Source organism: Stenotrophomonas sp. GD03877 (genome assembly GCF_029840555.1).
GTDB lineage: Bacteria > Pseudomonadota > Gammaproteobacteria > Xanthomonadales > Xanthomonadaceae > Stenotrophomonas > Stenotrophomonas geniculata.
Map to the genome: position 1 here is coordinate 1 of NZ_JAOCCT010000022.1, position 88,030 is coordinate 88,030.

The following is an 88,030-nucleotide window of genomic DNA, read 5'->3' on the forward strand; positions in this document are numbered from 1 at the left end:
TACGGCGTGTCCTGCCTGTCGCCTTGCTCCGGCTCTACGCGCGGGAAAAGAGGCGCCGCGAACAACGCTGTAAACCTACTTCGCATACTGCCCCCCGCAGTCGGCATCCTTGCCCGGCCCCAGTTCGATCGTCGCCAGCAACGCCGCCGGCGGGGCGATGCTGCCCAGTGCCAATGCCACGGCGCCACGAATACCCAATGCCTTGAAGTCCGGGCGGAACGACGGATCCTTGAACGTGCCGCTGATATGCAGCGGAGAGCGCAGAACCAGGATGCTCTTGTCCTTCGGGCGAGGCTTCAGCAGCAGGTCCAGGGTCTCGTCGCGCAGGCTGACCGTGCCTTCGCCGATGAGGATCGTGTCGGTGGTATCCACCGCCAGTGCCTGGCTGGTCATCAGGCCGTCGCGCACGCCGAAGTCGGCGAAGGCGCAGCGCAGGGGGATCTGCTTGTCGCCGGTCACCAGGAATTTCAGTGATTCGGTGATGTCCAGGCCGGCCAGTTCCATCACCAGGTTGCCGACATGGCCACGGCCCATCGCCAGGCCGACCTTGCCACTGCTGCTGCCGAGCATGGCGGCGATCGAGTTGCCGCGGCCGCTCAGGTCCACTTCGCCGCCGATGCCGCCCTTGGCCTGCTCGGCCAGCTTCGCGTCCGGGAGCAGCTGGCCCAGCTGCACGCCGCGCACGCTGGCCTTCAGCGCGGTGCTGATTTGCGGGCGACGCGCGTCCATGCGGATCGTGCTGCGGATGTCGCCACCGGCGACGCCGAAGTTCAGCGGGTCCAGTCGCAGCACGCCGTCATCCAGCAACAGGTGTGCGTCCATGTCGTCCAGCGGCAATGACGGCGCGTTGATGCGATGGGCCTTCCATCGCACGTCGGCATCCATCGCGCGCAGCTTGCCCAGGTTGTAGGGCGTGTCGGGCAATACCCGGCTGCTGGCGGCGACACGGGCGGCCTGCGCCTTTTGTTCGGCATTCGCGGTTTCACCGCTGCCGGTCTTCGGTGGCGCGCCCACGAAGCCGGCCAGGTCATCGAAGTCCAGGCGCTTGGATTCCAGCGTCGCGGTCAGTCGTGGACGGTCGCGTCCCACCTCGAACTGCAGGTTGCCACCCAGGTCGCTGTCGCCGACCTTGCCGGTGAAGCCGTCGTAACGCCAGACGTTGTGGTCGCGCTTCAGGCGGCCGTTCAGCGCATAGGGCGGTGAGGGCGGGATGGCGATGCCGAGCAGCGGGTAGAGATCGGCCAGATCCTGGCCACTGAGCGCGAACTGCAGGTCGAACACGCGCAGCTGGAAGGGGTTGGTGAGCGTGCCGCGGGCCACTGCGTGGGTGGCACCGGCGCGGCCGTCGAGGTGGATGCGGAACGGGTGGTCGCTGTCGGTCAGTTCCAGCGGTGATTCGGTTCCACCCTGCAGGGTGAACGGGTTGCCCTGCCAGTGGCCCTTGCCCTGCACCAGCAGCGGCGGCGAGGCATCGGCTAGTTTCGGTTGGCCGCTGCGTACGCCCACGCGGATGTCGGTGCGGCCCAGTGCGTCGAGGAACTGCAGCCGGCCGTCGTCGATGCGCAGGCGCTTGAGCTGCGGGCTTGTTCCGCCGCTGCTGCCGAGGAAATCCCAGTTGCCCGGTTCGCCCTTGCGCGGGGCGGTTTCCAGCAGCACATCGGGCCGGGTCAGGCGCACTTCGGGCAGCTGCACGCTGCCGCGCAGCAGGGGCCACACCCGCACGTCGATCTCGACGCGGTCTGCGCTGGCCATATCGGGCTGCTTCGCCCAGCTGGCATTGGCGAAGGTGATGGCATCGGCGCGGATGGTACTGGTGCGGCCGAGGTCGACATCAAGGTTCCCGATGTGCAGCACACGGCCGGTGCGTGCCTGCACCGCGCGCTCGACCGGGCCCTTGAACCAGTTCCAGTCCCACAACGCGATCAGCAGCAGGAGCGCCGCCAGCAGGAAGATCAGGATCGTGAGCCAGCGCCGGCCTCGTGGGCCGGGGCGGCGGAGGCGCCAGCGGGTCGTGCGCGGTGCGGCAGGGGAGGCGGCAGCATTCACGCTGCCATGGTTGCCCCTTCATCGTGGACGGGGCGCGAAGCGTCCATGTGCGCGGTGTGCACAACCCGCGCCGTTACAGCACCTGCATGGTCACCGCGACGAAGTGGCAGACGCTGCCGCCGATCACGAACAGGTGCCAGATCGCGTGCGAATAGGGGATCGATTCGCGGTGATAGAAATAGGTGCCCAGCGTGTACGACAGGCCGCCGGCGAACAGCCAGGTGAGGGTGCCGCCGTCGATCGAGGCCCACATCGGCTTGATCGCCACGACCACCAGCCAGCCCATGGCGATGTAGATCACCGTTGAGAGCACCTTGAAGCGGCCGGTGTAGAACAGCTTGAACACCACACCACCCAGCGCCAGTGCCCAGATCGCGGTGAACAGGCCCCAGCCCCACGGGCCGCGCAGGCCGATCAGGGTGAACGGGGTATAGGTACCCGCGATCAGTACATAGATCGCGCAGTGGTCGAACACCTTCAACCGGCCCTTGGCGACCGGATGCTGGATGGCGTGATACAGCGTGGAGGCGGTGTACAGCAGCAACAGCGCGATACCGAACACGATCGCGCTGGCCAGCTGCCAGCCGTCGCCGTAGATCGCGGCCAGGGTAATCAACACCGCGCTGGCTGCCAGGGCGAATACCGCGCCCAGGCCATGGGTCAGGGCGCTGGCGATTTCTTCACGGATCGAAGCAATGGACGTCGTCGACATGGGCATGGGCATCGTTCACGGGGAGGGGGACCCGCGTCCCCCTATCATCGCCGCGATGGCCGCCGTGTGCACGCCCGTCACCGTATGGTGGGTGAATCCCTGCGTTGCGCTGACGAGCCCGTGCTCGGTAGATCCACGCCATGCGTGGATGAACGCCCGGCACTGCAGGAGTCAGAGCCCTTTCCTGCGGAAAGGGATCCGACCCCGTGGCATCAGCCCACCGAAACGGTATGCGCCGCTTCGCGGGTGGCCGAGAAGCGCACATCCGGCGAACGTTCCTGTGCCAGCTGCAGGTTGACCCGGGTCGGTGCCAGATAGACCAGATGGCCGGCCGCATCCAGTGCCAGGTTCAGTGCGTTCTTCTCGCGGAACTCTTCCAGCTTCTTTTCGTTGCTGCAGTGGACCCAACGCGCAGTGGTCACGCTGACCGGCTCGAAGGTGGCTTCCACGCCGTACTCGTCCTTCAGGCGGTACGCGGCCACGTCGAACTGCAGCACACCGACCGCACCCAGGATCAGGTCGTTGCTGGTCAGCGGGCGGAAGAACTGGGTCGCACCTTCCTCGGACAGCTGGGCCAGGCCCTTCTGCAGCTGCTTGAGCTTGAGCGGATCACGCAGGCGTGCGCGACGGAACAGCTCCGGGGCGAAGTTCGGAATACCGGTGAAGGTGACCGCTTCGCCTTCGGTGAAGGTATCGCCGATGGAAATGGTGCCGTGGTTGTGGATGCCGATCACATCGCCCGGCCACGCTTCGGCGGCGATTTCACGATCGCTGGCCATGAAGGTCAGGGCGTTGGCCAGCTTCATTTCCTTGCCGGTGCGCACGTGGAAGGTCTTCATGCCGGCGCTGAAACGGCCCGAGCAGACGCGCATGAACGCCACGCGGTCACGGTGCTGAGGATCCATGTTGGCCTGGATCTTGAACACGAAGCCGGTCAGCTTGTTCTCTTCCGGGGCAATCTCGCGGCCGGTGGTGGAACGTGCCTGCGGCGACGGCGCATGCTCGACGAAGAAGTCCAGCAGCGGCTGCACGCCGAAGTTGTTCACGCCCGAGCCGAAGAACACCGGGGTCTGCTTGCCGGCGCGATAAGCGTCCAGGTCGAACGGGTGGCTGGCGCCCTGCACCAGTTCCAGTTCGTCGCGCAGGTCGGCCAGCATCTGTGCACCGATCTTCTCGGCCAGGCCGGGGGCATCGATGGACGGGAAGATGGTCGAGTCCTGGCGGGTGAAGTTGCGGCCCGGTTCGTACAGGTGCACTTCGCCGGTGAGCAGATGCACCACGCCCTTCAGGCGCTGGCCCATGCCGATCGGCCAGGTGACCGGGGCGCACTGGATGCCCAGCACGGTTTCCACTTCATCCAGCAGCTCGATCGGGTCCTTGCCCTCGCGGTCGAGCTTGTTGATGAAGGTCATGATCGGCGTATCGCGCAGGCGGCACACTTCCATCAGCTTGATGGTGCGTTCTTCCACGCCCTTGGCCACGTCGATCACCATCAGTGCCGAGTCCACCGCGGTCAGCACGCGGTAGGTGTCCTCGCCGAAGTCGGCGTGGCCGGGGGTGTCGAGCAGGTTGACGATCTTGCCTTCATACGGGAACTGCATCACCGAGGAGGTGACGGAGATGCCGCGCTCCTTTTCCAGCGCCATCCAGTCGGAGGTGGCATGGCGGGCAGCCTTGCGGCCCTTCACCGAACCGGCCATCTGGATCGCGCCTCCGAACAGCAGCAGCTTTTCGGTCAGCGTGGTCTTGCCGGCGTCAGGGTGGGAAATGATGGCGAACGTGCGGCGACGCGACGCTTCGTTGGCGACTTCGGACATGGCAGTGGCGCCCGCCCGGGGCGCTTTTCAAAGAGATAAGCGCCCGATTATACCGGCCGGAGCCGGTCAGCGCCCGGTACCGCCGTCGGCCTCGCCCTGGCGGGCGAACTGCAGCTGGCCCTGTTCGGCGAAGATGCGCACCGGCACCGAGCGCAGGCCCATGCCACGGTTGACCTGCACCACGAAGTGCAGGTGCGGTGCACTGCTGTAGCCACTGTTGCCGGACAGGCCGATCGGCTGCCCGGCCCCCACTGCCTGGCCGCGGCGCACGCGCATGCCGCCGGCCTGCAGATGGCCGTACAGGGCCATGCTGCCGTCGCTGTGCAGCACGCGGATGAAGTTGGCACGGCCACCATCGCGTTCGCGGTCCTGGCCGTTGCCACGGAAGCCATCCTGGATCTGCATCACCGTGCCCTCGCGCGCGGCCAGCACCAGGGTGCCTTCCGGCAGAGCGAAGTCGACCGCATCGCGGTTCTCCTCGTCGTCATGGCTGAATCGTCCCTGTGGCGCCTGGTCCACACGCAGGCGGGCCGCATCGAATGGCAGGCGATAAGCAACATCTTCGGCCTGTGCGGCCGGGTTGCCCGGCACTGACTGCAGGCGCAGATCCAGCGTGCGGCCGTCGAGCGGGGCAGGCAGGTGGCCGACCACCAGGCTGCTGTCGCCCTGGATCAGCGATTGCACCGGCAGCCCTTCGACCGGGTGTCCGGGTGCAGCGCGCAGCTCGATCTGCAGCGGTCCGGCCAGGGTGTTGTCGATGCGGGCCTGCCATTGCGTGCCGACCGGTTGCAGGCGCAGCTGGGCCATGGGTGCGGCAGCCTCGGCATCGCCTGCGCGGGCGGCAGAAGCGGGAGGAGGCACCAGTCCCCAGCCCTGGCGCCAGTCGCCGGCGCTGGCCGTCGCACTCGCCAGCAGGGGCAGCAGCAGGCAGGTCAGGGGCAGGCGTGGCATCGGCGGTTCCAGCGAGAGGACCGCCGGGACTGTACCCGATCCTGAACGGGGCGACCGGGACAGCCCTCGCAGAGTGGACCTGAAAATATTCATCGCTTTATCCGCATGAAGGGATTGACAGTGCCGGAAAGGGCTGGCATCGTGGCCTCACCATCGAGACCGGCAGAGGGACAGGCCCTTTGAAGCCGGGGCAGCCCGCGGATGCGAAAGCGTCTGCGTAGGTGCCAAATCCTGCGGGGACCGTGGCGTCCACCGAAAGATGGTTCGAACCATGCACCACACGTGCATCTCGAACGCGGGCCCCGCGAAGGCTCGATGGCCGATTCCCCAACCGGATCCCGCCATGAGCTTCGCCGCCAGTACCGCCGTTCGCCCCGAACCCTTTGTCCCCGTCAGCGTGCCGGTCGAAGACCGTGTGCATGCCGAGCGCGGTGAGTTCGCCGCGGTGCTGTCGATGCGTCATGCCGGCCCCAGCCCGGTGCGCCTGCGCTACGAGTGGGTCGGCCCGGCCAACGCGCCGGTGGTGGTACTGGCCGGCGGCATCTCCGCGCATCGCCATGTGGCCTCCAACGCACAGTTCAGCGAGAAGGGCTGGGCCGAAGAGTTGGTCGGCAGTGGTCGCACGCTGGATCCGCAGCAGCTGCGCGTGCTGGCGTTCGACTTCATCGGCGCCGACGGTGCGTTGGACGTGCCAATCGATACCGCCGACCAGGCCGATGCGCTGGCCCTGCTGCTGGACCATCTCGGTATCCGCACGCTGAAGGCCTTCGTCGGCTATTCGTATGGCGCGCTGGTCGGCCAGCAGTTCGCGATCCGTCATCGTGCCCGCGTGCGCCAGCTGGTGCTGGCCAGCGGTGCGCATCGCCCGCACCCGTATGCCGCCGCCTGGCGCGCGTTGCAGCGCCGCGCGGTCGCGCTCGGCCAGCTGCAGTGCGGTGAAGACCACGGCCTGGCCCTGGCCCGGCAGTTCGCCATGCTCAGCTACCGTACCCCGGAAGAATTCGGCGAGCGCTTCGATGCTGCACCGGAAGTCATCAATGGCCGCGTGCGCGTGGCTGCCGAAGACTATCTCGACGCGGCCGGTGCGCAGTACGTCGCGCGCACGCCGGTGATCGCTTACCTGCGCCTGTCCGAATCAATCGACCTGCACCGCGTCGACCCGACCGCGATCCTGCCGCCGACCGTGGTGGTGGCCGTGGAGGGCGACCGCCTGGTGCCGCTGGCCGACCTCGTCGGCCTGGTCGAAGGTCTGGGCCCGCGCGGCAGCTTGCGCGTGCTGCGCTCGCCCTACGGCCACGACGCCTTCCTCAAAGAAACCGATCGCATCGACGCGATCCTCGCCACCGCCTTCCGCACCTCTGGAGAGTCCGCATGAGCCTGCACGCCAACGAGCCGTCCTGTAGTCGCACCACCGCCGCCGTCCGTGCCGGCATCGATCGCGATACCGCCCATGGCGCGGTCACCCCGCCGATCGTGCTGTCGTCGAACTTCAGCTTTGAAGGCTTCGGCAACAAGCGCCAGTACGACTACACGCGCAGTGGCAACCCCACCCGCGACCTGCTGGGTGAGGCGTTGGCCGAACTGGAAGGCGGCGTTGGTGGTGTGGTCACCGCCACCGGCATGGGCGCGATCAATCTGGTGCTGAACGCACTGCTGCAGCCCGGCGATACCCTGGTGGTGCCGCATGATGCGTACGGCGGCAGCTGGCGCCTGTTCAACGCGCTGGCAAAGAAGGGCCACTTCGAACTGGTCACCGCCGACCTCACCGATCCGCGCGCGCTGGCGCAGGCGCTGGCCACCCAGCCGAAGCTGGTGCTGGTGGAAACCCCGTCCAACCCGCTGCTGCGCATCACCGACCTGCGCTTCGTCATCGAAGCCGCGCACAAGGCCGGTGCGCTGGTGGTGGTCGACAACACCTTCCTGTCGCCGGCGCTGCAGCAACCGCTGGCCTTCGGCGCCGATCTGGTGCTGCATTCCACCACCAAGTACATCAATGGCCACAGCGACGTGGTCGGTGGTGCGGTAGTCGCGCGCGATCCGGCACTGCACGAGCAGCTGGTGTGGTGGGGCAACGCGCTGGGCCTGACCGGTTCGCCGTTCGATGCCTTCCTGACCCTGCGCGGCCTGCGCACGCTGGATGCGCGCCTGCGCGTGCATCAGGAGAACACCGCGTCGATCGTTGCCCTGCTGGACCAGCATCCGGCGGTCGGTACGGTCTACTACCCGGGCCTGGCCGATCACCCCGGGCATGCCGTCGCCGCACGCCAGCAAAGTGGCTTTGGCGCGATGTTGTCGTTCGAACTGGCCGACTGCGAAGGCGATGATCCGCATGCCGCAGTGCGTGCCTTCGTCGATGGCCTGCGCTGTTTCACCCTGGCCGAATCGCTGGGCGGCGTCGAAAGCCTGATCGCGCATCCGGCCACCATGACCCATGCGGCGATGACCGCCGAAGCACGTGCCGCCGCGGGCATCAGCGAAGGGCTGCTGCGCCTGTCGGTCGGCATCGAGGCCGAGCGTGACCTGCTGGCCGATCTCGGTGCCGCGCTGCAGCGCGCCGAAGCCGTGATCGATGCAGCCGCGCGCCGCAAACAGGTGGTGGATGCATGAGCGCGCTCGCCGCTGACATTCCTGCGCTGGGCGTGGGACGCCTGGCGCTGCTCGGCACTGGCACGGTCGGCTCGGCCTTCGTGCAGCGTTATCAGGTATTGCGGGCGCGTGGGCTGGAACTGCCCAGCGTGCAGTGGCTGGCCAATTCACGCACTGCGCTGGAGATCGATCGTGACCTGGTGTTGCCGCTGGAGCTGGCACGGCGTGCACCGCGCGGTGGCCAGAGTTCGCCGCCGTGGGCCAGCGCCGAAGGACTGGAACGTGGCGACGTGGTGGTCGATGCCACCGCCAGCGAAGACGTGGCCGCGCGCCACGTGCAGTGGCTGGCGCGCGGCGTGCACGTGGTGACCGCCAACAAGCTGGGCCGTGGTGCGCAGCTCGCACGCGCGCAGGCGATTGCCGAAAGCTGCGCAGACAGTGGTGCGCGCTATGGCGACAGCGCCACCGTCGGTGCCGGCCTGCCGCTGTTGAGCAGCCTGCGCGCGCTGGTGGCCGGTGGCGATCACATCCATGCCATCGAGGGTGTGCTGTCCGGTTCGCTGGCGTGGCTGTTCCATCGTTACGACGGCCAGTCGCCGTTCTCGGCGGCGGTGCGCGAAGCGTTGGCGGCCGGCTACACCGAGCCCGATCCGCGCCTGGACCTGTCCGGCGAAGACGTGCGGCGCAAGCTGCTGATCCTGGCCCGCAGCAGCGGGCTGGCGCTGGATGCTTCGCAGGTGCAGGTGGATTCACTGGTGCCTGAAACGCTGGCAGCGTTGCCGCTGGAGGATGCACTGGGGGCACTGGAGCAGCTGGATGCGCCGTTGCAGGCGCGTTGGCGGCAGGCGCGCGACAACGGCCACGTGCTGCGTTTCGTTGGCCGTGTCGATGGCGCGGGTGCGCAGGTGGGCCTGCGCGAGTTGCCGGCCGATCACCCGTTGGCGCAGGGCGCGGGCACCGACAACCGCGTAGCCATCCACAGTGACCGTTATCAGCGCCAGCCGTTGTTGATCCAGGGCCCGGGCGCTGGCGCGGAAGTCACCGCCGCCGCGCTGCTGGATGATGTGTTGCGGATCGTGGGTTGATCGCACCGCTTCTGTAGAGCCGAGCCCACGCTCGGCTGCTCCTGACAGAATCCCCATCCTGCCGGATGAGCCGAGCGTGGGCTCGGCTCTACAGGGGCACGCCTGCCGGTCAGCGAGACTTCAACGCCTTCAACAATGCGCTGTTGAACTGCTTCGGGTCCTGCACCTGCGGCGAATGCCCCAGTTCGGCGAACTCGACCAGGTTCGAGCCGGAAATCGCTGAGGCCGCGGCCTTGCCGAGCACCGGGTAATTGCCCAGCGTCGCCTTTACTGCAGGCGGTGCCAGGTCACGGCCGATCGCGGTGCGGTCCTTCTGGCCGATGAACAACGTGGTCGGCACCTGCAGGTTTTTCAGTTCGTAGACCACCGGCTGGTTGAACACCATGTCCGAGGCCAATGCCTGGCTCCATGCAACGGCCTGCTTGCCCGGGCCTTCGTACATGCCCGACTGCATCCGCGCCCACGGTTCGTAGGCCGGCTTCCATTTGCCGTCGTAGTACACCTCCAGCTGATAGCGGCGGATGCTGTCATAGCTGATGTTCATTTCGCCGGCGTACCACGCGTCCACGCTGCGCCACGGCACGCCCAACGCCTTCCAGTCTTCCAGTCCGATCGGGTTGACCAGCGACAGGCTGCGCAGGTCCTGCGGGAACATCAGTGCGTAGCGCACCGCCAGCATGCCCCCCATCGAATGACCGACCATGTGCACTGGCACATCGCCCAGTTGCAGCTGTTGCAGCAGGGCATGGGTGTTGGCGGCCAGCTGCGAGAACGAATACTGGTAACGTTCGGGCTTGCTGGATTTGCAGAAGCCGACCTGGTCCGGGGCGATCACCCGATAGCCGGCGGCAACCAGTGGCTTGATCGATTCCTTCCAGGTGGCCGCGCAGAAGTTCTTGCCGTGCAGCAGCACCACAACGCCGATGGGTGCTTTCTTCGGCGCGATGTCCAGGTAGGCCATCTCCAGCGGCTGCCGCTGCGATTCCAGCGCGAAGGTCTTTACCGGATAGCCGTAATCGAAGCCTTCCAGCCGCGGCCCGTAAGTGGGCGCGGCCAGGGCAGGCAGCGGAAGGCAGGCAAGCAGGGCGGCAGCGATCACGCGCATGGGGCAGTCCGGGGCAAGGGAGCCCCGAGCCTAACCGGAACGCGGTGACGGTGTCGTCCGGGGTAGAGCCGAGCCCCTGCTCGGCTAGCCCATCAGCCGAGCAGGGGCTCGGCGCTACAACTCAGCACTCGATGACGTTCACCGCCAGCCCACCGCGGCTGGTTTCCTTGTACTTGTCCTGCATGTCGCGGCCGGTATCGCGCATGGTCTTGATCACCTTGTCCAGCGACACCTTGTGCTTGCCGTCGCCGCGCATCGCCATGCGCGAGGCATTGATCGCCTTCACCGCGCCCATCGCGTTGCGTTCGATGCACGGAATCTGCACCAGGCCACCGATCGGGTCGCAGGTCAGGCCCAGGTTGTGTTCCATGCCGATTTCCGCGGCATTCTCGATCTGGCTGGGGTTGCCACCCAGCGCCGCGACCAGGCCACCGGCCGCCATCGAGCAGGCCACGCCAACTTCGCCCTGGCAACCCACTTCGGCGCCGGAAATCGAGGCGTTTTCCTTGTAGAGGATGCCGATCGCTGCCGAGGTCAACAGGAAATCGAATACGCGCTGCTCGTTGGCGCCGGGGCAGAAGCGGTCGAAGTAATGCAGCACCGCCGGCAGCACGCCGGCCGCACCGTTGGTCGGCGCGGTCACCACACGGCCACCGGCGGCGTTCTCTTCGTTCACCGCCAGCGCGTACAGGTTGACCCAGTCCAGCGTGGTCAGCGGGTCGCGCATTGCCGCTTCCGGCTTCGACGACAGCTCGCGATACAGCGCCGGTGCACGACGGCCCACCTTCAGGCCACCCGGCAGCACGCCTTCCTCGCGGATGCCGCGCGCCACGCACGACTGCATCGCACTCCAGATCTCGCGCAGCTGCGCGCGGATCTCGTCTTCGCTGCGCCAGCACTTCTCGTTCTCGAACATCAGCTGGGCAATGCTCAGGCCGCTGCGCGCGGTCTGCGCCAGCAGCTCGTCGCCGCTCTTGAACGGGTAGGGCAGCGGGGTTTCGTCGGGCACGATGCGGTCATCGGCCGCGTCGTCCTGGTTGACCACGAAGCCACCACCGACGGAGTAGTAATCGCGGGTGGCGATCACTTCGTCCTCGGCGTTGTACGCGGTGAAGCGCATGCCGTTGGTGTGGTACGGCAGCTTCTGGCGCTTGTTCATGCCCAGGTCGCGCTTTTCGTCGAAGGCGATCTCGTGCTGGCCCATCAGCTGGATGCGCTTGCTGCTGCGGATGCGCTCCAGCGTGGCCGGGATGATGTCCGGGTCGATCAGGTTGGGCCGCTGACCTTCCAGGCCGAGCAGGATCGCCTTGTCGGTGCCATGGCCGCGGCCGGTCAGCGCCAGCGAGCCGTAGACATCGGCACGGATGCGCGCGACCTCGTGCAGGCGGCCCGGATCGAGCAGCCAGCGATGGATGAATCGCTCGGCGGCCTTCATCGGCCCGACGGTGTGCGAGGAGCTCGGGCCAATGCCGATCTTGAAAACGTCGAACGTGCTGACAGCCATGGTTGCCGTACTGCGGGTACCGGAAGAGACCGCTATTCTAGCGGTTCATGCCGCACTTCCATGGCTGCGGCGCAGCATTTCGGCAGAGGGAGCAAAACCGGTGTTGACCCTGTTCCAGCGTGACGACTGCCACCTGTGCGACATGGCCCTGGCCGAGCTGGCCAAGGCCAGGGCGCCGGAGTTCGAATCGGTGTTCCTGGATGACCAGCCGGCGCTGGAATCGCGCTATGGCGCGCGGGTGCCGGTGCTGCGCGACGAGCGCGGTGACCGTGAGCTGGACTGGCCGTTCGACGCGGCCACGGTTCAGGCCTGGCTGGCTGAAAGCTCACTGTAGAGCCGAGCCATGCTCGGCTGACGCGCGCAGCGCGACCTGGACGGCAGCCGAGCATGGCTCGGCTCTACAGGATGCGGCCGGAGCCGTGCCCCGGCCCATTGCTCATTTCGCGTCGAACTTCACGATCGTGCTGATCGCGGTTTCGTCCGGGATGGTCTTGGTGTCGGCCCAGTCGCCGCCGCCGACGCCGAAGTCCAGGCGCTTGACGGTGGCCTTGCCGGTCAGCACCGGCTGGGTGCCCGGCTTCCAGGTGAAGGTCAGCGTGACCGGCTTGCTGACCCCGCGCAGTTCCAGGGTGCCATCGGCGGCGAACTGGTCATTGCCGACGGCACGGAAGCCCTTGGCGGTGTAACGCGCGGTGGCGAACTTGCCGACGTTGAAGAAGTCGGCGGTCTGCAGGGTGGAATCGCGGTCGCTGTTGCCGCTCTTGGCGCCGGCCAGCGGGATCACCACGTCCAGCGAACCGGCGGCCGGGTTGGCCGGGTCGAAGCTGAGCTTGGTGGCAAAGCCCGGGAAGCTGCCGGTGAACACTTCGCCGTCGTACTTGGTCGCGAACACCAGGATCGAGCCGGCGCCGGGGGCCTGCGCGTAGTCGGCAGCGAGTGCCGGAGCGGTGGCCAGCATGCCGGCCAGGGCGGCGGCCACGGCGGCCGGAGTGGTCAGTTTCAGGTTCATCGGTCAGTCCTTCTGAGGGGAGGTGAGCCAGCCACGCGGCAACATGCGGGACAAGGTTGCATCGCGCTGGAACAGGTGGTGGTAGAAGGCAGCGCCGGCATGGGCCAGCACCACCGCGATCAACAGCCAGAAGCCGTATTCGTGGATGGCATGGGACACCGCAACGACCTGCGGGTCTGGGCCGCTCAGTTTGGGCACGTCAACCAGGCCGAACCAGCGGAACGGGCGCAGGCCGCTGGCCGAGTCGTACAGCCAGCCCGACAGCGGGATGGCAAACATCAGCACATACAGCAGCACATGGGTGGCACTGGCGATGCGTTCCTGCCAGCTGGGCACGCCCGGCACCGGCTTGGGGGCACCGGCATACAGGCGCCAGCCGAGGCGGAACAGCACCAGCGCCAGCACGGTGATGCCGATCGACTTGTGCGCGGTATAGACCCAGAAATACTTGGGGGTCTTGGGCAGTTCGCCCATGGTCAGGCCGACCACGCCCAGGGCGAGGATCAGCAATGCGATCAACCAATGCAGGATCTGGCTGACACTCCCCCAGGCGGCGGGGGTGTTCTTGGCGGTCATGAAGGGTCCTCTAGGGGGCCGTCTTGGGGTCGGAGTGTGGAACGGGAGCGGGAGTTCCCGGGGCGTCGCTGCGGTCGAGGGTGGCTTCAGCCTCGATTCTCAGCTGTACTGCATCACCGATGACGCCCGGCCAAGCGGTGATGCCGAACGCGCGCCGGCTCAGCGTGGTGCTGGCGGAAAAACCGGCGGTGCGTCGGAACGGGGGCAGGGGATAGCGCTTGATGGCGTTGAGGGTCACGTCCAGCGTGATCTCCTGGCTGACCCCGCGCAGGGTCAGGGTGCCGATCACGTGGGCCCGCCTGGCATCGATCGGTTCGATCCGGCTGGAGACGAAATGTGCCTTCGGGAAACGCTCGCCATCCAGAAGGCTGCGGGCCAGCGTGGCTTGGTTCCACTTGGCATCACCCAGGTCCAGTCGCGACACGGGGACCTCGACATCCAGTGTGGCCTCGCGCCAGTTGTCGGGATCGAACTGCAGGCGGCCCTCACTGCCGGAGACCGTGCCCATCGCCTGCGAGTAACCCGCGTGGTCAATGGTGAACAGCACACGCGTATGCACCGGATCGAGGCGATAGGTATCTGCATCCGCCCAGGCGGGGGCGGTGGCGAGCAGCATCGGCAGCAGGGCCAGGCAGGGACGCATCGATGGCGGGCTCCGGAAAGGGGGACGTTGCGATCATACGCACAGCCCCCTGCCAACGTTGCGTGCATGGCTGCAACAGTTCGTGGTGGGTCCACCGGTGGAAACAGGCTGTTGCAGCCATGAAGCCGGCCCTGTGTGACAATCGGGACAGGACAGGGGGTTCAGGATGACGAGCGGTTGGCGCCGGTGGTGCCGAGGCATCGCGGGAATGGGGCTGCTGCTGATGGCGTTCGCCACGGCGGCCACGGCCCTGGACATGGCGGAAACACCGCGCCTGCGCCGTTTCGGTGCCGCCGAAGGCATGCCCTCGCGCATGGTGCTGGCGTTGGCCGAAGACCGCCAGGGCCATATCTGGGCTGCCACCGATGGTGGCCTGGTGCGCTATGACGGCGGCAGCCTGCGGGTCTGGGAACATGATCCGGAGCAGCCGGGATCGCTGCCGGGCAACGAGATCGAGACCCTGCTGGTCGATCCCCTGGACCGCGTCTGGGTCGGCATCAATGGCAAGGGCGTGGCCCGGCTGGATGCCGACCGCGAGCACTTCAAGACCTTCGATGCGGTCAACGGCCCCTGCATGAGCCAGTTCTGGACGTTGGCCTACGCCGAGGATGCACTGTGGATCGGCACCAGTGGGCATGGCGTCTGCCGTTTCGGTGAAGACGGCAGCCTGCGCTTCTTCGAGCATGATCCGGCCCGTCCTGGCGGGTTGCCCAGCAATACCATCTACAGCAGCCTGGTCGATGCGCAGGGGCGTCTGTGGATCGGCACCGAGGCGGGCATTGCGCGCTGGAACGGGACTGGATTCGAGGCTGTCGCGCCGCGCGAACTGGGGGCGCTGAGTGTGTTGCGCCTGAGCCGCGACCCCGATGGCTCGATCTGGGCCGGCAGCCAGAACGACGGCCTCTACCGTATCGACGCGCAGGACCGGGTCAGCCGTCCGCGCTGGACCGACAGTGCACGCCTGCGTTCGGCACTGGTGCTGGCCGATCGCCAGGGCGGTTACTGGGCGGGCACCTCCGATGGCCTGTTGCGCGGAGATGCCAGCATGCTGCGGCGACTGGACGGCGACCGTGGCAGTGGTTTCCTCACTGCCCAGAGTGGTGTGCTTGATCTGATGCAGGACCATGAGGGCGGATTGTGGGTGGCGCTGCTGACCCAGGGCCTGGCCTACCTGCCGCCGGACTGGCGCCGGTTTTCGATCTGGAACCAGCTTGACGGCAAGCCGCTGGACAGCCAGTACCTGTTGAGTGCAGCCAGTGATGGCCGGAATTACTACGTCGGCTCAGCGCATGGCGTGTACCAGCTGGACGCGCAGGGAGTGCTGAAGTTGTTGGCCAGTGATCGCGAGATCGGCAGCGGGGCGGTGTGGTCGGTGCTGCCGCGGCCGGACGGGCGCCTGTGGCTGGGGCGTGCCGGCCGCATCAGCGTGTACGACCCGGCTACCCGCGCGCTGCACGATTGGCATATCGATGGAGGGGCCGACCTGCGCCAGCGCATCGATCTGATGCGGCAGGCCCCCGATGGCACGGTCTGGCTGTCGGTGATGAACCTGGGCCTGCAGCAGCGCAGCGCCGATGGCCGCGTGCTGCGTAGTTTCCCGCTGGAGGATCTCCGCAAGACGGCCGATTCACCGGTTGAGCAGATCCGCTTTGATGCCCAGGGCAAGGCCTGGGTGATGGGCGACATGGGGATCTGGCGTGAACAGGCCGGGCGTTTCGAAGCGGTGCCTGGCGTTTCGCGTGGGCTGATCTACGATCTGGTGTGGGTGGATCCGCAGCAGCTGTGGCTGGCCCGCCAGGGCGCGCTCGAGCGCTACCAGTGGGATGGCATGAGCCTGCGCCTGATCCAGCGCATCGATGGCAGTGCTGGCGTGCCGTCGGTGAGCATGGGAGGACTGGCGTTGGCCGAAGATGGCCGCCTGTGGGCGACCACGCCACGTGGCCTGCTGCGGTGGGACCCGAAGGCGCGCCGCCTGCAGCAGTTCAACGAACGCGATGGCCTGCCCGACGCCGAGTTCACCAGCCGGCCGCCGGCGGTGAATGCCGATGGTCGTGTGCTCGCGGTGGCCCAGACCGGCCTGGTCGTATTCGATGTGAATGCTGCCGATGCCGTGTTGCCGCCGTCGTCGCTGGTGATCGCCGAGGTTCGCGTGCGGCGCGATGATGCCCGTGGCTGGCAACCACTGCCGACCACCGGCACGCTGTTGTTGGGGCCGGACGATCGTGATCTGCAGATCGATGCGCGACTGCTTTCCTATGCCAATCCGGAGGGCAATCGTTACCGCTTCCGGGTGCAGGGCTACGACCAGAACTGGGTGGAGCAGGGCGGTGACGGCCAGCGCACGCTGTCGCGGCTGCCGACCGGCAGCTACGTCATTGAAGTCCAGGCGGCCACGGCCAGTGGCGCGTGGACGCCTTCGCAGCAGTTGCAGGTGAAGGTGCTGCCACCCTGGTGGCGCAGCGGCATGGCGATCTTCGGCTACCTGCTGATCGGCTCGCTGCTGCTGCTTATCCTGGTGTGGTCGATCCGTGCGCGCCTGCGCCGCCGCCAGCAATGGCAGTTGACCGTGCACAAGCAGCAGCTGGCAGAGCAGGCCTCACAGGCCAAGAGCCGGTTCCTGGCCACGCTGGGCCATGAGGTGCGCACGCCGATGACCGGTGTGCTCGGCATGAGCGAACTGCTGCTGGCCACCCCGCTGGATGCGGTGCAGCGCAGCTATGCAGGCTCGATCCAGCAGGCTGGCAGCCACCTGCTGCGGCTGGTCAACGACGCGCTGGATCTGGCCCGCATCGAGGCCGGCCGACTGGAGCTGGACCTGCGCCCGTTCGATCTGGCCGGCCTGCTTGACCAGGTGCAGGCGTTGATGCAGCCGATGGCGAAGCAGCGCAACCTGAAGTTCCAGCGTGGAAGCGATCCGCCGGGGCCGGTCAGCGTCAGCGGCGACGAGATGCGCGTGCGGCAGATCCTGCTGAATCTTCTGGGCAATGCAATCAAGTTCACCGAGCGTGGGCACGTCGGCCTGGCCGTGCGACTGGAGGAGAACGGCGGCGGCCTCTGCTTCGAAGTGCATGACACCGGCCCGGGCATCAACGCCGAGCAGCAGGACCGCCTGTTCCATCGCTTTGAACAGGCGGACGGCCCGCGCACTGCGTCGCGCTATGGCGGCAGCGGGCTGGGCCTGGCGATCTGCCAGGAGCTGGCCGTGGCCATGAACGGACGCATCGAAGTGGACAGCCAGCCGGGCAAGGGCGCGCGTTTCCGGGTGTGGTTGCCACTGCCCTGGATCCGGCAGGCCACCAATGCGCCGGGCGAATCGCCGGTGCTGCCGATGCTGCCGCCACTGCGCATCCTGCTGGTGGAGGATGACGCGACCGTGGCGGAGGTCATCGCCGGCCTGCTGCGTGGCCGTGGGCACGATGTGGTGCACGTGCTGCATGGCCTGGGCGCGCTTTCGGAGATCGCCACCGATGGCTTTGACGTGGGCCTGCTGGATCTCGATCTGCCGGCGCTGGACGGCACCGCCATCGCCCGCCAGCTGCGCACCATGGGCTATGAACTACCCCTGGTGGCGGTCACCGCACGCTCCGATGCCTACGCTGAGACCCAGGTCCTGGCGGCCGGGTTCGATGGCTTCCTGCGCAAGCCGGTGACCGGTGACATGCTGGTGGCTGCCATTGCCCAAGCGCGCGCAAAACGGCAGACCACCCTTTGAATGCGGCAGTGCCGGGCGTGAACGGCGCGACTTTCGGTTTACCATGCCGACGCCCGTAGTGCGGGAATCATCAGAAGCAGCGTGAGGAGGCAATCGGTGGTGTATCTGCGGGCGGCGATGCTGCTGCTGGTCCTCCTGTGCTGCCTGTCGCCCGCTGCGGCGCAGCCGGTGCCACCGAGCCCGCGCCAGGTGACGGTGTTCGACGGCTTGCCGTCCAATACCGTGAACCGCATGGCCGAGGATCGTTACGGTTACCTGTGGATCGCCACCAACGACGGCCTGGCCCGCTACGACGGGCGCAACTACCGGATCTGGCGTTCGGAAGACGGCCTGCGCGACAACCGCATCTGGACGGTGCTGGTCGATGCCCGCAACCAGCTCTGGATCGGCACCGAGAACGCCGGTCTTGTACGGATGTCGGCCGATCGCCGCCAGCTGCATTTCTACGACCGCAGCAGCCAGCCGTTGATGGGCACCAACACGGTCTGGAGCCTGGCCACGACGCCGGATGGTTCGGTCTGGTTCGGCACCCACGAAGGTGGTCTGTACCGCCTGGACAACCAGGACCGGCTGCAGCGCTTCCTGCCCGAAGCGAACAACCCACGCAGCCTGCCGGCCGCATCGGTGCCGTACCTGGCAACCCTGGCCGATGGCAGCCTGTGGATCGGCACCAAGCATGGCGTCGCGCGCTGGACCGGCACAGACTTTGAACGGGTCGGTGCCGGCATCGTTCCCAGCCAGCTGATCAATGGCCTGACGGCCGAGCCCGATGGCAGCCTCTGGATCAGCACGATGGCCGGTGCCGTCGTGCGTCGCCCCGACGGTCGTTTCGAGGCGCCGTCCTGGAAGCTGCCCGAAGGCGAACAGGTGCTGGGCATGATGCTGCGCGACGAGCAGGGCGGGCACTGGCTGGACACCCGCACCGGCCTTGGCCGGGCGGTCGATGGCCAGTACCAGGCCGTGCCCCTGTACAGCGCCGTGGCGCGTGGTCCGGTGCGCCCGAACTGGACCGGCGCCTACGAGGATCGCGAGGGTGGTATCTGGCTGGCCAGCACCAACGCCGGCCTCTGGCACCTGCTGCCGCGTTGGTGGCAGTTCTCGGTGCTGTCGCGGCTGGAGGACGACCCCCGCTCGCTGCGCAACGCATTCGTGCTGGGTACCAGCCCGTCCAGCAACGGCGGCATCTGGACGGTCGGCAGCCACGGCGCGCTGGACCGCTTCGATCCGAAGACCGGCAGCATCGAACAGCATCGCACCTGGGTCAACGGCATGCACTGGCTGACCTCGGTGCGCGAGGATCGCCGCGGCCAGGTCTGGATCGGTTCCAACGACGCACTGCTGCGCTATGACCCGAAGCGGCGTGATCTGCGCCGCTGGGGCCGGGATGCCGGCGCCGACGCGACCATGGAAGGGGTCATCGAATCGATGATGACCTGTGATGGTGACAGTCTCTGGCTGATGCTGTCGGCGGGTCTTCAGCAGCGCGATCTGGATGGGCGCCTGCGGCGCCAGCTGGACAATGGCCAGCGCGGATTGCAGCAGGGCCAGCTCAATCTCGACGTGGAATGCGGGCCTCAGGACCATATCTGGTTGGCCAGCAGCCGTGGCCTGCTGCAGTGGCTGCCGGAAAGCGAGCGTTTCCAGCCGGTGCCGGGTGCACCGGCGACCGCGATCCATGCTCTGCACGTGGGAAGCGATGGCCAGGTCTGGCTGTCCGAGGATGGTCGCCTGTCGCGCTACCGCTGGAGCCAGGGCCGGCTGGAGCGGCAGGCCGTGATCGGTGCCGAGCAGGGCTACCCGGCGATCTCCGCCTCGGGACTGGTGGTCGATGCCCAGGGGGTAGCGTGGGCAACCAGTGCGCGTGGCCTGGTGCGCATCGGTGCCGATGGCCAGAGCGTGCGCCTGTATGGCGTGCACGACGGCCTGCCGAGTCAGGAATTCCGTGAGCACACGCTGGTGATGTCGGGAGACGGCCATCTGGTGGCGGGTACGCCGGCCGGTGTGGTGGTGTTCGACCCGGAGCAGGTGCGGCCCTCGATGCGGCGTGCGCCGCTGGTGATCGAGCGGGTGGAGGTGCGCCGCAACGAGCAGGTGCTGGACCTCACCCACGACACGCCGTTGCAGATCGCCGATGGCGACCGCGATCTGCGCATCGTCGCGCGCCTGCTGTCGTTCGCCGATTCGGCGTCCAATACCTATCGTTACCGGTTGGCCGGCTACGACCCGGACTGGGTGGAAGTGGGACCGGCCGGTGAGCGCCTGTTCTCGCGGCTGGCACCGGGCAGCTATCGGCTGGAAGTGCAGGCGCGGTCGGCCGACCATGTCTGGTCACGGGTGCAGAGCCTGGAATTCCGCGTGCAGCCACCGTGGTGGCGCAGCTTGTCCGGCCTGCTGGTGCTGGCCTCGTTCGCGCTGCTGCTGACCAGCTGGTTCGCCTGGCTGTACCGTCGTCGCCTGCAGCGTCGCCACGCCTATCAGCTGGCGCTGCACAAGCAGGAACTGGCCGAACAGGCATCGGCCGCCAAGACCCGCTTCCTGGCCAACCTTGGCCATGAGATCCGCACGCCGATGACCGGTGTGCTGGGCATGAGCGAGCTGCTGCTGTCCTCGCCTCTGGATCCGCAGCAGCGCGGCTATACGCAATCGATCCGCCATGCCGGCGAGCACCTGCTGCACCTGGTCAACGATGCGCTGGACCTTGCGCGGATCGAATCGGGTCGTCTGGAATTGCAGCACAAGCCGTTCGCACTGAGCAGCCTGCTGCAGGACCTGGCCGCGCTGATGGGGCCGTTGGCGGCGCAGAAGGGCCTGCGTTTCACCCTCGACAACCAGCTGCCCCCCGGCCTGCAGGCCACCGGCGATGCAATGCGGGTCCGTCAGATTCTGCTGAATCTGCTCTCGAATGCGGTCAAGTTCACCAGCCGCGGCACCATCACCCTGCACGCGCGCGGCGACGCCGAGCTGCGATCGCTGCATTTCGAGGTGCGCGACACCGGCCCCGGCATCAGCCAGGAGCAGCAGCAACGCCTGTTCCGCCGCTTTGAGCAGGCTGATGGTGCACGTACCGCCGCCCAGTACGGTGGCAGTGGCCTGGGCCTGGCGATCTGCCGCGAACTGGCGCATGCGATGCAGGGGCGCATCCAGGTGGAGAGCCAACTCGGTCGCGGCACCTGCTTCGGCGTGACGTTGCCGTTGCCGATGGTGGTCGATGCCAATGCCGAAGCAGATGGTGAAACGCACCGCGAGGATGCGGCGAACATGCCGCCATTGCGGGTACTGCTGGTGGAGGACGATGCGACCGTGGCCGACGTGGTGCGCGGGTTGCTGAGTGCGCGCGGGCACGAGGTCGTGCATGCGGGGCATGCGCTGGCGGCACTGCGCGAGATCAGCGCCGGTGATTTCGACGTCGGCCTGCTGGATCTTGACCTGCCGGGCCTGAGCGGCTTCGAGCTGGCCCAGCACCTGCGCAACCAGGGCTACATGCTGCCGCTGCTTGCCGTGACCGCGCGGACCGATCCGGACCTGCAGCAGCAGGTGGAAGCGGCCGGCATCGGCGGTTTCCTGCGCAAGCCGGTGACCGGTGAGCTGCTGGTGGAAGCGATCGCCAGGGTCATGGGGCGGTAGGGGGTTCGGCAGGGCCTGCGGCCCTGCACCTGCGGCAAGCCGGAGCAACAGCAACAGTAACAGCCGAAGCAAAAGCTGGCTTCCTGTGGGATGGCGGGGTGGGTCCGGTTACGGGGGACGCTGCAAGTACGTCCATGTAAGCTCGGTCGCCGCTTGCTCGTGTGCGCTTTCCTGCGCACACGGCAAGACCGGGGTTGGGCGTCCTGCCCAACCCGTCGGGCGCATGCGCCCGACCCATGCGGCTCACGCCCCCGCAACCGGACCCACCCCGCCTTCGACAGTTTCCTGCGATCTGATGGTGGGTGCCGACCATTGGTCGGCACTGATCGAATCCCGGCCAACGGTCGGGATTCACTTTCAACCAGCCGATGTGGTCAGATCCGTTTTCCTATGGAAAACGGATCTGACCCCAACCTTTCAAATGGCCGGCAACACGCTGGACGCCAGCGCCGACAACGGCGAGGATGGAGACTGGTTCTTCTGGCTGGCCCTGCATGGCGCAACGCATCCTTGAACCCGGTGAGATCGAGACGCTGGCCTCGCGCGATGTTCCGCGCATCATCCTGCCCGATGTCGCGTCCCTGTTCGCCGAGCGCGCGACGCGCCTGCGCAGCCTGGCCGCGCACAGTGCCATCGGCGGCTACCTGCAGCTGTTGGCGGCGTTGGCCGATGCACAGCAGGCGCTGCTGGACGAGCTGACACCACAGCAACGCGAGACGCTGCAGTCGCAGGCACGTGCGCAGCAGTCGAGTGCGGCGGTCGGTGCCGGCATGCCGTTGCGGCCGGCCAACACACTTCACCTGGATGGACGCTGGCGCGACTGGCTGCGCACGCTGTGCCAGCACTGTGCCGACGAAGCCGGGCTGCCGGCGGAAACCCGCCAGGAGTTGCAGCGCGTCGCTGCGGCCGACGATGCCTGGCTGGAGGCGCAGGCCCATGCCGTGCTGGAGCGTGATGATGCGCCATCGGTGGACGCGGTCGCGGCGCTGCTGGTGATGAACGCACTGCAGGTCTACTGGGCGGTGCTGGCGGACAGCTTCCGCCCCACCGACCTGAAACCGCTGGCCGATGCACCCGGCCTGTGCCCGTTGTGCGGCTCGCTACCGGTGGTCAGCGTGGTGCAGGCACGTCCACCTTATGCGTCCTACCGTTACCTGTCGTGCTCGCTGTGCGCCTGCCAGTGGCACTACGTGCGCGTGCAGTGCAGCCAGTGTGGCACCGCCGGCAAGGACATCGCCTACCGCGCCCTGGCCGATGTGGATGGCGACAGCGGCGAGGCGGTGCGCGAGAGCGCGGTCCGTGCCGAGACCTGCGACCACTGCCACAGCTACCGCAAGATCCTGTACCTGGAAAAGGATCCCTCACTGGAACCTGTCGCCGATGACCTCGGCACGCTGGCGCTGGACCTGCTGCTGGGCGAAGAAGGTTATGCGCGCGCCAGCCAGAATCCGCTGCTGTGGCAATCCGACGGCGAGTGAGGCGATGACAGCCACGCCCCCCACCCCGGCATCGGTTTCCGCGCTGCCCTCGCTGGACCGGTTGCTGCGTCTGCCTGCCCTGGCAGCACTGATCGAGGGCCACGGCCGCAGCCGCATCACCCAGCTGCTGCGTTCGCACCTTCAGGTGCTGCGGGACCGTATCAGCGCCGGCCAGCTTTCGGCCGCGCAGCTGCAGGAAGCGGTTGGCGATCCGGCGCTGGTCGCGGCGATCGAGTCCGCACTGGCGGCCGATGCACGGCTGGATCTGCAGCCGATGTTCAATCTGACCGGCACCGTACTGCACACCAATCTCGGGCGCGCATTGCTGCCCGATGCCGCCGTGCACGCGGTCAGCCGCGCGATGACCGCGCCGGTGGATCTGGAGTTCGACGTCATCCGTGGTCGTCGCGGCGACCGCGATGCACGGGTGCAGGCATTGATCTGCGAACTGACCGGCGCTGAAGCCGCCACCGTGGTCAACAACAATGCGGCGGCGGTCCTGCTGCTGCTCAACAGCCTGGCCAACCGCCGCGACGTGGTGGTGTCGCGCGGCGAGCTGGTGGAGATCGGTGGCGCCTTCCGCATTCCCGACGTGATGCGCAGCGCCGGTGCGCGGCTGCTGGAAGTGGGCACCACCAACCGTACCCACCCGGCCGACTTCACCAACGCCATCGGCGCGCGCACCGCACTGCTGATGGAGGTGCACGCCAGCAACTACGCGATCACCGGTTTCACCGCCAAGGTCGACACTGCGGCGATGGCGGCAATCGCGCACGAACATGGCCTGCCGCTGGTGGTGGACCTGGGCAGTGGCAGCCTGTGCGATCTGGCCACGTTCGGCCTGCCGCGCGAGCCCACCGTGCAGGAAACATTGACGGCCGGCGCCGATCTGGTTTCGTTCAGCGGCGACAAACTGCTGGGTGGCCCGCAGGCCGGCATCATCGCCGGCCGCGCCGACCTGATCGCGCGGATCAACCGCAACCCGCTCAAGCGCGCACTGCGCATGGACAAGATGGGCCTGGCCGCACTGGAAGCGGTGCTGGCCCTGTACCGCGAACCGGAGCTGCTGGCACAGCGGCTGCCGACACTGCGCACGCTGTCGCGCAGGCAGGAGGATATCGATGCGCAGGCCCAGCGCCTGCTGCAGCCGATGCGTGCCTCGCTGGCGGCGGACTACACCCTCAAGCCTGCTTCGATGCACAGCCAGATCGGCAGCGGCGCGCAGCCACAGGCGCAGCTGGCCAGCGCCGGACTGCGCATTGCCAGCGCGCGGCGCGGCGGACTGGACCGTCTGGCCAAGCGACTGCGCCAGCTACCGCGCCCGGTGCTGGGCCGCATCGCCGATGACGCGTTGTGGCTGGACCTGCGCTGCCTGGAACCCGCCGACGAAGCGCTCTTCCTGGCCCAATGGAGCATGCTGCAGGCATGATCGTCGGCACCGCCGGGCATATCGACCATGGCAAGACCAGCCTGGTGCGCGCGCTGACCGGCATCGAAACCGATCGCCTGCAGGAAGAGCGTACGCGCGGCATTTCCATCGAACTGGGCTATGCCTATGTCCCGGTAGAAAGCAGGGACGCTGAGGGCCCGGCGACGACGCTGGGTTTCGTCGACGTGCCCGGCCATGAGCGCTTCGTGCATACGATGGTGGCCGGTGCGACGGGTATCGATGTCGCCCTGCTGGTGATCGCCGCCGACGACGGCGTGATGCCACAGACCCGCGAGCATCTGGCCATCCTGCAACTGCTGGGCGTGGACCGGGGTGCGGTGGCCTTGACCAAGATCGACCGTGTGGATGCGGCGCGCGTCGCCCGGGTCGAGATCGAGATCGCTGCGCTGCTGGCCGCGACACCGTTGCAGGATTCTCCTCTGTTCGCCTGCAACAGCACCGCACCCGACGATGCCGGCATCAGCGCACTGCGTACCCAGCTGCACGCGTGGGCGGCGGACGACGCCAGCGCGCGCCAGGCCGAACTGCGCAGCGAGCTGTTCCGCATGCCGGTGGACCGCGTGTTCTCGCTGGCCGGCCACGGCACGCTGGTGACCGGCGCGGTACATGGCGGCATCGCCTTGGTGGGTGAGCATCTGCAGCTGATGCCGGCCGCCACTGAAATACGCATACGCAGCATCCACGCGCAGAACCAGGCCAGCGACCACGCGATGGCCGGGCAGCGCTGCGCGTTGAACCTGGCAGCCATCGCCCGTGACGACATCCGCCGTGGCGACTGGATCGCCGACCCGCGCGCACTGCTGCCCACCACCCGCGTTGATGTACGGCTGCGGCTGTCCGCGTTGGCCGCACCGTTGCGCGACTGGGCGCCGCTGCATATCCACTGGGGCACGATGCACCGGCAGGCCCATGTGGTGCTGCTGGAGGACCCGGACCAAGGCGATGGGCAGTTGGTGCAGCTGGTGTTCGATGCACCGGTCTGTGCGATGTGTGGCGATCGCTTCATCGCCCGCGATTCAGCGGCCTCCCACACGCTGGGCGGCGGCATCGTGCTCGATCCGGACCCGCCACAGCGGCGCCGGCGCAGCCCGGCACGGCTCGCGTGGCTGGGAGCCCTGGAGCAACTGGCCGCGGGTGCGGGAATCGGCCCACTGTTGCAGCAGGCGCCCTTCGGCATTGCCATGGCCGCGCTGCAACGCTACTGCCGGCGCGCGGCCGACCAGATCGAACTACCCGAGGACGCGCAACGCATCGCTACCCGCGAAGACACGGTGGTCATCCTTGCCTCGCACTGGCAGGCCTTGCGCGAGCAGGTGACCACGTCGTTGCGCGGCTGGCATGAGCGACGCCCCGACGAACCCGGTGTCGACAGCGGGCGCCTGCAGCGCAGCACCCTGCCCTCACTTGCAGTGAGCCTCTGGAATGCGCTGCTGCAGGACCTGCTGGACGACGGCAGCGTGCAACGCGTGGGCGCCTGGTGGCGCCTGCCCGGCCATGACCATGCGCCGCCGGAACGCGAACGCCTCCTGCTGGAACGTGTGCTGCCGCAGCTGCATGACGGCGGTTTCGATCCGCCATGGGTGCGCACCCTGGCCGCCGACTTCGGACTGGCCGAAGACGAGGTCCGCGCCGTCCTGCGCCGCGCCGCCGCACGTGGCGAACTGTTCCAGGTGGTGCCGGACCTGTTCTACGCACCGGCGCGCATCGCCGAGCTGGCCACGATCGTCGCGCAGCTGTCACAGGCCAGCGGCACGGTGGATGCGGCGGCCTTCCGCGATGCCATCGGCCTGGGCCGCAAACGCAGCATCCAGATCTTGGAGTTCTTCAATCGCGTTGGCTACACTCGACGCGTCGGTGACCAGCATCGGCCGCGTGGCGACCTGCAGTGGAACGCAGCCCGCGACTGAGCCCACCGCTACCGCCGTACTTTCGGAAGGCATGCGCATCCGGGCATGCGGCTGGGCTTCAAACCCAGTAGGGGGCGTCGATCGTTCCCTGGTAGGTTCGACTCCTGCTGCCTTCCGCCATTCGTGTTTCCGCAGGAGATGTCGGCATGGCCACGCACGCGCAGTCCCCCGCCCCTTCAACGGCCGATGCCCCGCAACGACTGACCTCTCTGGCACATGGTGGCGGTTGTGGCTGCAAGATCGCGCCGGGCGTGCTGAGCGAACTGCTGCGCGGCGTTCCAGCGCTTCCGGCACCGGTTGAACTGCTGGTCGGCCGCGAGACCAGCGACGACGCCGCGGTGTACCGCCTCGATGATCGCCAGGCAATTGTCGCCACCACCGATTTCTTCATGCCCATCGTCGACGACCCGTTCGACTTCGGCCGCATCGCCGCCACCAACGCGTTGTCGGACCTGTACGCGATGGGTGCCCGGCCATTGTTCGCACTGGCCATCGTCGGCATGCCGATCAATACGCTGTCGCAGGACACCATCCGCGGCATCCTGCAGGGCGGCGAACGCGCCTGCGCCGATGCCGGCATCGTGGTGGCCGGTGGCCACAGCATCGATTCGGTAGAACCCATTTACGGCCTGGCCGCGATCGGCGTGCTCGATCCGCAGCGGCTCAAGCGCAATGCCGATGCCCGCGCCGGCGATGTGCTGGTGCTGGGCAAGCCGCTGGGCGTGGGCGTGTATTCGTCAGCACTGAAAAAAGAAGTGCTGGATGCCGACGGCTACCGGCAGATGATCGAGTCGACCACCCGACTTAACACCGTGGGCGTGCCGCTGGCCGCGCTGGACGGCGTGCATGCCATGACCGACGTCACCGGCTTCGGCCTGCTCGGCCACCTGCTGGAAGTGTGCCGTGCCAGTGGCGTTGCCGCCGAGGTGGACAGTGCACAGGTGCCGCTGCTGCCACAGGCGCTGGAGCTGCTGCAGCGTGGCTGCGTGACCGGCGCCTCCCACCGTAACTGGGCCTCCTATGGCACCGAGGTGCACTTCGCCGAGGGGTTGCCAGCATATTGGCAGCCGCTGCTGACAGATCCGCAGACCAGTGGCGGCCTGCTGGTGTCCTGTGCCCCGGAAGCGGTGGACGCGGTGCTGGCCTGTTTCCACGACGCAGGGTTCGTCCAGGCGGCCGTGGTGGGGCACTTGGGCGAAGGAGCGCCGGGCGTCAGCGTGCGCTGAAGCGCTGAAACGACAGGGGCGCTCTAAGCGCGCCCCTGCTGTAGCGCTGGATGCAACATCACTCGATGTTCTGCACCTGTTCGCGGATCTGGTCGATCAGCACCTTCAGCTCCACCGCGGCATTGGACGTACGGCTGTCCACCGACTTCGAGCCCAGCGTGTTGGCTTCGCGGTTGAACTCCTGCAGCAGGAAGTCCAGGCGGCGGCCGACCGGCTCACGCTGCTTGAGCACGCGGCGGATCTCGACGATGTGGCTGCCAAGACGGTCCAGCTCTTCATCCACGTCCAGCTTCTGCAGCCACAGCACCAGTTCCTGCTCGGCGCGGCCGGGATCGACCGGGTGCGGCAGGTCGGCCAGGCGTGCGGCCAGCTTGGCACGCTGGCCGTCGCGAATGGCCGGAATCAGCGTGCGGACTTCGGTGGCGATGCGTTCGATGCCGTCCACGCGCTCGCTGATGGCGGCCGACAACTTGCCGCCTTCGCGCTCACGGGCCTCGACGAAGCCGTCCAGCACCTGGTCCAGCAGGGCCAGTGCCTCGACCTGCAGCGCGGCGGCATCGGTGGCCTCGCCGCGGGTCACGCCCGGCAGCTGCAGCAGGTCGGTGAAGCTGACCTGCAGGTTGGGGAAATCGGAGGTCAGGCGGTGGGCCAGGCGGCCCAGCTGGCCCAGCAGGGCCTCGTCCACCTGCAGGTTGGCCGCCGCCTCCGGCGCGCGCAGGCGCATCACCAGATCCAGCTTGCCACGGCTCAGGCGTGCGGCGATGCGCTCGCGCAGCTGCGGTTCGAGCGCCCGCAGTTCCTCGGGCAGGCGGGTGCCGACCTCCAGGAAGCGGTGGTTGACCGAGCGCAGCTCGCAGCCCAGCGTGCCCCACGGGGTGACCCGCTCGCCGCCGGCATAGGCGGTCATGCTTCGAATCATGGATTGTGTCCGGTGCGTGCAAAGGGGGAATGGTACCCTAGCGCCCTCACCAGAGCCCCCTTGCCCGCCCCGTGAAGGCCGCGGGCGTGGCGGCGTACTCCCTCGCCATTACGGAACCCGCACCATGTCCGATTCCCGCCCCAGCGGCCGCCAGCCCGACCAGCTCCGCCCGGTCGTCATCCAACGCGGCTTCACCCGCCACGCCGAAGGTTCGGTGCTGGTGTGCTTCGGTGAAACCCGCGTGCTGTGCACCGCCAGCGTCGAGAACCGCGTGCCGGGCTTCCTGCGCGGCAAGGGCGAAGGCTGGGTCACCGCCGAGTACGGCATGCTGCCGCGCGCCACCCACACGCGCAGTGACCGTGAAGCGGCCCGTGGCAAGCAGGGCGGCCGCACGCTGGAGATCCAGCGCCTGATCGGCCGCAGCCTGCGCGCGTGCGTGGACCGCAACGCGCTGGGCGAGCGCACCATCACCCTCGACTGCGACGTGCTGCAGGCCGACGGTGGCACCCGCACCGCCGCCATCACCGGCGCCTACGTGGCCCTGGTCGATGCGGTGAACGTGCTGATGAAGCGTGGCGACATCAAGCGCAACCCGATCCTCGGCGCAGTGGCCGCCGTGTCAGTGGGTGTCTACCGCGGCACCCCGGTGCTGGACCTGGACTACGCCGAAGACAGCGACTGCGACACCGACATGAACGTGGTGATGAACGACGGTGGCGGCTTCATCGAGCTGCAGGGCACCGCCGAAGGCCATGCCTTCCGTCGCGACGAGCTGGACGCGCTGCTGGGCCTGGCCGAAAAGGGCGTGCGCGAACTGCTGGACGCACAGCAGGCAGCGCTGTCGGCATGAACCGGCGCCTTGCCCTGACCACCCTGGTGGTGGCCGACTACGACGAAGCCATTGCCTGGTACACCGGCAAGCTCGGCTTCGCACTGTTGGAGGACATCGACCAGGGCCACAAGCGCTGGGTGGTGGTCGGCCCGACCGACGGCAGCGCCGCTGCCCTGTTGCTGGCACGCGCCAGCGACGAGGCGCAGCGCAGCCGCATCGGCAACCAGACCGGTGGCCGCGTCGCCTTCTTCCTCAACACCGACGACTTCCACCGCGACCACGCGGCGATGCAGGCCGCCGGCGTCGAGTTCCTGGAAGCGCCGCGCGAAGAACCCTATGCAACGGTCGCGGTGTTCCGCGACCTCTATGGCAACACCTGGGACCTGCTGGAGCCCCGTCAATGAAGAAACTGGTACTGGCCAGCCACAACGCCGGCAAGCTGGTGGAGATGCAGGAGATCCTCGCCGATCTGCCGCTGCAGATCACCTCGGCCGCCGAGCTGGGCCTGGGCGATGTGGAAGAGACCGGCCTGACCTTCGTCGAGAACGCGCTGCTGAAGGCGCGCGCCGCCTGCGAAGCGACCGGCCTGCCGGCGCTGGCCGATGATTCGGGCCTGATCGTCGATGCCCTCGGCGGTGCGCCGGGCCTGTACAGCGCGCGCTATGCCGGCCATCCGACCAACGCGGCGGCCAACAACGCCAAGCTGCTGGACGCGATGGCCGATGTTCCCGACGGCCAGCGCAGCGCCCGCTTCTATGCGGTGATCGTGCTGCTGCGCCACGCCACCGACCCGCAGCCGCTGATCTGCGAAGGCCGTTGGGAGGGCCAGATCATCCGCGAGCTGCGCGGCACGAATGGTTTCGGCTACAACCCGGTGTTCCTGGACACCACCCACGGCCTGACCGCCGCGGAAATGGAGCCGGCGCTGAAGAACGCCATCAGCCACCGCGCCATTGCCCTGCAGCAGCTCAAGCAACAGCTGGCGACGCTGTAATGACGCCACCCGATCGAACCAGGGAAGCCGGCCAGCGGCCGGCACTACCGAAGAAGCCCATGCCGCACGCCCACGACCACTGCAACCACCTGCCCGGCGAAGCCTGCTCCGCTGACCACGACACGCCGCCGCGGCTGGTGCCGCCACCGCTGTCGCTGTACGTGCACCTGCCGTGGTGCGTGCGCAAATGCCCGTACTGCGATTTCAATTCGCACCAGGCCAAGGGCGACCTGCCGTTCGATGCCTACATCGACGCGCTGCTGCGTGACCTGGACCAGGACCTGCCACTGGTCTGGGGCCGGGTGGTGCACAGCGTGTTCTTCGGTGGTGGTACGCCCAGCCTGTTCCCGCCGGAAGCCATCGACCGCTTCCTGCAGCAGGCCAGCGCGCGCCTGCGCTTTGCCCCCAACGCCGAAATCACCCTGGAGACCAACCCGGGCACCGCCGAGCACGGTCGCTTCGACCGCTATCGCGCGGCCGGCGTGAACCGCCTCAGCTTCGGCATCCAGAGTTTTGACGACGCGATGCTCAAGCGCCTGGGCCGTATCCACGACAGTGGCGAAGCCGAGCGCGCGGTGAAAATGGCGCAGGACGCGGGCTACGACAACTTCAACATCGACCTGATGTACGCGCTGCCGGAACAGACCCTGGCCGGCGCCGAGGCTGATCTGGAACGCGCGTTCGCACTGCAGCCGGCGCACATCTCGCACTACCAGCTGACCCTGGAACCGAACACGGTGTTCTTCGCGAGGCCGCCGCAGGGCATTCCCGATGAAGACAACGCCTGGGACATCCAGGAACACTGCCAGGCACTGCTCGCGCAGGCCGGTTTCGGCCAGTACGAAGTCAGCGCCTATGCGCGCCCCGGCCGGCAGAGCGCACACAACCTGAACTACTGGCGCTTCGGCGATTACCTGGGCATCGGTGCCGGTGCGCACGGCAAGATCAGTTCAGGCGCCGAAGAACACGTGCTGCGCCGCTGGAAGCTGAAGCATCCGCAGGCCTACCTGGACAGCGCGGGTACCCCGGCCTCGTTCGGTGGTGACGATGTGATCGCGCCCGAGCGCCTGCCGTTCGAGTACATGCTGAATCTGCTGCGCCTGCACGAAGGTTTCGGCCTGCGCGATTTCGAGTCGCGCACCGGCCTGCCGCGCAGCGTACTGGAAGCACCGCTGGCCGAGGCCGTGCAGCGCGGCTGGCTGGACGTGACGGATGGCCATGTGCAGCCGACCGAGCTGGGCCGCCGCTTCACCAACGATGTGGTGAGCCTGTTCCTGGAAGATTGATGCTCGCCTGACAGAGGGTCATGCCTGGCGATCGGGAAGCACATCCACCCTAAAGTAGCGCCGACAGCGGCCGACACGGTAGATTCACCAGATCGATCCGCGGGAATCCGGGTACCGCCTGCCGATGTCAGCCGTCTTTTCCATCACTCCTGCCGACAAGAACCGACTGGCCGCCAGCGACCTGCCACCGCGGGTACGTGAGCTGTTGGGCGCGCTGATCGGCCTGTGCCGGCAGACGCTGGCCGCGCCCCTGATCCTGACGGTGGAGGCGCTGGAGCAGAATCTGCTTCACGACGCCGACCGCGCACGCAATCCGCAGCAGCAGGCCGAGCTGATGGCCCAGCGTGGGCAGCTGCATGCGTTCTCCGGCCACTTCGCCGACCGTATGCTCGACGCCGTGGCCGATGCCCTCGCACGGCTGCGCGAACCGGCCAGCGGTGTCAGCACCAGTGCTACGCCGCCAGCGCTGCCGGGCATGCTCGGGCTGTCGCTGGTCGATGAGCATGAAGTGGATCGCGACCTGCTGCTGACCGAGATGGTGCGGCGCGAGACGCTGCGTTCAACCAACACACTGAACCTGCTGGGCCAACGCCTGGGCGTACTGGCGGCGGCGCCGGCCTTCGAGGCCGACACCCTGCCGCTGGCATCGCAGGCACTGTGCGCGATGGTGCGCCGGATTGCCGAACAGGACGCGCTGAGCGTCGAGGTACAGCTGGCGCTGTATCGCAGTTTCGAACGGCAGGTGCTGGAACGGCTGGGCGATATCCTTGACCGTGCCAATGCCCTGCTGGCCCAGTCCGGCGTACTGCCGGGGCTGGTCTACACCCCCTACCTGGCACGCTCGTCGAGCACGCGGCGGATCATCACCCAGTCGGTGGGTGGCGGCCGCACTACGCAGCCGGCCAAGCGCGCCGCAGCCCCGCTGACCGGCTGGAACGGTTCGGCACCGGCCGGCTCCTGGTCCAGCCTGGTACAGGACGCCTTCCACGGGGGCGGCGCAGCCGGCCCCGCCACGCCGGGCGTAACCACGTCCACCGGCGGTGCATTGCATGAACTGCTGCAGCAGGCACGGCATGCCAGCCCTGCCCCTGCGGACAGCGGCGCAGTGCCCAGCGCGGCAGTCGACGCAGTCCTCGCGCGCCTGCAGGCCCAGTCCAGTGCCGCAACCGGAGTGGCCGACCTGCAGGCTGCCGTGGTCGCGCAGCTGCGCAGCGAGCATGGTGCGCAGGCCCAGCTGGGCAGTCACGACCGTGACAACCTCGACCTGCTGCGCATGCTGATGCAGCAGGTGCAACAGCAGCAGCGTCCCGATCCGGTGCCGGCCGCCCTGCTGGCGCGCCTGCAGGTGCCCCTGGCACGCGCGGCCATGGCCGACCCGGGCTTCTTCGTGCGCGACGAACACCCCGCGCGTGAGCTGCTCAACCAGATCGCCGAAGTCGGCGCCAACTGGCTGGGCGATGACGATGTGGACCCACAGCTGCTGCAGCGCATGGCGCAAAGCGTGCAGGGCCTGCTGGGGCAGGATGCACGTGCGCCGGAGGCCTTTGCCGCCGCCAACGAAGACGTGCAGCAGCACCAGCGCGCGGCGGCCCATCGTGCCGAACTGGCCGAGCGCCGCCATGTGGAAGCCGCGCGCGGCAAGGAACGATTGGAACTGGCCCGTCGCCAGGCCACCGCACAGATCGACCAGTGCTGCGACACGCAGTCGCCGCCGCGCTTCGTGCAGACCCTGTTGCGCCAGGCCTGGGCCGATGCACTGACCCTCACCCGCCTGCGCCATGGTGACGATTCGCCACAGTGGCAGGAGCGCCTGCAGCAGACCGAGCGCATCGCCGCCATCACCGCACAGGCCATCGACGCCCCTGGCGGCACCGATACCGCGCTGGCAGCGGACGTGGAGGCCGCACTGCTGCAGGTCGGCTACCACGCCGAGGAAGCCGCCGCCGTCGCGCGCAGGCTGGCCACGCCCGGCGGCGAGGATGAAAGCACCTCGCGTACCGAGCTCAGCGCACGCCTGAAGGCACGTGCGCGCCTGGGCGAGCACGCCGGCACGAACAGTGGCACCGCACCTGCCACACCGCGCAGCAGTGCTGAAGAAGCGGCCTACCAGCAGCTGTCCACGCTGCCGTTCGGCAGTTGGTTCGACATCGACACGGGCGATGGCACGCTGCGCCGCCAGCGCCTGTCCTGGTACAGCCTGCTGACCGGCCACGCGTTGTTCGTCAATGCGCGCGGGCAGAAGATCACCGATACCGACCTGGATACGCTGGCACGGCAGATCAGTGCCGGGCGCGCGCAGCTGGTCACCGAAGACAAGGGCCGGCTGGTCGACCGTGCCTGGGAAGCCAGCCTCGGTGCACTGCGTGCACTGGCCACGGGCCGCGCACAGGAGACCCCCGCATGAAAGCCGTACCGCCGCAGGACACCCGCCGCGCGCCGCGCCGCCAGGTCTCGGACCTGGTGCCGGTCACCGACCAGATGCGCGAGTGCGTGGTCGGGCGCCTCGGCAATGTCTCCGAAACCGGCATGCTGATGCTGGCCAGCGTGCCGCTGCGCGAGGATGCGCTGTACCAGCTGCGCTTCCCGTTGCCACTGGGTGATGGCCGCCAGCAGGCCATCGACGTGGGCGTGCATCTGCTGTGGAGCGAGCCCGCGCACGTTCCCGGGCAGAGCTGGACCGGCTTCCGCTTCCTCACCCTGTCACGCGAGCATCGGCAGCTGCTGCGCCAGTGGGTGGGCGAGGACAGCGACGAGGGACCGGTTTCGACGGCCTGAGTGCCGGTTCCGGCACAGCGGTTTTTCGCGGTATGCGGCAGAATCTAGGGCCGTTTTCCGTGTCGAGCCACCGCAATGATCCAGCAAGACCCCGGCGCCCTGTATTCCGACCACCTGGCCGTGCTGTGCCGACGTGCCGAACAGGCGCTGGCCCGCGGTGGCTTCGATCACCTGGTGGTGCCCAGCGGCACCCTGCACTACCAGGTGTTCGACGACCGCGACTACCCGTATGCGGTCAATCCGCAGTTCAAGGCCTGGCTGCCGCTGACCCGCGTGCCCAACAGCTGGATCGTGTTCACCCCGGGCAAGCGCCCGGCCGTGATCTTCCACCAGCCCTTCGACTACTGGCACGTGGTGCCGGACGCGCCCAGCGGCTGGTGGGTGGAGCACTTCGACATCCACGTCATCCGCAAGCCCGAAGAGGCGCTGGCCCTGCTGCCGGCCGACCCGGCGCGCTGCGCGATCCTCGGCGAACCGCAGAGCGCGCTGGGCAATTACGTGCCGAACAACCCGGCGCCGGTGGTGAATTACCTGGAATGGCACCGCGGCAGCAAGACGCCGTATGAGATCGCGCTGATGCGCCAGGCGCAGGTGCTGGGCGTGCGCGGCCACCGTGCCGCCGAAGCCGCGTTCCGCAATGGCGCCGACGAATTCAGCATCCACATGGCCTATTGCCAGGCCGTCGGCCAGGATGCCAACGAACTGCCCTACGGCAACATCGTGGCCCTGAACGAACACGCCGCCGTGCTGCATTACACCGAGCTGGGCCGCAAGGCGCCGCAGCCGCTGCGCAGCTTCCTGATCGATGCCGGTGCCAGCGCCTACGGCTACGCCAGCGACATCACCCGCACCTACGCCGCGCAGGGCCACGACGAGTTCGCGGCGATGATCGCCGCCGTCGACGCTGCCCAGCAGCAGATGTGCGCGGCGGTGCGGCCGGGCTTTGACTACAAGCAGCTGCACGTGGACGCGCATCTTTCGCTGATGGGCGTGCTGAAGGACTTCGGCGTGATCAAGGTGTCGCCGCAGACCGCGCTGGAGACCGGCGTCAGCGCCGCGTTCTTCCCGCACGGCATCGGCCACCTGATCGGCCTGCAGGTGCACGACGTGGCGGGGTTCGCGGCCAGTGACGAAGGTGGCCGCATCGAGCGCCCGGCCGGCCATCCGTACCTGCGCCTGACCCGCGTGCTGGAACCGGGCATGGTGGTGACCATCGAACCGGGCCTGTACTTCATCGACATGCTGTTGAACGAAGTGAAAGATGCCGGTCATGGCGATGCGATCAACTGGGACCGCGTGGACTTCTTCCGTCCGTATGGCGGCATCCGCATCGAAGACGAAGTGCTGTGCACCGAGGGCGAAGCGGACAACCTGACGCGGCCGGCGTTTGCGGCGGCGAACGGCTGAGCCCCTCGTGGTTGGGCGCTGAATTCAAAATGCCGTGCTTGGCGGGGCGGGTGAGCCATGCAGGGGACGCTGCAAGTACGTCCCTGTAAGCTCGATGGCGCCATCCATGGCGCCAACGCCCCTGCATGGCCCACCCGCCCCACCTTTGACAGTTTCCTGCCGCGTCCAACCACGGAAAAGAAAAAAGAAAAGCAGAAGCGGGTCGCTTGCTGCGCTCGCTCCGTGTCGACCAAGGTCGACACCTACCAACAGCCGCGCGAACCAACAACCGCAATTGCCAGTAGATCCACGCCATGCGTGGATGATTCATTCGATGTCTGACAGATGTGCCGACCAACGGTCGGCACCCACCAACAGCCCCGTGAACCTGTCGAAGGCGGGGTACTGTGGGTTTGCGGGGTGTGAGCCGCATGGATGCGGCGACCAAGCCTCCACGGACGGATTCACGGCGTCCCCGCAAACCCACAGTGCCCCGCCTTCCCACGGATAGCCCGCTGTTGCTGTTGCTCCAGCTGTTGCGTCTGCGGGTGCAGGGCTGCAAGCCCTGCCGATAACCCTTACCCCGCCATCACCGCTTCGATCTCGTCGGCGCTGCGCGCCAGGCCTTCGGTCAGCACACGATGGCCGTCATCGGTGATCAGCACATCATCCTCGGTACGGATGCCGATGCCGCGCCAGCGCGGCTCCACCGTCGTGTCGTCCACGCCGATGTACAGCCCCGGCTCGATGGTGAACGCCATGCCCGGCTCCAGCAGGCGTGAATCACCGGCGAGGCGGTAATCGCCTACATCGTGCACGTCCAATCCGATCCAGTGCCCGGTCTTGTGCCGGTAGAAACGCTGGTACAGGCCCTCGGACAGGTTCTTTTCCAGCGTGCCCTTCAACAGGCCCAGCCGCAGCAGGCCTTCGGTCAGGGTCTGTACCGCCGCCAGGTGGCCAGCCTCATACGGCACGCCCGGCTTGGCCTGGGCCAACGCAGCGGCCTGCGCATCGCCGACCAGGTCGTGCAGCGCACGCTGCTCGGCACTGAAGCGGCCATTCACCGGGAAGGTGCGGGTGATGTCGCTGGCATAGCCGCGGTATTCGGCACCGGCGTCGATCAACACCAGCTCGCCATCGCGCGAACGCGCGTTGTTGTCGCGGTAATGCAGGATGCAGCCGTTGCGGCCGGCACCGACGATGCTGCAGTAGGCCGGCACAGCGTCGCTGGCACGGAACACGCGTTCCAGTTCGGCCTGCAGTTCGTACTCGTGGATACCCGCCCTGGCAGCCTTCATCGCCGCCAGATGCGCACGCACGCTGATCTGCGCGGCGTGGTGCATCAACGCCACTTCGGCTCCGGACTTGAACAGGCGCTGCTCGTGCAGCAGGTGGCCCAACTCCAGGAACTCGTGCGGGGGCTGCGCGCCGTGGCGCACCTGCGAACGCACGCGGTTGACCCAGCCGATCAGCTTCAGGTCGAAATCCGCGTCGCGGCCGAAGTGGTAGTAGACGCGCGAACGGCCTTCCAGCAGGCCCGGCAGGATGTCGTCCAGATCGTCGATCGGGTAGGCATCGTCCATACCGTACTGCGATACCGCGCCTTCCTGGCCGGCGCGGCTGCCGTCCCAGGCTTCGCGCTCGGCATCGCGCTCGCGGCAGAACAGGATGGCCTCGCCGTGGCGGCGGCCCGGGATCAGTACCAGCACCGCTTCCGGCTCCGGGAAACCGCTCAGGTACTGGAAGTCCGAATCCTGGCGGAACGGATAATGGGTATCGAGGCTGCGCACCTTCTCGGCTGCGGCCGGCAGTACCAGGATCGCGTCCTCGCCGGCCATGTCCATCAGCTGGCGGCGGCGACGCTTGTATTCGCCGGCCGCGATGCCGGTGCGCTGCTTGATGTCCATCAGTTCAGGCGCTGCCGATGGCGCGAGGCCAGCACCACGTCACCGTGCAGCAGCAGCACCGCCACGCGGATGAATTCCTCGATCTCCGACAGGGCTTCGTCGTCATCATCGCCGCCGGCCTCGAAATCCTCGCTGGAGGCGCGGGCCAGGCTGGCCATGTCGGTCAGCGCTTCCTCGCCCTCTTCGGACAGGGCTGGCCGGTTGCCACCACTGCCCAGACCGAAGCCGCCCAGGAACGAGCGGGTCCAGCTGAACATGGCATCGGCCTGCGCGGACACGTCATCGTTATCGGTCAGCAGCAGTTCGAAGGCGAAGTCACGGTCTTCCAGCTGCTTGATGGTGACCTGCAGCAGCTGCGCCAGCACGCTGTCGGCAGCCACCGGCGCCAGGTTGTCGTCGGCCAGCACGCGCGCCGGCCAGTCGTTGCCGGGGGCGCCGCCGGCGGCCAGCCAGCCACACAGCGCGCCGTGCAGCTCGGCAGCGGTGGCGCCCAGGCCCAGTTCCTGGCTGGCGCGGGTAACGTCGTCGACGGAGGGAAGTTCGGTCATCGTGCGGCTCGTTCGGAAAGGAAACCCGGGGCGCGCACGCGCGCGCCCGTGAGACCCCGTAGTGTAGCAACCCGACGGCATCCTCTCCGCAGCCGTCCAGCCTTGCTGCGACAACGCTTGACCGCCCTTACCCGGCTTGCCTATCGTGCCCGCATGGAACCCGCTGATCCCCTTGCCCAGCTGCAGGACTTCGCCGCCCGCGTGGAAGCGTTGCTTGAACGCAACCAGCGCCTGGCCGAGGAGAACCGCAGCCTGCGCCACCAGCAGGAACAGCTGGTGGCCGAGCGCTCGACGCTGCTGGCCAAGAATGAGCAGGCACGTTCGCGGGTGGAAGCAATGATCAGCCGGCTCAAATCCCTGGAGCAGCACACATGAGCGCCGAACCGGTCAGTGTCCGCATCCTCGATCGTGAATACACCGTGGGCGTCGGCGGCGATGAACGCGACAGCCTGATGGCCGCCGCGCGCCTGCTGGATGCGCGCATGCGCGAGATCCGCGGCAGCAACCGCATGGCCGCGGTCGATCGCGTCGCCGTGCTGGCCGCGTTGAACCTGGCCCACGAACTGCAGCTGCTGCGCGACGAAAACGCCCGCCAGGCGGTGGCCCTGCAGCAGACGCTGGCCGACCTGAACCGGCGTCTGGACCGCGCCATCGACGGCAACGCCTGAAGGTCGTGCACAACGCGTCTTCTCATATCTGAATTGGCACGGACTGTTGCCGACGAACGGCCTATCCAGATCCTGCGTGCTGGCTATAATGGCCACGCGTTCTCTGCGGTACTCGACGGCATGTGCAAACATTCGCCTTGTCCCTTAAGAACGACACCGGGAGCGCGACAGCGCCGGGAGTGCAGGTCCGCCTTGTAGCGGGAAGCCCGATGGTTCTCCAGCGTTCCCACTTGAGCCCCCGGGTTCAAGGTCGTTTCGCATGCATCGACATTGCGGAGAATGCAATATTCCAGCAAGGGCGGCGTCTTCGGGCGTCGCCCTTGTTCTTTGCGGCACAATGACGGCTGATCCTTGCCGCACGCTGCCATGACCGACCCGCGCCAGGCCCTGCGCCACGACCTGCGGCAACGCCGCCGCGACCTTTCCGCCGCTGAGCGCATCGCCGCCGCCGAATCGCTTGCCGATGCCCTGCTCGCCCTGCCGTTCGCCCCACGCGAAGGCGCCGTGGCCGGCTACTGGGCGCTGGATGGCGAAATCGCCCTGCACCGCTGGCAGCTGCAGCTGCCCGAAGGCCTCACCTACTGCCTGCCGGTACTGGCGGGCGACGTGCTGCGCTTCGCACCGTGGCGCCCCGGGCAGCCGCTGACCAGCAACCGCTATGGCATTCCCGAGCCGGACGTGGCGGTGGAAGACACCCTGGAACCGGCGCAGATGGCGCTGGTAGTAACCCCGCTGGTGGGTTTCGACACGCACTGCCGGCGGCTGGGCATGGGGGGCGGCTGGTATGATCGCAGCTTCGCCTTCCGCCACGACCGGCCGGCGCCGCCCTGGCTGGTCGGTGCTGCATTCGCGGTGCAGCAGGTCGAGTCCTTGCCGGTGGCGTCGTGGGACGTGCCGGTGGATGCGATCTGCACCGAAGACGGCACCCTGTTCCCCTCCGCTGCCCCCGTGAACGCATGACCGCCCGCAAGCGCTACTGGCTGATGAAGTCCGAACCGGACGCCTTCTCCATCGATGACCTGGCCAAGGTCAAGGTCGAACCCTGGAACGGGGTGCGCAACTACCAGGCGCGCAACTTCATGCGCGATGGCATGCAGGTGGGCGACGGCATCCTGTTCTACCACTCCAACACCAAGGTGCCGGGCATCGTCGGCCTGGCCACGGTGGCCAGCACGGCCTACCCGGACGACACCCAGTTCGATCCGAAATCCGACTACCACGACCCCAAGAGCACGCGCGAGAACCCGCGCTGGATGCTGGTGGACGTGGCCTTCGACCGCAAGCTCAAGCAGGTGATCGCGCTGGACGAGATCAAGCTGCACGCCGAAGCGCTCGGCGAAGGCTTCCCGCTTGTTGCCAAGGGCAACCGCCTGTCGGTGTTCCCGGTGACGGCCGCGCAGTGGAAGCTGCTGCTGTCGCTGGAAAAGAAATCCTGATTCCCTGCCTGAGAGTTCTCCCATGTCCGAAGCCAAGCGCCTGGCCGCCGAGAAAGCCATCGAGTACGTAGAAGACGGCATGATCGTCGGTGTCGGCACCGGTTCCACCGTGGCCTATTTCATCGATGCCCTGGCCCGCATCCAGCACCGCATCAAGGGCGCCGTGTCCAGCTCCGAGCAGAGCACCGCGCGCCTGAAGCAGCACGGCATCGAGGTGATCGAGCTGAACCACAGCGGCAACCTGTCGCTGTACGTGGACGGCGCCGATGAGTGCGACGCCAACAAGTGCCTGATCAAGGGCGGCGGTGCCGCGCTGACCCGCGAGAAGATCATCGCCGAGGCCAGCGAGCGCTTCATCTGCATCGTCGACCCGAGCAAGCAGGTGCCGGTGCTGGGCAGATTCCCGCTGCCGGTGGAAGTGATCCCGATGGCGCGCAGCCTGGTCGCCCGCCAGATCCGCGACATGACCGGCGGCCAGCCGACCTGGCGCGAAGGCGTGGTCACCGACAACGGCAACCAGATCCTGGACATCCACAACCTGCAGATCACCGATCCGGAAAAGCTGGAGCGCGAGCTCAACCAGCTGCCGGGCGTGGTCTGCGTGGGCCTGTTCGCGCGCCGTCGCGCCGATGTGGTGATCGTCGGCGGCGAGCCGCCGGTCGTGCTCTGACCCTTTCGAAGGATCCTGACGATGTCGCTGTTGCGTTCGCTGCTGATGCTCCCGCTGCTGGCCCTGGCCGGCTGCGCCACCGATGCGGCCCGCCATTGGGTCGAGCTGGATGGCGCCCGCTACCAGGTCGAGCTGGCCACCAACGATGAAACCCGCGCGCGCGGGTTGATGTTCCGCGACCAGATGGCCGCCGACCACGGCATGCTGTTCATCCACGACCGCGAGGAAATGCAGGCGTACTGGATGAAGAACACCAAGCTTGCGCTGGACATCCTGTACTTCGACAGCCAGCGCAAGCTGGTCAGCCAGCAGCGCGACGTGCCGCCGTGCTCGGCCGGCGATATGTGCCCGCCCTACCCCAGCGGCGGCCCTGCACGCTATGTGCTGGAGCTCAACGCCGGCCAGGCCGAGAAGCTGCAGCTGAAGGACGGCACCCAGCTGACTTTCGGCCCGGGCATCGAGTAGATCCTCGCCCTGCATTGAGGAGAACCGGCAGGTGCCGACCTTGGTCGGCACTGACCTGCCGCGCGCTGGCTGGCTGTGGTGTGGACCAAGGTCCACACCCACCGGAAGCCCATCGACAAGCCCAGCGACCCAGGCCGTGACTTTTTCACGCGGCACCGCTTGAAACCGCCTGCGAATGACGCCAGTCTGTGGTCATGCAGGACCGGATCTCTCTCCCCGACTGGGATGCACTGGCCGACCTCGAAGACGAGGCGCTGCCACTGTTGCCGACCGCACTGCTGATCGCGCGCGATGAATACCCCGATCTGCAGCCGTCCACCTACGACGCGTTGATCCAGAGCCATGTCGACCACCTCCGCTCGGAAGTGGACAGCATCGACAACAGCCCCTTGAAGATGGCGGCGATCAACCGCCACCTGTTCGACGAGCTGGGCTACAGCGGCGACCACGACGAGTACTACGACCCGCGCAACAGCTACCTCAACCAGGTATTCGAGCGGCGCCTGGGCAACCCGATCTCGCTGGCGCTGGTGCAGATGGAAGTCGCGCGCCGGCTGGGCATTCCGCTCGATGGCGTGTCCTTCCCCGGCCACTTCCTGGTGCGCCTGCCGGTGGACGACGGCGTGCTGGTGATGGACCCGTTCAACGGTGGCCGCCCGTTGGACGTGGACGAACTGCGCGAGCGGGCCAAATCACACCTGGGTGGGCAGATGCCCGACGACCAGGTGCTGGCGCAGATCCTCGACCCGGCGCCGGCGCGCGCGATCCTGATGCGCATGCTGCGTAACCTGCACGGCGTCTACGCCGAAGCCGGCGAGTGGGACCGTGCCGCACGCAGTGCCGATCGCCTGCTGAAGCTGGCCCCCGAGCAGGACGACGCGCTGCGGGATCGCGGCCTGGCCTATCTGCAGCTGGAGTATCTGGCCGGCGCCCGCCATGACCTGGGGCAGTACCTGAAGCGCAATCCCGAGGCCAGCGATGCGCAGTGGCTGCGCGAGAAGCTGATCGACCTCGGCGGGCCGGTGCCGCGGCTGCATTGAGGGAGTCGGTGTGTGGGCCAACGGTCCACACCCACCCCAACGGTCCGCACCCACAGAAGGGCCTGCAGGCCCCACCGGTCAATCGACTTCGACCATCTCGAAATCGGCCTTGGTCACCCCGCAATCGGGGCAGGTCCAGGTCTCGGGGATGTCCTCCCAGCGCGTCCCCGGCGCGATGCCCTCCTCCGGCAAGCCTTCCGCTTCGCTGTAAAGGAAGCCGCAGACCACGCACATCCAGGTGCGCAAGGTGGTGGGGGTGGCATCGCTCATCGGATAATCAGGGCTGGATTCACGGGCCGCCATTGTCCCATCGCGGTCCACTCACCGGTAGCCATCGATGACTTCTGCTTCCCCGGCGCCCCGCGGCGTCTACCTGATCACCCCGGACGAGCCCGATACCGCGCGCCTGCTGGCCCGTACCGCGCCGCTGCTGGCCGCTGGCGCCACCTGGCTGCAGTACCGCAACAAGACTGCCAGCGACGCGCTGCGGCAGGAACAGGCCATCGCCCTGCAGGCACTGTGTGCGGAACACGGTGTACCGCTGATCATCAACGACGACCCGGCGCTGGCCAAGGCAGTGGGCGCGGCCGGCGTGCATCTGGGCGGCACCGACGGCGACATCCCCAGCGCGCGCGCCCTGCTCGGCACGGACGCCATCATCGGCGCCTCCTGCTACGACCAGCTGGCCAATGCCGAAAAGGCCGTGGCCGCCGGCGCCAGCTATGTGGCCTTCGGCGCGTTCTTCCCGACCACCACCAAGGTCACCAGCAGCCGCGCCGATACCGACCTGCTGCGGCAAAGCGCCGCACTGGGCGTGCCGCGGGTGGCGATTGGCGGCCTGACGCCGGACAATGTCGGTCCCATCATCGATGCCGGCGCCGACCTGGTGGCCGTGGTCAGCAGCGTGTTCGCCGCCGAAGACCCGGTCGCGACCCAGCGCGCCTACCTCGCCCAGTTCGCGTAATGCCCAGGAAATCCGCATGAACCACGACCAGTCCCACGCCCTGTTCTCCCGTGCCCAGCAGCTGCTGCCGGGCGGCGTCAATTCGCCGGTGCGCGCGTTCAAGTCGGTCGGCGGCGAGCCGTTCTTCGTCGAACGCGCTGACGGCGCCTACCTGTACGACGTCGACGGCAACCGCTACATCGACTACGTCGGTTCCTGGGGCCCGATGATCGTCGGCCATAACCACCCGGCGGTGCGCCAGGCGGTGAAGAAGGCGATCGACAACGGCCTGTCGTTCGGTGCGCCGTGCGCGGCCGAAGTGACCATGGCCGAAACCATCACCCGCCTAGTGCCGTCGTGCGAGATGGTGCGCATGGTCAACTCCGGCACCGAGGCCACGCTGTCGGCGATCCGGCTGGCGCGTGGCGCCACCGGCCGCAACCGCATCGTCAAGTTCGAAGGCTGCTACCACGGCCACGGCGACTCGTTCCTGGTCAAGGCCGGCAGCGGCATGTTGACCCTGGGCGTGCCGACCTCGCCAGGCGTCCCGGCCGGCCTGAGCGAGCTGACCCTGACCCTGCCCTACAACGATTTCGAAGCCGCGACCGCGCTGTTCGAGCAGCAGGGTGACGACATCGCCGGCCTGATCATCGAACCGGTGGTCGGCAATGCCAACTGCATTCCGCCGCGCGAAGGCTACCTGCAGCATCTGCGTGAACTGTGTACGAAGCACGGCGCGCTGCTGATCTTCGACGAAGTGATGACCGGCTTCCGCGTCGCCCTGGGCGGTGCGCAGGCGCACTACGGCATCACCCCGGACCTGACCACCTTCGGCAAGATCATCGGCGGCGGCATGCCGGTGGGTGCCTACGGCGGTCGCCGCGAGCTGATGCAGCAGATCGCCCCGGCCGGCCCGATCTACCAGGCCGGTACGCTGAGCGGCAATCCGGTGGCAATGGCCGCTGGCCTGGCGATGCTGGAGCTGATCCAGCAGCCGGGCTTCCACGCCGACCTCGCCGAGCGCACGGCGCGCCTGTGCGCCGGTCTGGAAGCCGCCGCCGCCGACGCCGGCGTGGCCGTGACCACCACCCGCGTGGGCGCGATGTTCGGGCTGTTCTTCACCAACGAGAAGGTGGAGACCTATGCACAGGCCACCGCCTGTGACATTCCGGCGTTCAACCGCTTCTTCCACGCAATGCTGGACCAGGGCGTGTTCCTGGCACCGTCTGCGTACGAGGCCGGCTTCCTGTCCAGCGCGCACGACGATGCCGTGATCGAAGCAACGCTGGCCGCTGCACGCGTGGCGTTCAAGGCCGCCAAGGGCTGATCGCAAAAAGGGGACGGAGGGGATTAAATCGTTTGTACACAAACGACTTAATCCCCTCCGTCCCCTTTTTTCAACCGAAGACGAACTTGCCCTTCATCATCGCGAAGTGGCCCGGGAACGAGCAGAAGAAGGTGTAGTCACCGCCCTTCTGCAGGCCCTGGGTAGAGAAACGCACGCGCGTGGTCTCGCCACCGCCGATCACCTTGGTGTGCGCCAGCACGCGCTTGTCGGCCTTCGGCAGGTAGCTGTCGGCCAGGGTCATGCGCATGCCCGCCATCGCCACCGGCTGGTAGTCGGCGGTGCGGGTCAGCACCCAGTTGTGGCCCATCGCGGTAGTGGCCAGCTTGCCAGTGTGGCGCAGGGTCAGGTCCACGGCGGTGCAGTCGGCGGCGACCTTGATCTCGCGGCTGCTGAAGCTCATCTGGTCGGTGCTGTCGATGCTCACCGCACACACCCGCGCCATCGCCGACGGCGCCAGCATCAGCGCGCCCAGTCCCACTGCCACCCTCCAAGCCTTCATCGTTGCATCTCCTGCGGATTCAAGCGCCATTCTAGGCAGGCCCCTGTGGCCGCGTCTGCGACCGTCTGTCGCATGGCTGCTCCAGGGTTTCCCGCGTGTTCACTGCAATGGCATGCTCGGCCGATGCGGATCGATCTGTTGCTGTTGGATGTGGATGGCGTGCTGGTGCAGTACCAGCGCGCGCAACGCGTGCTGCACCTGGCCCAGGCGCTGCAGGTTCCGGCGCAGGCCGTGCAGGCCGCGCTGTATGACAGCGGACTGGAAGCGGCGCATGACAATGGCACGCTGGATGGCCCGGCCTATCTGGCGCAGCTGGGGGAGCGTCTGGGCACGACGGTCGATGTGGCTGCATGGACCGCGGCACGGCGGGCCGCCAGCCATCCGCAGGCTGCCGTGTTGCAGCGGCTGCAGCCCCTGCAGCTGCCGATGGCGGTGCTGACCAACAACGGCGCGCTGATGCGGCAGGCCTTGCCCACCCTGCTGCCGGAACTGTTCCCGGCCCTGCGGGAGCGTGTGTTCTGCAGCGCCGATTTCGGCCTGCGCAAACCCGCACCGGAAGTCTTCCTGCGCACGCTTGAGGTACTCGGCGTGGCGCCTTCGCACACGCTGTTCATTGATGACCTGTTCGCCAATGTGCGCGGCGCACGCGCTGCCGGCCTGCACGCGGAAACCGTGCGCGATGGCCGGGGATTGGGCAAGGTGTTGAAGCGCTATCGGATCGCGTGACGCGCTGTAGAGCCGAGCCCATGCTCGGCTCCTGTTGCCTGACATCGCGATGAGCCGAGCGTAGGCTCGGCTCTACAGATGCCTCTGCCGGCGTCAGCGCGCGGCAATGAACGCAGCAATCGCTGCGCGCAGGCGCTTCAGGCCTTCGGCCACTTCCTCGTCGGTGATGTTCAGCGACGGCACGAAGCGCAGCACGTCCGGGCCGGCCTGCAGGGTCAGCAGGCCGTGCTCGGCGGCGTGGTCGAGGATCGCACCGGCCTGGCCGGCAAAGTCCTTGCCCAGCACCGCGCCCAGCATCAGGCCACGGCCACGCACGTCGCTGAACACGCCGAATTCTTCGTTGATGCGCGCAAAGCCATCGCGCAGCGCCTTCGACTGGCGGCTGACATTGGCGGCGATCTCCGCCGAGGCCAGCTTGCGCAGCGCAACGCGTGCGACCGCAGCGGCCAACGGGTTGCCACCGAAGGTGGTGCCGTGTGCACCGAACTGCATGGTTTCGGCCACCTTCGGGCCGGCCAGCATCGCACCGATCGGGAAGCCGCCACCCAGCGCCTTGGCCAGGGTGACCATGTCCGGCACAACGTCGTCCTGCCAGTGCGCGAACAGCGTGCCGGTGCGGCCCATGCCGGCCTGGATCTCATCCAGCACCAGCAGCGCGTTGTGCTGGTCGCACAGCTCACGCACGCGCTTGAGGAAGCCGGACTTTGCCGGCATCACGCCGCCCTCGCCCTGGATCGGCTCCAGCATCACCGCTGCCACGTCACCGGCGGCCATCGCGGTTTCCAGCTGCACTTCATCGTTGAAATCGATGTAGCGGAAGCCACCCGGCAGCGGCTCGTAGCCTTCCTGGTACTTCGGCTGGGCAGTCGCGGTCACGGCGCCCATGGTGCGACCGTGGAAGCTGCCGCGGAAGGTGATGATCACCCGCTTGTCGGCCGGGCGGCCCTGGCTGGAGGCCCACTTGCGGACCATCTTGATCGCCACTTCATTGGCTTCGGCGCCGGAGTTGCACAGGAACACGCGCTCGGCGAAGCGGCTGGCCTTCACCAGCTCCTCGGCCAGGTGCAACGGCGGCGCGCTGTAGAACACGTTGCTGGTATGCCAGAGCTTGCCGGCCTGTTCGACCAGCGCGGCCACCAGGTCCGGGTCGTTGTGGCCCAGACCGCACACGGCGATGCCGGCGGCCAGGTCGATGAACTCACGGCCCTGGCTGTCCCACACGCGGGCGCCCTGGCCTCGCTCCAGTACCACCTGGCGGGGCTTGTAGACCGGCAGGTAATAGTGCGAAAGGGAGATCAGCGGATCGGTAGCGGCGGTCATGGCAGTCGGCAGGATTCAGGAATCCCCATTCTCGCGCCGGAACCCCTGCGGCACAATGCGCCCATGCGACCGTTTTCCGCCCCCCAGCTGAACCCCGCCACCGAGACCGGCTGGCGCCGTCGGTGGTTCGACATCATCTACCGCCACGACACCCGCCCTTCGCGCAATTTCGACCTGATCCTGGTGGTGGCGATCGTCGCCAGCATCCTGGTGGTGATGATCGACAGCGTGCAGCACCTGCACGCCGAATGGTCCACCGGCCTGTACATCCTGGAATGGGGCTTCACCATCATCTTCACCGCCGAGTACCTGCTGCGGCTGGCGGTGGTCAAGCGCCCGCTGCGGTATGCGGTGAGCATCTGGGGCATCATCGACCTGCTGTCGATCCTGCCCGCCTACCTGTCGATGTTCATCCCCGGCGCGCAGAGCCTGCTGGTGGTGCGCGCACTGCGCATCCTGCGCGTGTTCCGCATCCTCAAGCTGACCCGCTACATCGAAGAAAGCGGCGTGTTGATGACGTCGCTGTGGCGCAGCCGGCGCAAGGTGCTGGTGTTCCTGTTCACGGTGATCACCATCACCATCATCGCCGGTGCGCTGATGTACGTGATCGAGGGCCCCGAACACGGCTTCACCAATATCCCGGCCAGCATGTACTGGGCGGTGGTGACCATGGCCACGGTCGGCTTCGGTGACATCGTGCCGCAGACCGTGCTCGGCCGCTTCGTCACCTCGGTGCTGATCCTGATCGGCTACAGCATCATCGCCGTGCCCACCGGCATCTACACCGCCGAACTGGCCAGCACCATGCGCGAGGCCGAACAGGCCGCGCGCCGCGATGCGCGTGGCTGCCCGGACTGTGGGCTGGAAGGCCATGAGCCGGATGCACTGCACTGCCGCAAGTGCGGTGGCAAGCTGCCGGATGCGTTCAACCATTGAGGCACATGCCGGCCAGCGGCCGGCACTACCCCTTGGCGGTTACGCATGGATGCGTGCGCCGTTGCTCATCGCATGCGGTTGCTGGTGGTCACCAGATCGTTGTACGCGGCAAGGATCGTTGACTGCGCTCCCTCCGGGTCGGTGGTGAGCCAACTGCCCGACGCCTTCCGCTCTGCCGCCAGCGCTTCGGCGGTGATCGGCTTGTGCTGCTCCAGGCGCTCGACGCCGCGTCCCGCGGTACGGACCAGCTTGTCCGCCGAACGCTGCACGTGGCCCCACATCGGGTCGTCCTTGCCGACACCACCGTTCTGGATTTCTGTCACCAGTGCCTGATAGTCAGCCAGCTGCGCGCGCAGCGCCGCGACGTCCGGTGCGTCGTCCTGGAACGCCGTGGCCAATCGCTTGCCGTCGCCCAGCAGGCGAAGGTGGTAGTAGGCCAGCGAGCGCCCTTCGCTTTCCTCGATCTGCTTCAGCTGCGCGGCACGGCGATCGTTCTCGTTCTTTTCCAGCGCCACATCCATCGCTTCGCTGGCCTTGAAGAAATCGGCGTAGGCCTGCATCAGCGGGGCATGCTGGCTGCGCATCCCTTCACCGCCATCACGGCGATAGTCCTCGCGGGTGAAGTAGCCATCGGCACGCTCGACCAGGGTGTTCAATGCCTGGAATGCCTGCTGATAGTCACGCGCGGGGCCATCCACCGGCAGTGCCGGGGTCTTCGCCAGCGCGTCGGTCAGTGGCTGGCCGCAGTACTCGACGCGGTGCGACAGCACCTTTCCGGGCGAACGCGGCTGCGCTTCCTTGCCGGTCGGGCCGGCTTCGGAGTCCTTCATCCAGCTGGTGTAGGCCTGGAAGCCCTCGTGGATGGGCTGTTCAACGCCGTTGTAGCACTCGATGTAGGCGTTCACCTTCTCCAGCCCGGGGTCGGCCACGCCCAGCCCTGCCGATCTGTTGCAGCCGCTCAGGCCCGCCACAGCGCCGATCAGCAGCAGCGGCGCGATACGCAGACAGGACGTCGTCCTGGTCTCTCGCATGAGTACTGGTGCGCCGGTCACTGGCGGTTGCTCTGGAAAACGAGCGAGTTGTATTCCTGCATCAGCTTGCTGGCCGAACCGCGCGGCGCCATCGACGGCGAATCAAGCATGCGTCGTTCGAAATCGGTGTAAGGCTTTTTCTCGCTGACGCGCTGCAGCCGCTCCTTGCCTTCGCGCCGGAAATTCTCGGCCCCACGTTCGAAGCCTTCCCAGTCCGACTTGCCCGGCTCCTGGTCGGCAACCTTGGCGTGCGCTTCATCGGAAATGCGGTTGAAGGCATCCAGGCGTTCGCGGGCCTTGGCCTGATCGAAATCATCCTCGCTCATCAGATCCATGATGGCCTTGGCCTCCAGCATCATCGCCAGGCGGTAGTACTCGCGCGTGCGCCCCTCAGCCTGCTCCAGCGCCTTGAGCTGCTCGCGCTGGGCGGCGTCGTTCTGGCGCTCCAGCTCGGCATTGAACGTTTCGCTGGCAGCCACGAAATCCTTGAAGGCGGCCATCAAGGGCGCGTGCAGCTGCTTGCCCTTGGCAAACTGGTCGTCTTCGTAGTCCTGGCGATCGTAGTAGTCGTGCGCGTCCTTGCTGACCGGCACCAGCGCTTTCAGCGCCTGCTGGTAATGGCCTGCAGCAGCATCGAGTTCGGCCAGCGCCGGCTTGGCAGCGATCGCCCCGGTCACCGGGGCGTCGCACTGCTTCATGTCGTAATCGCTGATCTCGAACGGTCCGTACACGTGCGTCTCGCGCCCGGTCGGGCCAGCGTCGACGTCCTTGATCCAGCGCGTGTAGGACTGGATGCTGCCGTGGGTCTTCGAATCCAGCGCGTTGAAGCAGCCGATGTAGGCGTTGAGCTTGGCGGTCAACTGCTGCTGTGTATCGGACGGCGCCGCGCTGGTGTCCGGCGTGCCGGAGGCAGCGGCGCCGCCCGCAGCTGCGGGTGCCTTGCCACCGCAGGCGGTCAGGATCAACGACAACGAAGCGGCCAGCGCCGCGACGGAAAGAGTGCGTGACATGTGTTCACATCCCTGTTGAAAACGATTACAGCCACGCATTCTAGCGCAGCAGGCCGAGGGTCGCAGCCCTCGGCCTCTTCCAGCGACGCGTGGTCAATCCAGGAACAGATCCGGCAACAACGGACGCGACGGATCCACCGCATAGCCCGAAAGATCGGTGATACCGGCCTGCGCCAGCACTTCATCGTCGATCAGGAACTGGCCGTGGAAGCCCGCCGCTTCGCGCACCAGTACCGCGTGTGCGGCGTCGGCCATGATCTGCGGCGTGCGGCAACCGGCCGCATCCACGCCCGGAATCATGTTGATCGCATCGGTGGCGATCACCGTGCGCGGCCACAACGCGTTCACCGCCACGCCCTGCGGGCCGAATTCCGCGGCCAGGCCCAGGGTGACGAAGCTCATGCCCATCTTTGCCAGCGTGTAGCCGGTATGTGCGCCCCACCACTTTGGCTCCAGGCTCGGCGGCGGTGCCAGGGTCAGGATGTGCGGGTTCGGCGCCTGCAGCAGGTACGGCAGGCAGGCCTGCGCACACAGGAAACTGCCGCGCGCATTGACCTGCTGCATCAGGTCGAAACGCTTCATCGGCGTATCCAGCGTGCCGCGCAGCCAGATCGCGCTGGCGTTGTTGATCAGGATGTCGATGCCACCGAAGGTGTCGACCGTGGCCGCCACCGCCGCCTGCACCTGCTCTTCCTCGCGGATGTCGCACTTCAGCGCCAGGCCCTGCCCGCCTGCAGCCGTCACCGCTTCGGCGGCGGTGTGGATGGTGCCCGGCAGCTTCGGATTCGGCACCGACGACTTGGCCGCAATGGCCACATTGGCGCCGTCGCGCGCAGCGCGCAGTGCGATGGCCAGGCCGATGCCACGCGAGGCACCGGTGATGAAAAGCGTTTTGCCCTGCAGACTGCCCACGTTCCACACTCCAGCGTATGCAATGAGCCGCTAGTATGCCGCGCCGACGCGGAGTTCACCCGCCCTTGACGATACTCGGGCCTCCAGACAACGCACGAGGTCCACGCCATGCGCCGTTCCCGCCTGTTGCTGCCTGCCCTGGGGCTTGCCCTGCTGACCGCCTGCCAGGGCCGTTCGCCGGAACCCGGAAAGGAGCCGCCCGCCGGTGACGCGCCCAGTGCGGAGAAGGCCGCCGCCGACGGCAAGATGCGCTGGAGCGAGGCGGTGGTCTGGGATGGCGACCTCAACGCCTGCCGCCAGGGCGAGAATGCGGCCACCCGGGATTGCCTTCGCGACGCGATGCGCGCCGGTGGCGCCAGTGCCGAGGCCATCACCGCCGCCGAGCAGTTGTCCACCGGCGGTGAGTTGGCCTATGTGACCGCCTGGCACGAGAACGAAGGACTGGGCATTGCCACGGTCGAGTATCCGTTCCGCGCCAACACCAATGAAGGTACCCGTCTGGTTGATGCCAGCGGCAAGCGCATCGATGTGGATGCCGTGCAGTTGGACGACACCCTGCGTGCCGACCCCACTGTGCAGGAACTGCTGAAGGCCAACCCGCAAGCCACGCCGTTCGCACCGGCGCAGTCGGCCGGCGCCTCGCCGCTGGAGAACGGTGGCATCCGTTTGCTGTACCGCACGCCGCTGCGCGACTGCCACGCCTGCCCGGATGTGGGGCAGTTGCAGATTGCCTATGACTTCGACGCCAAGCGCAACTTCATTGGCCAGCAGGTGGTGCCGGCGACGCCGTAAGGCGTTGAGCGTTGAGCGTTGAGCGTCGCGATGCTGTGGTAGCGCCGGGCCTTGCCCGGCGACATCGACTGAGCGGACCATGGATATGGGCTTTCCCCTGACCAAAAGCCGAACGACGACCAGAGCGGCAGCGCCTCGTATTTCGCGACGGAGAGAATCAAAGGGATCGTCGATAGAATGATTCAGTCGCCAACCGGCTTCCAATTACCGATCTAACATAGGTAGCCCGCGCTTTGCCGGACTGTGAGTACTCGGCAAAAATCGCCATTGCTTCGGACCTCATCTCGGCACCACCGGTGGCCGTAAATATGAAGAATGAGGGCTCAAGATAACCAACAGTCTCCCGCATAAATCGCCTGCACTCATCAAGCGGAAAATCTATGGCGTAATCCGCCCAATCGATGTAGCGCCTCCAGAAAGCAGAGACCCCCCATTTCCCGTGCTTCTCATCAACGAAGAGCTTCAACTCAGAGAGCATATTGGCGCATGCATCTACAGTTTCGTCATCCAAATCCAGGGAAGCGACGCGACCGGGATCAACCGCCTGCCAACAAAAAACCATGAAGTCTGCAATAAAGCCCTCTTCACAGCCTTCGAAGAAATTGCTCTTGTACCAAGCAATAGTTTTGGTCACATCAGCCAATTCATCAGAATCAATCATCACCCCACCTTTCCGGCGGGATTAACGTCTGCGTTGACTATCCCACCGTTCCGCACATGAACCCAAACCTGCGCCCCTCCTCTCATCGTCTGAGTGTACGTACTGACGCCGGCAGTGTTGGCGTTGAAGTTTCCAGCCCCCACCAGATCCATCTCGACACTGAAGCGACGCCGCATCTGCACAGGCAGTGCGTTGTTGCCGGGAAGGCTGACATCGGTCACGGCAAATTCGGTCTTGCCGTTGTAGAGGCTGACACTCTCACCAAAGAGATCGTCCTTCAGCGCAGTCAGATTCTGTGCGGACTCGATGAGCTTGCGATACTCCTGATACGGCTGGACCGCCGAGACCGTTCCCGCACCCACACACAGCATCAGTACCGCAATCACGCGGTACTGCCAAGTAGAAAATCGACTCACAGCATTCCCCTCGCGTCCGCATGCGAGCCCGCGCCAAGGCGGCGCGACGACGCTTCCATGCGACTCTCTTGCTCTCGATTCTAAGTGAGTGCCACGGGCAGATGAAAGGTATTTTCAGCGCCAATTACCTGGCGCCTACGTGCAATCATCGAACTGCGAACAGCATCCACGCATGGCGTGGATCTACCGGTACAACTGCACCTGCTTCTCCAGCAGATGCGGCACGATCAGCCGATGCAACGGCGCAACCGGCAGCATGTATACACGCCCGAACGCGTTGTGCGTATGCACCACGGTCGCCACTTCCAGCACGTCGCCCTGCCACTGCAGGGCCAGCTGCACACGCAAGTGGCGGTCGTTGTCCTCCAGCACGATGGCATCGTCATCCATCGACTGCAGGGTGAAGATGCCCAGCCGCTGGCCGGGTTGAGGATCTTCGACAACCTGCACCGCCCGCAACGAGCCCAGATGCTTCATGCCGAGCAGGCGCATGCCGTGGTTGCGCAGCGCCATCAGCCCATCGAACCAGCCGGGAATGGTCGCCGCCATGTCGCGGTAGGCCTGCAAGGCCGAGCGCCCATCACGACGGGTCGTCGCCTGACAGGCGTGCACGAAGTCGGAGCCAGCCAGTTGTGGGCGCAGGACGCTGCAAGCACTCGGCGGGCCGGTCACTACCCGCGATACCTTCACGGCTTGGGCCCCTGCCCTTCGTTGTCTTCCCAATGCAGGATGCGGCGGGTGACGAAGCGGTAGACCGGCTTGCCGGTAGCAAACCACAGTTCGCGCACCCACGAGGTGCGCTTGAGCAACCGCTTCTCCACCGGCGTAAGCAATTCACGGCAGTACATGCGCTTGTGCTTGAGCAGGTGGCGCAGGTCCTCGCGCGCCAGCAGCCGCATCCAGCGCGAGCGCGGCTTGCCGATCACCGCCAGCTGGAAGTCGATCAGCGCCGGCCGTCCATCTTCAGTGACCAGCCAGTTGGCTTCCTTGGCCAGATCGTTGTGGGCCACGCCGTTGCGATGCAGCTGCTGCAGCAACCGGCGCGCGGCGCGGAACCAGGCCAGGTCGCCGCGCGGCGGGCGCTGGTACATGGCGTCGCCGGCCATGAAGCTGCGATCCAGGTGATGGCCATTCCAGGCCAGCAGCTGCGGTACGTCGGCCATGCCGTGAATGTGCTTCAGCGCGCGGGCTTCACGGCGGGCCAGCCACCACGCAGGCAGCCGCAACCACAGCGGCGTGGCGCCCAGATCACGGCGCACGAAGGGGCCATCAGGCCCTTTCACAAGGAGGATCCGGCCGAAGCTGTCGGCCTTCAAAGCATGCGGTTGAGCGTCGGGCGTATGCGGCATGGGCCCATTCTAGGCGATGGCACTGGTTGCAAACGGTCACGAAGCGGCTGGGAACCAGTCACCTTCACGCCCCTATAATCGGGCAATGGACTCTTCATGGATCGACGCCACCCTCGCGTGGATTGCCGCTCATCCCGTGTTGGCGGGTGCGGTCATTTTTCTGATCGCCTTCTGCGATGCGGTCATCATTCTCGGCGCGATCGTGCCGGCGCTTCCGTTGCTGTTCGCGGTGGGCGTGTTCATCGGCCTGGGCCAGATCTCCGGGCCGTACGCGGTGGCGGCGGCAGCCCTGGGCGCGTTCGCCGGTGACGGCATCAGTTACTGGATCGGCCGCCGCTGGGGCGACCGGCTGCGTGGCGTGTGGCCGTTCAGCCGCTACCCGCAGCTGCTCGACCGCGGCGAGAACCTGTTCCGCCGCAACGCCTTCAAAAGCATCCTGATCGCACGCTACGTCGGCGCGATCCGCCCATTCGTGCCGGCCATCGCCGGCATGATGAAGATGCCGGCCAGCCGCTACGTGCAGGCCAGCGGCATCGCCAGCATCTCCTGGGCGGTACTGTTCCTGGCCCCGGGCTGGATCCTCGGTGAGGCGTATGACGCGGTAGCCGCCGTGGCCGGGCGACTGGTGGTGGTGGTCGGCCTGCTGGCGGTGATCCTTGGCCTGGTCTGGGCCATCGTGCTGTACGGCTACCGCTGGTCGGCCGCGCGCATGGACAACTGGCTGGCACGCCTGCTGGACTGGTCCAACCGCCACCCGACGCTGGGCCGCTATACCGTCGGCGTGCTTGATCCCAAGCGCCGTGAATCGGTGCCGCTGGCGATGCTGGCGTTGATGCTGCTGGTACTGGGCTGGGGCTGGTTCGCATTGCTGACCGTGGTGGTCGCGCACGGCAAGCCGCTGGCGATCGACCTGCTGGTGCACCAGGCCATGCTGGCGCTGCGCAACCCGCTGGCCGATTACCCGATGGCCGCGCTGGCGTCGCTGGGCGCCTGGCAGGTCCTGCTGCCGGCCACCGCTGCAGCGATGGGCTACCTGATCTGGCGCCGGCGCTGGATGGCGGCCGCACATTGGCTGGCCGCCCTCGCCTTCGGCCTGGCGCTGACCATGCTGCTCGGTGCCACCGTGGATGTGGTGCGCCCGGTCGACGCCAGCAGCGGCTTCGGCTTCCCCTCGGTGTCGGTGACCATGGCCACCATCACCTTCGGCTTCTTCGCAGTGCTGATCGCGCGTGAGATGCCCGGCCGCACCCGCGTCTGGCCGTACCTGGTGTCGGGCATCGTGGTCAGCCTGATCGGCTTCTCGCGCCTGTACCTGGGCGCGCATTGGCTGAGCGATGTGGTCGGCGGCATGCTGTTCGGCACGTTCTGGCTGCTGGTGCTGGGCATCGCCTACCGCCGCCGCTTCAACCGCTCGTTCTGGGTGAAGCCGGTGGCGTGGCTGTTCTACGGCGTCTTCGCCGTGGCGGCCATGTGCTATGCGCCGCGCAACATCCCGGTGAAGCTGGAACGCTTCGAACCGACCCTGCCGGCACCACAGGCGATGGACATGCAGGCCTGGTGGCAGCACGACTGGGTGACGCTGCCGGCGCGCCGCAATGAGTTCGACGACGACCAGCGCTGGCCGCTGGACGTGCAGGTGGCCGGGCCGCTGGCACCGCTGCAGGCGCAGCTGGAAGCACGCGGCTGGAAGCGGCAGGAACAGGCGGGCTGGCAACAGGCGCTGCTGATGCTGGACAAGAACACCGGCGCCGACGAACTACCGGTGCTGCCGGCCACGCTGGACACCCGCGTGGAAGCACTGCTGATGGTGCGCCAGGGCGCGCAGCCGGATGAGCGCTATGTGCTGCGCCTGTGGCCGGCGCCCGCGCAGCTGCAGCCGGGCAGCACGCCGCTGTGGCTGGGCAGCGCGCAGACCCTGCGCTACGAGCGCCACTTCGAATGGATCGGCATGTGGCACCCGTTGCGTGGCGTCGACCCGGCATTGAATGCCGTGAAGGACGCCGTGCAGGACCTGCCGCAGCGCGAGGATGTGCACAGCGAAACCGGGTTGCCGGTGCTGCGGTTGAAGACCACCACGCCCTGACCGGTACCGGTGCGCGGCCACCCACTGTAGAGCCACGCCATGCGTGGATGGCATTCCCCGCATACCCCAGCGTGTGCACCAAGGTGCACACCCACCCGGGGCAGGCTGTTACGGCATCCAGCCCAGCAACTGCTGCAGTCGCTGGTGCGGATCATCCATCTGCAACAGCTGCAGGCGCTGCTGCTCACTCAGCGGCAGCAGCTCGGCCAGCCGCCAGCCGACCCAGCTGGCCTGGTCCAGCAACGCCGGGTTGGCCGGTGCATAGGCTTCACCCGCCTGTTCGATGATGTGCCCCAGCACCGTGGCCAGCAGCGCATGCTGCGGCCGCAGTTCGTCGTCGGGGTCTTCCTCGCACCAGCGCACATCGGCCACCACCAGCCCGTTGTCGCGCACACGGGTGCGCTCGACATGGAAGCGGCGGGTGCCGCGCAGACGCAACTGCAGCACGCCGTCGGCGCCGACATCGAAGTCTTCGATGCGTACCTGCACGCCATACGCGGCCGGCGTTGCCGGGGCTCCCACTTCCTGGCCGTCGAGGATCAGGCAGACACCAAAGCCCTCACCACTGCGGCCGCTGTCGCGCACCAGATCCAGGTAGCGCCGCTCGAACACGCGCAGGCCCACCGCCGCACCCGGCACCAGCGTGGTGTGCAGCGGAAACAGCGGCAGCGAACCGTCGACGCTCATCGGGCCTGCAGCGCGGCAAGGAAGCGGCGCGGTGCGCCGTCGAAGCCACCGTTGGACATGAACACCACGTGGTCACCCCTGCGCGCGCTGGCCTGCAATTGCGCCAGCAGCGCGTCGGTATCGGGCACCGCGTGCGCTTCGCCACGCACTGCGGCGATCACCGCAGCAGCATCCCAGGCCAGTTCCGGGCGATGCAGGAACACCACTTCATCGGCCAGCGCCAGCGAGGGTGCCAGCGCCTGCGCGTGTGCGCCCAGCCGCATCGAATTGCTGCGCGGCTCCATCGCGACCACGATGCGCGCATCGCCCACCTTGGCGCGCAGCCCTTCCAGCGTGGTGGCGATTGCGGTCGGGTGGTGGGCGAAATCGTCGTAGACGGTGATGCCCTCGTGGCTGCCGATCACTTCCATGCGCCGCTTGACGCTGCGGAAGCGCGCCAGCGCCGGGATCACCTCGGCCGGCGCGACACCCACCGCATGTGCGGCTGCCAGCGCCGCCAGGCCGTTGAGGACGTTGTGGCGTCCCAGCAACGACCACTGCACGTCGCCCAGCGCCTGCCCGCGATGGTGCACGCGGAACGCGCTGCCATCGGCAGCCAGCAGTTCCGCATGCCACTCCAGCGATGGATCGAAGCCGAAGCGCTCGATCGGGGTCCAGCAGCCCATCGCCAGCACTTCGGCCAGATGCTGATCCTCGCCATTGACGATCAGTCGGCCACGCGCCGGCACCGTGCGCACCAAGTGGTGGAACTGGCGCTGGATCGCGGCCACGTCCGGGAAGATGTCGGCGTGGTCGTATTCAAGGTTGTTGAGGATGGCCACCAGCGGCCGGTAGTGCACGAACTTGCTGCGCTTGTCGAAGAATGCGGTGTCGTACTCGTCGGCCTCGACCACGAACTCGCGGCCCTGGCCCAGGCGGGCGGAGACGCCGAAATCCTCGGCGACGCCGCCGATCAGGAAACCGGGAGAACGACCGGCGCTTTCCAGCAGCCAGGTGAGGATGGTGGTAGTGGTGGTCTTGCCGTGGGTACCGGCCACGGCCAGCGTGTCGCGGCCCGGCAGCACCTGTTCCGACAGCCACTGGGCACCGGAAATGTAGCGCTGGCCGGCGTCGAGCACGGCCTCAACGGCGGCATTGCCGCGCGAGAGTGCGTTGCCGATCACCACCTCGTCGGTGCCCGGTGGCACGCTGTCGGCGCGGTAGCCCTGGTCCAGGGTGATACCCAGCTGCTCGAGCTGGGTCGACATCGGCGGATAGATGGCCTGGTCGCTGCCACTGACCGTATGGCCCAGTTCCCGCGCCAGGGCGGCCACGCCGCCCATGAAGGTGCCGGCGATTGCAAGGATATGTACGCTGCTCATGACCGAGGATTGTGACCGATGACGGCTGTATAGGGCCAATGTCCGATCCGGGGTAAGACAAGTCCTACACAGGATGTGAGAAAACTCCAATCTTCTGTCAGGGAAATCCCGATAGCGATGTTCTGTGAACCCGGACACAATTCGAACTGCCAGCCGCAGTACCCGAACCGGTCCTACTCCCCAAGAGGCCATCCCCAAGGGAGCTCATGCTGCGGGGCCCTGAGCAAGCCCTCTGCTGGCGCCTATCAAACGACACAGGCCTGGTCCTCGCGGACCAGGCCTGTGTTTTTTGCGCCCGAAGGGCCGGCAGTGCACCGGCCCTGCAGGATCAACCCTTGATCGCCGCCAGGATGCGGGCTTCGATCTCGTCCAGCTCGCCGACGCCATCGACGCGGGCCAGGGTGCCACGGCCGGCGTAGAAGTCCACCACGGGGGCAGTCTGGTCGTTGTAGACCTGCAGGCGCTGGCGCACCGCTTCCGGCGTGTCATCGGCGCGGCCCTGCTCCTTGGCGCGACCGGCGATGCGGTCGACCAGCAGCTCGGTGGCCACGTCCAGCTGCACCACGGCATCCAGCGGCTGGCCGATCTTGGCCAGCAGGCCGTCCATCGCATTGGCCTGGGCCACATTGCGCGGGTAGCCATCGAGGATGAAGCCCTTGGCGACATCGGCCTGGGTCAGGCGCGACTCCAGCATGCCCAGCAGGATGTCGTCCGACACCAGGTTGCCGGCATCCATCACCGTCTTGGCCTGCTTGCCCAGCTCCGTGCCGGCGGCGATTTCCGCGCGCAGCATGTCACCGGTCGAAATGTGGGCGATCCCCAGCTTTTCCTTCAGGCGCGTCGCCTGTGTCCCCTTGCCCGAACCGGGCGGTCCCAACAGAACCAATCGCATTGACCTGACTCCAACGTGTTGAAAACAAAGAAGGTTCGCGTCCCGGACGGACCGGTATCGCTGCACCGCAATAGCGCCACTTTACCGCATCCGGGTAATGTCCCTGCAATGTCCCCTCCCCCGAGCAGGTAGAAGCATGCGCAACGGTACTCTCCTCTACGCCCAGTCCGGCGGTGTCACCGCGGTCATCAATGCCACGGCGGCAGCGGTGATCGAGCAGGCCCGGGCCAAGGGCATCAAGGTCCTTGCCGCCCGCAACGGCATCCTCGGCGCGCTGCGCGAGGAGCTGATCGACACCAGCAAGGAGAGCGCCGCCGCGATCCGCGCCCTGGCCCATACCCCGGGTGGCGCCTTCGGCTCGTGCCGGGTGAAGCTGAAATCGCTGGACGCCGACCGCGCCCGCTACGACCGCCTGCTGGAGGTGCTGCGCGCGCACGACGTTCGCTGGTTCCTCTACAACGGCGGCAACGACTCGGCCGATACCGCACTGAAGGTCTCGCAGCTGGCCAAGGCCTCCGGCTACGACCTGACCTGCATCGGCGTGCCCAAGACCATCGACAACGACCTGGCAGTGACCGACACCTGCCCCGGCTTCGGCTCGGCGGCCAAGTACACCGCCGTCTCGGTGCGCGAAGCGGCGCTGGACGTGGCGGCGATGGCCGAGACCTCCACCCGCGTTTTCATCTACGAGGCCATGGGCCGCCATGCGGGCTGGCTGGCTGCGGCCGCCGGCCTTGCCGGCAACGGCGATGACGAAGCGCCGCACATCATCCTGCTGCCCGAACGCGCCTATGACGAGGCGGCGTTCCTGGCCAAGGTCAAGGCCGTGGTCGACCGCGTCGGCTACTGCGTGGTGGTGGCGTCGGAAGGCATCGCCACCGCCGATGGCCGCTTCGTCGCCGACGCCGGTGGCGGCAAGGACTCGTTCGGGCACTCGCAGTTGGGCGGCGTGGCCGCGCACCTGGCCCGCCGGGTCAAGGACCAGCTGGGCCTGAAGGTCCATTGGGCGCTGCCCGATTACCTGCAGCGCTCGGCCCGCCACCTGGCCAGCAAGACCGACTGGGAGCAGGCGCAGGCGGTCGGCAAGGCCGCGGTGCAGCTGGCGCTGAAGGGCCAGAACGGCGTGATGCCGGTGATCGTGCGCAGCAGCGACGCACCGTACCGCTGGAAGATCGAAGCGGCGCCGCTGTCGAAGATCGCCAACCATGAAAAGAAGATGCCCGCCGGCTTCATCCGCCGCGACGGCTTCGGTATCACCGCCAAAGCGCGCGCCTACCTGTCGCCGCTGATCAAGGGCGAAGCCCCGCTGCCGTATGGCACCGATGGACTGCCCAAGTACGTCACCCTCAAGAACGTGGCGGTGAAGCAGAAGCTGCCGGCCTTCGAAGGCTGAGCCGAAAAAGGGGACGGAGGGGATTAAGTCGTATACGCCCCTCTGTGCTGAGCCCTGTGCGGAGCGCAGGGCACATTGCAGCGACCACCGAAGCACCCCACAATCGGGCTCCGGCCCGGGGCAAAGGGGCCGCCGCAAGCCAGATTCGACGCTGCCCGGCCACCTGGCCTGGGCCTGTGCTGCCATTTCACAAGGACTGTAACCATGAAGCACCCGATCCTGATCGCCGCGCTGCTGTGCGGTGCTGCCGCACCCGCCTTCGCTGCGACCTGCGAAAGCAACTTCCAGAAGAAGGGCAATCCCTTCGTCGGCACGACCTTCACTTCATCGGTCACCCATCCGGACCTGACCGTGGCGAGTGCCATCGGCCAGATGCGGGTGATCGCCAAGAACGCCAACATGGACGTCCTCAGCGAGGACGTGGAAGGCGGCTCGATGCTGATCGAAGAGCCGGAATCCATGGCCCACAAGCCGATCCCGATGATCATCAGCGCCACTTCCGAAGGCGGCCAGGGCACCGTCGGCATGGTGGTGAAGGTCAACAAGGGCGCCATTGCCTCGGCCGATGGCGTGCGTGAAGAAATGTGCAAGCTGCTCAACCAGATCAAGCCGGGCAAGGCTGGCGAACAGGCAGCCAAGGCCACTCCGCAGGCGTCGGTGGTAACGATTGCCGCCGACCGCTTCGGCTTCCAGCTGCGCAACCAGAACAAGGACAACCCGGCCGCGGTCGAGCCGCGCTACAAGGGCAAGACCTACGCCATCACCGGTCGCATCACCACCGTGCTGCGCAGTGGCGGCACCTACAACACCAGCTTCGACCTGCCCAGCGATGGCAGCATCGACTTTGAGCGTGTGGCCATTTCCTGCTCGTTCGCAGCCAACCAGGCCGCGTATGCGCTGGCCCTGCGCCCGCGCGAGAAAGTGACGCTGACCGGCGTGGTCGACAGCTACGACCAGATTGGTCGTGTGCTGTGGCTGAAGGACTGCCGCGGCAACTGATCCGCTGCCGGCATTGGAAAAGGCCCGGGTGCGCAGGCGCCCGGGCCTTTTCGTTTCCACAGCGGTTCACGCCTGGCGCACGTGCATCGCTGGATGATGGATGCGCCGCCTGGAGATCATCATGGCATTGCGTGTTGTTCGACTGGGTATGCCGCGCCACCCCAGCGAGGGGCTGCGTATCGGTACCGTGCGGCGCCCGCCGCGTGGCGTGCCGCGCAGCGAGTTCGCCCGGCAGGACTGGTATGACGTCTGGTTCCCGACCCTGTCACCCAGCGCCGAGCTGGTGAAGCAGGCGCATGAGGCGAAGTCGGCCGCCGACTGGACTGCGTTCTTCCGCCACTACAAGGCCGAGATGAGGGCGCCGGATGCGGCCCACGCGCTGGACCTGCTGGCCGCGATGTCACGGCACAGCGACATCAGCGTAGGGTGCTACTGCGAGGATGAAGCGCATTGCCATCGCAAGGCATTGCGCGAGTTGCTGGTAGTGCGGGGAGCAATGCTGGCGGAGTGATCCCCCAGATGCCGGCCAGCGGCCGGCACTACCGGGGGATGACTGCGTGGGTGCACCGCCCACGCAACTTCAATTGCAGGCCTTGCCTTCCATCTGCAGCTGCGCGGCGAACATGGTCACCTGCGGAATCTGGCCGGCCGCGGCCTGCTTCTTGGCCTCTTCCAGATAGATGCGCGACTGGCCCTGACCGTCCAGCTCGACCTTGTTGCTTGACGGCAGTCGCCACACGCGCACCACCGCCTGCTGTGCCGGGCATGCTGCGCTGGGCACGCGGATCACATCATTGAGCTTCCAGCCCTTGTCGGCACTTGGCTGTGCCTTGGCGTAGTCGACGAAGCGCGCGCGTGGCTGGCACTGCTCGCTGGTCCGCACCGGCGCAAAGCGGTACGGCTCGGCCGCCTGGCCGGTGAAGGCACCTTCCAGGCGCGCGCAGGCCTCGGGGATCTGCCGCAGGGTGTGCACTGCGCCCACTGCCTGGGGAGCGCCCACGGCGCGCTGCAGCTCCGGGGTTTCCGCGGCGAGTGCCGGTACGGCCGGGACCAGGGCGGCAAGCATCAACAGGGACAGGCGCATGGGGAATCTCCTACGGGACTGTGCGCAGGCTTGCAGAGGCTGGCTTAACGGGGTGCAAAGGCCTGCGGCTCTCGAATCTTGCCCCTGGCCCGGCGCCATGCGCCGCGGCTCGCAGGAGCCAGTCGAGCACTGGCTCGACTCTACAGTGCGCCGAACGCATACTGCGGGCACCAGGGAATGCTGAACACCGCCATACGTCGGACGACCACCAAGGTCGGTACGGGTTGGTTCCAGGCTGCAGCCCGTCGTCCCCCTCGTGGTGCCGTTCATCGCCACTGGATGCCTACATCCATTCTGCGGAGGGGTCTAATGCTGGAACGTCACGGGCTTTCATTGGCGCTGGGCTGCGCCATTCTCGCGATCCTGTTCGGAATCGTCTCGGCGCGCTGGATCCTGCGCCAACCCACCGGCAATGAACGCATGGTCGCGATCGCCACCGCGATCCAGGAAGGTGCGCGTGCCTACCTCAACCGCCAGTACCTGACCATCGGCGTGGCCGGCGTGGTGCTGTTCGTGCTGGTCGGTGTGTTCCTCAGCTGGTACACCGCGATCGGCTTCGCGGTCGGCGCGGTGCTGTCCGGCGCGGCCGGCTACATCGGCATGAACGTGTCGGTACGCGCCAACGTGCGCACTGCCGAAGCTGCACGCCACGGCATCAGCGCCGCAATGGACGTCGCCTTCCGCGGCGGTGCGATCACCGGCATGCTGGTGGTCGGCCTGGGCCTGCTGGGTGTGGCCGGCTACTACGCATTGCTGCTGCGGATGGGCCTGCCGATGGAACAGGCGCTGCACGCGCTGGTCGGTCTGGCGTTCGGTTCGTCGCTGATCTCGATCTTCGCGCGTCTGGGCGGCGGCATCTTCACCAAGGGCGCCGATGTGGGCGCCGATCTGGTCGGCAAGGTCGAAGCCGGTATTCCCGAAGACGATCCACGCAACCCGGCGGTGATCGCCGACAACGTCGGTGACAACGTCGGCGACTGCGCCGGCATGGCCGCCGACCTGTTCGAGACCTATGCGGTCACCGTCATCGCCACCATGCTGCTGGGCAACCTGATGCTGGCCGAGGCGGGCGCCAATGCCGTGCTGTATCCGCTGGTGCTGGGCGGTGTGTCGATCATCGCCTCGATCATCGGTGCGCTGTTCGTCAAGGTGAAGCCGGGCGGCTCGATCATGGGCGCGCTGTACAAGGGCGTGATCGTCTCCGGCGTGCTGGCCGCGATCGCGTTCTACCCGATCACCACCGGGCTGATGGGCGACAACGTGCATGGGCCGATGGCGCTGTACGGCTGCGCGCTGATCGGCCTGGTCCTGACCGGGCTGATCGTGTGGATCACCGAGTACTACACCGGTACCCAGTACAAGCCGGTCCAACACGTGGCACAGGCCTCGACCACCGGCCATGGCACCAACATCATCGCCGGCCTGGGCATCTCGATGAAGTCCACTGCGCTGCCGGTGGTGGCGGTGTGTGCGGCGATCTGGGGCGCGTTCGCGCTGGGCGGCCTGTATGGCATCGCCATCGCCGCCACCGCGATGCTGTCGATGGCTGGCATGATCGTCGCCCTCGACGCCTACGGACCGATCACCGACAACGCCGGCGGCATCGCCGAAATGGCCGAGCTGCCTTCGGAGATCCGCGACATCACCGATCCCCTGGACGCGGTGGGCAACACCACCAAGGCGGTGACCAAGGGCTATGCGATCGGCTCGGCGGCACTGGCCGCACTGGTGCTGTTCGCCGATTACACCCACAACCTGCAGGCGGCCAATCCCGGCCAGGAGTTCCGCTTCGATCTCAGCGACCACACGGTGATCATCGGCCTGCTGATCGGCGGCCTGATCCCCTACCTGTTCGGTGCGATGGCGATGGAAGCGGTCGGTCGTGCGGCCGGCGCGGTGGTAGAGGAAGTGCGGCGCCAGTTCCGCGAGATCCCCGGCATCATGCAGGGCACCGGCAAGCCGCAGTACGACAAAGCGGTGGACATGCTGACCCGTTCGGCGATCCGCGAAATGATCGTGCCGTCGCTGCTGCCGGTCGCCGTGCCGGTGGTGGTCGGCCTGCTGCTTGGGCCGCGCGCACTGGGCGGCCTGCTGATCGGCACGATCGTGACCGGCCTGTTCGTTGCCATCTCGATGACCACCGGCGGCGGCGCCTGGGACAACGCCAAGAAGTACATCGAGGACGGCCACTTCGGTGGCAAGGGGAGCGAAGCGCACAAGGCCGCGGTGACCGGCGATACCGTCGGTGACCCGTACAAGGACACCGCCGGCCCGGCGATCAATCCGCTGATCAAGATCATCAACATCGTGGCGTTGCTGCTGGTGCCGCTGTTGTAGATCCACGCCGTGCGTGAACCTGTAGCGTCGAGCAAGCTCGACGCTACGGCCGCGACCGCTTCATCCACCGGATGACAAGCAGCACGACGACAATCATCCAGCAGGCGTAGATCGGCCGGTCCCAGCCATCGAAGAGGCTGAGCGGGCTGCCGATGAAGGCGAGCGAGCCCAGCCACGCGCAGAGTACGCCGGGCAGCCACGTGCCACGCCAGATGCAGAAGGCCGCGAATACCAGCAAGGGCAACGCCAGGATGACCGCCGGCGTGAACGGTGCCAGCGAAAGAACGGCCACGCATGCAGCCAGGAACACACTGCACCAGGCCAGCACCCGTAACGCCCGTGTCGTCATGCCAACCTCCGCGCTTCCATTGCCGGTCGCGCACGAGCATAACGCCTGCGCGCTGCCTTGAATTCCGGTTGGGGTCAGAGCCCTTTCCTGCGGAAAGGAATCCGACCCCGGGGTCGGTCACCGCCCGCGCAGGAAGAAGGACACCGGCACCATCACTTCCACCGGGTCGCCGGCCACTTCGGCTGGCGGCGCCGGTACCGGGCTGGCCCGCTGCACGGTGTCCAGCGTCTCCTGGTCGAGCAGCGCGAAGCCACTGCTGCGGCCCAGTTTCAAACCTGAGACCGCGCCATCGCGGGCTACTGCGAAGCGCACGTAGACCACACCCTGCTGACGCAGCCGCTCGGCCTGGCGCGGATAGCGCCGATGCTTCTGCAGATGCCCGAGCAGGCGCCCTTCCCAGGTTGCCTCGGCGCGACTGCGTTCGCCGGCCGTGGTCTGCGGTGCGGTGTAGCGTGCGGCCGCGTCGGCCGCCACCTGCGGCGGTGCGCTGGTCTGCGCAACGTTGGCGTCAGCGGTGTCCGGCGAGGGCATCGGCTCCGGTGTGCGCGGCGGCGGCAGGTCACCCTGTGGCTGCACCGGTGCCTTGGGTTGCTCGCGCAGGGCCGGCTTCGGCGCCTGTCGCTGCTGTTGCTGCTGCAGGGGCCCGGTTGCCACCTCGCGCGGCGGCACCGGCGGTGCCTGTGCCATCGGCGCAAGTTCCAGCATCAGCGCGGCGGGCGGCGCCGTCGCAGCCAGCACCGGTGCACGCGTCGCCCACCAGCAGGCCGCAACGATCAGCAGCGCATGCACCAGCAGCACGATCGCCAGGCTGGTCGCCCAGCGCCGCAGTCCACTCATCGTGCGCCCTGCTCCAGGCCAACCAGCGCCACCTTCAGGTAACCGGCCGCACGCAATGCATCCAGCGTCGCCATCAGTTCGCCGTAGGGCACGTGGGTATCGGCGCGCAGGTAGATGCGCTGCGCGGTGTCGCCGTGGGTGGCCGCCTGCAATGCAGCGGCCAGCCCGTCACGCGCCACGGACTGTTCGCCAACACGCAGCGACAGATCGGCCTGCACGGTCACATACACCGGTGCCTGGTCCGGCGGCGTGGCCCTGGCGCTGCTGGCCGGCAGCTGCACCGGCACTGATACGGTGGCCAGCGGTGCGGCCACCATGAAGATGATCAACAGCACCAGCATCACGTCGATGAAGGGCGTGACATTGATCTCGTGCGCTTCTTCCGGCGTGTCGTCGCGGTCGGACGCGGTCCTGATCGCCATCGCCGGGCCTCAGTGCACCGCGCGCAGCGGCGTCGCTGCGCTACGCGGCACAGCACGATCAAGATCGCGCGAGACCAGCTGCTGAACGGCGGCCGACAGATCACCAAGCAGCCCCCGCAGGCCGGCCAGCACACGGCTGAAGTGGTTGTAGACCAGCACTGCGGGAATCGCCGCGACCAGGCCGAGTGCCGTCGCCAGCAGGGCCTCGGCGATGCCGGGCGCAACTACCGCCAGGTTGGTGGTGTTGCTGTGCGCGATGCCGATGAAACTGTTCATGATGCCCCACACCGTTCCGAACAGGCCGACAAAGGGCGCCACCGCGCCGATGCTGGCGAGCACACCGATGCCGCGCCGCTGCACGCGCGCGGTCTCCAGCTCGATACGGTCCAGGCGCGATGCAATGCGTTCCTTGATGCCGTCGCGCCCTTCCAGATCCTGCGACAGGCGCAGTTCGGTACGGGCCGCATCCAGCATCGCCCCTGCGATGCCCTGCTGCACATTGGCGTCAGCGCTCTCGCCGGGCAGGCTCGGCGCCTGCAGCAACAGCGCGCGCGCCGCCCGCAGCTGCCGGGCCTGGCGAGCCAGCTCCCAGCCCTTTGCCAGCAGCACGGTCCAGGTGGCCAGCGACGCCAATGCCAGCGCGATCATCACGGCTTTCACCACCACGTCGGCGGCCAGGTACATGCCCCACGGGGTCAGTGCAGGGGCGGCCACAGGGGCCAGGTCAGCAGGCAGCATCGTCTCGGTTTCCATCAGCATCAGAGGTCGCTGCGCGACGACGGGCCGCGCGCGGATCATTGGCGTCGTCCACTTCCACGACCGGATTGGGCTCCAGCCGCGGTGCAGGTCGACTGAGCACGTAGCCGGCGCTGACCGCGAAGAACAGGCCCACGCCCAACAACAAGCGCCACGACGGGTGCGCGCCCCAACAGAACAGGGCAAAGCCCACCGCCATGCCGGCACTGGCGAACGCCTTGCCCTTGCGCGACACCGCCCCCTGCTCACGCCACAGCCGCAGTGACGGGCCGTAGCGCGGATGCGCCAGCAGGCGCTGCTCGAACTTCGGCGAGCTGCGCGCAAAGCAGCCGACGGCCAGGATCAGGAAGATGGTGGTCGGCATCACCGGCAGCAACGCGCCGATCACCCCGAGGCCGACCATCAGCCAGCCCAGCGCGAACCAGAGCCAGCGCATCAGCGTTGCGCCTGTGGGCGCGCGCCGTGCATCAGGCGAATTCCACTTCGACGTGGCCATGCACGCTGCGGAATGCGGCATCGGCTGCGTCGATCACCTGCTGCTCCTGCTCGGCACTCAGCGGCACCGCGTCCAGCGCGGCGGTGAACTCACGCCAGTGGCGCGCCGCGCCATCCGGATGCGCGGCCAGGTGGCGGGCGCCGAAGTCACGGTCCAGCCCGAGCTTGGCGGCCATCTTGTACAGGATGGTGCCGCCGAGGTTGGAGCCTTCGGCTACGTACAGCCAGCCAAGGGCGGCCGGCAGCGCCAGGTCCGCGGGCAGCGCGTCGATGTCCGATCCTGGCAGGGTCTGCTCCAGGTCCTGCAGGTCGCGCGCGACCTGGGTCAGGCGGCGGCGCTCACCGAGATCGGGCAGCAGTGCGTCGAGCGCAGGGTTGGCATACAGCGCATCAATGCTGCGGTGGAAGCGATACTGCACGCGCAGGAAACGGGCGAAATTGCTGCGGTCGGCGAAGATGTCGCCGGCCATGATGCGCTTGTCCAGGGCACCGTGGCTGTCGCGGGTGGCGGCCTTGAGCCGCAGGCTGCGGCTGTCTTCGGGAGCGATGTGTGCGTTCATGGGGGGAATGCCAAGGGGGTCGTCGTGCTGTAGACGTTCGCCGCGGGGCTTTCCCCAAGGCCGTGTGCACCGATAATGGACCATCCCTTCTTCCAGCAGGAACCGATGATGATCACCACCGAACCGCGCATGACCAACCTGTTCCTGCAGCTGGGCCTGGACGCCAGCGCCGAGGCCATCGCCCGTTTCATCCGCGAGCACCAGCTGCCCACCGACGTTGAAGTGGTCGAGGCGCCCTACTGGAACGATGCCCAGCGCCAGTTTCTGTCCGAATCGCTGCAGGCCGATGCGGCATGGAGCACGGTGGTGGATGAGCTGAACGAGTCACTGCACGAAGATGCGGTGAAGGCTTCGACCGGGCTGTAAACAGACGCCGGGCATGGCCCGGCGCTGGCGATCGCACGGCGGAAGCGGTGCGAAGTCTTCCGCACTGCAAAGGCGGTGCGGACCAAGGCCCGCACCCACCGAGGGCGGTCGGAGCCCGATGGGTCAGAGCCCTTTCCTCAGGAAAGGGATCCAACCCCACCGCCCATCCGCGACCGATCAATACTTCCAGGTCAACGCCAGCCGCGCGGTGCGGCCCGGTGCCGGCATCACGCCCAGCGCCAGCGGGTCCAGGTAGTAGCGGTCGGTCAGGTTGTCCACGCCCGCTTCCACCGACAACTGGTCGTTGAAGCTCCAGCTGGCAAACAGGTCCACCAGCGTGGTTGGCCGGTACAGCTGCTGGATCGCCGACAGGCCCACGTTCCAGTCCTTGTCCAGCTTGCTGATCGGGCCGGCGTTGTGGACCACGCGGGTGCCGAAGGTCAGGCGCTCGTCGAACAGGCGCGAGCCCAGGGTCAGGTTGACCATGTAGCGCGGCGGATTCTGTGTATTGGTGTACGAACCCTCGAAGCCGCCGTCCACGCAGTTGGGCGTGTTGGCCAGTTCATCGTTCTTGCGCTGTGCACCATAGGCGCGGCGCTCTGCGGCGATGTCCGGCGCGCAGGTCTTGGCCTTGAAGTAGTAGTGCGCGGAAAGATCGGCAAACACCTTGCCGCTGTCATAGCTGGACTGGAACTCCATGCCCGAGACCTTGAACTGGTCGACGTTGCGGATCAGGCCCGCCGACAGCGTGCGATAGTCACGGGTGATCAGGTCGTCGATGCGGGTATCGAAGTACGCCAGCTTCAGCGCCAGGCGGTCGCCGGCGGTGAACAGGTCGTAGCGGATGGTGCTGGCACCGATTTCCCAGCTGCGCGCACGCTCCGGCTTCAGCTCGCCCACCGGCTTGGCGGCGGTGAACAGGCCCAGCGTGGTCTCGAACAGGCTCGGCAGCTTGGTGCCTTCGGCGTACTTTACGTAGACCATGGTGTCTTCGCTGAAGCGATAGGCCACGCTGGCGGTCGGCGAGAACGCGGTGTCACGACGGCGGATCGGCTGCGACCAGGTCCAGCTGACCGGCACTTCCAGGTCCTGCGCCTTGCCGGCGTCGTAGAAGTTCCAGCCACCGATGTCGCCCACCGTGCCCTTCTTGTACGGTGAGGCCAGCAGCGACTCCTGGGTGAAGTTGCCGTTGGCATCCGGATACCAGTTCAGCAGCGCGATGCGCTTGGCCCGCCACGACGGCAGCGCCGGGTTGCCATTGAGCAGTTCGGTATAGCGGTACTGGCCCTGCACCTCATAGGCATCGGGCGTGGCCAGGCGGTTGCGGTCATGCACATCCACGCGGTTCCAGCGTCCGCCGGCCAGCAGTTCCCAATGCTCATCGGGCTGCCACTTCAGCGAGGCCACGGCACTGTATTCCTTGCGCTCGGCGTTGCGCAGGAAGCGGTTGTTGACCAGATCGTCGTGCATGACCGGCCCCGAACTGCCCGGCGCGATGTCTTCGTCGCTGTAGGACAGGCCGTAGTCGAGCGTGAACGCACCGGCGCGGGTGTCGAACCTGGAGGTATTGCTGGCATCCAGGCCGAAGCGCTTCTGCCGCAGCGGGTTGCGATAGGCATCCTTGTAGCCGGGGTCACCACTGAAGCTCGGCGCGTCGTACCACTCGGTGCGGCGGTCGAAGTACCACGGGGTGATGCCGGTCAGGCTGTTGTACATCACGCTGTCGGTATCGGTGTATGTAGCGTTGACACGCAGCTCGACCAGATCGCTGTCCGGATTGAAGCGGTAGCGCAGGTTGTAGCTGTCCATGTCGACATGGCCGGGGTCCCACTGCGGAATGCGATCACGATCCACACGGATGATCTGCGAGGCCATGATCTCACCGGCGGTGCCTTCATAGCGGCGGTAGCCGGCCTCGAGGGTCTGCGCGTCGTCGATGCGCCAGGTGCCCTTGAGCAGCGCCGACTTCGAGCGCGCCGAGGTATTGAAGACCTCGGTACGCGGCGGGTTCAGCGGCGCCAGCGTGCGCCGGGTCTGCGGGAAGTCGTCGTAACCGTGCTTGCCGGAGAAATAGTTGCCGTTGTCGCGGTAAGCATAGGCGGCGACCAGATCGAAGCGGTCCCAATGACCGGCTGCGGCCACGTTGAAGAACTGGCTGCCGGTGGCGCTGCGGTCGGAACGCGGCGCGGCGCTGTAGGACGGCAGGTTGTTGGCGCTGGCGTTGGCCAGGCCGCCACGCACGCGCACGCCGAAGTCGCGGCCTTCGCGCAGCACGTCACCGATCTTCAGCGTCTCCATCTCGACCACGCCGCCGATGCCACCGGAGGCGTTGGCCTGCAGGCTCGGGCCCTTGGTGATGGTCAGGGTGGAGATCAGGTCCGGGTCGAGGTAGGTGCGCTGTGATTGGCCGGCATAGCCGCGGTAGGTATCCATGCTGGACTGGCCGCCATCGATGATCACCGGCACGCGGCCCTGGCCCTGGATGCCGCGGATGTTGACGTCGAAGCCGTTGCCCACGCGCGGATCGCCAGCGGTGACGCCGGCCACGCCCTTGATGATGTCGCCATTGGAGGTGCCGCGGAAGCGCTCCAGGTGCGTGCGGTTGAGCGTAGTGGTGGAACCGACGCTGCGATAGCTGTCGAGCAGGCCCGCCTCATCGCTGGTCGCGTCACTGTCGACGCGATCGCCGGCCACGCTGAGCGTGTCGGTGACGATCACACCGCTGTCGGCCTGCACCGGCGTCGCCGCTTCCAGAGTGACTGCATCTGCGCTGACCCGGCGCACCGCCAGGCCACTGCCCTGCAACAGCTGCTGCAGCGCCTCGTTGGCCGGCAGGCTGCCCTTGACCGCACGCGAGGTTACGCCCTGGGCCAGGGTGGCCGGATACACGACCTGCACGCCGGACTGGCGCATATAGCTGCGCAGCGCTTCATCCAGCGGCTGCGCCGGAATGTCGAAGCGCTGCACGGCAGCGTGGTTGCCGGTGGCGCTCTGTGCCAGCACGGACGGTGCGGCGCTGGCCAGGCCGGCGGCCAGCAATGCGATGCACAGGCGGGACGGGCGCAGCACGCGGCCCGGGCGGTGGGAGTCGAACATGGGGAACCTGTCAGGTAATCGGTGCCGCAGGCGCGGCGTCATCCGCAACACAGGCGGACACGGCGACGTACGTGGCGGCGGCGGGTACGTTCGCGGGGTAAGACGGTTGGGCGCGCGGCAACCCCAAGAGCGATTTGCGGTCGCGGCAGGTGCCGACCGGCCGGTGGTCGTGGTGGGTGCCGACCGTTGGTCGGCACACTGGGACCTTCATCCACGCAGGGCGTGGATCTACTGGTGAATGATGGCGACGCCGAGCGGCAGGCGGGTGACCTGCAGACCTGCTGTTGCCGCCAGTGCATCCAGCGCCTGCTCCGGGCGATCGATGCGCAATGCGGCACTCACCGCGGGTAGTCGCGACAGATCGCCGCGCACGAAGGTCGGGCCGGCGCGGTAACGCCCCACCCATTGCACGGCGTCGGCGACGCTGGCCTGCTCCAGCAGCAGCTCGCCCTGTCGCCACGCGCCGACACTGTCGGCGGCCACGTCCTGCAGGCGCGTCACGCCACTGTGCTCGCCATAGACCGCACGCTGGCCCACCTGCAGATAGGTCCAGCCACCGTCGGCCGGGCTGGCCACGCGCACCCTGCCCTGCCCGACCTGGGTTTCAACCTGGTCATCGCCGCGCGCGACGGTGAACGCGGTCGAGATGTCCTCGATCACGCCGTTGCCCGCACGCACGCTGAAACGTCGCTGCGCATCCGGGCTGACCTCGAACCAGGCACGCCCACGCAGCAGCTCGATCTCGCGTGCATGTGCATTGAAGCGCACGGCAATCGCGCTGTCCGCATCCAGTACTGCGCGGCTGCCATCGGGCAGCTGCACGTTCTGCACGACGTGCGTGCTGCGATGGTCGGCCTGCAGCCGCAACCAAGCCTCCGGCCACGCCACCAGCATCGCCAGCGCGGCTGCAGCGGCCATTGCCCAGCGCATTCGATGCAGCCGCGGGCGTTCGGCGGGCCGGACCTGCAGGCGTGGCCCGACACTGCGCCACAGCGCGCGCTCCTGTTCGAAGGCGCGTCGGTGCCCCGGTTGTGCCAGCCAGCGCTCGAACTCGTGCATGCGCCCCTCGCCGATGTCACCCGAGGCCAGCCACGCGATCCAGCCCCGGGCCTGTTCGGCCAGGGCATCGTCATTGGCGGCGGGCAGCGTGTTCGGCGGGCTCATCGGCTGGCGGACAGGCGCATTCAAGCGCGGGCGGAGGAACTAGACCGCATCCACGGTCCAGTGATCAAGACGTTTCAGCGAGGGCCAGCCCCAAGCCGGGGCGATCATCGGCCGCTGCGTGCCCAGGCCAGGCGCTGCAGGGCGGTGCGCACATGGTTCTCGACGGTCGTCACCGACACCCCGAGACGGCGGGCGATCTCGGCCTGGGTCAGGCCCTGCAGGCGGTTGAGCCGGAAGATGGTGCGGGTCGGCTCCGGCAGGTGCCCCGCCGCGTCGAGCACACGCTGCAGCTCGTCCTGGGCCATGGCCTGTTCCTCGGTCGAGATGACCTCGTCCGGCCCCCACAGGTAGTGGTCGGCCAGCAGGCGGTTGCGTCGGGTCGATTCGCGGCCGTGGTCGGTGGCCAGGTTGGCGGCCAGCCGGTACAGATAGGCCCGCGGGTTGTCGATGGCCAGGCTGTCGTCGACCCCTCGGGCCTTGAACCACACCGCCTGGATCACATCCTCGGCACCATTGTCTCCGCCGAGGATGCGCTGCACCCGGCGCAGCAGTGCCGGCCGCTCACGGATCAGCAGTTCGGTAAGGGAGGCGGCATTGGAGGACATGCGCGGAACCAGGACGACAGACGGAAGGCGCCGCGCATGCTACTCCGTTAATGAGAATCAGTCACGTTCGCATCAGTGGATGCAGCCGGTCAGCCCGTCATAGACGCTCTCCGACGTGCCGGGCAACGGATCATGCAGCGGATTACGGGCCGCCAGCGCCGCATGGAAGTCCTCAACCGGGGTGCCAGGCACCAGCGGCAGCCGGCATAGCCAGGTCGGTTGCCGGGCCACGATCGCACCGTCGTTCCGCGACACGGCCAGGTCACTGGCGGCAAATGCCCAGAGGCACTCACGCACCGTGCCGCGCACCGCATCCACTGAACACCGCAGGCGCAGCGCCCGGATGTCGCTGTACTCGCCCTCGCAGAAGGTGTCGCCGCAGATCCTGTCGAAGCCATGCTGCAACCGGCCTTCCAGGGCAAAGAAGCGGTCCCAGTTGGCTTCCTGGTGCGGGTAGTCGATCAGGTCCACGTAGGGAAAGGCCTGGGCGGCGGGCGCGATCAGCAGCGCGCAGAACAGGCCGAGTGACAGGGTGGATGGCTTCATGCGGGAACTCCTCGGGTAGGTGCATCCAGCCTGCGCGCGCACGCCGCCCGGCCCCATCGGTCAACCCCGGCCCGCCGGGTCGGTGCCTTCCGCGCCCTGCCGTCAGCCCCCGCCCCTGCACAGCGCCCGGCAAAGGCATAAAATGGGGGGCTATCCGTCTATATCCCCCACCTGGAGCACACCATGGGTCTGGAACTCGTCTCGCCCGGCAAGAACCCGCCGGAAGAAATCAACGTCATCATCGAGATCCCGAAGGACTCGGAGCCGGTGAAGTACGAAGTGGACAAGGAAACCGGCGCGATCTTCGTCGACCGCATCCTGTCCACCCCGATGCGCTACCCCTGCAACTACGGCTACGTGCCGAGCACCCTGTGCGGCGACGGCGATCCGGCCGACGTGCTGGTGGTGCTGCCGCTGCCGCTGGTGCCGGGCTCGGTCGTGCGCTGCCGTCCGGTCGGCGTGCTGAAGATGAGCGATGAGGCGGGCAGCGACGAGAAGATCCTGGCCGTGCCGGTGTCGAAGATCTTCAGTGGCTACGCCCACGTCGAAGACATCGCCCAGGTGTCCAGCCACTGGCTGGAGCGCATCGGCCACTTCTTCGAGCACTACAAGGACCTGGAAAAGGGCAAGTGGGTCAAGCTCGACGGTTGGGGCGGCGCCGCTGAGGCCAAGCAGATCCTGATCGAGGCGCACCAGCGCCATCTCGACAGCAAGGCCTGAGCCTGAACCGGATCGCTCCGGCGGCACCCCGCCGGAGCGATGCGGGTCACGTTTCATGACGACGGCACATCACTCCTGCCGCCGTATTAGGTAAATTGCGTCACTTCACACGTCGTCGACATCCATCGTCGAGACAGCCAGGGGAATGTGTCGTGCGTATTCTGCTTGTTGGGGATGCAGCCAGCCTGCCGGCTGAGCTGACCGAATTCATTGCCGATCTTGGGGAAGACTGGCAGCCGCTGACCGCCACTGATGGCCAGACCGCGATGACCGCGGTGGCCACGCAGGGTGTGGATGCGGTGATTGTCTGCCCGCAGCTGCCGGATCTCAATGCCACCACGCTGCTGGGCCAGATCCGGACCTTGCGCCCGGAAACCATCCGCATTGCGCTGGTGGACGCCCAGCACGGCAACCGGCCGCCGCCGGCACGCCTGATCGGCGTGGCCCACCGCTTCCTGCCGTTGCCGCTGGCACCGGAAGTGTTGCTGGAAGCGCTGACCAGCCTGGAAGAGCTGCGCGAAGTGCTGGACAGCCCTCGCCTGCGCGACGCCATCGGCCGTATCGAGAAGCTGCCGTCGCCGCCGCACCTGTACCTGAGCCTGACCCAGGCACTGGAACATGACGACGACGCCGACAGCGCCGACGTCGCCAAGCTGGTGGCCGCTGATCCGGCGATCGCGGCCAAGGTGCTGCAGCTGTCGAACTCGGCGTTCTTCAGCCAGGGCCGCACCATCGCCGACCTGCGCACCGCCGTGACCCGCCTCGGCCTGTCGACGCTGCGCGATCTGGTACTGGCCAGCGAGGTGTTCTCGGCACCGACACTGTCCACGGCCGAGCGCAATTCACTACAGCAGCGCGCCCTGCTTGCCTCGCGCCTGGCGGCACGCCTGCTGCCCGAATCCAGCGCCGAACTGGGCGCGACCGCCGCGCTGCTTGCCGACATCGGCCTGCTGCTGCCCGGCGTGCACAACGAGCGCAGCGAACCGTCGCTGGCCGGTGACACCCGCCCGGGCCACGCCGAAGCCGGTGCCTATCTGCTCGGCCTGTGGGGCCTGCCGATGCCGATCATCGAAGCGGTCGCGTTCCATCTGCAGCCGCAGCGTGCCAATACGCGCAGCTTCTGGGTGACCGGCGCGGTGCACGTGGCACTGGCACTGGTCAATGGCGATCCGGTGGACGAGGACTACCTGCAACGCGCGGGTGTACTCAACAGGCTGCCGCAGTGGCGCGAGCATGCCAATGCGTTGATGGGACTGGTGCCCAGCGCGGTCTGAGCCGTCAACGCAGGAAGAACCTCGAAGGCGCGCCCAAGGGCGCGCCTTTTTTTGCATCAGCGCGCGCCGCAGGCATCCTGCACGCAGTGGCGATACTGCAGATCGCACAGGACCTTCGACTTGCCTGCAGCCAGGCATTCCTGAAGCAGCTCCTCGCAGTACAGCCCGCCCCCACAGACGCCACCGGTCTGGGCGAACACCGCACCCACCAATGTTGCATAGATCAGTGCAGCAGCAGACAGTTTGTGCAACAGCGTGCTCTTCATCGCTCTCTCCATGTGCAAGTGTCAGCAAGTGGACCCAGCAACCGTGTTGATTACGACACGACGGGAACGTGACTTCCCTCACCTTCCAAGATATTTCGGAATTCCCCTACAAAGAAAGAGGGCGGACCTTGCGGTCCGCCCTCCTGGTACTGCTATCGCACTTCGAACTATCAGAAGCGCTGGGTGTACTTCATGTACAGGAAGCGACCGACGTCGAAGCCACCGTAGTAGGCGAAGCTCGAGTTCGGCTGGGTGAACATGATCGGACCCTTGTGGTCGAACACGTTGTTGGCACCCAGGGCGATCGTGGCATCCCACGGCGCCTTCCAGCTGACCTGCAGGTCGTGGAAGGTGTTCGAGCCCGTCTTGCGCAGCGGGGACTTCTCGCCGTTCTGATAACGGTCGGCGACGTCGCAGGGACGGTTGGCCACGCAGGCTTCGTTCATGCCCGAGTAGTAACGCGCCATGTAGGACACGCCGAAGTCACCCTTCGACCAGGTAACACCCACGTTCGAGCGCAGACGGAACAGGCCGGCTTCGCCGACACGGCCGATGGTGATGTTGTTGCCATCAGCATTCTGGCCCTGCTCGTCGTACTTGGACAGGTAGCTGGTCTGCCAGTCGATGTTGAACTGACCGATCGCCAGTTCCGGCAGGCGGTACTTGATACCCAGATCGTAGCCCTGGGTCTCCATCTGGCCCAGGTTGGCCAGACCGTAGGTCATCGCGGAGATGTGGCCATCGCCAGCACGCGTGTGACCGGCGCAACGGGCCGAATCACCCAGCACGTAGCAGTCGCGCAGGATACGATCGACGCTGTCGGCGATGATCATGTCGCTGATTTCGTACTTGTACCAGTCCAGCGAGATGTCCAGGCCCTGTACCCAACGCGGGCTCCACACCACACCCACGGTGGTGCTCTTGGAGGTTTCCGGCTTCAGCGCGGAGTTGGAACCGGAAATGAACTGGTCCGGGGTAGCGCACGGGGTCGAGGTGCAGGGAACAAGACCCTGGCCCAGCTGCGTGTAACCCACCGGCACGCCACGCGAGGAGCAGGCACCGTTGCCATTGACCGAGCCCGGAGCGGTGACGCCGCAAGGATCGGTGTAGGACTCGAAGCTGCTGCTCAGGCCACCGTACAGATCGTCGATGGTCGGGGCACGGAAGCCTTCAGCCCAGGTGCCACGGACCAGCAGCTCGTCCAGCGGACGCCAGGTGAAGCCGAACTTGGAGTTCAGGGTGTTGCCGAAGTTGCTGTAATCCGAGTAACGGGTCGCAGCATTCAGGGTCAGCTCTTTGGCGAACGGCATGTCGGCGAGGACCGGCACGTTCAGCTCCAGATAGACTTCATCCAGCGAGTAGTCACCTTGGGTGGTCTGCTTGCCCAGACCGGTGGACTCACCCGACTGTGCGAAGGCGTCCGGCGAGAAGCGGCCTTCTTCCTTGCGGTGCTCCACGCCCACGGCGAAGCCCAGATCACCAGCCGGCAGGGTCACGATCGAACCGGACAGGTTGGCGGTGAAGCTGGTGGTCTTGGTCAGACCGGTATCGGTGAAGTACGGGAACAGGAAGGCCTGGGCAGCCGGGTCGGACAGCGAGCCATTGCCTGCAACGCCGTACGGCAGCAGCGGGTTCCACGGACGGCAGTTGCTGGTGGCCAGCGGGTCAGCCATGCTGGTGCCGCAACGGGCCACGCCGTCCGCACCAACGAACGAAGCGCCCAGCGCCTGGCGCGAGGCGATCAGGCTCATGTCGCCGTGACCGGTCTTGGTCGATTCGTTGCGGTTCCACAGCGCGCCGACGTCCCAGTCGAAGGTCCTGCCAGCGAACTCGAAGAAGCCACTGACGCTCGGCGCGAAGCGCAGGGTCTTCAGCTTGCTTTCGGTGGTACGCGGCATTTCCCACAGACGGCGACGGAAGGTCAGGTCCTGATCGGTCGGGTTGAACGCGCTGTCCTTCGACAGCGGGGTATCGAACGAGGCCGACTGGTACGGGTAACCGGCGATCTGCTGGTTGGTGGTGCGCTCGTTGTAGATCACGTCCGCATTGAACGCGATCGAGTCGGTGAAGTCGTAGTTGCCGTTGACGTACAGCGACTTACGCTCGATGCCGGTCTGCACCATCATCTGCTCGTTGGCATTGACGGCGTCAGCACTGGTTTCCAGACGGTAGTCGCCACGCTTGGTCGGGTCGCCACCATCACGCAGGGTGTACCAGCGCTGGTCGTTCGGACCGATGTAACCGGGCTCACCCTTCTTCAGGTCGGGGGTCACGCACGGGTCGCAGAAGCCACCCTTCTGGTTGATCGGGCTGGCGCCCGAACCCGGGTAGTTCGGGCCGGCGTTGCCGTCACGGCTGAACCAGCGGTCCTTGGCCCACACCGGATCCTGCTTGGAGTACTCGGCGGCCAGCGTCACGCCACCACGCTCACCTTCGCTGCCGAGGGTGAACGAATAGGTGGTGGTGTCGCCGTCGCCCTTGCCGTACTGACCGACATAGACACTGGCTTCAGCACCGTCAAAGCGCTTGCGGGTGATCACGTTGACCACGGCGGCGATCGCGTCCGAACCGTAGATGGCGGAGGCGCCATCCTTCAGGATTTCGATGCGCTCGATGGCCGACATCGGGATCTGGCTCAGATCCTGATAACCCGACGTGGTAGCGCCCAGGCGCTTGCCATTCATCAGCACCAGGGTGCGCTGGGCACCCAGGTTGCGGATGTCGACGTAGTAGCCGCCGACGTTTTCGCCGGAAGCCAGCGATTCCGAGCGTGAGATGGCCGGGGAACCGGCCGAGGTCAGGTTCTGCAGGACGTCAGCAACCGAGGTGTAGCCCTGCTTTTCCAGGTTCTCACGGCTGAGGGTAACGACCGGCTGCTGGGTTTCGACTGCAGCGCCGCGGATGCGCGAGCCGGTGACCGAAATGCGGTCCAGGTCGGTGGTGCCCTTTGCTTCCTGAGCCGAAGCAAAGGCCGGCGCCAGCGCCAGCGCGATGCCGGCCGGCAGCAAGCCGAACCGCACTGCGGGATTACGAACGTTCATCTATCTCTCCAAGGTACGTGTTAGCAGCGTGTTAAAACACCCCAGCACGTTACGATTGCGTTGCAGCGCTGTATTTGCGCGAGCCAACCGGAGACTTTGCAGATTGTGGCGGCAGCAAGCCGCCGTTTTCCCTGAAGCGCGATGCCGACTGGCCGTAGCGGGCGCGGAACGCACGCGCGAAGCTGCAGCAGTTGTCGAAGCCACTGGCCGCAGCGACCTCGCCAACCATCATGTCGGTGTCACGCAGCAGGTCGGCCGCCCTTTCCAGGCGCAAACGTGCTGAAAGCGACTGCGGGCTTTCCTCGTACAGGCTCTGGAAGGTCTTGGAGAGATACCAGCTGGAGAAGTTGGTCAGCTCGGCCAGTTCACCGATGCGCACCACGCGGTGGCTGTTGCCTTCCAGGTACAGGCGGGCGCGCTGCATGCGGCCGAATACCTGGCGCTTGCGGCTGCGCGAGCGACCCGGGCAACGCTGCACGTTGTCGGCCAGCCCACGCTGCAGGCCCGCCAGATGCAGCAGCAGCGGGCGCAGTGCCTGTGCCGGCTGGCCACTGGCCAGCGCATCGCGCCACAGGCGCAACGCAACGCGGGCATCGCCACGGCTCATGCGGCCACGCCCGGCGTACAGGCCGCAGTCGGCCATCTCGGCCAGCACGCGCAGCGCTTCGACAGTCAGGTTCAGGCCAACGCACAAGCCGTTGCGGCCTGCCTGCACCAGCGGCCGCGACTCTTTCTCGAAGGCGATCCACTCGCCCTGGCGCAAGCGGAAGCGTCCTTCCTTGGCTTCCACCCAGGAGCTGCCGCGCACCTGCATCCACACAGTGAAGCTGCTGCCTGCGGTCTGCAGGCTACCGAGCCGGGCCACGCCCAGGCAGGTCGGCGCAGCATCGTCGAGCGACCGGTCCAGAGAGACGGTTTGGCCGCGATCGGCCAGCGAGAGTTGACGCATGGGGGGCACCACGGTTTGCCTAGTACAGGCCTCCGTTTTGCCAAATCAGGCGGCACCACGTCAGGAAAGTCAGACGAGATCGCCACGAATTCGCGGCGAGGTCGCCACGAAGAAATTACGAAGGCCCATTTCCGTTGAACAACAACAACTTGGAGAACGCCGGAAGCAGCGTCGGTGAGCGCTCGGGCAAGCGCATCACGCCGATGTCGGCACCGTCGCTGACCGCCATTGCCACGAACAGCGTGTGCCCATCGGCGCCGGCACTCAGCCCGTTGCCGGCACTGAGGCGTTCCGCATCCAGGCAGCGTTCCGGTTCCTCGCGCCCGGCCTGGATCAGCACCAGTGTCGTGCCACAACGGGTGGACGTACCGAGGTAGCCGATCGCGTTGTTGCCGGCCACGGTCCAGGCCCGGTACCGCCACCGGCTGGGTCGGTCATCGCTGATCTGCTGCACGCTTGCCGGTGCCAACGCCGCATCCACCGACCACAGGCCTCCTGCGGCCAGGCGGGTGAACAGCACACGCCCGCTGCTGCGATCGAACCGCGCCTGCGAAACACCGTCGATGCTGGCCAGGCGGCGCCAGGGCTGCACGCTTCGATCAAACAGGCTCAGCCGGGTCTGTTGCTGGTCATCGCGCTCGACCACCAGCAGCTGGTCCGGGCTTGCCCCGTACAGTGCCTGCAGCGGCTGCTCCGACGGGACAGGCAACGGCTGGACGCGTTCGTCACGTGGGGCGATCTCATAGACCACCGTGCGTCCGTGCTCGTCGCGCCCCACCACCAGCAACCGCCGGCTGTCGGCCGACCAGTCCGGTGCCTGACGTGCCTCGGGCCGCAAGCCTTCGATCGGCCGCAGCGAATCGGGGCGCTCCATGTCCGCCCACCACAGCGCGAAGCTGCCTGAACGATCGGACGTGAACACCAGTTGGCGTCCATCCGGCGCCGCCATCGGCTGCCCATCCCTGCCGCTGGACGCAAACAAGCGCTGCGGCGGCGAGCCGTCCTCCATCGGCACCTTGAAGATGCCGAACTGCGCGCGCCGGTGGACGAAGGCCAGCATGCCCGCGCGGCGTGCAGTGGCCGGCCACTGTGCGTCGTCGAGCCCGGCATCGCGCAGCGTGCGGCTCTCGACGTCCAGGTAGTACAGGCGCACTTCACTGTCGACACGGCGTCCAAACACGATCGTCCGGCCATCACGCAACCAGGCCCAGCCACGCAGTTCAGCGGCCTCGCTGGTCAGCTGCTCGGGCGTGCCGCCCGCTGCCGGCATGCGCCACAGGTCTCCCAGCTGCGGATTGCGCACGAACACCAGCCACTTGCCATCAGGCGAGTAGCGCGGCGCATAGTCGAAGTCATCCTCGGCAACACCGTAGTCCAGCGCCTCCCATTGGCCACTGGCCAGATCGAGCTTGCGGATGCCCCGATGGGCATAGCGCCCCACCATGCTGCCGAACACCAGGCCACGGCCGTCCGGCGTCCAGTCGAAACTGAGCAGCTCGGTGCCATCGCACCGCGTGGCCTGGCGCAGGGCACCACCGGTCGCGCTGGCGATCAGCACCTGGCAGCCGCCGTTGTTGCTGAACCGCGCGAAGGCAATCTCGCGTCCATCCGGCGACCAGCTCGGGAAGCGGTCAACCGAGCCGGCCGGCGGAGCCAGCAGCTGCCGCGCTGGCGCGTTGCCGGAGGTCTGCACCTTGATCGCCCCACCCCCTTGCCCGTCTTCGTTGGCGCCTTCATAGGCCACCAACGAACCATCGGGTGAAAGCGTGGGATAGGTTTCAAAACCGCTGGTTGCGGTGATCAACCGATAGGGGCGCTGCGGGCTGCCGATCACGCGCGTGCCGTTCTCCACGGCCGCATCCACCGCTGAACTGCTGGCCGGTGCCCGCCGCAGCAGCAGCGCGGCCAGCACCACCACCGTGGCCAGCATCAGCACGCCCAGCACCAGCAGCACGCGCCGGCGGACGTGGCGCCAGCGGCGGCGCGATGCCTGCACGTGTGCCGGCCTCTCCTCGGCGATGACCATCACCGGTTGCAGGTCCGCGATTTCGTCATCGGCTCCTGCGGACGGCGCCGGCTCGACATCGTCCAGTACCTGCACCGGCACCAGCAGGCGATAGCCGGTCTTGGCAATGGTCTCGATATAGGCCTGGCCGTTGTCGTCGTCGTTGCTGAACGCCTTGCGCAGCTGGGTGACGGCCTGGGTAAGCACATCATTGGTCGGCAGCGTGTCCGGCCAGACTTCCGCAAACAGTTCATCGCGGGTGACAACACGCCCGGGCTGGCGCAGCAGTACACGCAGCACGCCCAGCGCCTTCGGCGTCAGCCGACGCGGGCGACGCGCACCGACGACCTCGACTTCTCGCGAGGACAGAGTGACAGTGCACTCTCCGATCCGGATCCGATCGAATCCGGGGGGCTGGTTTTCACTGCTGTTCATTTTCCGCTACACAGTAGAGACAAGTCCGGGGCAGCGTTTGCCTTCGATACCCTCCCGTCCTGGGAACAGCAAAAAGCCAGACTCCGCACAAAGCATCGGCGCATACCGCAAAAACAATGAAGCGGGCGAATACTAGCCTATGCGGGTTACCTCGCCTATCGCGTGGTCGACATCCAGGCTCTCTCTCGCCGACGCATTCACATAATTTGCTGCACCATTCGCGCCCTGCGGGGCGCGAAATTTTTATCTGGCGTTCATTTTCACATGCGCCGCAGCATGGTCAATCCGACCAGTCGCGAAACCACCAAAGCCACGTACATCACGCCTGAAAACTGCTCCAGCATGACCAATGCACGCGCCTGCGGATGCAGCGGCACGACGTCGCTCAAGCCGACACCCGAGAGCAAACTGAAGCTCAGATAAAGCAGTTCCATCCAGGTGCGCTGCGCACCACCACCGGTGCCCTGGAAACTGCCCGGATACCACTGCTGGCACACGGCGAAAGCAAACGCGAAGGCCCAGGCCAGCAACGTGAATGTCGCACCTGCCGCGAACAGTTCATCGCGGGTGACTTTATGGTCCTGGAGCATGTAGGCGATGAGTGCACCGGCCGTATAGAAGTACAGCAGGCTTTCCAGCAGCTGCGCGGTGGTCAGCAGCGCACTGCGATCCAGCAATGCACCGGCCAGCGAGAACACCACCGAAGGAATGGCCAGCAGCAGCGCCAGCCAGGTGCCCAGCGGGCTGCGCTGGACCACCCACAGCGCCAGGCCGAGTACCGCCATGCCGAACATGCCCAGCGCCGCACGGCCACCGGCGGTGTCATCAAGCGCGGGATACAGCAGCACCGCAATCAACTGGGCACCCAGCAGCCAGGCCGAAGGATGACGGCGGGCAATGGCCAGCCAGCGGGTGGTGATGGCAACGGGCATGGCGTCCTTTCCCCGGGGTGGTGGGCCGAGGATAGCCGGGAGCGGTGCGATGAGCGGTAGTGCCGGCCGCTGACCGGCACCCCCGCTTCCGCATCACCCCTGGCGGTAGACCTCGGCACCGGCCGCGCGGAACTCCGCCGACTTCTCCTTCATGCCGGCCTCGGCGTAGTCGCGCACGTCCTGGGTGATCTTCATCGAACAGAAGTGCGGACCGCACATCGAGCAGAAGTGCGCCAGCTTGTGCGCATCCTTCGGCAGCGTCTCGTCATGGAATTCCTTGGCCTTCTCCGGATCCAGGCCAAGATGGAACTGGTCTTCCCAGCGGAACTCGAAGCGCGCCTTGCTCAGCGCGTTGTCGCGCACCTGCGCGCCCGGATGGCCCTTGGCCAGGTCGGCCGCATGCGCGGCGATGCGATAGGCCATGATGCCGTCACGCACGTCTTGGCGATTGGGCAGGCCGAGGTGTTCCTTCGGCGTCACGTAGCAGAGCATGGCGGTACCAAACCAGCCGATCATCGCCGCACCGATCGCGCTGGTGATGTGGTCGTAGCCCGGCGCGATGTCGGTGGTCAGCGGGCCCAGCGTATAGAACGGCGCCTCGCCGCACTCGCGCAGCTGCTTGTCCATGTTCTCCTTGATCAGCTGCATCGGCACATGGCCGGGGCCTTCGATCATGGTCTGCACATCATGCTTCCAGGCGATCTTCGTCAGCTCACCCAGCGTTTCCAGCTCACCGAACTGCGCGGCGTCGTTGGCATCGGCGATGCAGCCCGGGCGCAGGCCGTCACCCAGCGAGAAGGTCACGTCATAGGCCTTCATGATCTCGCAGATGTCTTCGAAATGCGTGTAGAGGAAATTCTCCTTGTGGTGCGCCAGGCACCACTTGGCCATGATCGAGCCACCACGGCTGACAATGCCGGTCACGCGCTTGGCGGTGAGTGGCACGTAGCGCAGCAGCACGCCAGCGTGGATGGTGAAGTAGTCCACGCCCTGCTCGGCCTGCTCGATCAGCGTGTCACGGAAGATCTCCCAGGTAAGTGCTTCGGCGCGGCCGTCGACCTTCTCCAGCGCCTGGTAGATCGGCACGGTACCGATCGCCACCGGCGAGTTGCGGATGATCCACTCGCGGGTCTCATGGATGTGCTTGCCGGTGGACAGGTCCATCACCGTGTCACCGCCCCAGCGGATCGCCCACACCAGTTTCTCCACCTCTTCGGCAATGCCCGAGGACACCGCGCTGTTGCCGATGTTGGCGTTGATCTTGGTCAGGAAGTTGCGGCCGATGATCATCGGCTCGCTTTCCGGGTGGTTGATGTTGTTGGGCAGCACCGCGCGGCCGCGTGCGATCTCATCGCGCACGAACTCCGGTGTGATGATCTTCTGGATCGAGGCACCAAATGCCTCGCCCGGGTGCTGCTGCAGCAGGCCGGCATCGCGGATCGCGTCCAGGCGCTGGTTTTCGCGGATGGCGACGAACTCCATCTCCGGCGTGATGATGCCACGGCGCGCGTAGTGCATCTGGGTGACGTTGGCACCTGCACGCGCACGGCGTGGCAGGCTGCGCGCGGGAAAGCGCACCGCATCGAGCTTCGGGTCCTGCTCGCGATCGCGGCCGAACGAAGAACTCAGTCCTTCGAGCTGCTCGGTATCACCGCGCTCTTCCACCCAGCCGCGGCGCAGTTCCGGCAAACCGGCCGACAGATCGATGCGCACCTCCGGATCGGTGTACGGGCCGGACGTGTCGTAGACCGTGACCGGTGCGTTCTCTTCGCCGCCGAACAGTGTCGGCGTGCGGGTCAACGCGATCTCGCGCATCGGTACCTGCAGATCCGGGCGTGAACCGGGTACGTGGATCTTGCGCGAGCCGGGAATGGGCCGGGTCACGGATTCGGAGAGTTGCTGGGCCTGTTGCTGCAGGGCGGAGAGCTGTGCGTTCATCGGGCATCGTCCAGGAAGGTCAGGGACGAAGCGGCGGCGCACTGCTGCCGCGCCCGGACGGTCCTTGGGCGGAGTCCGGGCATGGCTGCACTGCAAAGCTTCCCTACGCCGGTATGAGCCGGATCAGGTTCCAAGGGACTGTCTCAACCGTGGCCACATGGCCGCGGTACCCCCGCTTCTTGGTGCGCATTAGACCATAGAACGCACCGCAGCTCCTGGCTGTTCCATCCACGCACGGCGTGGATCCGCTGTTTCTGTATTAACAGAACCGTGACATCGCATTCAGTAACGTGCACGCGCATCGTGCCGCTGCGGCCGGTGTTTCCTCGTCGCCTTCGCGGCCCCTGCCCGGTCTGTGCTGCATGTCGCCGGCCCCTCGCAGCAAGCTCTGCTCGCTCCCCTCAATCCCTTGATCGGAGAAGCCCCTTCATGGTGTTTCGCGTTTCCATTGCACTGGTTCTGCTGCTGGTGCTGCTCGCCGGTGTTGCACCCGGTCCCTTCAATACCGTGGTGCAGAGCATCCTCGGCGAACTCATCCGCGGCATCGGCTGGCTCTACCTGCTGGTCGTGTTCCTGGCCCTGGTATTCCTGATGTACCTGGCCTTCGGCCGCTTCGGCAACCTGCGCATCGGTGGCGAAGACGCCGAACCGGAATTTTCGCGGGCCAGCTGGATGTCGATGCTGTTCGCCGCCGGCATGGGCATCGGCCTGGTGTTCTGGGGCGCCGCCGAGCCCATTTCGCATTTCAGCAAACCACCGGAAGGGCTGGCACCTGAAAGCATGGACGCTGCGCGTGCTGCCATGCGCTACGTGTTCTTCCATTGGGGCCTGCACCCGTGGGCCATCTATGCGTTGATCGGCCTGGCAATGGCCTGGTTCCAGTTCAACCGCAACGGCCGTGGCCAGGTCAGTGACATGCTGCAACCGATCATCGGCCGTCACCATCGTGGCTGGATCGGGCGTGTGGTCAACATCTCCGCGGTCGTTGCCACTGCGATTGGCGTGGCTACAGCACTGGGCTTCGGCACGGTGCAGATCGCAGCCGGCGTGGAACGCGTATTCGGCGTGCAGGCGGGCGTTCCGCTGCAGTTGACGATCATTGCGATGGCCTTCGTTCTGTACATGGCGTCCACGCTCAGTGGCGTCGGCCGCGGCATGAAATGGCTGTCCAACTTCAACCTTGCACTGGCGGCGCTGCTGTTGGCACTGGTGCTGGTGCTCGGCCCGACTGGCGCGATCTTCAATACCTTCACCACCACGCTGGGCTCCTATCTCAATCAGCTGGTGACGATGAGCCTGCGCATGTCGCCGTTCTCGTCCAGCACCTGGGTGGCCGACTGGACGATCTTCTACTGGGCCTGGTGGATTTCCTGGGCACCGTTCGTGGGCTCGTTCATCGCGCGCATCTCGCGAGGCCGCAGTGTTCGGGAGTTCGTGATCGGCGTGGTGTTGGCGCCGACGCTGCTGGGTTTCTTCTGGTTCTCGGTGTTCGGCGGCACCGCCATCTGGATGCAGATCTTCGGCCAGGCCGACCTGCTGCAGGCGCTGGGCAACGGCTACGAGACAGTGCTGTTCACCATGTTCGACAGCCTTCCGTTGCCTCTTCTTCTGTCGAGCATCGCGTTGGTGCTGCTGATGATCTTCTTCGTGACCTCGGCTGATTCTGCGGTACTGGTACTGGCCAGCATGTCCACGGACGACGCTGGCGAGCCATTGCGCAAGCACAAAGTGGCGTGGGGTGTCGGCATTGCGCTCGTGGCGGGTTCCTTGCTGTTGGCAGGCGGACTGGAGGCGCTGCAGGGCATGATCACCATCGCAGCGCTGCCGTTCGCGCTGCTGATGCTTCTTGTGATGGTGTCGCTGTACCGGGTGCTGGACCAGGAGTACACGCGGGAGCGGCGGCAGGCGCAGCGCCAGCGGCACATGATCGATGCGTGGATCGCACGCGAGATGGCGGCGCAGGAGGAGACCCAGGCGGAGGCAGCGCGCGCGCACGATCAGGATTGAGGGTTGTTTTGCAGCCTGCGGCTGCACCGCTTTTCTCAGGCAACGGCAACAGCAACTTCAAAAGCGGCTCTGGATTTCTGCTGGTTTGGCGGGGAGGGGGCAGATGGCGGGACACGCCGCAAGTACATCCT

General features: G+C 66.9%; 82 protein-coding genes, 1 tRNA gene, 1 other RNA gene and 2 riboswitches. Of the genes, 42 read left to right on the plus strand and 42 right to left on the minus strand.

All coding sequences use genetic code 11. The features are described from left to right. Positions 1 to 75: 75 nt before the first annotated feature. The 4 genes from N5D20_RS15810 to N5D20_RS15825 all read right to left on the minus strand — a co-directional run bounded on the left by N5D20_RS15810 (position 76) and on the right by N5D20_RS15825 (position 5,526). A complete protein-coding gene (locus tag N5D20_RS15810) occupies positions 76 to 2,046 on the minus strand; it encodes an AsmA family protein (protein ID WP_197579758.1) in 1,971 nt (656 codons plus the stop codon). 73 nt (positions 2,047 to 2,119) lie between these two features. Further along, the gene (locus tag N5D20_RS15815) at positions 2,120 to 2,758 is read right to left on the minus strand and encodes a hemolysin III family protein (protein WP_005410682.1); all 639 of its coding nucleotides are present in this window, start codon (positions 2,756 to 2,758) and stop codon (positions 2,120 to 2,122) included. Between the two features lie 212 nt (positions 2,759 to 2,970). Next, positions 2,971 to 4,575 (minus strand): peptide chain release factor 3, encoded by a 1,605-nt coding sequence (locus tag N5D20_RS15820; protein ID WP_014038155.1) that lies wholly within the window; start codon positions 4,573 to 4,575, stop codon positions 2,971 to 2,973. A gap of 66 nt (positions 4,576 to 4,641) precedes the next feature. Continuing rightward, on the minus strand, positions 4,642 to 5,526 hold the full coding sequence (locus tag N5D20_RS15825) for a M23 family metallopeptidase (RefSeq protein ID WP_197579759.1): 885 nt from the start codon (positions 5,524 to 5,526) through the stop codon (positions 4,642 to 4,644). 147 nt (positions 5,527 to 5,673) lie between these two features. Beyond that, positions 5,674 to 5,792: riboswitch (SAM riboswitch) on the plus strand. A 77-nt stretch (positions 5,793 to 5,869) separates the two neighbouring features. Between N5D20_RS15825 and N5D20_RS15830 the strand changes: the two genes are divergently transcribed. The 3 genes from N5D20_RS15830 to N5D20_RS15840 are packed head-to-tail and all read left to right on the plus strand — an operon-like array spanning position 5,870 to position 9,197. Beyond that, positions 5,870 to 6,901, plus strand: coding sequence for a homoserine O-succinyltransferase (locus tag N5D20_RS15830; RefSeq protein WP_197579761.1), 1,032 nt, complete (start codon positions 5,870 to 5,872; stop codon positions 6,899 to 6,901). After that, a complete protein-coding gene (locus tag N5D20_RS15835; RefSeq protein ID WP_197579762.1) occupies positions 6,898 to 8,133 on the plus strand; it encodes an O-succinylhomoserine (thiol)-lyase in 1,236 nt (411 codons plus the stop codon). Before N5D20_RS15830 ends, N5D20_RS15835 begins: the two co-directional genes overlap by 4 nt. Continuing rightward, positions 8,130 to 9,197 (plus strand): homoserine dehydrogenase, encoded by a 1,068-nt coding sequence (locus N5D20_RS15840; protein WP_071306226.1) that lies wholly within the window; start codon positions 8,130 to 8,132, stop codon positions 9,195 to 9,197. The genes N5D20_RS15835 and N5D20_RS15840 overlap by 4 nt, the downstream gene beginning before the upstream one ends. 109 nt (positions 9,198 to 9,306) lie before the next feature. Here the strand turns inward: N5D20_RS15840 and N5D20_RS15845 are convergent, their stop codons facing one another. Together N5D20_RS15845 and N5D20_RS15850 are read right to left on the minus strand one after the other, a co-directional pair. Then, positions 9,307 to 10,302, minus strand: coding sequence for an alpha/beta hydrolase (locus tag N5D20_RS15845; protein WP_197579764.1), 996 nt, complete (start codon positions 10,300 to 10,302; stop codon positions 9,307 to 9,309). Between the two features lie 121 nt (positions 10,303 to 10,423). Further along, on the minus strand, positions 10,424 to 11,806 hold the full coding sequence (locus tag N5D20_RS15850; RefSeq protein WP_010482751.1) for an L-serine ammonia-lyase: 1,383 nt from the start codon (positions 11,804 to 11,806) through the stop codon (positions 10,424 to 10,426). 100 nt (positions 11,807 to 11,906) lie between these two features. On the opposite strand from N5D20_RS15850, the gene N5D20_RS15855 reads away from it, so the two are divergent. Further along, complete coding sequence (locus tag N5D20_RS15855; RefSeq protein ID WP_010482753.1) at positions 11,907 to 12,140, plus strand: glutaredoxin family protein; 234 nt, start codon at positions 11,907 to 11,909, stop codon at positions 12,138 to 12,140. 102 nt (positions 12,141 to 12,242) lie between these two features. On the opposite strand, the gene N5D20_RS15860 is transcribed toward N5D20_RS15855, so the two are convergent. Genes N5D20_RS15860 through N5D20_RS15870 form a run of 3 tightly spaced genes read right to left on the minus strand, consistent with a single transcriptional unit; the run spans position 12,243 to position 14,034 of the window. Then, positions 12,243 to 12,815, minus strand: a complete 573-nt coding sequence (locus N5D20_RS15860; RefSeq protein WP_088026817.1) for a YceI family protein — start codon at positions 12,813 to 12,815, stop codon at positions 12,243 to 12,245. Between the two features lie 3 nt (positions 12,816 to 12,818). Beyond that, positions 12,819 to 13,391: a cytochrome b gene (locus tag N5D20_RS15865; RefSeq protein WP_010482755.1), complete on the minus strand. Its 573-nt coding sequence runs from the start codon at positions 13,389 to 13,391 to the stop codon at positions 12,819 to 12,821. Between the two features lie 10 nt (positions 13,392 to 13,401). Then, positions 13,402 to 14,034: a YceI family protein gene (locus N5D20_RS15870; RefSeq protein WP_049435241.1), complete on the minus strand. Its 633-nt coding sequence runs from the start codon at positions 14,032 to 14,034 to the stop codon at positions 13,402 to 13,404. A 166-nt stretch (positions 14,035 to 14,200) separates the two neighbouring features. Here N5D20_RS15870 and N5D20_RS15875 point away from each other — a divergent pair, with 166 nt between their 5' ends. The 8 genes from N5D20_RS15875 (at position 14,201) to selD (ending at position 27,431) form a co-directional block, all read left to right on the plus strand. Then, positions 14,201 to 17,746: an ATP-binding protein gene (locus N5D20_RS15875; RefSeq protein WP_197579766.1), complete on the plus strand. Its 3,546-nt coding sequence runs from the start codon at positions 14,201 to 14,203 to the stop codon at positions 17,744 to 17,746. A gap of 96 nt (positions 17,747 to 17,842) precedes the next feature. Then, on the plus strand, positions 17,843 to 21,370 hold the full coding sequence (locus N5D20_RS15880) for a hybrid sensor histidine kinase/response regulator (protein WP_010482758.1): 3,528 nt from the start codon (positions 17,843 to 17,845) through the stop codon (positions 21,368 to 21,370). A gap of 223 nt (positions 21,371 to 21,593) precedes the next feature. Next, positions 21,594 to 21,884, plus strand: a complete 291-nt coding sequence (locus N5D20_RS15885; protein WP_279948130.1) for a hypothetical protein — start codon at positions 21,594 to 21,596, stop codon at positions 21,882 to 21,884. Further along, the gene (gene fdhE, locus N5D20_RS15890; protein ID WP_049453689.1) at positions 21,865 to 22,848 is read left to right on the plus strand and encodes a formate dehydrogenase accessory protein FdhE; all 984 of its coding nucleotides are present in this window, start codon (positions 21,865 to 21,867) and stop codon (positions 22,846 to 22,848) included. Before N5D20_RS15885 ends, fdhE begins: the two co-directional genes overlap by 20 nt. Before the next feature lie 4 nt (positions 22,849 to 22,852). Further along, a complete protein-coding gene (selA, locus tag N5D20_RS15895; RefSeq protein WP_197579935.1) occupies positions 22,853 to 24,277 on the plus strand; it encodes an L-seryl-tRNA(Sec) selenium transferase in 1,425 nt (474 codons plus the stop codon). Continuing rightward, a complete protein-coding gene (gene selB, locus N5D20_RS15900; protein ID WP_197579936.1) occupies positions 24,274 to 26,205 on the plus strand; it encodes a selenocysteine-specific translation elongation factor in 1,932 nt (643 codons plus the stop codon). The genes selA and selB overlap by 4 nt, the downstream gene beginning before the upstream one ends. A gap of 24 nt (positions 26,206 to 26,229) precedes the next feature. Continuing rightward, a tRNA-Sec gene (locus N5D20_RS15905) sits at positions 26,230 to 26,325 on the plus strand. Positions 26,326 to 26,351: 26 nt separating this feature from the next. Beyond that, positions 26,352 to 27,431, plus strand: coding sequence for a selenide, water dikinase SelD (selD, locus tag N5D20_RS15910; protein WP_197579938.1), 1,080 nt, complete (start codon positions 26,352 to 26,354; stop codon positions 27,429 to 27,431). A gap of 58 nt (positions 27,432 to 27,489) precedes the next feature. Here selD and N5D20_RS15915 read toward each other — a convergent pair whose 3' ends face one another. After that, the gene (locus N5D20_RS15915; RefSeq protein WP_019661992.1) at positions 27,490 to 28,350 is read right to left on the minus strand and encodes a YicC/YloC family endoribonuclease; all 861 of its coding nucleotides are present in this window, start codon (positions 28,348 to 28,350) and stop codon (positions 27,490 to 27,492) included. A 124-nt stretch (positions 28,351 to 28,474) separates the two neighbouring features. On the opposite strand from N5D20_RS15915, the gene rph reads away from it, so the two are divergent. The 8 genes from rph to N5D20_RS15955 all read left to right on the plus strand — a co-directional run bounded on the left by rph (position 28,475) and on the right by N5D20_RS15955 (position 35,965). Next, positions 28,475 to 29,200 (plus strand): ribonuclease PH, encoded by a 726-nt coding sequence (gene rph, locus N5D20_RS15920; RefSeq protein ID WP_012512000.1) that lies wholly within the window; start codon positions 28,475 to 28,477, stop codon positions 29,198 to 29,200. Further along, complete coding sequence (locus N5D20_RS15925; protein ID WP_197579939.1) at positions 29,197 to 29,586, plus strand: VOC family protein; 390 nt, start codon at positions 29,197 to 29,199, stop codon at positions 29,584 to 29,586. The genes rph and N5D20_RS15925 overlap by 4 nt, the downstream gene beginning before the upstream one ends. Beyond that, positions 29,583 to 30,176 (plus strand): RdgB/HAM1 family non-canonical purine NTP pyrophosphatase, encoded by a 594-nt coding sequence (rdgB, locus tag N5D20_RS15930; protein ID WP_197579941.1) that lies wholly within the window; start codon positions 29,583 to 29,585, stop codon positions 30,174 to 30,176. The genes N5D20_RS15925 and rdgB overlap by 4 nt, the downstream gene beginning before the upstream one ends. Before the next feature lie 59 nt (positions 30,177 to 30,235). Next, the gene (gene hemW, locus N5D20_RS15935) at positions 30,236 to 31,462 is read left to right on the plus strand and encodes a radical SAM family heme chaperone HemW (RefSeq protein ID WP_279914951.1); all 1,227 of its coding nucleotides are present in this window, start codon (positions 30,236 to 30,238) and stop codon (positions 31,460 to 31,462) included. A gap of 124 nt (positions 31,463 to 31,586) precedes the next feature. After that, complete coding sequence (locus N5D20_RS15940) at positions 31,587 to 33,866, plus strand: DUF1631 family protein (protein ID WP_197579943.1); 2,280 nt, start codon at positions 31,587 to 31,589, stop codon at positions 33,864 to 33,866. Then, on the plus strand, positions 33,863 to 34,237 hold the full coding sequence (locus tag N5D20_RS15945; protein WP_010484030.1) for a PilZ domain-containing protein: 375 nt from the start codon (positions 33,863 to 33,865) through the stop codon (positions 34,235 to 34,237). The genes N5D20_RS15940 and N5D20_RS15945 overlap by 4 nt, the downstream gene beginning before the upstream one ends. Positions 34,238 to 34,312: 75 nt before the next feature. Beyond that, the gene (gene pepQ / locus N5D20_RS15950; protein WP_197579945.1) at positions 34,313 to 35,644 is read left to right on the plus strand and encodes a Xaa-Pro dipeptidase; all 1,332 of its coding nucleotides are present in this window, start codon (positions 34,313 to 34,315) and stop codon (positions 35,642 to 35,644) included. Positions 35,645 to 35,701: 57 nt separating this feature from the next. Next, a complete protein-coding gene (locus N5D20_RS15955) occupies positions 35,702 to 35,965 on the plus strand; it encodes a hypothetical protein (RefSeq protein ID WP_279914952.1) in 264 nt (87 codons plus the stop codon). Between the two features lie 236 nt (positions 35,966 to 36,201). On the opposite strand, the gene N5D20_RS15960 is transcribed toward N5D20_RS15955, so the two are convergent. Beyond that, positions 36,202 to 37,524, minus strand: a complete 1,323-nt coding sequence (locus N5D20_RS15960) for an aminopeptidase P N-terminal domain-containing protein (protein WP_197579246.1) — start codon at positions 37,522 to 37,524, stop codon at positions 36,202 to 36,204. A 5-nt stretch (positions 37,525 to 37,529) separates the two neighbouring features. Continuing rightward, positions 37,530 to 38,078: a YecA family protein gene (locus tag N5D20_RS15965; RefSeq protein ID WP_049437176.1), complete on the minus strand. Its 549-nt coding sequence runs from the start codon at positions 38,076 to 38,078 to the stop codon at positions 37,530 to 37,532. A 153-nt stretch (positions 38,079 to 38,231) separates the two neighbouring features. Between N5D20_RS15965 and N5D20_RS15970 the strand changes: the two genes are divergently transcribed. The 8 genes from N5D20_RS15970 (at position 38,232) to N5D20_RS16005 (ending at position 42,357) form a co-directional block, all read left to right on the plus strand. Next, positions 38,232 to 38,453 carry a TIGR02449 family protein gene (locus tag N5D20_RS15970; RefSeq protein WP_005410898.1) on the plus strand — a complete coding sequence of 74 codons (222 nt, stop codon included), beginning with the start codon at positions 38,232 to 38,234 and terminating at the stop codon, positions 38,451 to 38,453. Continuing rightward, entirely contained in the window at positions 38,450 to 38,746 is a 297-nt protein-coding gene (locus tag N5D20_RS15975) for a cell division protein ZapA (RefSeq protein ID WP_010484026.1), read from the plus strand. Before N5D20_RS15970 ends, N5D20_RS15975 begins: the two co-directional genes overlap by 4 nt. 97 nt (positions 38,747 to 38,843) lie before the next feature. After that, positions 38,844 to 39,029: non-coding RNA, 6S RNA (gene ssrS / locus N5D20_RS15980), on the plus strand. 83 nt (positions 39,030 to 39,112) lie between these two features. After that, positions 39,113 to 39,706: a 5-formyltetrahydrofolate cyclo-ligase gene (locus N5D20_RS15985; protein ID WP_054172446.1), complete on the plus strand. Its 594-nt coding sequence runs from the start codon at positions 39,113 to 39,115 to the stop codon at positions 39,704 to 39,706. Next, on the plus strand, positions 39,703 to 40,182 hold the full coding sequence (locus tag N5D20_RS15990; RefSeq protein ID WP_012512007.1) for an EVE domain-containing protein: 480 nt from the start codon (positions 39,703 to 39,705) through the stop codon (positions 40,180 to 40,182). Before N5D20_RS15985 ends, N5D20_RS15990 begins: the two co-directional genes overlap by 4 nt. A 22-nt stretch (positions 40,183 to 40,204) precedes the next feature. Beyond that, a complete protein-coding gene (gene rpiA, locus N5D20_RS15995) occupies positions 40,205 to 40,852 on the plus strand; it encodes a ribose-5-phosphate isomerase RpiA (RefSeq protein WP_019338635.1) in 648 nt (215 codons plus the stop codon). A gap of 21 nt (positions 40,853 to 40,873) precedes the next feature. Further along, the gene (locus tag N5D20_RS16000; RefSeq protein ID WP_049437177.1) at positions 40,874 to 41,317 is read left to right on the plus strand and encodes a DUF192 domain-containing protein; all 444 of its coding nucleotides are present in this window, start codon (positions 40,874 to 40,876) and stop codon (positions 41,315 to 41,317) included. 194 nt (positions 41,318 to 41,511) lie between these two features. Continuing rightward, the gene (locus tag N5D20_RS16005) at positions 41,512 to 42,357 is read left to right on the plus strand and encodes a SirB1 family protein (RefSeq protein WP_010484022.1); all 846 of its coding nucleotides are present in this window, start codon (positions 41,512 to 41,514) and stop codon (positions 42,355 to 42,357) included. 78 nt (positions 42,358 to 42,435) lie between these two features. Here N5D20_RS16005 and N5D20_RS16010 read toward each other — a convergent pair whose 3' ends face one another. After that, entirely contained in the window at positions 42,436 to 42,660 is a 225-nt protein-coding gene (locus N5D20_RS16010) for a rubredoxin (protein WP_014038358.1), read from the minus strand. A gap of 34 nt (positions 42,661 to 42,694) precedes the next feature. Between N5D20_RS16010 and thiE the strand changes: the two genes are divergently transcribed. After that, complete coding sequence (gene thiE, locus N5D20_RS16015; protein WP_197579227.1) at positions 42,695 to 43,321, plus strand: thiamine phosphate synthase; 627 nt, start codon at positions 42,695 to 42,697, stop codon at positions 43,319 to 43,321. Positions 43,322 to 43,337: 16 nt separating this feature from the next. Then, a complete protein-coding gene (hemL, locus tag N5D20_RS16020) occupies positions 43,338 to 44,627 on the plus strand; it encodes a glutamate-1-semialdehyde 2,1-aminomutase (RefSeq protein ID WP_191849955.1) in 1,290 nt (429 codons plus the stop codon). Between the two features lie 70 nt (positions 44,628 to 44,697). Here the strand turns inward: hemL and azu are convergent, their stop codons facing one another. Beyond that, the gene (azu, locus tag N5D20_RS16025) at positions 44,698 to 45,147 is read right to left on the minus strand and encodes an azurin (protein WP_043400276.1); all 450 of its coding nucleotides are present in this window, start codon (positions 45,145 to 45,147) and stop codon (positions 44,698 to 44,700) included. 123 nt (positions 45,148 to 45,270) lie between these two features. Here azu and N5D20_RS16030 point away from each other — a divergent pair, with 123 nt between their 5' ends. Further along, positions 45,271 to 45,873: an HAD-IA family hydrolase gene (locus N5D20_RS16030; RefSeq protein ID WP_197579228.1), complete on the plus strand. Its 603-nt coding sequence runs from the start codon at positions 45,271 to 45,273 to the stop codon at positions 45,871 to 45,873. 93 nt (positions 45,874 to 45,966) lie between these two features. On the opposite strand, the gene N5D20_RS16035 is transcribed toward N5D20_RS16030, so the two are convergent. Further along, the gene (locus N5D20_RS16035) at positions 45,967 to 47,193 is read right to left on the minus strand and encodes an acetylornithine transaminase (RefSeq protein WP_125437674.1); all 1,227 of its coding nucleotides are present in this window, start codon (positions 47,191 to 47,193) and stop codon (positions 45,967 to 45,969) included. Positions 47,194 to 47,256: 63 nt separating this feature from the next. On the opposite strand from N5D20_RS16035, the gene N5D20_RS16040 reads away from it, so the two are divergent. Then, the gene (locus N5D20_RS16040; protein WP_054172451.1) at positions 47,257 to 48,129 is read left to right on the plus strand and encodes an ion transporter; all 873 of its coding nucleotides are present in this window, start codon (positions 47,257 to 47,259) and stop codon (positions 48,127 to 48,129) included. A 65-nt stretch (positions 48,130 to 48,194) separates the two neighbouring features. Here N5D20_RS16040 and N5D20_RS16045 read toward each other — a convergent pair whose 3' ends face one another. The 3 genes from N5D20_RS16045 to N5D20_RS16055 form a co-directional block, all read right to left on the minus strand. Beyond that, positions 48,195 to 49,160, minus strand: a complete 966-nt coding sequence (locus N5D20_RS16045) for a YiiG family protein (RefSeq protein ID WP_197579229.1) — start codon at positions 49,158 to 49,160, stop codon at positions 48,195 to 48,197. Positions 49,161 to 49,177: 17 nt separating this feature from the next. After that, positions 49,178 to 50,170 carry a YiiG family protein gene (locus N5D20_RS16050; RefSeq protein ID WP_197579230.1) on the minus strand — a complete coding sequence of 331 codons (993 nt, stop codon included), beginning with the start codon at positions 50,168 to 50,170 and terminating at the stop codon, positions 49,178 to 49,180. Between the two features lie 93 nt (positions 50,171 to 50,263). Next, the gene (locus N5D20_RS16055; RefSeq protein WP_019338776.1) at positions 50,264 to 51,082 is read right to left on the minus strand and encodes an NAD(P)-dependent oxidoreductase; all 819 of its coding nucleotides are present in this window, start codon (positions 51,080 to 51,082) and stop codon (positions 50,264 to 50,266) included. A 108-nt stretch (positions 51,083 to 51,190) separates the two neighbouring features. Between N5D20_RS16055 and N5D20_RS16060 the strand changes: the two genes are divergently transcribed. Beyond that, positions 51,191 to 51,874, plus strand: a complete 684-nt coding sequence (locus tag N5D20_RS16060) for a hypothetical protein (protein WP_019338777.1) — start codon at positions 51,191 to 51,193, stop codon at positions 51,872 to 51,874. Positions 51,875 to 52,031: 157 nt separating this feature from the next. On the opposite strand, the gene N5D20_RS16065 is transcribed toward N5D20_RS16060, so the two are convergent. From N5D20_RS16065 to N5D20_RS16080, 4 genes are all read right to left on the minus strand, one after another. After that, on the minus strand, positions 52,032 to 52,535 hold the full coding sequence (locus tag N5D20_RS16065) for a hypothetical protein (protein ID WP_057502931.1): 504 nt from the start codon (positions 52,533 to 52,535) through the stop codon (positions 52,032 to 52,034). Continuing rightward, positions 52,535 to 52,921 (minus strand): hypothetical protein, encoded by a 387-nt coding sequence (locus N5D20_RS16070; protein WP_197579231.1) that lies wholly within the window; start codon positions 52,919 to 52,921, stop codon positions 52,535 to 52,537. Before N5D20_RS16070 ends, N5D20_RS16065 begins: the two co-directional genes overlap by 1 nt. Positions 52,922 to 53,134: 213 nt before the next feature. Further along, positions 53,135 to 53,641: a DUF2867 domain-containing protein gene (locus tag N5D20_RS16075; protein WP_197579232.1), complete on the minus strand. Its 507-nt coding sequence runs from the start codon at positions 53,639 to 53,641 to the stop codon at positions 53,135 to 53,137. Beyond that, positions 53,638 to 54,300, minus strand: coding sequence for a serine/threonine-protein kinase (locus tag N5D20_RS16080; RefSeq protein WP_197579233.1), 663 nt, complete (start codon positions 54,298 to 54,300; stop codon positions 53,638 to 53,640). Before N5D20_RS16080 ends, N5D20_RS16075 begins: the two co-directional genes overlap by 4 nt. An 85-nt stretch (positions 54,301 to 54,385) precedes the next feature. On the opposite strand from N5D20_RS16080, the gene N5D20_RS16085 reads away from it, so the two are divergent. Next, positions 54,386 to 56,383, plus strand: a complete 1,998-nt coding sequence (locus tag N5D20_RS16085; RefSeq protein ID WP_197579234.1) for a bifunctional DedA family/phosphatase PAP2 family protein — start codon at positions 54,386 to 54,388, stop codon at positions 56,381 to 56,383. 108 nt (positions 56,384 to 56,491) lie between these two features. Here N5D20_RS16085 and N5D20_RS16090 read toward each other — a convergent pair whose 3' ends face one another. From N5D20_RS16090 to N5D20_RS16100, 3 genes are all read right to left on the minus strand, one after another. Next, the gene (locus tag N5D20_RS16090) at positions 56,492 to 57,070 is read right to left on the minus strand and encodes an LON peptidase substrate-binding domain-containing protein (RefSeq protein WP_019338782.1); all 579 of its coding nucleotides are present in this window, start codon (positions 57,068 to 57,070) and stop codon (positions 56,492 to 56,494) included. Continuing rightward, positions 57,067 to 58,431 carry a UDP-N-acetylmuramate:L-alanyl-gamma-D-glutamyl-meso-diaminopimelate ligase gene (mpl, locus tag N5D20_RS16095; protein ID WP_019338783.1) on the minus strand — a complete coding sequence of 455 codons (1,365 nt, stop codon included), beginning with the start codon at positions 58,429 to 58,431 and terminating at the stop codon, positions 57,067 to 57,069. Before mpl ends, N5D20_RS16090 begins: the two co-directional genes overlap by 4 nt. A gap of 328 nt (positions 58,432 to 58,759) precedes the next feature. Next, a complete protein-coding gene (locus tag N5D20_RS16100; RefSeq protein ID WP_010484004.1) occupies positions 58,760 to 59,323 on the minus strand; it encodes an adenylate kinase in 564 nt (187 codons plus the stop codon). Between the two features lie 136 nt (positions 59,324 to 59,459). Here N5D20_RS16100 and N5D20_RS16105 point away from each other — a divergent pair, with 136 nt between their 5' ends. The 3 genes from N5D20_RS16105 to N5D20_RS16115 all read left to right on the plus strand — a co-directional run bounded on the left by N5D20_RS16105 (position 59,460) and on the right by N5D20_RS16115 (position 62,226). Continuing rightward, a complete protein-coding gene (locus N5D20_RS16105; RefSeq protein WP_197579235.1) occupies positions 59,460 to 60,716 on the plus strand; it encodes a 6-phosphofructokinase in 1,257 nt (418 codons plus the stop codon). 204 nt (positions 60,717 to 60,920) lie between these two features. Further along, entirely contained in the window at positions 60,921 to 61,715 is a 795-nt protein-coding gene (locus N5D20_RS16110) for a hypothetical protein (protein WP_019338785.1), read from the plus strand. 121 nt (positions 61,716 to 61,836) lie between these two features. Next, positions 61,837 to 62,226, plus strand: coding sequence for a DUF488 family protein (locus N5D20_RS16115; RefSeq protein ID WP_197579236.1), 390 nt, complete (start codon positions 61,837 to 61,839; stop codon positions 62,224 to 62,226). A 69-nt stretch (positions 62,227 to 62,295) separates the two neighbouring features. Here the strand turns inward: N5D20_RS16115 and N5D20_RS16120 are convergent, their stop codons facing one another. Continuing rightward, the gene (locus N5D20_RS16120; RefSeq protein ID WP_010484000.1) at positions 62,296 to 62,799 is read right to left on the minus strand and encodes a hypothetical protein; all 504 of its coding nucleotides are present in this window, start codon (positions 62,797 to 62,799) and stop codon (positions 62,296 to 62,298) included. 309 nt (positions 62,800 to 63,108) lie between these two features. Between N5D20_RS16120 and N5D20_RS16125 the strand changes: the two genes are divergently transcribed. Then, on the plus strand, positions 63,109 to 65,136 hold the full coding sequence (locus tag N5D20_RS16125; RefSeq protein ID WP_071306616.1) for a sodium-translocating pyrophosphatase: 2,028 nt from the start codon (positions 63,109 to 63,111) through the stop codon (positions 65,134 to 65,136). Positions 65,137 to 65,179: 43 nt separating this feature from the next. Here the strand turns inward: N5D20_RS16125 and N5D20_RS16130 are convergent, their stop codons facing one another. The 6 genes from N5D20_RS16130 to N5D20_RS16155 form a co-directional block, all read right to left on the minus strand. Further along, complete coding sequence (locus N5D20_RS16130) at positions 65,180 to 65,485, minus strand: hypothetical protein (protein WP_197579237.1); 306 nt, start codon at positions 65,483 to 65,485, stop codon at positions 65,180 to 65,182. 117 nt (positions 65,486 to 65,602) lie between these two features. Continuing rightward, on the minus strand, positions 65,603 to 66,322 hold the full coding sequence (locus N5D20_RS16135) for an energy transducer TonB (RefSeq protein ID WP_197579238.1): 720 nt from the start codon (positions 66,320 to 66,322) through the stop codon (positions 65,603 to 65,605). Then, the gene (gene exbD, locus N5D20_RS16140) at positions 66,319 to 66,744 is read right to left on the minus strand and encodes a TonB system transport protein ExbD (protein ID WP_043400240.1); all 426 of its coding nucleotides are present in this window, start codon (positions 66,742 to 66,744) and stop codon (positions 66,319 to 66,321) included. The genes N5D20_RS16135 and exbD overlap by 4 nt, the downstream gene beginning before the upstream one ends. Before the next feature lie 9 nt (positions 66,745 to 66,753). Beyond that, positions 66,754 to 67,482, minus strand: a complete 729-nt coding sequence (gene exbB, locus N5D20_RS16145; RefSeq protein ID WP_049481602.1) for a tonB-system energizer ExbB — start codon at positions 67,480 to 67,482, stop codon at positions 66,754 to 66,756. Then, positions 67,469 to 67,936 carry a YbaN family protein gene (locus N5D20_RS16150; RefSeq protein WP_043400233.1) on the minus strand — a complete coding sequence of 156 codons (468 nt, stop codon included), beginning with the start codon at positions 67,934 to 67,936 and terminating at the stop codon, positions 67,469 to 67,471. Before N5D20_RS16150 ends, exbB begins: the two co-directional genes overlap by 14 nt. A 31-nt stretch (positions 67,937 to 67,967) precedes the next feature. Next, positions 67,968 to 68,555, minus strand: a complete 588-nt coding sequence (locus tag N5D20_RS16155) for a biliverdin-producing heme oxygenase (RefSeq protein ID WP_010483994.1) — start codon at positions 68,553 to 68,555, stop codon at positions 67,968 to 67,970. A 108-nt stretch (positions 68,556 to 68,663) separates the two neighbouring features. Here N5D20_RS16155 and N5D20_RS16160 point away from each other — a divergent pair, with 108 nt between their 5' ends. After that, complete coding sequence (locus N5D20_RS16160; RefSeq protein WP_049481910.1) at positions 68,664 to 68,921, plus strand: DUF2789 domain-containing protein; 258 nt, start codon at positions 68,664 to 68,666, stop codon at positions 68,919 to 68,921. Between the two features lie 177 nt (positions 68,922 to 69,098). Here the strand turns inward: N5D20_RS16160 and N5D20_RS16165 are convergent, their stop codons facing one another. The 4 genes from N5D20_RS16165 to N5D20_RS16180 all read right to left on the minus strand — a co-directional run bounded on the left by N5D20_RS16165 (position 69,099) and on the right by N5D20_RS16180 (position 74,332). Beyond that, a complete protein-coding gene (locus tag N5D20_RS16165) occupies positions 69,099 to 72,017 on the minus strand; it encodes a TonB-dependent receptor (protein ID WP_197579239.1) in 2,919 nt (972 codons plus the stop codon). A gap of 228 nt (positions 72,018 to 72,245) precedes the next feature. Continuing rightward, positions 72,246 to 73,181: a FecR domain-containing protein gene (locus N5D20_RS16170; RefSeq protein ID WP_197579240.1), complete on the minus strand. Its 936-nt coding sequence runs from the start codon at positions 73,179 to 73,181 to the stop codon at positions 72,246 to 72,248. Between the two features lie 104 nt (positions 73,182 to 73,285). Next, the gene (locus N5D20_RS16175) at positions 73,286 to 73,786 is read right to left on the minus strand and encodes an RNA polymerase sigma factor (RefSeq protein WP_197579241.1); all 501 of its coding nucleotides are present in this window, start codon (positions 73,784 to 73,786) and stop codon (positions 73,286 to 73,288) included. A gap of 72 nt (positions 73,787 to 73,858) precedes the next feature. Beyond that, on the minus strand, positions 73,859 to 74,332 hold the full coding sequence (locus tag N5D20_RS16180) for a hypothetical protein (RefSeq protein WP_197579242.1): 474 nt from the start codon (positions 74,330 to 74,332) through the stop codon (positions 73,859 to 73,861). A gap of 183 nt (positions 74,333 to 74,515) precedes the next feature. Here N5D20_RS16180 and ppa point away from each other — a divergent pair, with 183 nt between their 5' ends. After that, positions 74,516 to 75,052 (plus strand): inorganic diphosphatase, encoded by a 537-nt coding sequence (ppa, locus tag N5D20_RS16185; protein ID WP_005410935.1) that lies wholly within the window; start codon positions 74,516 to 74,518, stop codon positions 75,050 to 75,052. Positions 75,053 to 75,204: 152 nt separating this feature from the next. Beyond that, on the plus strand, positions 75,205 to 76,326 hold the full coding sequence (locus N5D20_RS16190; RefSeq protein WP_197579243.1) for an HDOD domain-containing protein: 1,122 nt from the start codon (positions 75,205 to 75,207) through the stop codon (positions 76,324 to 76,326). Between the two features lie 56 nt (positions 76,327 to 76,382). Here N5D20_RS16190 and N5D20_RS16195 read toward each other — a convergent pair whose 3' ends face one another. The 6 genes from N5D20_RS16195 to thiC form a co-directional block, all read right to left on the minus strand. Continuing rightward, positions 76,383 to 76,592: a hypothetical protein gene (locus tag N5D20_RS16195; RefSeq protein WP_197579244.1), complete on the minus strand. Its 210-nt coding sequence runs from the start codon at positions 76,590 to 76,592 to the stop codon at positions 76,383 to 76,385. Positions 76,593 to 76,762: 170 nt separating this feature from the next. Further along, positions 76,763 to 79,633, minus strand: coding sequence for a TonB-dependent receptor (locus tag N5D20_RS16200; RefSeq protein ID WP_049481593.1), 2,871 nt, complete (start codon positions 79,631 to 79,633; stop codon positions 76,763 to 76,765). Between the two features lie 49 nt (positions 79,634 to 79,682). After that, positions 79,683 to 80,582: a helix-turn-helix transcriptional regulator gene (locus tag N5D20_RS16205; protein ID WP_010483985.1), complete on the minus strand. Its 900-nt coding sequence runs from the start codon at positions 80,580 to 80,582 to the stop codon at positions 79,683 to 79,685. Between the two features lie 115 nt (positions 80,583 to 80,697). Further along, entirely contained in the window at positions 80,698 to 83,022 is a 2,325-nt protein-coding gene (locus N5D20_RS16210; protein WP_197579245.1) for a winged helix-turn-helix domain-containing protein, read from the minus strand. A 260-nt stretch (positions 83,023 to 83,282) separates the two neighbouring features. Beyond that, the gene (locus tag N5D20_RS16215; protein ID WP_032128402.1) at positions 83,283 to 83,954 is read right to left on the minus strand and encodes an ion channel; all 672 of its coding nucleotides are present in this window, start codon (positions 83,952 to 83,954) and stop codon (positions 83,283 to 83,285) included. 93 nt (positions 83,955 to 84,047) lie between these two features. Continuing rightward, positions 84,048 to 85,892, minus strand: a complete 1,845-nt coding sequence (thiC, locus tag N5D20_RS16220) for a phosphomethylpyrimidine synthase ThiC (RefSeq protein ID WP_010483982.1) — start codon at positions 85,890 to 85,892, stop codon at positions 84,048 to 84,050. Between the two features lie 82 nt (positions 85,893 to 85,974). After that, positions 85,975 to 86,076, minus strand: a riboswitch (TPP riboswitch). 245 nt (positions 86,077 to 86,321) lie between these two features. Here thiC and N5D20_RS16225 point away from each other — a divergent pair. Continuing rightward, positions 86,322 to 87,899 carry a BCCT family transporter gene (locus N5D20_RS16225; RefSeq protein WP_049412107.1) on the plus strand — a complete coding sequence of 526 codons (1,578 nt, stop codon included), beginning with the start codon at positions 86,322 to 86,324 and terminating at the stop codon, positions 87,897 to 87,899. Positions 87,900 to 88,030 lie beyond the last annotated feature (131 nt).

Bases quoted from the DNA above. Each gene is read 5' to 3' on its own strand.
- N5D20_RS15815 (WP_005410682.1), bottom strand. From the start codon at position 2,758: ATGTCGACGACGTCCATTGCTTCGATCCGTGAAGAAATCGCCAGCGCC.
- N5D20_RS15820 (WP_014038155.1), bottom strand. From the start codon at position 4,575: ATGTCCGAAGTCGCCAACGAAGCGTCGCGTCGCCGCACGTTCGCCATC.
- N5D20_RS15825 (WP_197579759.1), bottom strand. From the start codon at position 5,526: ATGCCACGCCTGCCCCTGACCTGCCTGCTGCTGCCCCTGCTGGCGAGT.
- N5D20_RS15830 (WP_197579761.1), top strand. From the start codon at position 5,870: ATGAGCTTCGCCGCCAGTACCGCCGTTCGCCCCGAACCCTTTGTCCCC.
- N5D20_RS15835 (WP_197579762.1), top strand. From the start codon at position 6,898: ATGAGCCTGCACGCCAACGAGCCGTCCTGTAGTCGCACCACCGCCGCC.
- N5D20_RS15840 (WP_071306226.1), top strand. From the start codon at position 8,130: ATGAGCGCGCTCGCCGCTGACATTCCTGCGCTGGGCGTGGGACGCCTG.
- N5D20_RS15845 (WP_197579764.1), bottom strand. From the start codon at position 10,302: ATGCGCGTGATCGCTGCCGCCCTGCTTGCCTGCCTTCCGCTGCCTGCC.
- N5D20_RS15850 (WP_010482751.1), bottom strand. From the start codon at position 11,806: ATGGCTGTCAGCACGTTCGACGTTTTCAAGATCGGCATTGGCCCGAGC.
- N5D20_RS15860 (WP_088026817.1), bottom strand. From the start codon at position 12,815: ATGAACCTGAAACTGACCACTCCGGCCGCCGTGGCCGCCGCCCTGGCC.
- N5D20_RS15865 (WP_010482755.1), bottom strand. From the start codon at position 13,391: ATGACCGCCAAGAACACCCCCGCCGCCTGGGGGAGTGTCAGCCAGATC.
- N5D20_RS15870 (WP_049435241.1), bottom strand. From the start codon at position 14,034: ATGCGTCCCTGCCTGGCCCTGCTGCCGATGCTGCTCGCCACCGCCCCC.
- N5D20_RS15875 (WP_197579766.1), top strand. From the start codon at position 14,201: ATGACGAGCGGTTGGCGCCGGTGGTGCCGAGGCATCGCGGGAATGGGG.
- N5D20_RS15885 (WP_279948130.1), top strand. From the start codon at position 21,594: ATGCGCCCGACCCATGCGGCTCACGCCCCCGCAACCGGACCCACCCCG.
- fdhE (WP_049453689.1), top strand. From the start codon at position 21,865: ATGGCGCAACGCATCCTTGAACCCGGTGAGATCGAGACGCTGGCCTCG.
- selA (WP_197579935.1), top strand. From the start codon at position 22,853: ATGACAGCCACGCCCCCCACCCCGGCATCGGTTTCCGCGCTGCCCTCG.
- selB (WP_197579936.1), top strand. From the start codon at position 24,274: ATGATCGTCGGCACCGCCGGGCATATCGACCATGGCAAGACCAGCCTG.
- selD (WP_197579938.1), top strand. From the start codon at position 26,352: ATGGCCACGCACGCGCAGTCCCCCGCCCCTTCAACGGCCGATGCCCCG.
- N5D20_RS15915 (WP_019661992.1), bottom strand. From the start codon at position 28,350: ATGATTCGAAGCATGACCGCCTATGCCGGCGGCGAGCGGGTCACCCCG.
- rph (WP_012512000.1), top strand. From the start codon at position 28,475: ATGTCCGATTCCCGCCCCAGCGGCCGCCAGCCCGACCAGCTCCGCCCG.
- N5D20_RS15925 (WP_197579939.1), top strand. From the start codon at position 29,197: ATGAACCGGCGCCTTGCCCTGACCACCCTGGTGGTGGCCGACTACGAC.
- rdgB (WP_197579941.1), top strand. From the start codon at position 29,583: ATGAAGAAACTGGTACTGGCCAGCCACAACGCCGGCAAGCTGGTGGAG.
- hemW (WP_279914951.1), top strand. From the start codon at position 30,236: ATGCCGCACGCCCACGACCACTGCAACCACCTGCCCGGCGAAGCCTGC.
- N5D20_RS15940 (WP_197579943.1), top strand. From the start codon at position 31,587: ATGTCAGCCGTCTTTTCCATCACTCCTGCCGACAAGAACCGACTGGCC.
- N5D20_RS15945 (WP_010484030.1), top strand. From the start codon at position 33,863: ATGAAAGCCGTACCGCCGCAGGACACCCGCCGCGCGCCGCGCCGCCAG.
- pepQ (WP_197579945.1), top strand. From the start codon at position 34,313: ATGATCCAGCAAGACCCCGGCGCCCTGTATTCCGACCACCTGGCCGTG.
- N5D20_RS15955 (WP_279914952.1), top strand. From the start codon at position 35,702: ATGCAGGGGACGCTGCAAGTACGTCCCTGTAAGCTCGATGGCGCCATC.
- N5D20_RS15965 (WP_049437176.1), bottom strand. From the start codon at position 38,078: ATGACCGAACTTCCCTCCGTCGACGACGTTACCCGCGCCAGCCAGGAA.
- N5D20_RS15970 (WP_005410898.1), top strand. From the start codon at position 38,232: ATGGAACCCGCTGATCCCCTTGCCCAGCTGCAGGACTTCGCCGCCCGC.
- N5D20_RS15975 (WP_010484026.1), top strand. From the start codon at position 38,450: ATGAGCGCCGAACCGGTCAGTGTCCGCATCCTCGATCGTGAATACACC.
- N5D20_RS15985 (WP_054172446.1), top strand. From the start codon at position 39,113: ATGACCGACCCGCGCCAGGCCCTGCGCCACGACCTGCGGCAACGCCGC.
- N5D20_RS15990 (WP_012512007.1), top strand. From the start codon at position 39,703: ATGACCGCCCGCAAGCGCTACTGGCTGATGAAGTCCGAACCGGACGCC.
- rpiA (WP_019338635.1), top strand. From the start codon at position 40,205: ATGTCCGAAGCCAAGCGCCTGGCCGCCGAGAAAGCCATCGAGTACGTA.
- N5D20_RS16000 (WP_049437177.1), top strand. From the start codon at position 40,874: ATGTCGCTGTTGCGTTCGCTGCTGATGCTCCCGCTGCTGGCCCTGGCC.
- N5D20_RS16005 (WP_010484022.1), top strand. From the start codon at position 41,512: ATGCAGGACCGGATCTCTCTCCCCGACTGGGATGCACTGGCCGACCTC.
- N5D20_RS16010 (WP_014038358.1), bottom strand. From the start codon at position 42,660: ATGGCGGCCCGTGAATCCAGCCCTGATTATCCGATGAGCGATGCCACC.
- thiE (WP_197579227.1), top strand. From the start codon at position 42,695: ATGACTTCTGCTTCCCCGGCGCCCCGCGGCGTCTACCTGATCACCCCG.
- hemL (WP_191849955.1), top strand. From the start codon at position 43,338: ATGAACCACGACCAGTCCCACGCCCTGTTCTCCCGTGCCCAGCAGCTG.
- azu (WP_043400276.1), bottom strand. From the start codon at position 45,147: ATGAAGGCTTGGAGGGTGGCAGTGGGACTGGGCGCGCTGATGCTGGCG.
- N5D20_RS16030 (WP_197579228.1), top strand. From the start codon at position 45,271: ATGCGGATCGATCTGTTGCTGTTGGATGTGGATGGCGTGCTGGTGCAG.
- N5D20_RS16035 (WP_125437674.1), bottom strand. From the start codon at position 47,193: ATGACCGCCGCTACCGATCCGCTGATCTCCCTTTCGCACTATTACCTG.
- N5D20_RS16040 (WP_054172451.1), top strand. From the start codon at position 47,257: ATGCGACCGTTTTCCGCCCCCCAGCTGAACCCCGCCACCGAGACCGGC.
- N5D20_RS16045 (WP_197579229.1), bottom strand. From the start codon at position 49,160: ATGCGAGAGACCAGGACGACGTCCTGTCTGCGTATCGCGCCGCTGCTG.
- N5D20_RS16050 (WP_197579230.1), bottom strand. From the start codon at position 50,170: ATGTCACGCACTCTTTCCGTCGCGGCGCTGGCCGCTTCGTTGTCGTTG.
- N5D20_RS16060 (WP_019338777.1), top strand. From the start codon at position 51,191: ATGCGCCGTTCCCGCCTGTTGCTGCCTGCCCTGGGGCTTGCCCTGCTG.
- N5D20_RS16065 (WP_057502931.1), bottom strand. From the start codon at position 52,535: ATGATTGATTCTGATGAATTGGCTGATGTGACCAAAACTATTGCTTGG.
- N5D20_RS16080 (WP_197579233.1), bottom strand. From the start codon at position 54,300: ATGCCGCATACGCCCGACGCTCAACCGCATGCTTTGAAGGCCGACAGC.
- N5D20_RS16085 (WP_197579234.1), top strand. From the start codon at position 54,386: ATGGACTCTTCATGGATCGACGCCACCCTCGCGTGGATTGCCGCTCAT.
- N5D20_RS16090 (WP_019338782.1), bottom strand. From the start codon at position 57,070: ATGAGCGTCGACGGTTCGCTGCCGCTGTTTCCGCTGCACACCACGCTG.
- mpl (WP_019338783.1), bottom strand. From the start codon at position 58,431: ATGAGCAGCGTACATATCCTTGCAATCGCCGGCACCTTCATGGGCGGC.
- N5D20_RS16100 (WP_010484004.1), bottom strand. From the start codon at position 59,323: ATGCGATTGGTTCTGTTGGGACCGCCCGGTTCGGGCAAGGGGACACAG.
- N5D20_RS16105 (WP_197579235.1), top strand. From the start codon at position 59,460: ATGCGCAACGGTACTCTCCTCTACGCCCAGTCCGGCGGTGTCACCGCG.
- N5D20_RS16110 (WP_019338785.1), top strand. From the start codon at position 60,921: ATGAAGCACCCGATCCTGATCGCCGCGCTGCTGTGCGGTGCTGCCGCA.
- N5D20_RS16115 (WP_197579236.1), top strand. From the start codon at position 61,837: ATGGCATTGCGTGTTGTTCGACTGGGTATGCCGCGCCACCCCAGCGAG.
- N5D20_RS16120 (WP_010484000.1), bottom strand. From the start codon at position 62,799: ATGCGCCTGTCCCTGTTGATGCTTGCCGCCCTGGTCCCGGCCGTACCG.
- N5D20_RS16125 (WP_071306616.1), top strand. From the start codon at position 63,109: ATGCTGGAACGTCACGGGCTTTCATTGGCGCTGGGCTGCGCCATTCTC.
- N5D20_RS16130 (WP_197579237.1), bottom strand. From the start codon at position 65,485: ATGACGACACGGGCGTTACGGGTGCTGGCCTGGTGCAGTGTGTTCCTG.
- N5D20_RS16135 (WP_197579238.1), bottom strand. From the start codon at position 66,322: ATGAGTGGACTGCGGCGCTGGGCGACCAGCCTGGCGATCGTGCTGCTG.
- exbD (WP_043400240.1), bottom strand. From the start codon at position 66,744: ATGGCGATCAGGACCGCGTCCGACCGCGACGACACGCCGGAAGAAGCG.
- exbB (WP_049481602.1), bottom strand. From the start codon at position 67,482: ATGCTGCCTGCTGACCTGGCCCCTGTGGCCGCCCCTGCACTGACCCCG.
- N5D20_RS16150 (WP_043400233.1), bottom strand. From the start codon at position 67,936: ATGCGCTGGCTCTGGTTCGCGCTGGGCTGGCTGATGGTCGGCCTCGGG.
- N5D20_RS16155 (WP_010483994.1), bottom strand. From the start codon at position 68,555: ATGAACGCACACATCGCTCCCGAAGACAGCCGCAGCCTGCGGCTCAAG.
- N5D20_RS16160 (WP_049481910.1), top strand. From the start codon at position 68,664: ATGATCACCACCGAACCGCGCATGACCAACCTGTTCCTGCAGCTGGGC.
- N5D20_RS16165 (WP_197579239.1), bottom strand. From the start codon at position 72,017: ATGTTCGACTCCCACCGCCCGGGCCGCGTGCTGCGCCCGTCCCGCCTG.
- N5D20_RS16170 (WP_197579240.1), bottom strand. From the start codon at position 73,181: ATGAGCCCGCCGAACACGCTGCCCGCCGCCAATGACGATGCCCTGGCC.
- N5D20_RS16175 (WP_197579241.1), bottom strand. From the start codon at position 73,786: ATGTCCTCCAATGCCGCCTCCCTTACCGAACTGCTGATCCGTGAGCGG.
- N5D20_RS16180 (WP_197579242.1), bottom strand. From the start codon at position 74,332: ATGAAGCCATCCACCCTGTCACTCGGCCTGTTCTGCGCGCTGCTGATC.
- ppa (WP_005410935.1), top strand. From the start codon at position 74,516: ATGGGTCTGGAACTCGTCTCGCCCGGCAAGAACCCGCCGGAAGAAATC.
- N5D20_RS16195 (WP_197579244.1), bottom strand. From the start codon at position 76,592: ATGAAGAGCACGCTGTTGCACAAACTGTCTGCTGCTGCACTGATCTAT.
- N5D20_RS16200 (WP_049481593.1), bottom strand. From the start codon at position 79,633: ATGAACGTTCGTAATCCCGCAGTGCGGTTCGGCTTGCTGCCGGCCGGC.
- N5D20_RS16205 (WP_010483985.1), bottom strand. From the start codon at position 80,582: ATGCGTCAACTCTCGCTGGCCGATCGCGGCCAAACCGTCTCTCTGGAC.
- N5D20_RS16210 (WP_197579245.1), bottom strand. From the start codon at position 83,022: ATGAACAGCAGTGAAAACCAGCCCCCCGGATTCGATCGGATCCGGATC.
- N5D20_RS16215 (WP_032128402.1), bottom strand. From the start codon at position 83,954: ATGCCCGTTGCCATCACCACCCGCTGGCTGGCCATTGCCCGCCGTCAT.
- thiC (WP_010483982.1), bottom strand. From the start codon at position 85,892: ATGAACGCACAGCTCTCCGCCCTGCAGCAACAGGCCCAGCAACTCTCC.
- N5D20_RS16225 (WP_049412107.1), top strand. From the start codon at position 86,322: ATGGTGTTTCGCGTTTCCATTGCACTGGTTCTGCTGCTGGTGCTGCTC.